Source organism: Gluconobacter japonicus, assembly GCF_015244665.1.
GTDB lineage: Bacteria > Pseudomonadota > Alphaproteobacteria > Acetobacterales > Acetobacteraceae > Gluconobacter > Gluconobacter japonicus.
The window spans coordinates 514,884-630,226 of sequence record NZ_JABCQN010000002.1 but is presented as its reverse complement, the minus strand read 5'-3'; the positions used below and the strand labels follow the sequence as shown (position 1 = coordinate 630,226).

Sequence of the window (115,343 nt, the reverse complement as noted above, 5' to 3'; positions counted from 1 at the left end):
AGCTGCGCTAACGCTTGTTGGAGAGCTTCTTCTGCCTTCGAGACTTTCTGTCCTTTGAACAGGACCCAACGCCCTGCTTCCAGCTCATCCAAGTCTTCGCGTGCACGTTGTACAGCCTCATGGGTCTTCTTCAGGCGCGCTCGTCCTTGCTTGATCAGATCCATGATCCGCTGGGATTGAATATCGAGCGGTATTTCCGGCCCATATTTTTTCTCAAGAGGATGCTTCGCGTTCAAAACGGCACGAGCTGCTCGCATTTCCGTCTTCCAGTCCCTGAAATAGATCTGCAATGCGGGGCTCAGACGCTCAGAGTTATTGAATGGCACAATGCGGGGCAGACGCTCTTGAATCCGAAGCCGTTCTGCCTTCGTCTCGTCTGTATGTTCTCGCGGGCTCAGTGAAACGCATCTGGCCTCTCGTGCTTCACTCTTTTGACGGATAGGACGCAGGTCCAAAAGCGGCTTCTTGGAGGCTTCGTCTTCAAGAAGCTCTCGGAAGTCTTTCATTCTGACTTTGGTCAGTCGCGTGAACGACCCAATTAACACGCCGTCAGATGTCTCAATGATGTGGGCCTCACGCCTGCGGTCAGTTCGATCTCCAGCCCGCATGTGCCAGTTCTTGCCCGACAGAAAATGCCTAAATTTCCGCAAATCATTCCCGGAGTTATCCCAGAACGTCATGATCTCCCGTCGTGCAGTGGGAAGATCAAAGTCCTGGCGTTCCGCCATCCGTCTTGCTTGTGACGTATAGGCGGCGACAGGAGGCGATGTTTTTTCAGCAGGAATCAGAGCTTCAACTTTTCTGGCAGCGTCATGCTCCCCGGACTCTCTGAGAGCTTTGACGATAGCTTTGTCATGCCGTCCTGGAACCAAAGCATGCCCCAGCCTCATCTCTGTCAGACGGGCCAGTTTTTCCAACCTGACCCATGAAAACTTGCTACTCAGCACATGGTCTTCTTGCCATTCCGGCAACAGGAGATGCCCATGGGTTTTCCCGTCTTTCTGATGAATCACAAAGGTCATTCGTTCGGGATCAGCCCCAAGTTCTCGGCAGATTTCTTCCGCAAAGTCAGACAGTTGCTGGTCCGTCATCGCTTCAGACGGATTAAAGGCTATGTGACGTAAGCCATACCGAATGCCTTCACGTCTCGCTTCTTTCATCCAATCCTTTAACAGGTAGTCACTGCCCAAAATAAGCCGGATAGTTTCGTTCTTCGGGCCAGAGAGTACATGGCGGGCAACTGCCTGGTGCCCGCTGCTGCTCTTAATTCTGGTTTCCTGCACAATCATTGTATCGCACCTTGCGAAGACCGATGCGTGTTCAGTGCACCAAGTGCACGGGAACAGAATGTGATGAAATCTTAACCCGCCGGAGACGCACAGGACGCAGAGTTTTCAGTAAAGTGTCCGTCCGGTCTTTGAGACGCTCGATGTGCTCCAGCGTGTCGGCACAGGCAACGGCATCGCCCAGATGAGCCATATGAGCGAGTTGGTTCAGGTTGTTGCCAATACGCGATAGCTCGCCCCGGAGGCTGCGGATCTCAGATCCGACATCTCTGCCTGAATGATGAGAAAATTCTGCATCGTGCATCAGGCTCCGAACCCATGCGGCCGTTGTGGCATGGCCAAGCGCATGAGCGGCATTGTTCCAGCGTTCTATTTCGCCAGGCGAAGCCCGAACGGACAGACGGGAAGAGCGGATACGGGATGGAGATGGAGCAATAGGCATAACGGGGCATCCTGTTTCTGTGGGGGTCAACGGGGGAGGTACTCCCCCTTGCCAGCTGTTGAATGGGTAGCCATTCGACACTGCTGGCTCAGGACAGAAGAGCCTCAGAAAACAGGATAGCAATTCAGAAACTGAATTTCAGAAAACGACAGAAGAAAAATGAAAATACTTCGACTTTGATTATTCTCTCCCATCGTTTGACTGAAAATAATTTCTACACAGGCTCAGCATTTTCTGGTGGATGACGCAGGTCATTCAATGAAATCGTTTGTCCAAACACACCCCAATTTTCGGGAGGAACATCACGCAGAACAATATAGACAGGCACCAAATCATCAGCGGCCAAACCAGCCGCTTCGCGGACAGCCTCTGTAAACCCAGCAAACAGTTTTTGCTTGGCGGCGGTGTCAAAGCCGCCTTCGAAGGCATTGACCTCAATGCCAATCACATTGCGACCGTCTGTTTTACCACCGTGATAAACCATACCCTCGGCGTATTCCCGAAAATAAATCCAGGTCGTACTGCGAACAAAAGGCGTGTCGGGCAGTTGTTCCGCATCGAGGGCGATAGTGGTCAGCGTCTCTGCCAAACCGTCCCGTTTCTCTTTGCTGAAGGTTCCAACCGGATAATTGATATAAATGAGGGGCATCGTTTGTCCTGACATCAACACAACGCAGAAAGGCGCTGGGACTTCGGACCGAACGTTAAGCTGCGAGACGTTACCCTCACAGCTTTGCTGCCATCACATGCCGGTGAAGCTCATTGGCGTCTCTCAACGCTCCTGGTCTTGAGGACGTTCGAAACGAAAATCGGCGGGCAACTTCCGGCCAATCGTCTTCAGAGACTGCAAAGCCTCTTCCTGGCTTTTGCAAGAAGGCTCCCGAACGTCCTTATCGTAATCTTCCTGCATCTCCGCCCCCTTCCCTCTTCTGAGCTTTCAGTCGCACAAGCACATGCGACCATATCGCTTCGATGGCGTCTTGACGTTACCAGAATGTCTGCCAGAATCCCGATGAGTATATGGCAACGGAAAGACTGGCGTCGGCGTTTTCGACGTATTTTCAAGGGTTTGTGTGCGGGACGCGTCCCGCAACACTAGGTTCGAGTCCCGCAGCAGAGCCCCTACTCTTTCTACAAAGGGCTTCTACGAAACGAGCCCTGCTGTGCTGATTCGTCTGCAAGCCGGTTTCCATTTCAGACGCGGGATTCCCGTTCGTTTTCGGCCTGCTCTGGGGAAACGGGAAATCTGGCACTCGCTGGAAACCCTCGACAGAAATCTTGCCAGAACCCGTGCCTGTGCCATGTATGGACTGACCTCTCAGCTTTTCGAGTGCATCAGTCTGGCCATGTCTTCATCGGAAGAAACATCCTCGCTCAATAAGGCGGTTGAGACCTTTCAGGAGGCTCTGGCCACCTCGGACCTGCATCCTGTCCATTGTCCAGACTTACGACAGTGAAATTCAGGCTCTAAAGGCACGCTATAAAACAATGAATCCAGCATTTTGTAGCTTCAAAGAAGCGGCAAACCTAAATTCTCACGCAATGTACGACCAGCATATTCCCGACGCAGAAGTCCACGTTTTTGCAGTTCGGGAACAACCAATGTCACAAAATCCTGAATACCATCCGGAGCAGACGTGAACATGATATTGAAGCCATCCGCAGCTCCCGTCCGGTACCAGCCTTCCATATCATCCACAATGGACTGAGGCGTCCCCACAAGAATACGATGGCCACCTTTGGTAAAAGTTTTGAGGACATCCTTTGTCGTAGGAGCTTCACGCCTGATCCAGTCCACAATAAGAGATTGTCGGCTCTTGTGGCTATTGGTCTCCTCCACGGCTTTTAGTCGGATAGGTTGTCCGTCTGGCCACTGAGACAGATCAATCCCCAAGCTGGCATAAGCGGAAAAACTGCGCAGAACCTCCCCTTTGTTCAGATAGCTCAGATAGGTTTCAAATTTCCCACGCGCTTCATCTTCCGTGCGCCCCACAAAAGGCGCCAACCCCGGAAGGATCCGCAAATGTGCGTCCGTTCGGCCGTAGCGCCGTGCCCGATCCAGAACGTCTGCCCTATAATCCCGCCCCGCGGCAGGATCATATTCTGCCGTGTAAATGACTTCACCAATGCGCGCCGCCAGTTCCTTCCCTGCCCCGGACGCACCTGCCTGTGCCAGAACAGGACGGCTCTGGACCGGAAGCGGTGAATTCAGCGGGCCCGCGACACTGTAAAAGCGCCCTTTATGATTAAGAGGGTGAACCTTGGCTGGATCGAGCCACTGACCATTCTCTTTGTCGCGCAGAAAAGCATCCGGTTGCACGCTCTTCCAAAGCCCTGTCACGACATCAACGAATTCATGCGCACGCTCATAACGCTCCTGATGATCGACATGTCGTGGCAGATTGAAGTTTTCGCCTCCCCCCGTCGCAGTCACGACATTCCAGCCAGCGCGTCCATTACTCAACCGATCCAGCGAGGCGACACGCCGGGCCACATTATACGGCTCATTGAATGTTGTGCTGGCCGTGCCGATCAGGCCGATATGCCGCGATGTGACAGCCAGCGCAGACAGAAGCGTAAAAGTGTCCCATCGAGCCAGCGCAGGCGTGTCAGCAATCGCCGAAGGGTCAGGGATTGGCAGCACGTTGTCGTACAGAAAGATGCTGTCAAAGCGGCCCTGCTCCAGAAGATCCACATAGGAGCGATACCGTTCAAAACTGATATCCGCGTCCACATCTTCACCCGGTGCCCGCCAGGCATCCCCATTCGTTGCGGAACCGGTCAAATATGCTCCAAGTGCGAAGCTGCGCCCTGGTGAATAAGACATCTACAACCCTTTTGTCAGAACGTGAAACTGCCATCCATGACGGCCTGTGCATTCAGTTTTCCAGAGATCATTCCCGTTTCAGTCATAAAGTCAGAAACTTGCTGTTGCTTGACAACGATGTCTGGCGTCAGGGGAATAATCGTCCCTCGCATCGTGCGTACGACATCCTTCGCTACAGGAAGGGATAGGCCGACTTCTTCTGCCCACACCTTGGCATAATCGTCTGTATGGGTTTGCATCCACTGATGCCCGGCCTTGAGTTGCTGCACATAATTCACTAGGCCGGCCCGGTTCTTTTCCAGCGCTTCACGAGTAGCAACGACGTAGCTCAGACCGCTCATCAGCTGACCGCCATTCACAATTTCCCGCGCTCCATTGGAGACTTTGGCGTCCGAAATATAAGGTCCCCAAGTTGCCCAGGCATCTACGGCACCCGTTTGTAAGGCCAGTTTTGCTGCTACAGGCGGGATAAAAACAAACCGAACATCCTTCGCGTGCAGCCCTGCCGCTTTTAGTGCGGCCAGAACGAGATAATGTCCGGTCTGCCCTTTCAAGGTCGCAATACGCTTCCCTTTCAGATCCGCAACAGAGCGGATGGCACTGTCTGGCGGCACGACGACAGCCGTTGTCGTCCCATCCGTTTGCACACCGGCGATCGCTGTTATTTCGTCAGACCCACTCTGGGCAAAGACCAGCGGCGCATCCCCGATCACCCCGGCATCAATAGCTTTCGCCGTCAACGCCTGTATCAACATCGGAGCCCCGGCAAACAGGCTCCACTGAAGGGGTGACGAAGCGTTATCTCCTATTCCTGCTGCTTTCAGAAGAGAGCGTGCCCCGCCCTTCTGATCTCCGATCCGCAGAGGTTCTGCGGCGTAAGCCCCCGAAATGCCATACCGGTTGACTGCAGCAAGGGAAAGGCCTGTCAGCCCGAGCATAAGGCTGCGTCGACGTGTCAGGATCATGAATTCACCAGCTCCAGGCAACTTTGCCATAGTAATATCCTCCCTCCGCCCCGTAGATGGCGGCGGAACTGTAGTTCGGGTTCACCTGAAGAAGAGACGCAGCACTCTGGGCTGTTGCACTCAGGGTCTGCGGGCGATGATTGAAAACGTTATTGCCGCCAACAGACACTTTGATGCGGTTCGGGAAGCGATAGGTCAGATCGAAATCCACCAGCCATGCCGGAGCAACGGTTTCATCATAAGCCGCCCCTCGATCACTCAGCAGCTTGGTTGCAGAGTACCGCGAAAGCCGAAGCGTGGTGGACCAGCGCTGAATATTCCATGTCGCATTCAGGCGAATGGTATTGCGCGGATAAAGCGTCGTGATGTTTCCGATCTGACTGCGGAACAGGGCCGTAATACCAGACCCTAAATTGACGTTGAGTGGATTGACCCGAATGATCTGATGCTGCTGCTGGTTCATCATCAGGCTCCATGTTACAGAGCCCGCACGGCCGAAGCGCGTCAGATAATGAGCTTGGAGATCGAGACCTGTCGCTCGCGTATGCGCGGCGTTTCGTTCGTAAGTATAGCCGTAGTAACGACCATCATTCGGCACAACACCAGCCTCATGCAGGATCTCAAGCACTCTGGCGCCCGCAACACCGGATCCCGCCACGGAAATCGGGACAATCTGATTAAAAATATCGATACGGTAAGCGTCCAGAGAGATATCCAAATTTTTAAGAGGGGTCAGAACAAAACCCACATTGAAGTTATGAGATGTTTCAGGCTTCAGGGCTGTCGCCCCGAGAGCACGCGCACCCGGATTATCCACGGACGCATAGGTCGTATAGGACTGCACAAGCTGGTTGGTGCTCGGATGGACGGAATAATAAAGCGCCGTGCTCTGGAAATACTGCTGCTGAAGTGTCGGAGCATGAAATCCATTACTGGCAGACCCTCTTAAAGCCAGCCATGGCGTAACCTGATACCGCAAGGAGACTTTGCCACTCAGCGTATTACCAAAATCGCTGTACTGTTCATCACGGCCAGAAAGATTGACCGTTAGATCCTTGGTCAATTTCTGGGTCAGATCCAGATAAAATGCCCCGTTCATACGGGAGTGCGTTCCTGCCTGTGATGGCGACGTAAAACCCAGACCAGACGCGCCCGGCAAGGCAGGGCTAGCATTTGGAAAGACGTAGCTTGCCGGAAAAACGTAACCGCCATCGGCATATGACGCTGTTTCTCCTGCCGAAACACCATATTCATTGTAACGATATTCAACGCCACCAGCGACCTGCAGTGGACTGGAAAACAGACCCGTTCGAAAACTGCGCTTGATATCGAAATCCGCGGTTAATTCCGAATTATCCAGCGATTGAAGGTGGAATTTATGCTGGCTGTCTGGACCCAGAGAGTTATTCAGCGTGTTCTGAATGCCAATGCTGCTGAGATTGCGTCCATAATTGACGCTCGCATCCCACTGCCACCCAAAGAAATCACGACCACGAACACCATTTGTGATCTGAAAATCATGATCTTCGGTCGTATCAGTCGGCAGGTATCCTTCAGGATAAACGCTCATGATATTCTGCTGGGAGTTGGATGGCCGATACCAGGCGGATGCAAAAACCGTACGATGACTATATGTCCCATAAGAATAAAATGTCGCAGCATCCGAAAGAGGCACCTCCATATTATAGGCGATGCTCTGCCGTTGAGACTCAGGCTGCCCCGAAATCTGACGATACCGATTTCCGTTCTCCCGCGGATCCTGCTGCCCATTCGCCAGAAGCGGATAGAGAAGAACGGCCTTTCCACCCTGCGTTCTGGGAACATACCCAGCGGTATTGGTCGCCTGGTTCCCAACGAATTCTGCCGTGATGTTCAGAAACCCGCTACGTCCGATTTTAAAGCCCTGATTGTAATTCAGGTTACCCCCACGCCCGTAGTCTCCCAAAGGGCCTATGGTCCAACCATACTGATTGTACCCTAACTCAGCACTTCCTCCATGATTGGCAGATTTGAGGATAATGTTGATCACTCCCGCGATAGCATCTGATCCATATTGAGCAGCAGCACCGTCCTTGAGGATTTCGACGTGATCCACTGAGGAAAAGGGAATCAGATCCAGATCGACAGGTGACTGTCCTTGCATCGCGCCTCCATAAAACACGGAAGACATCGTATGCCGACGCTTGCCATTCACAAGGACCAGCGTTTCATTAGCTGGGAGGCCGCGCAAAGACATGGTTTTCGTCGTAAAACCGAGCTGACCAGGATAGCCAGGTGTATTATTGATGGAAGGATCGAGCGCCGTCAGGGCATTCCGCAGACTGGTCTGACCGGTTTTCCTCAGATCATTTGCCGTGAAAATGGCAATAGGGGCCATGCTTCGAGAAGCTTTAACTGCCGTACGAGTTCCCGTTACGATGACATTCTCAGCCGATACCGTGCTGTCGTGATCTGTATCACCCCCTTCCCGCGCATCAGCAGGAGGCGATATCAAGGACGTGCAGCAGGCCCCCAGCATCGTGCCATATAAAAACCGCCGACGATAAGAAGCCGTCCTGAACATGAAAGATTTCTTTCCTGCACTCTGATTGAGTTACAGGAGGTAAAAAATTGTTTTCGCGAATAAAAACGAAATATCATTATCTCACGTATGACCAAAAATAATATAGAACTTCTCTGTATCGGATTGGTGCAGGAACCGGTTAGAAAACGTGGGCGTTATCGAAAGATTTGTGACAACAAAACTGAGAAAATCCCGCCTAATAGCACGAATTTCCCGCAGACCGGTTATCTAAAACTCGTAAAATCGTTGCTTGAACACTCCATTTCCAATCAGCCCGCGAGTAGGATTCAGCGCTTGATATCATCTCGATAAAACAACAGAATTATTATCACGAGACATCCATACAAAAACACACCTGTTATTTTCCTGCACGTCCTTCTTTAGGGCAGGGATTTGCAATTCATAGTTTCGATGTCAAAAATCCGAAGAAATTGTACCAGTCATTGAAAATCTGGGAAGAACATAAAAGGACGCACCGTTGCTTCCGGCAAGAGTGCTACCGTTGAGCAACGTGACGTTGCGATAGTTATTGGTAATCCCGGTTGTCCCGACGCGAATGATTGACCCTGTTAGATTTGAAAAATTCAGGCGGAATGTCGGTGTTTTAAGAAAATAAAGTGGTTTGAAATGATATCCAAGCGCAAGCGTATTCGTGACGAACCCAGGCATCCTCTGGTCATTTACAAGCGTTACAGATTGAGGACCTGTGTAGTGAAGGCTGAAGTTCCCAAAAAACCCGGCATTGCTATAGGTCAGACCAAAATTCGCTAGCAGCCGAGGCGTCAAAATAGATTGCTTCCCTTTTGTCGGAAGATAGGTGTCTCCATAAGGAATATTAGAATCAAACGTACCGTGCAGATACTCGACAGACGCGTAAGGACTGAAATGATGAACCTCGCGCCCTGCAACCATGGCATCAAAGCCACGAATGGTCTGATTCCCTGCATTTGAAACAGCATACGCCGTATTGGGAAGATAGGTTGTCAACAGTCGATTGGTGATATTCGAATTGAACGCTGCGATATCAACAGTCAGGTAACGGTTATTGTAGCGGTACCCAATCTGCTCGGTAATCGAATACTGATTTTTTGGCAAAGACGTGGAGGCGGAAAGCTGGGATGGAGAGGGTTGCCGGAAATCTCCCTCCGCATTCAGGTAAATCTGGCTATGCGTATCAAATTTGTACGAAACCGACAGATGCGGCAATGGTGCTGTCGAATTTGCACCAATAGTGAACTTGCTTAAGCCTGACGCCCTGTCCCAGTAATTAGACATGACATATTTAAAGCCAGCATTCACAAGCAAACGGTCGTTAAAGTATTTTGCAGTATCTTCAACAAAGAACGAGTTCAATTCATAACCGGCATCATACCTGTAAATGGCTTCCTGCCCGTTTTCCGTATAAAGCTTATAGGCCGCATCATTGGTTTGTGCATTGCGACCACTTTCCTGCGTCGCCATGGTCGGGAAGAAATAATCAACGGCATTGTTTTCATACCAATAGCCAAAAGACAGATGATTATGGCGGTCAAGGTCATATCCCAGCTTCGCCACAAGCCCGACCTGAGGCGACCAATGCTGCGCCCAGTAGGTGCTTAAGGGAGCCGAAGCATCCACTTTCTGTCCGTTTCCGTAATAATACGTTGACCCTGTGGACGATGGCGTCCCTGCAGAAGAACCGTCCCATCCAAAGCCAGTGGCAAAATAAGGAGAGAGATCAAAGCTCAGACGTTTATTGAGAATAATATGGGCTTGCGTGGTGACGAAAAACTGGTTCCAGGAGTCAATATTTCCCTGCCAGTAATTCCCGGCGGACGCGGAATTTCGGTCCCAGATATCTGTGCGATTATATCCGTTGCCAGTATGCTTGTAATTGTAAAACGTCTTGGCATCGGGATAGGCATCAATCGTAAACATTGAATTATTCCACGACCCAAAAAATTTTACGGTCGATCCATTCGTAAATTCCTTAAATAATCCAACATCAACATGCGTTCTCCGGTTTATCCCCGCACCCATCCATTGGCGCGAATGTGTGTTTGAAACCGAGATGTAAGACCTGATCCCAGAGTTTCCGATTTCTCCAGATTCCAACCGCACGAACTCACGCGACATATTGTTGGTACCATAGGAAAAATCCATACTTCCACCGGCCTTCTTGCTCGGTGTCCGTGTTCGTTCATCAAGTGTGCCGGCTGTAGCGTTGGAGGCCGGAGCATCAATGGGAGAACTCCCAGGTGTCATGGTCACGGTCTCGATATTTTCTGCATCCACATTCTGCTGAAGATACGCCGCCAAAGACGCAGGAGCACCATCCAGCAGTAAAGCGGTATCAGCATCAGTGAAGCCTCTCATATACAAGGCACCACCTTTTATTCCCGATGTATCAGGCATAGCGATACTGACACTCGGTAGATTTTGAACGACGTCCAGCCCCGTGGAAGTGGGGCTTCTCATCTCGATATACTGCCTCCCGACAGACTGCACCGCATACGAAGCCGTTTCGGCGCGCATCATACCGCCGCCGGAATCGTGTGCACGCCTTGACCCCCTAACTCCAACATTTTCTTCATCAACTGACATCAGGGATGTTCGACGAGGACGAAACTTTGAAGACGAAGGCGTGACAGGCTGCCTGAGCAGCGTATGCCGAGCGTGTGAGAACTTAGCAGCCTTGGCGTTTTGGGAGGCTCCCACAAACGTCATCGAACCCAGGACCGTACCAAGCAGCAAACGAGAAACCAGTGTTTTCACTTTTTCTTCTCCGACACCCGGATAGCGAGAGCAACACCGCCCATATATGTTACGATATAATAATGAAATAATTTGTATTTTTGGGTCAATGAAAATCTGAAAAAAATATTGAAGGCGCTTATGGAATAAATAGAAAACAGGTTTAGCCGAGTGACGGAAGCATCACTCGGCTCTCAATCATTATTTTTAAAAATCTGACTTTTAAATCAAATATATTAGAAATCTTCTTCGCATTTCAGAAGAACCTTTCTTACCTTTTGAATCATCTCTTTGATCTGCTCTGGAGTTGAAATAAATGGCGGTCCAAAGGAAATTATATCTCCCGTCACTCTGAGCAACACCCCCTTCTGCAAACCATATTCAAAGAGCTGAACACTTCGGAGAGCAGATTTTTCAGGCGCAGGAACAAGTTCGATAGCCGCAGTAAGGCCGATATTTCTCAAGTCCTTGACTGACTTTAAATCCCGAAGCGCATGCACTTCTTCTTCCAAAACTGGCTCAAGGGCCTTTACCCGCCCATTTATTCCTTCCTCTTCCATAATATCGAGGACGGTATGAGCAACAGCGGCAGCCAGAGGGTGTCCAGAATAGGTGTAGCCATGTGCGAACTCTATCGCACTTTCGGGCCCGTTCATGAATGTCTTGTAGATTTCAGACGTGACGATAACACCACCCATCGGAACAATTCCGTTGGTCACGGCCTTTGCAAACGTAATCATGTCAGGCGTGACACCGAATCTCTGGGATGCGAAATTCTCTCCCATTCGGCCAAATCCGGTAATTACTTCGTCAAAAATAAGAAGAATACCGTGCTTTGTGCAGATTTCCCTGAGCTTTTGGAGATACCCGACAGGAGGCACCAACACACCTGTGGACCCCTGCACAGGTTCGACGATTACAGCCGCAATAGTGGAAGCATCATGAAGCGCCACCAGCCTTTCAAGATCATCCGCCAAACAGGCACCCCACTCCGGCTGCCCTTTTGAAAAGGCAACGTGGGCATGGTCATAAGGATGGCGAAGGTGATCGACCCCCGGCATCATGACTGTCGCGAACATCTTCCGGTTGGAGACAATGCCACCAACGGACATCCCGCCAAACCCGACGCCGTGATACCCACGTTCCCGTCCGATTAAACGGAAACGACCGCCGTCTCCCCGCAATTTGTGGAAACCGATGGCAATTTTCAAAGCCGTATCAACGGCTTCCGATCCTGAATTTGCAAAGAAAACATGCTCCAGTCCTTCTGGAGCCATCTTGGCAATACGCGCCGCCAGCGTCACCGCCGGAGCATGTGTCATTTGGAACCCGGGTGCAAAATCGAGCGTTTCAGCTTGCTGACGCAGAGCTTCGACAATGCGTGGATGCCCATGTCCGAGCGGCGTACACCACAGCCCGGACAGAGTATCAAAAACGGTGCGTCCGTCGGCCATCGTATAATAAGGGCCCTTGGCCGACGCCACGACACGATGATCGCCCCGACCGTTCACAAACCTGTTGGCACTGAAGGGCAACCAGTTACGCCCTTCGCTCATCGCCAGAGCACACAGGCTTTCATTTTTCAACTCGTTCATCACGCTGTCTCCGTGCCATTCGAGGCTCTCGTACCGCCGATTCTGAAAGGTTTTCGCTCCACATACCGGCCTTGCCCGCGCTCGGCTCTCAACGTCCCATCGTCCCAGACTACACGCCCCTGACTGATGGTTTTTTTCGCCACTCCCGTCACCGTGATGCCTTCATAGATATTGTAATCAACATTCTGGTGGTGTGTGGCCGACGAAATGGTTCGGGTCGCCAGCGGGTCCCACAGAACGATATCTGCATCCGCACCCGCAGCAATCAGCCCCTTCCGCGTATGCAGGTTGAAAATACGCGCTGTATTGGCGGACGTTACTGCAACGAACTGTTCTGGGGTCAGCTTTCCGCTTGTAACCCCATGATGCCACAGGATGCTCATTCGGTCTTCAATACCAGGCACACCATTGGGAATACGCGTGAAATTCGTCAGCCCCATTTCTTTCTGGGAACGGCAGAAACAGCAGTGATCCGTTGCCGTAGTCTGTAACTGCCCTGAAGAGAGCCCTCCCCATAGCGCCTGCTGGTGGGATTTTTCTCGAAATGGCGGGCTCATGACGTACCGGGACGCCTGCAACCAGTCTGAAGACTGATAAACGCTTTCATCAAAAACCAGATGCTGAGGGAGAACTTCTCCGTAAACTTCCAACCCGCGCAGACGGGCCGCAGCTATGGCCTCCGTCGCTTCCCGTGTAGAAACATGCACAATGTAAAGTGGTGTGTTGCTAACAGAAGCCAGCGTAATAGCCCGTTGAGCTGCCTCTCCTTCAACACTGGCTGGACGGGACAATGGATGAGCGTCTGGGCCGGTTTTCCCCGCTTTCAGTAACGTTTCCTGAAGGAAAGAAACAGCGTCCCCATTTTCAGCGTGTACGGTACATAAAGCACCCAGTTCTCCCGCACGACGCATGGAATTGAGAAACGTCTCATCATCCACCATCAAGGCATTTTTATAGGCCATGAAGTGCTTGAAGGAATTGACGCCACACTCCCGCACAAGCGTGCCCATGTCTTTATGAACCTGGTCATCCCAATGCGTTACCGCGACATGAAAGCCATAGTCGGCAGCCGCTTTCTCAGCCTTGTCCCGCCATGCTTTCCAGGCATCATGGAGGGACTGCCTGTGATCAGGAATGACGAAGTCGATAATGCTGGTATTACCACCCGCCAACCCGGCGGCTGTGCCGGTGTAAAAATCATCACTGGCCGTCGTGCCCATGAAAGGCATTTCCATATGGGTATGAGGGTCTATACCGCCCGGCATGACAAGCAGTCCGTCCGCTTCAACGATCGTACTCCCAATCGGGACGTCCATATCCGGCTGAACATCTGCAATTCGCCCGTCGTCATCACACAGAACGTCTGCGCGAAACTGCCTTTCCGACGTAACAACTGTTCCACCCTTGATCAGGAGCATGGCATCCCTTCCATTCAGGAAAAGCGATTGGCACAATGTCGTTGTCTTACCGAAACTGTATGGTTAATCTGACCATTCGGTCAACATCACGATTGCACTGCCGGATTTTTTTCAAGAACAGGGATCATCAGCATGACACAACTACCGGACGTGCACCCTTCAGGTCGTTTGACCAATGCTGATCTGGCACCCGTCCAACAAAGAACCTGGGCCTGGAAAGACTTCCTCTTTTTATGGATGTCTGACGTTCACAGTGTTGCCGGGTACATGACGGTTGGCACGTTCTTCGCCATGGGACTCCCAGTGGGGAGCGTGCTGTTCGGACTCCTGATCGCAATCCTTGCCGTACAGATTCTCTGCAACCTGATTGCAGTCCCCAGCCTGCGTTCCGGTGCTCCTTTTCCCGTGATCATCCGGAGTGTTTTTGGAGTTTATGGCGCTGTTATCCCGGCTCTTGTCCGTGGAATTATTGCAATCGGCTGGTACGGAATTCAGACGTGGCTGGCATCCAATGCCGTTGTGTTGTTCCTGCTGCGCGTTATACCCTCTCTCACGACATACAGCGATGCGCATCATTATGGCTTTCTGGGCCTCTCTTTATTGGGCTGGATGGCGTTTCTCCTCATCTGGTCCCTACAACTTGCCGTCTTCTGGCGCGGCATGGAGTCCATCCGTCACTTCATCGACTGGGCCGGCCCGGCGATTTACATCATGATGATTCTTCTGGACGGCGTTCTGCTCTGGAAAACCCACGGACAAATCAGCTTTTCTGTTCTCCCGCGTTCAGATCTTACAATAGGTCAACACCTGACCGGCCTTCTGAACGTCATTTCCCTGACGATTGCTTTCTTCTCTCCCATCGTTCTGAACTTTGGTGATTTTTCTCGATATGGCGTCAGTATCGACGCTGTGAAGCGCGGAAATTTCTGGGGGCTCCCCATCAACTTCATGGCGTTCTCCGCCCTTGCCCTGACGACCGTGACCCTGACCCAGCCTGTCTTTGGAAAAATCCTGATTGATCCGGTTGAAACTGTCACCAGACTCGACAGTCAGACCATTATGGTGGTGGGCATCCTGACCTTTGTGGTCGCGACAATTGGCATCAATATTTCTGCCAATTTCGTCTCTGCCGCTTTCGACTTCTCTAATATCGCGCCTGCTAAAATTTCATGGCGAAGCGGCGGAATCATTGCGTCCATAGGGGCGATTATTCTTACGCCTTGGAACCTTTATGCCCGGCCGGACCTGATCCATTTCACTCTTGATGTTCTTGGGCTGTTTATTGCACCGGTCACAGGGATTTTGCTCGCAGATTATTACCTTGTTCAACGCCAGACGCTAGACATCGGCGCCCTCTACAGCACCGATCCTGCAGCCCGATACTGGTATAAAGGAGGTCTCAATCCCGTGGCAGTCTGGGCACTGATTCTGGCTGTTCTTGTGGGATTAGCCAATGTCTTTATCCCTGCGTTGGCAGCATTCCAGAACTTTGCCTGGTTTACGGGATTTTTCTCTGGACTGGCTTTCCATCTTCTTCTGACACGCCTGACGTTAGTGGGCGGAAAAGCGAGCCAACAAGCGTCATGATCGTCGCCACACCCGTATCGTAATCGGCGTCCGTCAGAGGAGCACGGTCCAGAATGGCTTCATACTGGACCTGCATATCCGCATAGGATTGTGTGCCTGACCAGAGCAGCAACAGAAAATGCGTGGGGTCGATCGGCGCCATGATACCCCGTGCCTGCCAATCAAGGAAAATTGCCACATGCCGGGCCACATGCGCTCGTAGTTCTCCTCTCAGGAAATCCTGAACCATCAGCCCTCCCGACAGGAGTTCCTGAGCAAACAATCTAGATCCCTCCGGTCGCGTGCGTGAGAAAGCTATTTTGGCTTCAACATACCCCTTCAAGCCTTCAATCGGATCCCTGTCCGGAGAAAGCCAGGTATCCGCATCCGTCAGCCAAACATCCAGAAGCCGGGCCAGCGTGGCGTTATAGAGATCTTCCTTAGAGCCAAAATAATAGAGAATATTCGCTTTGGGGATGTCACAGACCTTGGCGATATCTTCCAACCGCGTCCCCTTAAGACCACGCGTTCCAAACGTCCATTCCGCAGCATTAAGGATCTGCGGAACAGTGGCACGTCGCGGGACGCCAGCTCTCACTCTTTTTCTGGGGCTCGGAGCGGCTCCCAGATCGTCATTTGGCACGTCTTGCTCCCGGCCTGATATGCGGGAGCAGATTTTTGGCAGCTCTCAGGGCGAGCGACAAGCCCCCTGCTTTTGGAGCAAGTCTAAAGAACGCTATCGGCGCGCAGAACGGCTCCAAGAAGAACATTGGCGCCCGCTTCCGCTTCGCTTTCCGTAATACTCTCTTCCTCGTTGTGGCTCAGACCATCCCGGCACGGAACAAAAATCATGGCTGTTGGCGCAACTCTGGCCATATAGGCGGCATCATGACCCGGTCCTGAGACAATCGGGAGAGGATCATATCCCATCTGCCGTGCGGACTCCGTAACCATGTCAACGCAACGCGTATCAAAATGGACTGCCGGAGCATCCCAGATAGACACAATCTCCAACGTTACGCCCTCTGTCTCCGCAATCTGCTTAAACCGGGCAATGAAGTCTTTTTCCATGGCCGCAACCACCGCGTCCTCGGGATGACGAAGATCTACGGTAAAGAATGTTTCACCCGGCACGACGTTATTACTGTTGGGCCTGTTCTCAATCAAACCAACCGTTCCAACGGCAGCAGGGGCATTCGCCTGGGCCACTTCCGAAAGAGCAACGACCATTTTCGAGGCTGCCAGCAAAGCATCATGACGCATCGGCATTGGGGTCGATCCCGCATGCGCGTCCTTGCCTTTGACCGTCACTTCATACCAGCGCATGCCCTGAACACCCGAAACAGCGCCAATAACCCGGTTCTCCACTTCGAGAATGGGGCCCTGCTCAATATGGAGTTCAAAATAAGCCGCTATTGGATGCTCCCCGCACGGCTCTTCTCCCCGATAGCCAATCGCCACCAGTTCGTCTCCAAACCGGGCGCCAGAACGATCCCGCTTATCCAGCACCTCCTGCTCGGTAAAAACACCCGCAAAAACGCCAGAACACATCATGGGCGGGGTGAAACGGGAGCCTTCTTCATTCGTCCAGTTAATCAGCTCGATTGGATGCCGCGTCCCATGTCCTGCTTCATGCAGCGCTCGCAACACTGCAAGACCACCGAGAACACCCAGAATACCGTCAAACTTTCCACCCGTCGGCTGGGTATCCAGATGGCTTCCCATAGTGATGGGCGGGAGGTTGGCATCCTGTCCCGGACGTCGCGCAAACATATTGCCCATGGTATCGACGGTGATAACGCAGCCCAGCTTTTCACAAGTCGCGGCAAACCATTCCCGAACCTGTCTGTCTTCCGGCGTCAATGTCAGACGACGAATGCCACCTTTAGGCGTTCCACCAAAACGGGCAGTCTCCATCAGATCTGCCCAAAGAGCCTCTCCATCAACACGGATATTGCTGTGAATCATGCTGGTCATCCTCTCTCAGTCTTTGGCAACAGACCCATTCTGGCGGGGCTTTACTTTTCAGGCTGTAATCCGGTGCGGGTTTGAGGGATGCTCAGGCCATGTCAGTTCCCCATCAAAAGGCTGCGGAACCATTGTGATGCAGTCATCCACCGGACAGACATGAGCGCAGAGATTGCACCCGACGCACTCCTCCTCAATCACTTCATAATGGCGACGATCCGGCCCATTGCGTTTTGAAATGGCCTGATGGGACGTATCTTCACAGGCGATGTGACAGAGCCCACACCCGACACAGGCCTCCTGATCAATATCGGCGATGGTCCGGAATTTCATATTGAGCTGGTTCCAGGGGACAAACTGCGAAACCGCCCGCCCTGTCACATCCTCCAGCCGCTCATAACCCTTCCCGTCCATCCAGTTGGACAGACCGTCAATCATGTCTTCAACGATGCGGAAGCCATAATGCATGGCAGCCGTACAGACCTGAAGAGACCCCGCACCCATAGCCAGAAATTCCGCCGAATCCCGCCAGTTGCTGATACCGCCAATCCCAGAAATCGGAATACCGGCCAGTGTCGGGTCCCGAGCGATCTCTCCAATCATGCGCAAAGCAATCGGCTTGACGGCAGGACCACAATACCCCCCATGCGTCCCTTTGCCGCCCACCACAGGCATCGGCGCCATGGCGTCCAAATCGACACCGATAACAGACTGGATCGTGTTAATCAGCGACACGGCATCCGCGCCCCCGGCGCGTGCAGCCCTTGCCGGCATCAGAATATTGGTCACGTTCGGTGTCAGCTTAACAATCACCGGCATACGGGTGTTCTGCTTGCACCACCGCGTCACCATTTCCACGTATTCCGGAACCTGCCCGACTGCCGCGCCCATATTGCGCTCGGACATGCCATGCGGGCACCCGAAATTCAGTTCGATCCCATCAGCACCCGTTTCCTCCACGATGGGAAGAATGGCTTTCCACTTATCTTCCTCGCAAGGAACCATAAGGCTCACAATCACGGCGCGGTCTGGAAACTCCCGTTTCACGCGCTTGATTTCCGCAATATTGGTCGCAAGAGGACGATCCGAAATCAGCTCGATATTGTTGAGACCGATCAGCCTGCGCCCTTCAAATCCCAAGGCCCCATAGCGGGAACTCAGATTGACGACTGGCGGATCTTCACCAAGCGTTTTCCAGACAACACCGCCCCAGCCTGCCTGAAAAGCACGGCGAACGTTATATTCCTTATCCGTCGGAGGGGCAGAAGCCAGCCAGAACGGATTGGGAGATTTGATACCGGCAAAAACAGTGCGTAAATCAGCCATTAACCGCGTCCTTTTCAGCACTGGAGACCATGAGTTCAGCATGAATGGCTTCGGCAGCGTCCCGGCCATCCCGCACAGCCGCTACCGTCAGATCTTCACCAGCCGTACAATCGCCGCCGGCATAGACCCCTGGCATTGATGTCCGCCCATTCACGTCCACAACAATGCGACCATTTTCCACCAAGATCTGATCATTCTGGATCGGATCAGACACGAAAACCTGCCCAATCGCTTTCAGCACCATGTCAGCTTCAAGCGTAAAACTGTCCTGAGGGTCGTAACCTTTTCCAGAAGCTCCACGCGCGAAACAAATACCCTGCACAACTCCCTGATCCGTCAGAAGGTGGTGGGGAGAAGCCCAGAAGCGGAGCGTAACGCCATTGGTCTGCGCCCATTCCCGCTCAACAGGCGTGGCGGACATGTGTTCTGCACCCCGACGATAAACCAGCGTGACCTCTTCAGCTCCCAGACGCTTGGCCTGCACGGCCGCATCAACAGCCGTATTTCCGCCTCCGATCACAACGACACGTCGGCCAACAGGAACATCCGACAGGGTGCTGGATCTGAGCGTTTCGATAAATGCTACCGCATCCAGAACCCCTTCAACGCCCTCATTTTCAAACCCTAACGCCCGTACACCTGACAGACCGATCCCAAGAAAAACTGCATGATAGCTCTCGCGCAAACCAGCCAGCGTCAGGGTTTGACCCAGCACAGCGCTTCCCTGAAAGCGGATTCCCCCGATCGACATGAGGAAATCAATTTCTCTCTGAGCAAAATTATCAGCCAGTTTGTAGGCCGCCACGCCATATTGGTTGAGACCGCCCGGAGCCTCATGCCGATCGAAAATCGTCACATCATGGCCCCGCATAGCCAACCGATGCGCACATGCCAAACCTGCCGGCCCAGCGCCCACGACGGCCACACGACGTCCCGTACTCTCCCCGCGTTGAAACGGATGCGCACTCTGGCTCATCTGCCAGTCTGTCGCAAACCGCTGCAAAGCACCGATCCGAACAGCGTGATTGGCTTCAATCGCAGCGTGGACACATTTCTGCTCACACAGGATTTCCGTCGGACAAACCCGTGCGCACGACCCGCCAAGAATGTTCGACTGAAGAATGGTCCGCGAGGCACCTGCCAGATTGTCTGACGCAATTGCTTTGATAAAACGCGGAATATCAATTCCCGTCGGGCAGGCTTCAACGCAGGGCGCATCATAACAATAGAAGCAACGATCTGCTTCCAGCGCAGCCTGCTCATGGCTTAGGCCCGGATGAGCATCGGCAAAATTGAGATCCAGAACGGTCTCTGGCAACCGTCCGCAGGCAATATCGAATCGCGTACCCATCTCATGCCCCCGATTGGTTCGTAATCAGAACGGTATGATTTCAGAACTGTTGATTGCAAGAATTTTCTGACCAAACGTTCAATTTATACGCTTTTGCGACATTCCCTTTTCTCAAAGGGCCAGTCCGAAAAAAAATCCACGCCTGAAAACCGGCGACAGACACCGTTGTGCAGTTCTAGGATTTCAGAATGCTCTTCGATCTTCCAGACCCTGAAACCCTTTATGCAGCACTCTTGTCCCGTAACGAGACGTTCGATGGACAAGCCTTTGTATGCGTCTCTTCAACAGGCATCTTCTGCCGCCTGACCTATCCGGCACGAAAGCCCAAACGAGAACACTGCACATTTTTCCAGACTATCGGGGAATGTCTCAATGCAGGTTTCCGGCCCTGCAAACGCTGCCACCCCCTACAGGCCTCAGCACTTGCCGACCCCTCAATTTCTGCGCTCCTACACAGTCTTGAAGCGCAACCGGATAGACGCTGGTCAGAGGGACACATTGTCAAAATGGGCTACGATCCTTCGACAATACGACGCAGCTTTAAACGACAGTTTGGAATGACCTTTCTGGAAATGGCCCGGCAACGACGTATTCGCGAAGGATTTGAGACCCTGGCAGGCGGAGGCAAGGTCATTACAGCGCAACATGAGGCCAGCTTCGACTCTGCAAGTGCGTTTCGTACCGCTTTCGCCAGACTGCTCGGCTGCCTGCCTTCCGAACTACGTCCTAACAAGCTTCTTCAGGCAACCTGGATACCAACGCCTCTGGGTGGCATGATTGCCGTAAGCAGCCGGAGTCACCTGCATCTTCTGGAGTTTCTGGATCGGAAAGCTCTTCCAGCTGAGCTCAAGCGACTTCATACAACGTCAAACGGAGAAATAGGAATCGGGCGCCTCCCTCCCTCGGAGCAGGCAAAAAGTGAGCTGGAAGCATATTTTTCAGCCCGTTCCGACAGCTTCCAGACTCCTCTTGCTTTGAACGCCACTCCTTTTACGCGCTTGGTCTGGAATGCCCTCCAGACTATCCCTGCAGGAGAAACACGCAGTTATTCAGATATTGCACGGCAAATCGGCCATCCTTCCGCCGTAAGGGCGGTTGCACGCGCTAATGGCGCCAATCAGATTGCACTGATGATTCCCTGCCATCGCGTCATCGGCGCGAATGGTTCCCTAACGGGATATGGGGGAGGTCTCTGGCGAAAACAGCGGCTCATCGAAATCGAAAGACAACTCAAAATACCGAAGATCAATCAGAATACGTGACGCTGATCTATGCTCATGACGACCCACTAAACCATGCTTCGGGTACAAGTAGACAATAAACGTCCATCTTATTTCATCAAATGAGCGATATGCCACCTTCTCTCAACGAAGGCAGGACCGAGCCATAGCATCTATGGCGACACTGGCTTTGGCTAAAGTGTTTATTTTCTTAAGAAAAAGGAGACCTGGTGGAGAGAGTTGGATTCGAACCAACGTAGGCGTACGCCAGCGGATTTACAGTCCGCCCCCTTTAGCCACTCGGGCACCTCTCCGGGTCGGCGGTTGGAATATGGCGGATAGACGGCTATGTCAATCGCCTATCGTCGATTATATGATTTTTTCATGTCCAGACGACCCTCCCCCCGCTCCGCCGCCCCGTCCCGCCATGCGGACAAAGGCCCACAGCGTTCCGGTAATGCCGAACGTGCCTCACGCTCAGGAAAGCCTGCTTCAGGCTACTGGATTTACGGCCACCATGCCGTCGAAGCCGCTTTAAACAATCCGGACCGCGTTATTCTTGAGTTTCTTGCCACACGCGAAGCCGCCGCTGCATTCAGCCAGTCTTCCCGCGCACAACCACAGACCGTGGAACGTGAACGACTGGATCGGCTCTGCGAACGGGATGCCGTTCATCAGGGCGTCTGCCTGCGCGTGGAGCCCCTCGATCCCCCAACCATCCATGATGCCCTTGAGCGACCAGGTCCGATCCTTGTTCTGGATCAGGTTACAGATCCCCGCAATATTGGTGCGATCCTGCGCTCCGCTGCTGCATTCGGTGCCTGCGCCCTTCTGGTTCAGGACCGCAACACGCCGCAGGAGAGTGGCGCTATGGCGAAAGCCGCGTCAGGCGCACTGGATCTCGTTCCGATCATTCGCGAAGTCAATCTGTCACGCGCATTGGCCACACTTCAGTCTCAGGACGTGTGGGTCGTTGGCCTTGATGCCGGCGGTACACGCCTCGATGGTGCAAGTTTCGGAAAACGTCGCGTGGCCTTGGTACTCGGCGCTGAAGGAGCAGGACTGCGTAGGCTGACACGAGAAACATGCGATGAGATTTCGAGTGTTTACATGCCGGGAAACATGGAAAGCCTCAATGTCTCCAACGCAGCAGCTGTTGCCCTATACGAACTGGCACGCCCTACAGCATAAGACGTGATTTCAGCTTTACTGGCACAGTCTGATCGCCTTCCAGACGCCGTCACTAGCGAGCCAGATAGCAAGCAGTCCTTTACCCTTCGTACAAAACGAACAGTTTTACGGCATCATCCCTCTGGATGATGCCGCACACTGAAGCCGCGTTGCGGCAAACCCCATATCGTTACGCACCACCACACGCATTGGTCTGAACCGCCTCCAATGAGCGGTATCATACCTTTTTGCACAAGCACGCCCTGACGTTCATTCAAATGAAACAGCGCAAATAAATTGAAGTAAATCCAAGATATTTCAATAATATTAAATCTCTCACTTTCCAAAAAATTAACGAATAATTCCCTCACATAACACAATCGTGATAAATCATAAAAGATTACAGAAATCTTTTGACATTAAAATATGCATATTTTTCAAAATCTTAATATAAGAAGATCGTTAATTCTTGATTAATATCATTGTTAATTTTTTCCTTGCACACGAATCGTGACAGCACATAGGGTGAAAAACATCTTAACGGTAAAAAACGTTATAAGAATCATTTTTATCGTTAATTAAAATATACGGAGAACCAAGATGGCAGCTTCATTGGTTAGTGTGAATGCAGGGGTCGCTACGGTCTACAGTTCGGGTGACCTCTCTGCTTTAGCTGGCGTTTCTGCACTCAGCTCTATTGTTGTCACAAAGAACAGCAATACTCCGGCGGGAGACAATGTTGTCGTAGACCTGACAAGTGGGCTGGCTGGCGTAAGCGCCCTTTCATCCGTCACTGTCCAGAATGGAGCAACCGCCAAGGTGGGTGGTGGTCTGCTCGATGCTGGTGTCGGGACATCCGTAACCGTTAACGGCGGCATTCTTGACCTTCAGGGCAGCGTGATTGGGGTCAAGGCTTTGAACGGTGTTACCGTAGGGCCCGCAGGAGGGGAGATTAAAATTGAACCGACCGGCCTTAGCGTAGGCGTTCTTAATCTTCCCGTCACATTCGTTGATGCAAACGGCAATACTACCACAACCATCCCAAAGAATTTTGTGATGGATTTTCCAAGTTCTTCGTCAATACCAGCCACCTATAATTCTCTGACAAACACAACAACAATTGGCGATGGAATTAGTTTACTAGGTATTGTGGGGGCTGGCCGTACTATAACCCTTTCAGGGGACCCATTTGATCTAAAGGCAACAGGAAGCCATTTTCCTTTCACAACATATTATAGCAAATCTTTCACCCAGTCAGACGGCAGCGGCGGTGTCATTACCTGCTATCTCGCAGGCAGCATGATCCAGACCCCCGATGGCGAAAAAGCCGTTGAAACCCTTCAGTCGGGTGACCTTGTCACAACATACCGGGATGGCCAGGAAACTGTGGCTCCCCTCGTATGGACGGGCAAAGCCCGCGTTACAGTCGATGCAAACCTGCCTGATGATACCGCAGGCTACCCAGTCCGGATCATCAAAGACGCACTTGCAGATGGCGTTCCTTCACGTGACCTGCTCGTGACCGCCGAGCATTGCCTTTTCCTGAATGGCGCCTTCACACCCGTGCGGATGCTGGTCAATGGAAAGTCTATTTTTTACGATCGCAGCATCACCAGCTACGATTATTTCCACATCGAGACCGAAGCACACGCCATTATCAAGGCAAACGGCATGTTAACGGAGACGTATCTCGATACAGGAAATCGATACAGCTTCCGTCAAGGCGGAACAGTGATCCATCTTGGCAGCAAGCCTCTGAGCTGGGACACAGATGCAGCAGCGCCGCTTTCCGTCTCACAAGACAGCGTGCAGCCTCTTTTCCGTCAAATCTCCGATCGCCTGCCGCTTCTTGGTGTTTCCAAGAGTGCACACCAACAGAACCTCGTTCAGGATCCTGACTTCCATCTCGTGACCAATACGGGCGTGGTCATACATAAGACACGTGAAGTTGGCGGCCGAGTCATGTTCATGATCCCAGCCTCGGTCAAATCTGTTCATCTGGTTTCCAGAGCAAGTTCACCACATGAGACGATCGGTCCCTTCATGGACGACCGTCGCAAACTCGGCATCTGCGTCGGAGACATCACGTTCTACGACTCCGGGCGTTCGGTCTGCTTGACAGCCCTGAACGATGAGCATGCACAGAATGGCTGGTACGGACGTGAAGCAGGTGGTCGCCGGTGGACGAACGGAAACGCTCTGCTCGTTCTCAATAATAGACAGCCGAACAGCTTGGGTATGCTGGCCATTGAGGTGGTCGCTGGAGGCCCGTATCTGGCAGACAGCAAACAGGAAGCTGACCTGGTAACTCTATCAGCCTGATCGCTAACCCCAGACGATAATGCCGGGGGCCTCTTTCCCCGGCATTTTTTAATCAATCCGCAGAGGGATAATCGGTATAACCATGCTCTCCACGGCTGTACCAGGTTGCCATATCATCCGGCTGCAAGGGTAATCCTTTGGCGAAACGGATCGGAAGATCAGGATTCGAAATAAACTTGCGACCGAAGGCGATTGCATCAGCACGGCCCTGCTGAACGTCCTCTTGTGCGGCTTCGAAAGTATAATCCTGATTCAAAACCAGCGGTCGGCGAAACACCTTCCGGATTTCCGGGGACAATTTCGGCTGGTCCGTACTTCCAAACGTCCCTTCCGGTCCGACTTCGCGAAGCTCAAGCCACGCCACCCCCAAACGCTCAAGCTCTGCAGCAGCCGGGACGAAAACAGTTTCAGGCGCTGAGTCCAGACATCCCTGTGTATCTCCATTGGGAGAAAGGCGAACACCGGTTTTTTCCGCACCAATCGTCGCGACAATACGACTCACAACCTGCGACAAAAAACGAATACGGTTTTCAGGCGAGCCGCCATACTCGTCAGTGCGATGGTTCGTCCCATCCCTCAGAAATTCATCAATCAAATAGCCATTGGCCGCATGAAGCTGAATACCGTCAAAGCCCGCCCTGATTGCATTCCGCGCTGCCGTTTCATAATCCGACACTATCCGCGAAATGTCCTCCAGTTGCAGAGCTCTGGCTGTCTCGTATGGCATCTTTCCATCATATGTATGGGCATAGCGTGGGGCCGTCGTGGCAGAAGGTGCAACCGGCTGTAACCCCGTCACTGACGAATGGACCATCCGGCCCATATGCCAAAGCTGACAGACAATACGGCCGCCCTTGTCATGAACAGCTTTTGTAATCGGCTTCCAGGCCTCAACCTGTTCATCAGACCAGATTCCCGGTGCATAGGGCCACCCCAGTCCTTCCCGGGAAATGCCAGTTGCTTCGGAAATGATGAGACCTGCGCCTGCCCGCTGCTCGTAATACTTTGCCATGATCGGCGTTGGCACAGCATCACGCCCCGCACGAGCACGCGTGAGGGGAGACATGAAAATGCGATTTTTGGCTGAAAAGTCACCAAGTTCAATGGGATCAAAAAGATCGGGCATGAAAGGGTACTCCTTGATCGAAACTTCTATAGTTCGATAACGATCGAACTATAGAAGTGTTGCGTCAATTCTACAAGGAAGGGATAAGACGCCGTATGCCCTGCCATGACTCGCCTGATCTGGAAAAACTTGACCTGATAACGGTCCTGCGCGCCCTGGCAGATCCTGTGCGCCTGGACATTGTCCAACGACTGTACGTGCTGGGCGAAGCGAATTGCGCTGCCCTGATCGGATCACGCCCTAAATCCAGCATGTCCCATCATTTTCAGGTCCTAAGGGAGAGCGGTATTCTGCACACCCGGATCGAAGGTGTGCAGCACCATAATTCCCTGCGCCTTCAGGAACTGGAGATCCGCTTCCCGGGCCTCATGGATTCCATTCTGAAGAACACCGAAGCAGCTCAGTTTCGGCGCCAGACTTCTTCCTGAACAAAGACGGCAAATGTCAGCCAGACAAAGAATGGGATCTGAAGCTTTGCAGCACAACGATCCACCTTTTTGGCAGTGCAGATTGACGCTCCAGACGTCACAACCAAACCAATACAGATCGCAAGACCTGCATCAAGCCGACGTTTACGGAAAACGGCAAACGGAAACCCTGCCACACCCGCAACACAGATCGCCCAGAGACATAGAGCCAGCGTCCGCTTGCAAGACGTTTCCGCTCTGAGCAAGCGATACCCCGACCACCCCAGAAGACCGTCAAGCAATGTCCAGACGACAGCGTAAACAGGAGCTGGCGGCGAAAACGCTGGCTTGTTCAGATGATGATACCAGCGTCGTGTTGAGCCGTCTTCGACAGGGCTGATTTCCCGTCCGAAATACTGCGCGCCGAAAACAGTTGCCGTTGCCAAAGCGGCGTCAAGGATGCGTCCCATAATCTCTATCCCGATATAATCTCGAACATGGGAAACGCATCAGCGCCTGGAATGTTCAGGGAACTCCTGCCACAGCCTCGAAATCAAGCTCCGCCGCCACATTCCCGGCTTCCGGATTCCACAGCAGAACGCGCTCAGCTCCAGGCCTGCCAAGGGTCACAGCCATCATGCCATCCCCGCGCGCCGTCACGCTGAGAATATGCTCCCCCTCCCCCAGCGGCAGAGACAAACGAGACAGCCCCTTTGTGGCCTGCGTTTCAAGAGCCGGGCCATGGTGCGGATGCATGGCACGGTAGCCAATCACGCCAATCATGACGGCAACCCCCACGACAATCATGACACCCATAATGATGACGGCCGCAAACAACGCTTTTGAAGCCCCTGACTCGCTGCCCGTCCGATCCTCGGCTAAACCCTGATTCATGTCAGATCCTGAAACCCCGTTCCGCCTTGTTGTTGATGCCAGTCTGGCCGGTCAGCGCGTTGACCGTGCCCTTGCTGACGCCATCGGCACGATTTCCCGCTCCCGGGTCAAGACCCTTATCGAAGAGGGGCATCTGACCCGCAACGGACAGATCGTTCGCGAACCTTCCGATACGCTGCGTGAAGGAATGGACCTGATCCTGTCCTTCCCCACCCCGCTCCCCGCCCGCCCGATGGCCGAGGATCTGCCCCTCACGATTCTTTATGAAGACCGGGATCTGATCGTTCTGGACAAACAGGCCGGCCTCGTCACGCATCCGGCTCCGGGCAATGAAACCGGCACTCTGGTCAATGCCCTTCTGGGCCATTGCGGCGAAGGGTTCGAAGGCATTGGGGGCGAAAAACGGCCGGGAATCGTACATCGTCTGGATAAAGATACGTCCGGACTGATGGTCGTCGCAAAGAACGCCATGGCGCATAATGCTTTGTCTGAAGCCTTCGCAGCGAGAGATATAGACCGCGCCTATATGGCTCTGGCCTGGGGCCTCCTGCCCGCGTCCGGCGAGTTCGACGGCGCCATCGGACGGGACAAAAAAGACCGCAAGCGCATGGCGGTCGTACAGTCCGGCGGAAAACCTGCACTGACCCGCTTCAAACTTCTGGAACCCATTCATGCGAGCGTTTCCCTGATTGAATGCAAACTGGCTACAGGCCGCACACACCAGATTCGTGTTCATCTGTCTCAGGCCGGACACCCGCTTCTGGGAGATCCGGTTTATCTGCGCCGTATCCCCGCCGCGGCCCGTGGGTTGCCACAAGACGCAAAGGATGCTGCTCTGGATTTTCCAAGGCAGGCCCTCCACGCAGCTCGACTCGGCTTTATCCATCCCCGGACGAAACAGCCTCTTTCTTTCGAAACTGCGCCTCCTCAGGATTTTCAGGACTTGAAAAATCGCCTGACAGGCTCAACCTTTAAAAATTCTTGACCTTTTCGGCTATACCTGTCATAAGATGACTTATCCGACGAGCTGACGCGCCGCCGGAACGGATCGTACCACCGTATGTCGCCCAATTCGGGGGCAAGCGGCTGGGGACGTGATAGTCCTTCCCAATGCGTCACCTGGGTGTGAGGAACCTTCCTGTAGCCAGTTCGTATGAGTCATCACCTCATCGAGCCAGGCACACCCCGGGCGAAAGGAGTCGAAGACCATGGCATCTCCAGCTGTCATTTCTGTAGGTCCTGAAAACAACCTAACCCGGTATCTTCAGGAGATTCGCAAATTCCCCCTTCTGACCCCACAGGAAGAGCTTGATCTCTCCCGTGCCTGGCGGAAGAACGAGGACACCAACGCCGCACATCGACTGGTCACATCTCACCTGCGCCTCGTCGCCAAGATCGCCATGGGCTATCGCGGCTACGGATTACCGGTGAATGAACTGATCAGCGAAGGCAATATCGGCATGATGCAGGCCGTCCGTCGCTTCGATCCAGAGCGCGGCTTCCGCCTCGCAACTTACGCGATGTGGTGGATCCGTGCCGCTATGCAGGAATACATCCTGCATAGCTGGTCACTGGTAAAAATGGGTACGACCGCCTCGCAGAAGAAGCTGTTCTTCAATCTGCGTCGCCTGAAGGGGCAGATGCAGGCCATTGATGACGGCGATCTCAAGCCTGAGCAGGTCAATTCCATCGCAACAACGCTCGGCGTGCCTGAGCAGGATGTTGTGTCCATGAACCAGCGCCTGTCCGCACCGGACCATAGCCTGAACGCTCCTTTGCGCATTGACGGCGAAGGAGAATGGCAGGACTGGCTGGTAGACGACACGGAAAACCAGGAACAGACTTACGCGGCTTCTGAGGAGTTCAGTGGACGGAAAGCTCTGTTGGATCAGGCGATGATGACCCTGAACGAGCGTGAACGTCACATTCTGGCAGAACGTCGTTTGAAGGAAGAGCCATCAACGCTCGAAGACCTGTCTCACCATTACAATGTTTCCCGTGAGCGGATCCGGCAGATCGAGGCCCGTGCGATGGAGAAACTCCAGAAAGCCATGGCTTCCGAAGTGGAACATCGCCGTCGCGAAAACGGCCTTCAGAACTAACTGACCATTTCTTTTTCTCAGTAAAAAAGGCTGCCAGCATTACGCATGGCAGCCTTTTTTATAAGCTGTTTGTGCTCTGATGCAAAAAATCCAGAAGTGCGCTCGTAAAGTCATTTTATAAAATTATTTTATTGAATTATTTATTACATCCAAGAAACGCATTTTCCATATGGTTACAAACAAATATATAAGGAAATAATATCGCTGATAAAATTGTATGCAGACATCATATTGGCCATTTTGATTTATGTTTGAACGCCACAAGACACTTATACTGAATTTTATTTTGGTCGGGTTTATTTTCGTCAGCAGGCTTCAGACATTCGGCAATCCCCTCCTCCATGTTGATGAAGAATTTTATCTTTTTGGCGGTGGACGCCTCTTACACGGAGATCTGCCCTATCTTCAGGTCTGGGACAGAAAGCCGTTCGGGATCTTCCTGCTTTATGCCGTCTTCCACCTTTTCGGATCTTACAGGGTTCTCGCTTATCAAGCAGGCGCTATGGCAGCGGTATGGGGAACCGCATGGCTTCTGTTCCGTATGGGGAAAACTATCGCTCCTGCGACAGGAGCATTCGTTTCAGCACTTCTGTATGTCGCGCTCCTCAATCTTTCACAGGGCGAAGGCGGTCAGACGCCCGTTTTTTATAACCTTCTTGTAACCGCAGCAGTCGCGCTCGTTCTGCGTGGTATTACACAGCCAGATAGAAAAAACCCGGACAGACACCCCCTTCTCGGAATGCTTCTGTTCGGCCTCGCCATGCAATTGAAATATACTGTGGTCTTTGAAGGTATTTTCGTTGGGATCTATAGCGTTGTCTGGAGTTGGCTAAAACGCCGATCCTTGTCGAAAACGCTTCAAAAATCCGTATTATTTGCAGCTGCAGGTCTTCTGCCAACATTTGCTGTCTTTTGTTTCTACGCGGCTATCGGGCATAGTTCCGAATGGGTTTTTGCCAATCTGGAATCCATCTTCCTACGTGGCCACGGACCCAGTGAAGAAACTTACCGTCTGCAGTTACGCATGCTGAGAGCCATTTTGCCTCTCATGATCGGACTCATCGCAACAGGCTTCCTTGCATATAAAAAAGCTTCCGAGCCTCAATATCTTTACCTCACGCTCTGGGCCTGGGTTGCATGCTTGGGAGTCCTGGTTTTCGGGGGTTGGTACCCTCATTACGCCCTTCCCCTCTACGCTCCTCTGGCATTGGCCTCCGCTCCTTTATGGCGATGGAAAGAGGGACGAGCATGGGTGATTGCCCTCCTCTGCGTTGTTTCACTAACAGGGCAGTACAGCCTTCGAAAACATCGCCTTGAGAATGGAAATCGACAGACGTTTCAGGCGATGTTAGGTGTCATGAACCAAAAGCCCGGCTGTGTCTTTGTCTATCAGGGACCACCAGCACTCTACGACACTCCTTACTGGTGCCCACTGACAAACCACCCTTTCCCGGGACATTTCCACGAAAAAATCGAGGCCCATGCAACAGGCGTAGATGTCCTGCAGGAAACCCACAGAGTTCTTGCAGAAAGACCAGAATATATTGTTACGGAAGATCCATCACCCCTTCTGGAAAATCCCCTCGTTCGAAAGGAAATTTTCCTGGAAATCACTGTAAGCTACAAATTAGTTTACAGATTCCAAGGGCTAAACCATTCGATTTACATTTACCGTCACACCTGACGGCAGCCGATCTTACTGCGAAAGCGGAACGGCCAGCGCCAGTCCTCCGGCGACTGTGCCTGCGCCTTTTCGATGTTGGTCTGCATGATTTTCTGCTGCCGCGTCGTCAACTCGACCGACCTTATCCGAAAAGAAATCAGGTTTGAGATACGCGTCCGACTGGACCGCATCCCGAGGACCTTCAATATTTTCGTCCGGCAACGGGGCTGCGCCAAAACTTGAAGACATCTGCTCCGCCACCATACTGGCCCGATGCTTCTCCAGACCTCGCATAAGCGCAGCACCTTGTCTGGGGTCAGCGGAAACCGTCTGAGACAACGAGGCGTCAAAAGGGTGCGCAAAAGCTGAAAGCGGCTGTTTCGGCGATACCCCCGATGGCACAGAATCTGCTGCCAGCGCGTTACACGTTCCCGTTGCCATGATCAGCACGGGGAAAGACCTCATCAGGACAGGGAGAAGGCGCATCAAGCGGATTCCAGCAAAGCGAAAGGCTGGACATCAGTGTGCGGAGTCAGACACCAAAATTACAATTGAAAAAGTTAGAAAGTTTCATGACGTCACGAAACGTGATCGATGCACATGGCAAGTTTGGATCCTTTATGTAAAGCTTGCTTGACATTTTAATTTAAAAAGTAAAGCATACTTTACATAAAGGGGGATAAAAAATGCTGTACGGTCGACGATATCTTATTGAACTTGGCAGTGCTGTGACCCTGTATGTGGTGTTGCTGTTTGGAGCCAATTACCTGGAACGCGCACTCCATCCTGCGTTCCCCGCAAGAATGGTTCTGGCGCTCACACCCATGCTGGGAGCTCTAGCCGCGGCATGGGCCATCATGCGTGCAATCTGGCGAATGGATGAACTGCAACGGCGCATTCAGCTGGATGCGATCACAATGTCTTTTCTGGGAACTGCCCTGCTGACTTTTGCTTGGGGCTTCGCTGAAAGTGCTGGCCTGCCTCATCTCAGAGCTTTTGCGGTCTGGCCGATTATGGGCGCGCTCTGGGGGATCAGTGGCATTATTGCTCAAAGGCGCTATCGGTGAACAATTGCCTCAAAGAACTTCGGGCGGAACGCAGCTGGAGTCAGGCAGATCTGGCCGCAGCACTGGATGTTTCAAGGCAAACGGTCAATGCTATCGAAAAAGGGCGCTATGATCCGAGCCTCCCTTTAGCTTTTACGATCTCGCAGCTTTTCGAGCGCAGAATTGAGGAAATTTTCTTTCCGTAAGGCCAAGGCAAAAAAAGCGGGGAGGTTGCCCTCCCCGCCTTCTGATAATCAGTCCAGACCGAGTTGCTGGCCTGTCGTGCGGAGCACCTCGATGCCTGGAAGGATCTTGCCTTCAAGCCATTCAAGGAATGCACCGCCAGCCGTCGAGACATAGCTCATCTGGCCAGCCACACCGGCATGACGCAGAGCAGAGACCGTGTCACCACCACCGGCGACAGTCCGCAGCTTGCCGTCCTGCGTCAGGCGAGCGGCTTCCTGGGCGACTTCAACCGTTGCACGATCAAAGGGCTCAATCTCGAAAGCACCAAGCGGGCCATTCCAGACCAGTGTCTTCAGGGTTGCCAGACGCTCGTTGATCAGTTCCACCGTACGCGGACCAGCATCGAGGATCATGGCATCGGCCGGAACTTCACCAATCAGGCACACTTCGCTCTCGGCACCAGCCTTGAACTCACGCGCTACAACGGCATCAACCGGAAGAATGATCTCACAGCCCTTTTCCTGCGCGAGATGCGCGATCCTACGGGCTGTTTCGTGCATGTCTGCTTCCTGCAGGGACTTGCCCACAGCAATGCCTTCCGCCGCCAGGAACGTGTTGGCCATCGCACCGGTGATGAACAGCGTGTCCACCTTCTGGATGACGTTGCCAATCAGATCCAGCTTCGTGGAAATCTTGGAGCCACCGATGATGGCACCAACCGGACGTTCCGGGTTTTCCAGCGCTGCGGACAGAGCAGACAGTTCAGCCTGCATCAGACGCCCGGCGAAGGACGGCAGATCATGCGCCACCCCCTCCGTGGAGGCGTGGGCGCGATGAGCCGCCGAGAACGCATCATTGACGAAAATATCGCCATTTTCTGCAAGCGCCTTGGCGAAAGCCGGATCATTGGCTTCCTCACCCGCATGAAAGCGCGTGTTTTCCAGAACCAGCACGTCGCCATCCTTGAGGGTAGCAACAGCCACCTCAACGGTTGGGCCAACACATTCCGGAATGAAAGCCACCGGCTTGCCCAGCACTTCGCCGAGCTTCTCGGCGATGGGGTGCAGAGACATGCTCGGAACGACCTTGCCCTTCGGGCGATCGAAATGGCTCAGGACCACAACGCGCGCGCCCTTGTCGGCGAGTTCGCTGATGGTCGGGGCAACGCGCTCGATGCGCGTGGCGTCAGTGATGACGCCGTCATGCATCGGCACGTTCAGATCAGCCCGGACGAGCACGCGTTTGCCGCGTGCCTCCAGGTTATCGAGCGTGCGGAACACCATGGCTCAGAGGCTCCCGAAAGCGGCGGCCGTATCCGCCATACGGTTGGAGAAACCCCACTCGTTGTCATACCAGGCGCAGATGCGAACAAGCTGGCCGCCATCGACCAGAGCCGTCTGCGTGGCATCGAACGTGGAGGATGCCGGGGAATGGTTGAAGTCCGTGCTCACCAGCGGGTCCGTGTTGTACTCAAGGATCCCCTTGAGCTTGCCTTCGGACGCAACGCGAATGGCTTCATTCACGGCCTCAGCGGAAGCCGGAACGGTCTTCGGTACGAAGTCGAGGGAGACGAGAGAGACGTTCGGCGTTGGAACACGAATGGCTGTACCGTCCAGCTTACCCTTCAGGTGCGGCAGAACCAGACCAACAGCCTTGGCAGCGCCCGTTGACGTCGGGATCATGTTCAGAGCCGCTGCGCGGGCACGACGCGGATCCTTGTGGAGCGTATCCACCGTACGCTGATCACCCGTGTAGGAGTGAATCGTGACCATGTAGCCACGCTCAATGCCGAATGCTTCGTCCAGAACGGACGCAACAGGTGCAAGGCAGTTCGTGGTGCAGGAGGCGTTGGAAATCACCTTCATGTCCGGCGTCAGAACGTCGTCGTTCACACCGAAGACGATGGTCGCGTCCACATCCGTTGCCGGAGCGGAGACGATCACACGCTTTGCTCCAGCTTCGAGCAGAGCAGCAGCCTTTTCACGCGTCGTGAACAGGCCCGTGCATTCCATGGCAACATCAATGCCTTCGAACGGTACCTTGGAGGGGTCGCGCTCGGCAGACACCGTGATCGGACCATAAGTGCGACCATTCGCTTCGATGATGAGCGTATTGCCTTCCGCGCGGACCTTACCCGGCAGGCGACCATGAACGCTGTCATGACCCAGCAGGTGAGCGTTTGCTTCTACCGAACCCAGATCGTTGATGGCTACGACTTCAACGTCCGTACGGCCGCTCTCGATGATGCCGCGCAGAACGAGACGTCCGATACGTCCGAAACCGTTGATTGCGATTTTTACCGCCATGCCTGCCTACTCCGCTATTCTGACGAAAGGGCATCATCCATAGCATCGCTACAAAGAAGCAACAGGGGGTTGGCACAGTTTTTCATGAACTTGATGCGCTTAATCTTGCCCAAACCCTCCGTTCCTGCGACGGTCCCGCACAATATGGCTGCAATTCTCCGCAATTTTCGTTCCTTTCGAGGCATCATGGCTCCACGTGCCCTTCTTCTGGCGGGAAGCATCCTGCTGGTGACTCCCCTGCTGGCTGGCTGCAAGCTGATCGATCAGCGTACGTTCAACCCGCAAGCCAGCAGACCACCCAAGCCGTATGTTCCACCAGCGCCCCCTGCACCGAAGCCCAAACCTCCCTTCCTGCAGATCGAGGGCGGGACACCGGAAGCCGAATATGGGCCTACCGTGGACAAGGCCGTGAAGGCGGCACTCGCCCGCAAGGAGAATGTTCTGTTCATTGTGCAGCTTCTGGTTCCGCTACAGAGCGATCCGGCAGCGCAGGCCAGGGCCATGACAGAAGCGACTCAGGCAGATCTGGAACCCGTCGCCCATCGGATCAACAGGGCAGGGGCCCAACCAATCCAGATCGAAATGCACGCTGTGGCAGACGGCTCAGTCACGCATCCTGTGGTGCGCGTCGACGTTCGCTAACACGCCAGTGCAAGAGTTTTCCGGCCCGATACTCCACACAGCCTGATACACCTGCCTCGGCCTTTCGAGGCAGGCGTTATCCAAAGACAGATGGGGCTTTCCAGAAATCAGAAAAACCTTGGGAGCAGCCATCCCAGTAGCAACCCTAATCCCAGCAAGATCAGAGCATTTCTGAGCCTTGTTCCCAGAGCCGGACCAGGGGGCGTCACCGCCATGGATGCAGCGCTTTCCCGCAGGGCGACAATTTCTTCCTGCTGAGCGCGCGCTTCCTCCTGCTGTTGCCAGAGACGACCGCTCATCCTGCGAATATAATGCCCTGCATCAGCCGGCGTTGTGGCAGCATGGTCGACGAGACGCTCAGCCAACGTCCGGTTGGCGGTGTGTCCCACACCCAGAACCCGGTGCGCCTGGCAGGTGGCCAGTGCTTCCAGAACGAGTGGATGCTCAAACACCGCAAATTCTGACATATCTCCGCCACCACGGATCAGAACAATAATGTCTTCCCGACACGTCCCAATGGCGTCAGCAATCCGATGCGGGTCCGTCATGGCTACTGGTAAGGACCGAATACGTTCTGATCGCCAGCCACCTCCGAGACCCTGAAGAAAGTCTTCCGCCACAAGAGCATTGGAGGACGCAGAGTGAATCAGCAGAAGTCTTGCCTCCCGCCGCTCAGGATACGGATGGAACTCCCAGCTCAATCCCCGAAGAACATCCAGAAGCGACTTTTCAGCGCGATCAACCTTCTGTCGTCCGGGATCGTAAGGGTCGACCGCCAGCGCTTCAAACCGAAGAGCCACCTGCCCCCTGAGATGTCGCGCCCTCAAAAAGCCCGTCACCCTTACATAGTCACCCGCACGAACATCTGCCACAGCCAGAATGGATTTGGTCGCCTCAAGCGCAATAGAGGTTCCAAGTTGCGGGTCGATTAAGGGAAGCTGATAGTATTTCCGGTAAGCATTCGGCGCCACATCACCCAGTTGCCCGGCAACAACAAGCGGAAAGCCCCACTCTTCAAACTGGCCACAAATCTCGTCCAGACGGGCTGTGAACAGATCCTGAACCTGAAGAGGGGACAGGACCGGCAGGCTGGCCATATCGCCAGATGCAGAATCAGTTCGGGTGCGTCTCGGAAAAGCGTCCATCCGGCACCATATGGAGTAAGAACAGATGTTCTCACAGAGGGTGAAAGCGCCCTCACAACATTTTTTTTGCGTATTTTCAGAAGGTTGATCCGTCTTGAGCGTTTCTTCTCCCGAAGAGCTTCTCCTGAGACTTCAGAAATCCCGGTTCCGTGCCCGGTTCCACCTCGATGAACGGGCGCAGCAATATCTGGAAAGCCGTGGGCTTGATGCCGTCATGGAGCATGGCGCGACATTCATCCGGGATCGACTTGCTCCGGCTTTCCCTGTGCAGGACGGAAAACAAACGCCCATGCGCGGCCACCCCATTTTCATTGCCCAGCACGCTACGGGGTCGTGCTGTCGTGGCTGCCTTTCAAAATGGCACGGCATCCGCTCCGGCAAGCCTCTGACCGAAGACGAGCAGCAGGCTATTCTGGCCGTTCTTCGCGCCTGGATTTTGAAGGATACAGGCGCGGACGTTCCATTGTCGCCAGCTCAGGGGGCGTTGTTCTGAAGGCTTTTAGCCCGGGGCAGAAAGCGCTCTGCCAGCAGGATTACTATAATCGCAAAGGCACCCATCTCGATCTGTGAACGCGTCTCGGGCTGGATCATCATGGCAATAATCGCCATGGCAATCAGGGCCAAGGCAACATAGGCGCCAGCAGGTTTCCGGGGCATGATCTTCAGGCGCCCCAACACAAGAAGCGCGTTATTGAACAGCATGAAACCGCCCGTCAGGCTGACAAGAACAGCAAAGATCAGACCCGGCGACAGAACAGCCGTTGCTGCAACAAAAATGGATGACCCTACACTCGCCAGAAGGGCACGACGGGGAAGCTGCGTTTTAGGTTCGACGACCAGAAAAGTGGATGGTGCATCGCCTGTCTCTGCAAGCTCATACAGAATACGGGACGTCACATAGATCCCGGAGTTCAGGCTGGACAGCGCAGCAACAAGAATGACGACCCCCATAGCTAGACCGGCAAAGGGAACATGAAACCGGTTCAGCACCAGCAGAAACGGGGACTGTCCCGGCACAATATCGGTCCATGGAACAAGGCACAGAATCAATGAAATGGTAACGAGATAAAAAACACCGATCCGCAACGGAATGGTGCGGGTCGCGCGCGCGATATTCCGCTCCGTATTGTCGGATTCAACCGCAGCCACCGTCGCGATTTCGCTTCCGCCCATGGAGAACAATACGGTTGGAATAACCGCCAGAAGAGCAAGAAGGCCGTGCGGCAGAACACCGCCATGACTGAACAGGTTCTCCTTCACGGGGATGGAATGAACCCCAAGCGCCCAGAAACCAATCCCGCTGAATACGATGATGGCCAGAACCTTGATGGCTGAAAACCAGTACTCGAATTCGCCATAACCTTTGACAGACAGCAGATTGACAGCCGTCATGGCACCGAGAACCAGAAGTTCCAGAACAGCATAGGGAACGGGAATATAGGGTGTAAGCATGGACGTGACAGCAATCGCTTCTACACCAATGACCGTCACCCACGTCAGCCAGTATGTCCAACCCGCCACGAAGCCAAAACGATCTCCAAGAGCGTGACGGATCTGCCCAAGAAAAGACGCACGCCCGGGCGTGACAGATGCCAGATCCCGCATCATGCTGTTGACCAGCCAGACCAGAAGTCCCGCCAGAACATATGACACAATGACCGCCGGACCACCCATTGAGAGAGCGGCTGATGAGCCGATGAAGAAACCCGCACCGATCACACCACCCAGAGCAATCATGACAATATGCCGTGTTCTCAGGCTTTGGGCGAGCTGGTCCGGTTCAGTCATGAAAGATCCCTGTCAGTAATGTATCAGACCGGAAGATCCCTGTTATCCGCCAGGGTTTCCATGGTCATGTATGAGGTAATGGCATCCAGCTCGACCTTGCTGATGATCTGCTGATAGACACGATCAAAATCGTTCATGTCACAGGCCACAACCTTGAGAAGGTAATCATACTCACCGGCAATCCGGTAAAAATCAACGATGTTTGGGATCGAAACGACCACTTTGCGGAACGTTTCGAACCATTCGCGTGAATGGTGGCGCGTTCGCATCAGAACAAAGACCGTCAATGTCAGCCCCAGCGCCTGCGCATTGAGGCGCACGGTGTCGTGGCTGATAATTCCGCTCTCCCGCAGGGCGTTCAGGCGACGCCAGCAGGCATTCTGGGACAGGCCGACCTGTTCAGCCAGTTCACGCTGGGAGGGCGTTCCCTGCTTCTGGAGGATACGGAGGATGGCACGGTCCGTTTGATCGATGATTCTGCTCATATCGATGTAAATGACAACAAAAAACCCATTCGCGTCTACAATAAAGGTGCGGTTTTCCCCATTCCGGTGAGGTATTTTTCTTTTATCGGCTCAGGGAAGGATCAAGGACCATGGAAACGATCGGCAGTCTTGAAAACAGCGCAACAGCATTGGCGCAGTTCGAGCAAACCCTACGCGCAACAGGACGAGATGCCCTGCGCAAGGGCGTGCTTGGAGATGGCACGAAGTTCATGAGCCCCTTTGGCGTGCAGTCCATGCTGTATGCAGACTATGTGGCATCGGGCCGCGCACTGGTTCAGGTCGAAACCTTCGTGATGAACGAAGTCCTCCCTTACTACGCCAACAGCCACACTGAAGCTTCACTATGTGGCGCATACATGACCCGGATGCGCAATTCAGCCCGCGCCATGATCGCCCGTCTATGCCATGCGCCGGAAGATCGGTTCACGACCATCTTTATGGGGAACGGCGCCACCGCCGGTCTGAACCGTCTTGTGCATCTTCTGGAAATTCCCGCCCGCTGTGCGGCTGGCAATCGCCCGGTCATTTTCATCGGCCCCTACGAGCACCATTCCAATATTCTGCCCTGGCGGGAAAGCGGTGCCGAAATCATCGAGATCCCGGAAGCCGCAGAAGGTGGCCCGGATCTGGCCATTCTTGAAAAAGCCCTGACCTCCTGCGGCGAAGGGCGTCTAAAAGTCGGTTCGTTCTCGGCTGCATCCAACGTCACCGGCATCATGACGGACGTGGACGCTGTCACGGCCCTCCTGAAGACACATGGTGCGCTTTCGATCTGGGATTATGCCGGTGCCGCCCCCTATCTGCCCATCGACATGAAACCCGGAACAGCCGTGGAGAAGGATGCCGTTGTTGTCTCCTGCCACAAATTCATTGGTGGACCTGCAGCCTCTGGTATTCTGATCGTTCGCAATGATGCCGTTACGCGATGTGGTCCTGTCCTCCCGGGTGGTGGGACAGTCAAATTCGTTTCTCCATGGAACCATGATTACTCAAACAGTCTGGCCACTCTTGAAGAAAGCGGAACACCCGACGTCATTGGCGATATCCGCGCAGCGCTGGCATTCATCGTCAAGGATGTGATTGGCCAGAGCTTCATGGATGAACGCAATGCCGAACTGCGGGCACGGGCTATCGCGCGCTGGGGTAAAAATCCAAATATCAGGATTCTCGGTCACGCTACGGCAAAAGCCTTGCCGATTTTCTCATTCCAGATCCGCGATACCGTAACCGGCGGCCTCATCCACCAGCAGCTTTTCACGCGTATGCTGTCCGACCGTTATGGCATTCAGGTCCGCGGCGGCTGCGCCTGTGCTGGTCCCTACGCCCATCGTTTGCTGGATATTGACGAAGCTGCATCAGATGCAATCCGTCAGGCCATTCTCTCCGGGCAGGAAATCGAAAAACCGGGCTGGACGCGCCTGAACTTCAGCGTGCTGATGGATGACGCAAAGGTCGAGCGTATCCTGGATGCAGTAGATGAACTTGCGCTTGATCCCCATTCCGTTGCCGCAGCCTATGAATGCGATGTCTCGACAGCTCGCTTCCGGCCCAAAATCGCCGCCTGATCCAAACCGACTTCCCCACCCTCTTCATTTTTAACTCTGAACAGGGCACCTTCAAGCGAGAACAGGAAGGTGCCCCGTGCAGACTTTGACCGCCGCTGAAACACGCAAGCTACTTCCATTTTCTGATCTCGTGGAAATGCTTCGCAAAGCAGTCGTAGATTATCATAACGATCAGATATCCTGCCCTGAACGTATGGTTGTCCCAACGCTTGATCGCACCGGCGCTGTCATGTCCATGGTTGCCTGCGCACCAGACATTATCGCGACGAAATTGCTGACGCTCTATAAGGACAATGCAGCGAGGAACCTTCCGACCATTCAGGGTCAGGTCACGTGCATGGATGCCATTAACGGGCGTTTTCTTTTCTCACTGGATGGCGTTACCACAACAGAACGTCGCACCGCTGCAATGTCTATGCTTGCGCTGGAGTGCTTCCGTCCCCTGGTGCTTGAAACAGTTCTTCTCATTGGCACCGGCGTACAGGCCAAAGCCCATCTTGAAGCTCTGAATACGCTTTATCCGGGTCTCATCGTTTATATTCAGGGCAGATCCCCTGAGCGCGTCAGCACCCTCACAAAAAGCAACGCCTATCCAGCGCTACAACTCCGCATTGCCCCTCTGGAGCACTTTGAACCGGATGTCGTGATAACCGTCACCAGCAGTCAGAGCGTTCTCTATGATGAGCCTCCGGTTTCTACCCGACTGGTGATTGGCGTTGGTGCTTATCGGCCTGAGATGATTGAAATTGGTCCGACCATCGTCAACGGAAGCACCTGTATTGTGGATGACCCTATCGGAGCCCCCTCTGAAGCTGGTGATATCCTTCAGGCGGCCAAAGACTGGAGACAGGTCAAGCCCCTGGCGGCTTATCTAACAGGCGAGAAGAAACCGGAAGAACCAGTATTTTTCAAAAGTGTCGGCTGTGCCGCATGGGATCTGGCCGCTTGCCGCCTGGCCCGGAAAACATTCGGAATGTAGAAAGCTTCAAATTGGAACCGAATCCTATAGAGAACTTAACGTAACCATCAATCTGCAAAGATGCTCATTTGTCCAAGCCGCAAAAGCTTCCAAAGGAAACTCGCAAACGCCGAGAGAGGTATTAATTTTTTGAGTATAATTATTTAACTCATTACCATGACATGTAAATATCTTTTCTTCTACTATGTTTAATTTTTCCCAATTTTTAGCCCATTTGGCCGTCGATATACCGCCATTCGGATGAAAGCTACGTAAAGACGTATTGTCTGCTGAAAGTAATATTATTGAATTCCGCCCTAGCCGTACGGCAACGCAAATATCTTTAGATGGTTTTTCATGAATTACAAAACCGTTTTTATCAAGGGTATTATGCAAAAACCCTCTCTGCCCTTTTACTGCCAGAAGGTCGATCCCTTCAGGATATATTCTTTGAATAGAATTAATAATTGAAAGTATACCAATAGAGCTCTTATCTCCATTAGCATGAATTACTGAAGGCCAGCTTCCGGTTTGGCTATTACGTACTGAACCACCAGAATAATGATAAAAATTCAGCGACCCTCCGAGCGTACCAAATATCTTACACTCCACATCGACAGAAATCTTCAAATTATGACGTTCAGCAGCATTAATCATAAATCGGCATGCAAGGCGCTGGTCATCATGATCCCCGTCTTCCTGGGACCAAGCCAAACATTCAGACAGCATTTTTTTGATTGCGCCAGCATAGCCAATATAGCAGCCACTATTTAGATAACGGCATAACTTATCACTATAATTATCAAAATATGCTTGCAGTGGATCATCGGGCGAAGTAGCAGGTGGCCAGAAGGTAGTCTCACCATTAAAAATAATATCGTCTCCGCTTGTTAGAAAAGCACGACCGATCTCATTCGCTCCACCAATTACCAACGTATCGTAAGCATCTGTGAACAGTATGATATCATGTGACCGAATAGATGGCTCATTCAAAATTTGAGCAAACGTGACGTATTTATCAATAAAAATAATACGCTCCCGCTCACCAGCAGGGCGAAGCGCACGAAAACGCAATCCTGCACGCTCTGCACTCTCTTGAAGATCAAGCATGGCACGCGTGCGCGGATGACCAACAGTGACATGAAGCATATTTAATCAATCCAATTCTTATCAAAAGAATGATTGGCAAAAATACAAGAGAAACTCAACCCAATATCTATTCGATTTTCTCTATCCCTTACCGACAATCCGTATAACACAGCTATACATTGTAAGACGTTTGATCCTGCATGCCCAATAATCAGCAACCAAAGAAAAATATTTTTATAGAGTAAAAATTCTCACTCGATGCGCAAAAATCCGCTACTCAATGAGGATTGATCTCACCAGAGATAAACAAGCTTCATGTAATAAGCATTCGTCTCAGGCACATTTCGACCGTCAACGGAGTGTGAATATCGCCCGGTCAGGGAGACGCGCTTGGAAATGTTGACCATAGCACCCACGCCAAGCGCCACTTCACGACCACTGGATTCACTTACCCAGCTATTTGCCGTATTATCACGCATTCCGGCAGTATTCTGCCAGTCAAACGCGAAGAATGGTTCAACAATCTTGCTCGCTTTCCAGCTAAAGCGCAGGTTGGAATGGAAAACCGTCCCCGGCGAGAAGCTGTGTTCGCCCGTCTTATGCTTGGTAGAAGCTACGATTGCACCTAGATCGCCATCAAAGCTGAAATGCTTCCATTCATAATCGAACATAAAGCTGGACAGATTTGACCAGTAGTTCGGGGATAGCGCATCTCGGGTGCCGACCGGCGTTTGCATGAAAGTCTGGATACCAAAGGTGCTGTGCGCGTTCGGCTTGAACCAGACCGCAGGCCCTACGATGGTTGGACCCAGACCTCCATAATTTGTGCCCTGCGCCAGCACAAAACTTTCCGACTGAATGACTTCAAACGCAAATCCGACATGCGGAATCGCATCAAAGCTACGGAAATGTACATATTTGGTCATGCCTGCCCAAGTATGACTTCCACCAGTTGGCTGGCGGCGACCGCCGCTGTCATAGGTATTACCCGCAGCATTCCCGTCACCATACTGCACCAGGACGTTGAACGGCTTGAAATCGACTGGCAGATCGTATTCGTGAGGCCCAATGATGGCCAACGGAATATCGGCTGCATGGGCCGCAACGGCTGGCAGAAGGGATGACGCGGGCAATAGGATACTCAGGGCCCGGAGACACCCTCCGGACCAGATCGTGCGAACCATGACATTTATTTCCGCTGGAGAAGTATTGAGTGTGGAGCGCCTCTCTTAAGAGACACGCTCCACGGTAACGTTGGTCAGATCAGTTCGCGGATGCGCCCTGCTGTCCGTCAATCGTGTAGGCGATGATATAGTCACCGCTGCGGGTGCCAAGACCCCCATGACCACCAGCGGCGATCACAACATATTGCTTCCCGCCCATTTGATAGGACATCGGGGTTGCCTGTCCACCAGCCGGCAGACGGTCACGCCAGATCACCTTGCCGGTCGAGACATCAAAGGCACGCAGATAATCATCAGCCGTCGCACCCATGAAGGATACGCCACCCTTTGTGATCACACTGCCACCGATGTTGTACATACCGGTCGGGAGCGGAAGGTTGTTATGCGTCCGGAAAGGACCCGTGTCGCGCGTCGTGCCGACAGGATGCTGCCAGACGATCTTCTTCGTCACCAGATCAATTGCCGTCACCGTACCCCAGACCGGGCCCTTGCAGGGGATCTGAAGCGGGTTCAGCCATGGGCTGGTGTAAGCAATGTACGGCGTACCGTAGTCAGGAGAGACACTGAGAGCATCGCCCTTGGCTTCCGGCTTGTCACCCTTGCCGTCCCACTTCGGCAGAATGCCGGAAGCTTCAGCATGGTTACGCTTTTCCAGACGGATCCGGAACGGCAGGTAGCTGGCATTGGCGATCAGCAGCTTGCGCTGCGGGTCGATGGATGCACCCTGCCAGTCAACCACACCATAGAATGCCGGATAGACGATCGTCGTCTTGCCAACATGCGGCGGCGTGAACTGACCTTCATAAGCGGACTGACGGAACTGGATGCGGCAGATCATCTGATCCAGCAGCGTCGCGCCCCACATGTCGCTTTCCTTCAGGTCAGGCGGCGTCAGGGACGGCAGACCGACAGCGAAAGGCTGCGTCGGCGTCACATGATCGTCCGGTGCAACACCAGCGGTCGGAACAGGACGTTCCTCAACCGGGTAACCCGGAACCGGCTTACCGGTACGACGGTCCAGAACAAAGAACTCACCACGCTTCGTGCTCTGGACAAGAGCCGGAATGGACTCACCGTTCTGGCCAGGCAGGTCAACCATGGACGGACCGATCGGAAGATCCATGTCCCACAGGTCATGATGAACGGTCTGGAAGGTCCAGCGACGCTCACCCGTCTCAATGTCGAGAGCAATGGTTGCGCTGGAGGTTGCATCGTCGAACGGACGACGTGTGCCACCCCAGTTATCCGGCGGAGAGTTACCCGTCGGGATATACAGCAGGCCGAGGTCCGGATCTGCCGTGTAAACGCCCCAGGCATTCGGGGTGTCACGCGTCAGCTCGTCGTTCGGGCCGGGCTTCCAGTTTTCCGGGTTGTGACCAGCATCCCAGGCCCACTCGATTTCACCGGAAATCGGGTTGAACGCACGGATTGCACCAGACGGCTCGAAGTTCGCCTGGTTATCGAAGATCCAGCCACCGAGAACCACACGATCCTTCACCACCAGCGGCGGAGACGTCACGAAGTGGAAGCCATGCGGCACATGACCAAGATACTGGCGCAGGGAGATGAAACCATGCTCGCCGAAGTCTTCACAGGGCTTGCCTGTTTCCGCATCGACAGCAAGGAGACGAACGTCACCAACCGGGGAGAAAATACGCTTCTGGCAGGCTTTGGAGCCATCAGGAGCCGTATAGTCGTCCGGAGCCTTGTAGTAGGAAACACCACGGCAGGCGAGATAGACGTTGGCCGCCAGATCTTCAGCCGCAGGCTTCGGATCGAACTTCCACTTCACCTTGCCGGTTGCAGCATCAAGGGCCATGACCCAGTTATGTGGCGTGCAGAGATACAGGGTGTCATCCACCTTGATCGGCGTGACTTCGAGGTTGAACTCATGTCCCTGATCCGGGCCAGCAACAGTGCCTTCGTCAGCCTTCTGAACGTCCCCCGTGCGGGTGACCCAGGCGCGCTTCAGATTGCTGATATTGGCCGGTGTGATCTGGCCCAGCGGGCTATAGCGATCACCGCCAACCGTACGACCATAGGCCGGCCAGTCGGACGCAGGCGTTCCCTTGCTCGTCTCATCGACCTGATTGGAAGCCGCCATACGGTCAGCCGGAAGCGTGCCGTCGATGGAATAGGACGTGAAGCAGCTTGCAACCAGAGCCACAACGGCAATAGCAGCAGAACCAACGAGTTCACGCTTGTCAGACATCCAGGATGCGCCCGAACGCCAGACCCACGGCAGCATCATCCAGCAGGCAATGCCGATCAGCGTGAACAGACGGACTTCAAGGCCCCAGATGTTGAAACCAACTTCAATGACGGACCAGATCGTCGCAACCAGCAGCAGGCCTGCGAAAATGCGTCCTGCCTGAGCCGGGTTCTTCAGGCCAACGACCGCTGCCACAAGCATGACAACGCCCATCAGCGCGTAGAACCAGGACCCACCAAGTACGAGCAGGTAACCGCCCCCACCCAGCAGGAAAAGCCCGACAAGTGCGAGCAGGATAGAGGTTACTGGCGAGAGCACCCTCTGGAGAGAAGAAGACATGACACCTCTGTTCTTCTGAAAATGGAAAACCACTTCTTCTGAAATAGTTTGTCTCTCTTAATTGTTCTGGGGGCAGGATATGGTCCGTGCCCCAAATAGCTTTGCGAGCGAGGAGAACTGGCTCGCAGGCTTGAGCCTGCTGACCGGATGATTGCCGTGAAAAGCTTTTTTCTCATCCATGAACCTATCCCCCTGCTCAAAGCGTTTCGTCAGAAAAGTGAGAGCCTTCACAGATTTGGAACCTCCTGGGGAAGCAACAGCATCTGGTCCGGCTTACGCTCTCGTTGCCTTGTTCCCGCTGGGACAGTCCGGGGGCTATCCTCAATCACGCAACTTTCACCCGAATGTGACTGCATCCCTCGCACCTGTCGCAATTTTGGGACAGTTGGGCACGTTGGAGGCCCATCATGAACAGAATGACTCCACAGCCCGGCCTTTCCGACTCATGGGATCGTTGCTCGACCAATTATAATCTGGACCCTGCAGAACGTTGGGAAACACGCCTTCTCAGCGCGCCTGAACTCCGCTTCATCAGCAATCGAACCCGCCTGCTGATCCAGCATGCCCTGCCGGAAATGGAGCGCCTGCATTCGCTGGTCATGGCGCTCGGTTTCACCGTCATGCTGGCGGATGCAAATGGTGTCGTGTTGTCCCGGCAGACAAGTCGGGATGATCTGACGGGCTGCCGTCGCTGGGGCTTTCAGGCCGGAGCTCTGTGGGACGAGGAAAATGCCGGGACAAACAGCATCGGCACCTGTCTGCAGGAGAAAAGGCCGGTCATGGTGTTACAAAGCCAGCACTGGCGTCTGTGCTTCCGCAATCTGACTGGAATTGCCTCTCCGCTCTACAATGCCAATGGCAAGCTGGCTGGTGTCCTGAATATCTGCTCGTTTGCAGGTAATGACATCATGCCATTCTCAGGCCTTTTGATGGAAACCATGATCACCACGGCCCGTCAGATCGAAGAGAAACTCTTCCGGGAGTTTTTCCCGAACGACACCATCATTACGCTCGGCCTTGCCACGGAAAGCTCCACGCCCCTTGTGGCCCTGGACCGGGACGGACATGTTCGGGGGGCCACACATTCCAGTCGTGTGCGAATGCATTGGCCAGAAGGGGAACTGGAACATTTGCCCGCCCTGATGAACTTTCTGGACTCAGAAGATGAACTCAGCTTCCGCAAAGCAGAGGTTCACGTCATCCGTTCCGCGTTAGCAACCACACAAGGCAATATCAGTGCTGCCGCACGCACACTGGGGATCAGCCGCTCAACCCTTCACCGCAAGATCAAAGCTCTCAACCTGATGCTCTGATCTTTCCGGCTTCAGGCCGCAAACGTCTCTTCATAATCTGCGGGGCGGAACCCGATACGCAGAACCGTTTCGTCGCGTGTCAGAACTGGACGCTTGATCATGGAAGGTTGTGCCAGCATCAGGGCAACAGCGCGGTCTTCCGTCAGATCGTCCTTTTGTTCAGGAGGCAGTTTGCGGAACGTCGTGCCAGCCTTGTTGAGCAGACTGGCCCAGCCAACCTGAGAGATCCAGGCGTTCAGGGTGTCTTCCGAAATCCCATCCTTTTTATAGTCATGGAAAGTGTACGGAATAGCCCGCTCTTCCAACCATGCGCGCGCCTTCTTCATGGTATCGCAGGCCTTGATGCCATATAGCACGACGGATGAGGTCATTCCGGATCTTTCCCTAAGACTATTCAACTCACATTCTAGTGGCTCCGACTGACCCTGACCAGAACGGGCGTTCAGGGGAACCATGACTTCTCTTTCCGGCACGTCTTTTTACCAAGGTTTTCCGTCATGAAGCGCCGAAATGTCATCTTCAACGGAGTTGTGGCGATAACAGCCCTGTCAGTCGTACCCACTGCCATGGCTCAATCCTTGCAAGCTGTTCTGACAACGCCGCCTCCCCTGATCTGTGCCCATCGAGGCTGGACTGATCCATCGGAAACCGAAAATAGCCTTAGCCAGATGCGCCGCACACATCAGGTCGGTCCGTTCATGATGGAAATTGATCTGGCGACGGATGCCAGTGGCCGAATTGTCCTGCTGCACGACCAGAACGTGGATCGGACCACAACGGGACATGGTCCTCTTGCGGCACTTAACCCGACAGATGTTCACAAACTGCTCCTGAAAAACGCATCTGGTCCAACACAGGAGCACATTCCAACCTATGACGCTGTACTTGACTGGGCCGCCAGAACGCCAGACGTCCTTCTGATGTTGGATATCAAAGATGTTCCTCCTGTCGACGCTCTGAAACCTGTCCGGCGCCAGCACCTTTCAGACCGGGTGGTCGTTCTCACATTTCAGGAGAAGCAGGCCCGCGAGGCCTTCAAAGCTGATCCGGATGCCTTGATCTCCGTGCTGGTCACAACACCAGATGACCTCGCAACTTACCGCCAAATCGCAGGACACCGCCGGTTCGCAGCTTACATTCCAAAGACCTCAAAACCGTCTTTATTCAGAACAGCGCATCAGGCCGGAGCCATCGTCATAACGGATCTTCTGGGACCAACTGCCGTAACAGATATCATGTCACCAGAAGAGGGCGCACATCATGCACGGTCCCTGCCCATTGATATTCTGGTAACCAATACTCCGCTCCAGCTTCAGGCAGCCCTTAGAAAACATCCCTGAGCGCGTCATGCCACAGGAAGCTCTGCATCCTCCGCCAGAATAGCCAGCATTTGGTCAATGATCTTACCGCTGGTTCTTGACGCAAGACGCCCGAACCCCAGTTCCCAGACGCGGCAGGCCTGACCCACCGATGGCCCCCGGCACGATGCATGGATGGCCGTGACGCCCGTTTCCTGAACCAGCTCCCGGACATTCCCGACACGCACACCGCTGCCCGCCATAATCTCAATACGGCCAGCCGAATGATTCACAATGTTCTTCAGAACAGACTGCCCCTTGGGCGCAATCACCGCCTGACCAGACGTCAGAATACGCTCGAAGCCCAGATCGACAGCCTGATCAACTGCCGTCAGTGGATTAGGTGTAAGATCGAAAACGCGATGAAGTGTTCGTCCCATGCCGCCACATGCATCAGACAGCAGCTTCAACGTCTGCACATCAAGGGTACGATCACTCGTACATGCGCCGAGAACGACCCCCGCCAGACCCGCAGTGCGAGCCGCATCAATATCCGCCAGCATCTGATCGATTTCTTCAGCGGTAAACACGAAGCCGCCCTCTCTCGGACGGATCATGGCATAGACCGGCACTGTGGACTGGCCTGCCAGACGCATCAGTCCCGCAGAAGGGGTCAGGCCACCAAGTGCCAGAGCAGAACAAAGTTCAATGCGCGTCACTCCGGGACGCTGTGCCGTCCGCAGGCCGACGGCATCTTCAACACAGATTTCAAGCGTCGGCATACCCGTCTCCCTCCTCTGCGGCGAAAACGTTTATGCCGACAGAGTTCTCAGTTGTTCCAGCGAATTCCCGGCAGCGCCTTCTCCACTGTGGAAACGGGTTTGATCGTCCCGCAGTTTCCTTTCGGATGATGTCCTTTCAGAAGCGCCAATGCAAACGGAACGGAATCTTCAGCGGAACCGTTGACGGCACCGTTATGGGTTAACCCCGAATAGGTCTTCCACGTCACGTTTGTCCCGGCATCACACATGGCAGCAACGGCATTATACTGCTGGGCCACACCGGCTTCATTGTCCGCAAGTCCCGTGCCAACAAACACCGGCATGGTCATGTGAGCATCAGGAATGGTGAAGGCTTCCTGGAAATCTGCCTCAAGCCGGGATGTATCCCCCGCATAGGCATTATCTTCCGTAATGTCGTGCGCTTCCGTGTAGCGAAACAGATCGCCCAGACAGGACTGACGGGCCTGATGGGACAGATCCTTGCCCTTCTCCGTCATGTTCGCACGAACATCGACGTCCGGATGCAGGCTCTTGCGAGACCCTTCGATCGTCAGAATTCCGAACGCCGCAGCCATGTGAGGCGGCTCCACATTCAGCCGCGGCAAAGGCGTGTGCTTCGGATGCGCAGGCAGCTTGAACTGCGTCACAACGCCGGTCGCAACCGTTCCAAGCATATGCAGATCCGGCGCATATTGCGGAGCCAGCCACGCCGTTCCAAGTGCTGCACCGCCACCCTGTGACTGCCCCACCAGAATGATGCGGTTCTGAAGCGTCCCCTTGTACTGCGCCAGCGCAGCCCGCAGACCATTCAGAACACTGTAGCCTTCCGGACGATACATCAGATACGGATGCGGGCCCGGCGTTCCCAAACCCTGATAATCACTAGCGACGACCGCGAAACCAGCCTTCAGCCAGTGATCCAGATAGGCGCGGTCACGCGACAGATAGCCTCTCCAGGAGGGCGCGCAGATATCCGCAATACCAGTTGTGCCGTGTTCCCATGCCACAACCGGCCATCCACCCTTCGGCGGTGTTCCTTTTGGGAAAATGATCTGCCCGGAGACCGTCACCGGATCGGGCGCATTCACACCACTGATGGACGTATAGAGCGTCCGCACAGCCTTGGCCGCGTTTTCCGGCAGCGGACGGTCTGTGATGTCCTGCGTGCGGATCATCTGACCAACCGTTGAAGGCACCTGCGTGGGAGGTGTGTAAAAATCACTGACCCCGCCATCCCCAAGATTTCGATCAACCTCGGCAGTCACCTGCGGCTTTTCCGGCTGGGACGGTGTCGCACAGGCCGAGAGGGACAGAAGGGTTGCAGCGCAAAGCGCCGAACGGAATGAAAGCTTCATGAGTGTCTCCAGCAGATCGAGGCAGATATTACTGACCGACGGCAACGCCGTCACGGTGCGGGTCGCCCCAGCCCTTGAGGCCCTCGGGGCTGATGGTAATGCCCTGAACGGCTGCGTTCATGACGTCGATTTTGGGGTGATGTCCCATGGCACTCAGCGCCGAGGCCAGCCCGGCAGCAGACGTCCCCTGTTCCAGTTCCTCGGCATGGTTCTGGGCACCGATACGGGGCTGCTCGATCGCGGTACGGATATTCTGACCCCAGGCGAGATACCCCACCAGCGTCTGCACAACGGAATCAATGATCCGCGCACCGCCCCCTGCCCCGACAATCACTTCAGGCTGACCGTTTTGTCCGAAGACGATCGTCGGCGACATCGTGGTGATGGGGCGCTTTCCCGGTGCTGCAATATTCGCGGCAGGATAGCCGTTCACAAAAGGATGGCTGGCAAAATTCGTAATGGCATTGTTCAGCACCACGCCATCCACAACAATATCCGAACCGAAATTGAGGTTGATCGTCGTCGTGAAAGAGAGCGCATTGCCAGACGCATCACGGATGGAAAGATGCGTCGTGGCTGGCACAGTCATCGGGTCGGAGGATGGCAGAAGCGCCAGCGTTTCCTTGAGCGTCCCTGCCGTCACACGATCCGCGGCCTGTCCCTTCGCGACCAGCGCTGCGCGGCCATCCAGATAAGACGGATCAAGAAGCGCAGCCGTATCGACACGAGTATAGTCCGGATCAGCGGCATATTTGCGCCGGTCAGCTTCAGCCAGACGGGAGGCTTCCAGAAGCAGATGCGCAGCTTCAACGCTGCCCGGCGCATACTGGCCAATCTTCAACCGATCCAGAATGGCCAGTTGCTGCAATACGGACAGTCCACCAGCAACAGGCGGAGCGGAAGAACAGATCCGACGATTGAACGCCGTCACGCACAACGGCGTACGTTCATGAACCTTGTAAGCCTTCAGATCGGCCGAGGTCAGTGTGCCGGGGTATGGGCCACTGGCCACGGCTGCTGACAGCTTTTTCGCAAAATCCCCCGTGTAGAAATACTCGGCTCCCTGCCTGGACACCTGCTCCAATGTTCCTGCCAGAGCAGCATTATGCAAAAGTGTTCCTTTGGGGAGAGGCTGCCCCTCTGCATCGAAATAGGCCGCAAACTGCGGTTCATGGGCCAGTTCAGGGCGCTCGGTCAGAACGAGATGGAGATAGCCTGCCAGCGGAAAACCATCACGAGCCGCAGCAATCGCAGGCTGGAACAGATCCGCCCATGGAAGCTTGCCGTAACGGTCATGCAGCAGGGCTAATGTCCGCAGTGTGCCAGGAACGCCAACGACACGCCCGCTCCGCTGAAGCTTGGCTTCCGGAATACGAACGCCATTCTGATCATGCATGAAATCGCGCGGCATCCGCATCGGTGCGCTGGCCAGGCCATCAAAAAAACTCAGGTGATCTGCACCCCGGTCCCAGTACAGGATGGTCGATCCTCCACCAAGGCCAGATGCCTGCGGTTCCACCACAGCCAAAACCATCTGTGCCGCAATGGCGGCATCCACAGCACTTCCCCCTTTCGCCAATACATCCGAAGCCGCTCTGGACGCCATGGGATTGGCTGTCGCAGCCATGAATGTGCTGGCGACGGATGGCTGCGCGACAGAAGGCACAGGCGGCAGATGATGCACACATGCACTCAGGCCCAGCGCGGTTGCTCCCAGCAGACCCACGAGACCAGAGGTCCGGGCATAAACCTTTCTTTGGGAGAGAGCCGCACTTCTGATACGCATGGACACTATCAACCTTCAGTTTCTGGGAGGGGGAGTCTCTATCAAACCGTTACGGCCTTAGATCTTCCCGATAAATGCTGTTATAGTGCGATAATTATCAACCTTCGGTTTGCAATGAACGTTTTCCAGGCCATGACGACCTTTATTGCCGTCGTCGAAACAGGAAGCATGACCGCCGCCGCAGAACGTTGCGGCATCTCGCCTACAATGGTGGGAAACTATGTGCGCCTTCTTGAAGAGCGGCTTGGCACCAGCCTGTTGCGCCGCACAACCAGACGTCAGAGCCTGACGGCCTTTGGGTCAGTCTATTTCGCCAAATGCCAGAAAATTCTCAGCATGCTCGACGAAACCGAGCGTATGGCCGAAGCTGCCCAGAGCCTTCCCGCAGGGACGCTCCGCATCACCGCACCCGTCACTTACGGCACGCAAAGCATTACGCCCTGCATTGCAGCCTATTTGAACGAACATCCCGCGGTTGACGTGGACCTTGTCCTCACAGAGCGCAGCGTCGATCTGACACATGAAAAATTTGATATCGCTATCCGCCTGGGAGTGCCGGAACCGTCTTCCCTGATCTGTCGTCGGCTGTCTGACTACACCATGACGCTCTGCGCTTCTCCGGCTTATCTCGCCAGACGGGAAGAACTTCTGTCTCCCCATCAACTCGCAGCACACGATGCTCTCGCTTTTTCCTACACACCCGCCTCCCCCTGGCACTGGGCACGACGCGAGTGGCATTTTGAAGGTCCGCAGGGGCATGTCGCCGTCGAGATGCAGCGCAAAGGGCTGTTCAACAACACACAAGCCATGCGACGGGCAGCCCTGTCAGGCATGGGCATTGCCATGTTACCGTCCGATCTGGTCCGGGAAGACATCCGGGAGGGCAAGCTCACGGCTCTGCTCCCAGAGTATACACTCCCTTCCCGCCCGATTTATCTGCTGTATCACAAGGAACGCTACAGTGCCCCGACGCTGCGGTCGTTCATCCAGTTCCTGATCCAGTCTCTCAATAGTTCGCACGCCGGATGACGGGCGCATGGCCATCACGCAAACCCAATCAGGCGGTGATTGCCTCCATTATCGGCAATATCATCGAGTATTATGACTTCGTCATTTATGCGTACTTTTCAGCGTCGATAGGCCGTACATTTTTCCCAGACAACTGGCCGCTATCCCAGATTGGGCTGTCCCTCGCTACGTTTGGCCTGACTCTTCTGGCGAGGCCGCTCGGCGCCATTATTCTTGGAAATTACGCAGACAGACGCGGCCGCGTCTCCACAATGATGGTCTGCATCCTCCTGATGGCCATAGGCAGTCTGCTCATCACCCTTACGCCATCCTATCAAGACATCGGTATCGCCGCTCCCGCCCTGATCATCCTGGCCAGACTGCTTCATGGCTTTTCGCTGGGCGGCGAATTCGGAAGCGCTACATCCTATCTGATCGAACACGCGCCCAGACATGAAGCCCGGGCCGCAAGCTGGCAGGCTATAGGGCAGATCACGGCTTCACTCTGCGCCGCAATCGTCGTTTTAGCCCTCCAACTGACGCTCTCCCCTGCGATATTCGATATGTTTGGCTTCAGGATCGCAACGGGTCTGGGTGCTATGGCAGGAATAAGCGGCCTGATCCTGCGCATGATGCTGAAGCCGGAAAACTCCGAAATACCAGCACGCCCCTACTCTGCACCGACACCATTCCTGCAACCCGATACACTTCTCCGGACAGCCCTCATCATGGGCTCTGTCGCGCTTGGTAGCGGCATTACGTATCTGGGGCTTTACATGCCTCACTATGCCCGCAGTCAGTACAGCCTATCCGGTCTCAGCACATCGTTGGCCCCTTTACTCACATATGGTGGTCAACTTCTCTTCACCCCGCTGAGATGGAAGCTGGCAGACCGCTTTGACAGAACACACAGTGTCAGACCAATGCTCTGGTCCTGCGCCTTCCTGACACTTCTGCCGATTCCTGCCTTCCAGTTAATCAAAACCGTTCCTGCAACAGTTCTGCTCATGCCCCTTCTGTTCAATCTGAGCGGCCTGTTTTATTTCGCTGCTCTAGACGGCTTCATCGGCCAGATCTTCCCAAGGGAACGCAGAGGGCGCGGCCTGACGATGGGATATTCTTTCGGCGTTGTGCTGTTCGGCGGTCTAGCCCCCCTCACAAACGCGGCGCTTCTGTCTTGGACCGGACTCTCTCATGTCCCGGCTCTCTATATGATCCTGACAGCGATCATCTCGTTTATCAGCGTCCTCTCGGCACGGTCGTTGCTGGACCGCCGCACGCCCTGAACATCAGAATTTCCCTGACAAAGATTGAAACTATCAATTTTTTCTTTGGAATGTTCTTATAATTGTCTCCTTTATCTTAGTTTACCCAATTCATAACGCTATCGAAGCGTTGTTATCCTGCAAAACGAGTCCTCACCATGCCTTCCTGTGCTTCCTTTTCCCTGCGTTCTCGTCGTTCCGGGACATCTGTTCCGCTTAACGCTCTTTTCGGGCAGGGAAAGAAAGCTCTGGCAGCCGCAACATTCCTGAGTGGCCTGTCTGTCCTGATACCAGCAGCTCATGCGGCCACCGCTCCCACGACAGAACCCACCAGACACAAACCTCACAACACACGGGCTGTTGAGGCCGGAAAGGAATCCATCAGCGTCACAGGCACGCGCCACCAGCCTGGCGGGGGCATGATGCGCGCTGAAACAGCCGCGCGTTCCATACAGACCGTGACGCAGAATTACATCGAGATGCAGAGTCCGACGAGCAGCCCACTGGATCTGATCTCCAACCTGCCAAGCGTCAACATTACCACCCCTGATCCCAGCGGAAACGAGGGTGGGTCGATGCAGAGCCGTGGCCTCTATGACAACGATATTGGCATCCTGCTGAATGGCATGCCTATCGCCAATGGTGGCACATCCTCCGCGTCGAACTTCATCCAGAATTACATCGACAGCAACAACATCTCTTCGGAAAGCATGAGTCCGGGCTCCATCTCTGTAGAAGACCCTCTCACCTCTGCTGGTGCCGGTGCCTTGAGCATTACGACGCGCGCTCCTTCCAAAAAATTTGGTGGTCTGATCTCCGGCAGCTACGGCTCCTTTAACCGGACGCGCGGCTTTCTCCGCATCGATAGCGGCGAGATCGGCCACACAGGTATCACCAGTTACGCTTCCTTCTCCAATACACATTCTGACGCATGGCGTGGTTCGGGCGACAGTGACCGCAAGCACATGGATTTCCGTGCCCAGAAGCTGATCGGCAACCGCAGTTCCATTGACCTTTTTGCAGGCTACAATCACTCTGAATACTATCTGAACCGCTACCCCACGCTGGCCAACTTCCAGAATGACAAGCATGGTCGGCCGGTCTCGACCCCACTGAACTATACCGCTGAGTTCAACGCGGTTTCTCCGGGAAATTATTATGGCGTCCGCGGGACCGACAAAGACCAGTTCTATATCTCCGCCCCCATGAAATTCGCGTTGAACAACACCTTCACGCTGAATATCTCGCCTTACTACGAGCGCTCGGACATCACGCTGAACAGTGCATCCCGCATGCAGGAAGGGCGCACTTACGCAGGAACGGCCCTTCAGCGGGTTGACCTGAACGGCGATGGCAGGATCAGCACATCAACGCGTGCAGCGGTATCCACAAACTCCATGTCCGTCACCCAACAAGGCGGCATCGTGGCCGCACTGGGCTGGCATTCCGAAAACAACGATGGACAGATCGGCTACTGGCATGAGGAATATCGCTACTCCCTGCGGACCCCCCTCTCCAAGATGAACCAGACAACCGGCGCGCAGCCATCCGATACAGACAAGTCCGCCTATTACCGCACGACCAGTGGGAGCATCTACTACTCCGTGGATTATCTTGGCTCCTACAGCCTGAACTCCGGCTTCCTGGAAGACACGGTCCATCTGCTGAACCACAAGATGTCGGTCACAGGCGGCATCAAGGTTACGTCCATGACGCTGGAATCGCAGGATTATCTGCCAAGCACAGCAAGCCACAGCAACCACACTTATGTCTCTCCAACACCGCGCTTTTCATGGTCGTACAACTTTGCGCCCCACCATCAGTTTTACATCAATGCTGAAGGGGACTTCCGCGCTCCGTCCCCCATCAACCTAATCTCGCGCTACAGCACGAGCAGCGGTGTAATGACGACGTCGGGTGCAAACGTGAAGCCACAGTATTCCATCAAGGAAGAACTGGGCTACCGCTACAACGACGATCTCTTCCTGGCGGATATCAGTTTCTTCAACATGAACGTCTCCAACCGTCTGCTTTCCACGACCGTCTTCAGCAATGACGTGCAGGTCAGCCAGACAATGAATGCCGGCGGAGAGACCATTCGCGGTGTAGACGTCATGCTGTCCACCCGTCCGCTATTCCATCGTTTCCGCCCGTACTTCGCATTCGAGTATCTGCACACGACGATGGACAACAACCTTCAGACAACGGCTGATGACGGATCTGTTGATTATCTGCGCACCAAAGGCAAGACAGCCGTCATGTCGCCGAAGTTCTCAGGTAGCGTGGGCCTGACCTACAACGAAGGCCCGTTCTTCCTGAATGCGAGCGTGCACTATACGTCCAAGCAGGCCTCGTCCTTCATGAACGATCAGTATATGCCATCCTACTTCTCGGACTCTCTGACGCTGGGCTACCATCTGCCGAAGTTCTTCATCGCCCAGTCCCCGACATTCAAGCTGAACTTTACGAACCTGACGGGCCAGTACAAGCTGGGCGGCGTCTATTATTTCGCAAACAATGCCCGCGCCACCACTGGCGTTTACGGCCACAAGATCAGCGCAGACGCGAACCCAACGTATTACATCATGCCGCCCTTCGCTATGATCGGCACATTGTCTACGGCATTCTGATATTGGAGGAACCAGTCTTCTCAGACTGGACCATCTAAGAAATGGGGGCTGGACCACATGTTCAGCCCCCATTTCTGTTTCAGGATGATGCCTCGTCTTCGTGCGGATGCAGAATGCGGGGAAAAGCATCTGGGCTGAACACAGCCAGCAGGATTGCCGCCAACGCCACGCCTACGGCGAGAGGCGTCAGGATATTAAAGCCACTCCATGTCAGGATCTGTCCTCCAAGGGCAGATCCCAGAAGAATACCAAGATTACTGGCTCCATTGATGGCGGCACCAGCAACATCGGGGCGCGTCGCCCGGGCGCGGATCGCTCCGGACATAACGAAAGGAATGATGGCCGAATATCCCGTACACCACAGGCCAACGGAAGCAACAGCCACCCACCCAGTCACAATATGCCCGGACATCAGCCCCATGCCCACCAGCATGGCAAGGCCACCCCCGAGAAGCCCGGCTGCTGGCCAACGATCCACGACCTGTCCAGCTGCCCACAATCCGGAAATACTCACAACTCCTGTCAGAAGAAGCGCCAAACTGAGCACCGCTTTCGGTAAACCATGCAGAAGAAGAAGGGGGGTGACGTAAGTATAGAGAAGGTTGTGAGCCACAAAGAACAACGCATCAATTGCGACGACGACCAGAAAGACCCGCATTGCCTTGCGAGACCCAATGGACGGAAGTTGCGCGCTGCCTGTTCCTGTAGGCGCGACAGGGGGAAGAAAAAACGCGATACAAATCGCCAGCAGTACGGCAAGCCCCGTCATGACGAACATCGCAATTCGCCAGCTAGCAAAATGCCCGATGGCCGCAGCCCCCGGCACACCAAGAATAGCTCCAAGGGACGTTCCGCCATACACGAAAGAAATCGCCCGACCGGTCATATTCGCAGGCACAAGCCGCGCAGCGTAAGCTGAAACGATCGACATCAACAGGGCGTGGGCAACGCCCCCAACCGCTCTTCCAGCACACAAAATCAGAAATGTTGGTGCCAGAGCGACAATCAGATTGGATAGAATATACCCACCCAATGACAGAAGCATCAGCTTCTTGCGATCCACCGCAACCGTCAAAATGGTCAGAGGCACAGCCCCGAGTGCCACCATCAGGGCAAAGGCACTGACAGCAAGCCCTGCCTGACCTTCAGCGATATGAAAAGCCTGCGCCATGTCAATCAGCAGGCCCACAGGCGCAACTTCACTGGTCAGGGCTGTAAACGTGCAAGCAAAGAGTGCGCACAAACCAATAATGGTCTGCGTGGGAAGGGTTTTGAAAAGCATAATTTCCCTGACCATTGTGATAACGCGATCACGTAGGATGAAATCGCCTTCTGCCATGCTTCCGACAGGAAGAAAACGAAAGAAACAGGCCCGTAACCCGTTTTCGTTTTGTCATATTTGTATCTTTAAAAGCCTGCCCTCTCACCGGGCAATCCGCGCTTGAAAAGCTATGCGCCACACCTCGATAAAAAGAACCAAGCTCGTCTCTTGGAACGCTCGCGAAGAAGAGAGGACTGTCCATGCAAAGGTTGTTGATATTCATTCTGGTTTGCGACACCTTCAAGGGTAAGACAGAAACCCCTTTTGCCTGTCATCAGGAAAGAATTTTTCAATGATCACACTGAAATCAACACTCCTGGCAGCCAGCCTGATCGCAGCCCCGTCCATGGCATTCGCTGCCGAAACAGCATCCGCAAACCTCATTGATACCAGCGGCAAGCCAGCAGGCACGGTTCAGGTCACCGAAGCGCCCAAAGGGGTTCTGCTTCACATCGAGGCCAAAGGCCTCACTCCCGGCTGGCACGGTATTCACTTCCACGAAAAGGGCGATTGCGGCATTCCCAAGTTCACCAGCGCAGGCGCCCATGTTCATACGGAAAAATCCGTCGTTCACGGTATTCTCAATGCCGATGCCAACGATTCTGGTGATCTGACAAACATCCACGCAGCAGCAGACGGCACTGCTTCAGCAGAGATCTATTCGACTTTTGTGTCTCTCAAAGGCGCTTCTGGTCGTCCAACCCTTCTGGATGCTGACGGAAGCTCCGTTGTTATTCACGCACAAGCCGATGATTATAAAAGCCAGCCGATCGGGGGTTCTGGTGCGCGCGCGCTCTGCGGCGTCCTGAAACAGGACTGATTCCTCAAAGGAATGTTCCTACAAACTTCTGCACCATAAGCTCTGGCCCCGCTGAACGGCGGGGCCACCTAAATAGATCGCTTCCCAATCCAGTTTTTTGACGATGTGCCTTAAACCCCGGTCACATATCCGACATTCCGCAGCATTGTACCTTGCATAAGCCGCCAAAATTCCGATGACAGTCTTTTTGCTTTTCGGAAGCCTGAAGTTTGTCATTTTTTCCTAGATTTTCATCCCTCCTCCTTGCCTCGGTCCTTGGGGTCTCTGCTCAGGCCGCCTCCGCGACACCTCTTCCACCGCCAAAGGACCAACCTTCCCCGGACAGCCTGGCCTACATCGCAGAAGATCCTCACCTCTCATCCTTGATCGGCAAACCTGCTCCTGCACTTCTTCTTAAAACCCTTGATGGACAAGACATCGACCTCTCCCGCTTTTACGGACGTCAGCCTGTTTATCTGAAACTCTGGGCCACCTACTGCATTCCCTGCCGCGCTCAGATGCCGGGATTTGAAAAACTCTACGGCACTTACAAAGATCGCATCCGCATTATCGCCGTGAATGTCGGGTTCGGAGAAAACCGCAACAAAGTCGCGACTTTTGCCGAACATGCCGGCCTGACAATGCCTGTAGTCATGGATGATGGAAGCCTCAGCAACTGGCTGCACATCAAAGCAACCCCTTTGCATGTGCTGATTGATCGCAACGGCCATATTGCCTATGTCGGCCATCAGGATGGCGCTGCCCTTGAGACCGCTCTGGAAAAGGTTGTGAACACTCCACGCAGCACGGATAAAATCCAGCTTTCCACGACGCAACACCGCACGTCTTTACAGGTTGGCCAGAAAGTACCTCACATCGACCTGCCAGATGCTACAGGTCACGCTACAAGCCTTGTATCCAGCAACTCGCGTGTTCCACAGGCGATATTCTTTGGTGCAACATGGTGTGAAAGCTATCTGGACACTGTCGAACCCGAAACTGCCCAAGCCTGCAAACGCGCCCGCACCACCCTTCAAACACTGGCGCAGGATAATCACTTGAAATGGACTGCAGTTGCTGCCCATCTCTGGACGGAACTCCCAGATTTACCCGCTTATCAGACCCTCCTGGGCCCGGAACTCCCAGTAGTTCTGGACACAGATGGACTGGCGTTTGACACATTTGGAGTCACTCAGATCCCCGCGGTTGCCCTTATAGACAGTACAGGCCATCTGAAGCGCCTTCTTGATGCCAGACAAAGAGATATTGCGTCCCAAATTCAGTCCTTCATTCGCTCCTCTGCCAAACATTAAAAACAGGCTGTTCTGCTGGGCAGTATAATTCGGGACGTGGTCACCATGAGAGTGCACGACCACGTTCCGGGAACTTGAAGAATGTTTTTTGATAGATCTTGCTTTTGCCCTGCATCGCCCTTCTACTATGTTACAGACAATGACAATGGGTAGCAGTAAACGATGAAAAAAGGCGTAATCCTCACGGTGTTGAGTACAGTCTTTTTACTTTCCTTTGCTCTACTCAATGCCATCATGTCACCGCACCATAGAGCGATGCCCGCTTCGGCCGCCCGACCTGATCCCTGCCAGTCCCCCGATCCAGAAAAACGCCCGGATGATTGTCGTAACCATGGGAGTTCTAGCGGCCACGGTTTTTACTACCGTCGCTCCACAGATGATAGGAATGGCCCTTCTGCGGGTCATGAAGAAGCTGAAGCAGAGTCTGCCGGCCATGCAGGTTTTGGGGAAAGCGCCGGAGGCCACTCGGGCGGCGGTGGCGAGTAGTCTTCTCTGATGCCTCGCATCCACCGTCGCTTTTCTGAAGCCCGCCCAGACTGGATGTCACAGGCGGATCGTCTCGGATATCACTACTATAAAAATGCCGATGGCAGCTTCGCCTGGCGGGAAGACGTTCGGTACGAGTTTGATCGGTCGTCTCTGACACTTATAAGATCCGTTACCGAAACGCTTCATCGGTTGTGCCTTGATATCGTGGCAGAAGCCATCCATCGCCCCGAAGGACTGAACGAATTTCATATTCCAGCCCACGTGCAGGATGTGATCAGAGCCTCCTGGAGGCGCCAGGATCCATTTCTGATCGGACGATTTGACCTGGCCTGGTGCAAAGGTCAGCTTAAACTCATCGAATACAATGCTGATACGCCTGCCACCCTGCCCGAAAGCACACGGATGCAAAACATGTGGCATCAGCAGAAAGGGCACCCCCATGACCATGCCCCGCTGGAGGCCCACACACTCATCCAGCATTTGCGGGAATTACGCCGAACAGGACGTATCGACCCGATCGTTCATATCGTCCCGTATCCTGACAATATCGAGGATACAACACACGCCGTCTATTATGGACAATGGGTTCAGCAGGCGGGCATGAAAGCCGTTCATTGCGAGTTGAAAGATCTGGACATCACCCATCAGGGGCAGCTTTTGCATCAGGGTCGGATCGTCCGAAGCATGATCCGCATGTATCCTTGGGAGCTGATGTTTCGCGATCCCGGAGCACGGCACCTTCAGAACTGTGGCTGCACGTTTCTCAATCCGCCATGGACGGCCCTGCTATCCAACAAGGCACTCCTTCCCGCACTCTGGAAACGCTTTCCGGGACACCCAAACCTGCTGGCTGCCGGATATTCTCCGCAGGATGTCACCGCTCTGCGTCCCGGACCTTATGTTGAAAAGCCCCTACACGCCCGAGGCGGCGAAAATGTTCGTGTCCTGATTGGAGAAAAAGTTATTTGCGCACAGGACGGTACTTATGGTGCCTATCCTCGCATTTATCAGGAATTCGCAGACCACCGTATTGACGGGGTGACGGCGTCTATCGGGGCATGGACTATCGGGGATCGGTTTGCAGGCCTGACCATGCGGGAAAGCCCTGATCCAATCGTTCGACATACGTCACCGATCGTTCCGCATATTGTTCGGAAAGACAGTTTTCTTTCCCGCACCCTGAAGTGGCGCTGACAGATTTCAATCTTCTACCCCTGCTCTGACGCCATCATTGCTCCACATAACATTCAGGAACATGGAGTTTTTCAATCGGAGGCCAATAGGCAGCGGCAGCTTCATTCTGCATGGCTTCGATCTGCCCCTGAATCCAGTGCATGTATTCATGCAAACCGCGAATGATGATGTCTTCCGCTGTTTGATCTTCCAGCGTAGCGCGGAGTTCGGACAGTCGCTCCTGAATGGCATAATTCTGCCGTCGCAGATTATAATGTGCGGACAGAGCGGCCAGAACCGCATCCGTCTGCCGCAGATTCAGGGCCAGAGATCTGGGGAAACCTTCATTCTTCAATAGAAAGCCGACAACATTCGCCGGCGTTGTCGTTACCGGCTGCAAGCGACGAAACGCATGGTAAGCTGCCGCAGAGCGCAGAACAGAGGCCCACTGCGTCGTATCAATTTCCGACCCGACTTCTTCTTCACACGGAAGAAGCGTGTGATACCGCGTATCAATCAGGCGGGTAATCTGATCGCTGCGCTCCAGATGGCGGCCGAGAAGATAAAAGAGCCACGCCTGATCGCGGTACAACGTCCCTTCCGTCACGCCCGTATGAGTCTGACAATCCTGCTTGATCCTGTTGCACAGCGCAGAAAGACCGGTTCGACGAATGTCTGACGGATCAAGATCCAGAACCCATCGTGTGAAGACGTTCAGATGCATCCACATTTCCGTGGAAATCAGCGGTCGCGCAGAGCGGGCATTCTCACGCACGGCATTCGCCATCCCTTTGATGGAGCTGGGATTGGCCAGATCGGTGATATAGAACTGGATATAATCCTGCTCCGTTGCCGCAGGATGCAGTGCCTGAAAACGCCCCTCATCAGAGTTGATCTGAACGATCGTCTCCCAAACGGTCCGGCCATCCGGTCCTCGGACGAACGCTTCCGTAACTTCAATTAGACGGGCCAGATTCTCGATACGCTCCATGTAACGCGCCAGCCACATCATGCTCTCGGCATAACGGGACAACAGCGTGTTGAGGTTGGAAAGCATCCCGGTCGAAGTTGGAGAAAGCTGTGTCATACGGACATCACCCATGTATCCTTGGACCCACCGCCCTGAGAAGAATTCACGACCAGAGACCCCTTGCGGAGAGCCACACGGGACAAGCCGCCCGGAAGAACCCAGGTCGATTTTCCAGTCAATGCAAAGGGACGCAGATCAACATGCCGCGCCTCCACGCCCGCATCACACAAAGTAGGGGCTACAGACAGGTCAATGACAGGCTGGCTGATGTAATTTGACGGGTTATCAAGCAGACGCTGCCGGAAATCCTCCAGTTCGCTTTCGGTGGCGTGCGGCCCGATCAACAGACCATATCCCCCGGATTCTCCAACAGGCTTCACGACCAGTTTTTCAAGATTGGCCAGTGTAAAAGCCAACCCTTCCGGTTCGGCGCAGATATGCGTCTCTACACTTCCCAGAAGGGGCTCTTCATCAAGGTAATATCGGATAATCCGGGGCATATACGCATAGACTGCCTTGTCGTCCGCAACACCTGTCCCCAACGCATTGGCAATCGTTACGTTACCGCGTCGATATGCTTCAACCAGACCTGGCACGCCGAGAAGACTTTCCGGATTAAACGCCAACGGGTCCAGAAAAGCGTCGTCGATGCGACGATAGATGGAGTGGACCGGCCTCAGGCCTGCGACGGTCCGCATATAAACATGGTGGTTTTCGACCAGAAGATCGCGCCCCTCCACGAGAGGAACACCCATTTCCCGCGCCAGAAACACATGCTCAAAATAAGCAGAGTTATAGATCCCCGGAGACAGCAGAACGACCTGTGGGTTTTCGACTCCTTTGGGTGCCACATCACACAAAGCCCGGTGCAAGCGGAGACCATAATCTTCAACGGAGCGCAGCGGCATACCGGATGCCAGATCCGGCATCAGCCGCAGCATCATATGACGGTTCTCGATCACATATGACACACCCGACGGGGTTCTCGCATTGTCCTCCAGAACCAGAAAACGCCCGCTCCGATCCCGGATCAGATCCGTCCCGTTGATATGGACATAAACACCCCCCGGAACATCGACGCCCACCATGGCCTGACAATAATTGGCGTTTTTCAGCACCAGATCAGCGGGAATCAGGCCATCCTGAAGGATCTTCCGGTCATGGTAGATGTCCCACAGAAACATGTTGATCGCTTTGACGCGCTGTTGCACGCCACGCTCGATGAAGGCCCATTCCTCGGCTGTCAGGACACGGGGAATGACATCGAAAGGCAAAACGCGGTCAATGGCTTCCCGGTCCGAATAGACGGTGAACGTAATACCCAGACGATAGAGCTGGGTTTCAGCATTCGCGGTCCGATGCCGCAATTCCTTGATGTCAAAATGGGCCAGACGTTCCTGAACCTGCCGGAGCGCTTCTGGAAGGTCTTCTCCACGGTTCATCAGTTCGCAAAAGAATTCAGGCCTGTGATAGGCAGAAAAAATACCGGCTTCCTGGGCCTGGGAGTGCAAGACGTTGGACTTCATCTGTATGCCCCGCTTCCTTACCCGACGATTGTATGACGCATACCCGGCCGGATCATTACGATTATTTATTAACCTATCAATTCCGCCCTGTTTGCCAAGCAGGAAAACACGAAGCAGTTCCGTTTTTTCCAGATCATATCAGGAGAGTTGCCGTTCCTGTTCTTCCTGTTACGATAGGAGAAGGATCAGGAACCACGCCCGCATCTTTCCAAGGTGAGAAACAGACAGTCATGCGGGACTTTCAGGAAACATGAGAGAATGAACACGCCCGTGATGATCCGTCATCACACTTCTTACCGCTATGATCGTCCTGTGTTTCTGGGTCCTCAGACGATCCGCCTGCGCCCCCCGGCCAGAGCGTCCAATACGGTTCTGGCTTACGCCCTAAGCGTCGGCCCTGGCGAGAATCATCTTGTCTGGCAGCAGGATCAACACGCCAACACCGTTGCCGAAGCCGTTTTCCGGGACCGGATGTCGCATTTCGATATTGAAGTCCGCATGACGGTGGACCTGACTCCTTATGATCCTCTTGTCGCCCTTTCTTCCCCTTTCGAAGAAGCGCTGCCGCCCTACAGACAACCTATCGCTGACACGTCCGTTCTCGAAGCCTTTCTGGCTGGAGCGTTTTCCACATCAGGAGACACGGATCTCGATCGGCTGATCTGGCTTAATCGCCGGATTGCCGCGGCTCTTCGTTATCAACCCCGCATGGAGCCGGGGATCTGGGCACCCGTAGAAACCCTTTCCCGCCAAACAGGCTCCTGCCGGGACAGCACCTGGCTTCTCGTCGCCCTTGCACGTCATCTTGGTTTCGCAGCGCGCTTCGTCTCCGGCTATCTCATCCAGCCTTCCGCGCAGGCTAACAACCAGAACGCCCTGACCTGTGACCTGCACGCCTGGGCAGAAATCCTGCTCCCCCAGAACGGCTGGCTTGGCTTCGATACGACGTCCGGCCTGATTACGGCACAGAACCATATTCCCCTTGCTGTTTCCGCCACTCCAGAGGATGCAGCACCAGTTTCAGGGTTACTGGACCACTGTCAGGCACGTTTTGACGTTCTGATGGAAGCCGAGCATTTGCATGAAGTGGCAAAGACCTGACATCATGCTTCGGCAAGAGCCGCAAAGGTGCCGAAGCTGTGAAACTTTTCTCGTGTCAGTGCTGCCAGCAGGCTCTGTATTTTGAAAATACGACCTGTGAGTCCTGCCATCATCCGGTAGGCTACCTTCCAGGCCTTTCCGTTCTGACAGCACTTGAACCTGCGGGGCACGGGCGGTGGCACCCGATGGAACCACAGGTGCGGAACGCAGAACTCGTTTACTGCTCCAACCATGAGCATGACGCCTGCAACTGGCTCACGACCCCAAGCCAGACAGGCCAGCCGCCCATCTGTTTTGCCTGCCGGTTCAATCGGACCATTCCCAATCTGAAAGATCCGAAAAACCTTGAGCGGTGGCGGAAAATCGAAGTCGCCAAGCACCGCCTGTTTTACACGTTGATCCGCCTGAAACTTCCGATCCGGAGTTGGCGGGAAGATCCGGATAACGGGCTTGCCTTCGATTTTCTTGATGATGCCCCGGACGGTTCAGCCCCGGTTATGACAGGTCATAACAATGGCCTCATCACGCTCGCCATTCGGGAAGCGGATGATGCAGAACGTGAGCGCATGCGTGTTGAGATGGGGGAATATTACCGCACCCTTCTCGGGCATTTCCGCCACGAGATCGGCCATTATTACTGGAACGTTCTGGTGCGTGATGCCGGACGCCTGGAAAGCTGCCGCGCCATCTTCGGAGATGACAGTCAGGACTATCAGGAAGCCCTGCAACGCCATTATAACAATCCTCCTCCGGAAGACTGGCGCGAACGCCACGTCAGCAGCTATGCGACATCTCACCCATGGGAAGACTTTGCCGAAACATGGGCCCACTACCTGCACATCGTCTCCACACTGGAAACGGCCTGGGCTTACGGCGTCACGATCCATCCGGGCATCCCAGACCCATCCACCCTGTCGACGGATGGCCCGATGAATGACCCTTATCTGACCGCCACTTTTGACGAGATCATGGATGCGTGGGTTCCGCTGACCTCTGCCGTCAACAGCCTCAACCGATCCATGGGGCTGGCTGATTTTTACCCCTTTGTCCTGACGGTCGGCGTGCGCGAGAAGCTGGCATTCATCCACGCCCTGATCCGGGAAACACAGGCCCTTCGTTAGGACGGAATTTTAGGTGTCCCGAACTGGCGCGTCCGCATCTGGCGCGCCTGATGAATGAAGTACAGCTTGGCACCCGTCATCCTCACGGACCGATAGACAAGATAGACGGGTGCCGTCAGAGCCGTCCGGGATGAAAGGGGAATATAAGCAATCTGCCCCGCGTGATGCTGTTGCATTGAATGGGGCACGACAGAAATACCCAGTCCTCCGGCTACAAGACTGAGCGCCGCCATAAGCTGAGGTCCTTTCTGTCGGATGTTGGGCATGAAACCAGCACCCAGACAGGCATCCACAATCGTCTTGTAGAGGCCGTTGTTATACTGGCTCTGATAGAGGATGAAGTCTTCGTTTTCGAGATCCGCCAGCCTAAGGCCTTCTGCTGGTGGGTTGAGAGCCAGTGGATGCGCCCTGGGAACCGCTACCACCATCGGCTCTTCCAGAATCAGTTCCACCATCACATCCGATACATCCGGGATGGAAGCACGCACAAAGGCCACATCCACAAGATCATCCCTTAACGCGCCGAGAAGCTGGCTGGAATTGCCCTCCGTCAGGGTCAGTGTCACATCCGGCCAACTCTCCCTGAAGTGCCCCAATACGGCCGGCAAGCTGGGATGACACATGGCCGAATTGGTAAAACCCACAGACAGTTCGCCACTTTCGCCACGCACGACCCGACGAACATCTTCAACTGTCTCGTCCACCCGGTCGAGAATGTCATATGCTCCCTTGAGCATACTCCGCCCGGCAGCCGTCAGACGCATGCCTTTGGCATGACGCTCAAAAAGTTGAACACCCATCGCTTCTTCACAGGACCGTAACATCCGTGTCAGGGGAGGCTGCTGAATCCCGAGCCGTTCTGCCGCCCGTGTGAGATTCCCTTCCTCGGCGATGGCCACGACGGCGCGGAAATGACGTAACTCAACCATGCAATACCTTTAAGGTATGATGAAACCTGCAACGAAATATTGGACCTAGCAGTTTTCGCCTCTAAAGTCCGCACGCCTTCTAAGCATGGACAGACAGGATACGCCATGACCAACAAGATTCCCGCCACGCTCATCGCCGGTGACGGTATCGGACCGGAGATCATGGCCTCCGTCACGACTGTTCTGGATGCACTCGGCGCTCCCTTCGTCTGGGATCATCAGAATGCGGGAATGGGCGCTTTGGAAAATCAGGGCAGCGCTCTTCCGGATGCGACGCTCGACAGTATTGCCCGCACGGGACTGGTCCTGAAAGGCCCGCTGACAACGCCGGTCGGCAAGGGCTTCCGGTCCATCAATGTGACGCTGCGCCAGCAGTTCGATCTGTACGCCAATGTCCGCCCAACACAGACGATCGTTCCAGGTGGCCGTTACAGCAATGTCGATCTGGTCGTGATCCGCGAAAACGTCGAGGGTCTCTATGCCGCCATGGAACACTACATGCGTGTTGGCGACGATCCGGAAGCCGTGGCCTATGGCGCAGGCTTCAACACACGGGCGGAATGTAATCGTATCGTCAGATTCGCGTTCGAATACGCTGTGAAGAACGGTCGCAAGAAGGTCACGCTGGTTCACAAGGCCAATATTCTCAAGATCCTCAGCGGTATCTTCCTGCATGAAGGCCGCCGCGTAGCTGCCGAATATGAAGGCCGCATCGAACTTGAAGAACGCATTGTCGATGCCTGCGCGATGGAACTCGTCATCAAGCCGGAAAACTACGATGTTATCGTCACGACCAACCTCTTTGGTGATATCCTCTCCGATCTGACAGCCGGCCTCGTGGGCGGTCTGGGCATGGCTCCGGGAGCCAATATCGGAGAGAAGATGGCCGTGTTCGAAGCCGTCCACGGATCGGCCCCGGATATTGCTGGCAAGGGCGTTGCCAACCCACTGGCCCTCATGATGGCCGCCAGCATGATGCTGGCCCATGTGGGCCGTCAGGATCTTTCCGTCCGTCTTGATGGCGGCATGAAGCAGATCCTGACGACAGATGGTATCCGCACCCGCGATCTGGGCGGTACTGCCACGACCGAAGACGTTACGCAGGCTCTCCTGCGCGCCATTCACTGAACAGACGACACGACCAGCAGGGAACACAGACATCATGAAACAGGTTGGACGCGATCTTCTGGGCAGCCAGCGCAACCTGTCCGTTGACGGACAGACCTATCGCTATTTCTCCCTTCCCGTGGCAGCGGAGAAGATTGGGGATATTTCCCGCCTTCCCGTCAGCCTCAAGGTTCTGCTTGAAAACGTTCTGCGCTTTACGGACGGTACAAGCTACAAGGTGGAAGATGCACAGGCCATCGCAGACTGGCTGCGTTATGCCGGCTCGACACAGGAAGTGCCGTTCAAGCCGTCCCGCATCCTGATGCAGGATTTCACGGGTGTTCCGGCTGTTGTCGATCTGGCCGCCATGCGCGACGGTATCCTGTCGCTCAACGGCGATCCGCGAAAGGTCAATCCGCTCGTCCCCGTGGATCTCGTGATCGACCATTCCGTCATGGTCGATGTCGCAGGCCGGGCAGATGCACTTCAGCAGAACGTCTCTCTGGAATTCGAGCGAAATGGCGAGCGCTATGCGTTCCTGCGCTGGGGGCAGCAGGCGTTCGACCAGTTCCGCGTCGTGCCGCCGGGTGCAGGCATCTGCCATCAGGTCAATCTGGAATACCTGTCCCAGGTTGTCTGGACCAGCACAATCGACGGCGTCACCTACGCCTATCCGGACACGCTATATGGCACGGATTCCCACACAACCATGGTCAATGGACTGGGCGTTCTGGGCTGGGGCGTCGGCGGTATTGAAGCCGAGGCCGCAATGCTCGGCCAGCCGATTTCCATGCTCATTCCGGATGTCGTCGGATTTCGTCTGGATGGCAAACTTCCAGAAGGCACAACGGCCACAGACCTTGTCCTGACCATCACGCAAATGCTCCGCGCCAAGGGCGTTGTCGGGAAATTTGTCGAGTTCTATGGTCCTGCGCTGGACCATCTGCCCGTTGCAGACCGCGCAACCATCGCCAACATGGCCCCGGAATATGGCGCAACCTGTGGCTTCTTCCCTGTCGATGCGCTGGCACTGGATTACCTGCGTCAGACTGGCCGTGACGAACACCGCATTGCCCTTGTCGAAGCCTATCTGCGGGCTCAGGGCATGTTCCGCGACATATCCACGCCAGAACCGGTCTTCTCTTCCACGCTGTCGCTGGATCTCAGTACTGTCACGCCATCTCTTGCTGGCCCGAAACGCCCGCAGGATCGTGTTGAACTCCGCTCGGCCTCCGAAGCTTTCGAGAAGGCCCTGACAGAGACGCTCGGCGTCAAACCGGAAAACACCATCGTCACCGCTCCGGTCGCCGGAACGGATTACGCGCTGGAACATGGTTCGGTCGTCATTGCAGCCATCACGTCCTGCACCAACACGTCCAATCCCGCTGTTCTCGTGGCCGCTGGTCTGGTCGCCCGGAAAGCGCGCGCACTTGGTCTCAAGCCCAAACCCTGGGTCAAGACATCCCTCGCCCCTGGCTCTCAGGTCGTGACGGATTATCTGGATCGCGCAGGCCTGTCCGCTGACCTTGATGCACTCGGCTTCGAGACCGTAGGCTATGGCTGCACGACCTGCATCGGCAATTCCGGACCGCTGGACCAGCCGCTGGTGGATGCAATTGAAGGCCACAATCTGGTTGCAACGTCCGTTCTCTCGGGCAATCGCAACTTCGAAGGCCGCATTTCACCGAACGTCCGCGCAAATTACCTCGCCAGCCCTCCGCTTGTGGTGGCCTATGCTCTGCTTGGCACCATGCGTCAGGACATTACGACTGCCGTTCTGGGACATGCACCGGACGGAACACCCGTACATCTGAAGGACATCTGGCCGTCCAATCATGAAGTCGCGGAACTGGTCGGAACGGCCGTCACGCGCGAAGCCTTCGTCGATCGCTACAGCCGCATCACCGAAGGCACGCCGGAATGGCAGGCGCTCGGATCAGCCAGCGAATCCGCCACCTTCAAGTGGCAGCCCGGTTCGACCTATGTGCAGGACCCGCCCTACTTCACGGACCTGAAGGCCGATCCCCAGAACCCGACGGATATTTCCGGCGCCCGCGTTCTGGCTCTGCTGGGTGACAACATCACCACGGACCATATCTCCCCGGCTGGCTCCATCGCTGCGTCTTCCCCGGCTGGTGAATACCTTCAGGAGCATCAGGTTTCGGTCAGGGATTTCAACTCCTATGGCTCCCGCCGAGGCAATGATCGCGTGATGGTGCGAGGCACATTCGCCAACATCCGTATCCGCAACGAGATGGCCCCCGGAACCGAGGGCGGCATGACACGCCATCAGCCCGATGGCACCCTGATGTCCATCTACGATGCCGCGACCCGTTATGCTGAAGAAGGCACACCACTCGTCGTCTTTGGTGGCAAAGAATACGGCATGGGCTCTTCCCGTGACTGGGCCGCCAAGGGCACACGCCTGCTCGGCGTTAAAGCCGTGATTGCAGAAAGTTTTGAGCGTATCCACCGCTCAAACCTCGTCGGCATGGGCGTTCTACCACTGACGTTCGAAGACGGCACAACCCGCAAAACCCTCGGGCTGGATGGTACAGAAACAATCAGCATTGCCGGCATCAATGACCTGACGCCCCATAAGACGCTGACCATGACCATTACCCGTCAGGATGGCAGCCAGCAGCAGGTTCCCCTGCTCTGCCGTGTCGATACCGTGGACGAGGCGGATTACTACCGCCACGGTGGTATCCTGCCGTATGTTCTGCGCGGCATGGCAGCAGCCTGAGCTTCACCCCTGACGATCTGCTTCGTCCAGATCGTCAGGGGTCTCTCTCGACCAGCAAGATCTTCTCCCATGACCATTCTTTATAATCGAGCCATACCATCTGCCGAAGAATTCGCTCATCTATTGCGAAGGTCAGGTCTAGGGGTGCGTCGACCCGTCGATGACCTCGCGCGCCTGCAGCGTATGCTTGATGGTGCAAACCTGACGATTACTGCACGGGATAGTCAGAGCAAAGAACTCGTTGGAATAGCACGTTCCATTACGGACGGCGCCTATGCCTGCTATCTGTCAGATCTTGCTGTGCATGAAGATTACAAAGGTCATGGCATTGGCAAGAAACTGATCGCGACAACACAGCATCATGCAGGCCCGGAATGTGCCTGCATCCTGATTGCAGCCCCGGACGCTGTGTCCTTTTATCAGCATATCGGGATGCCTCAGACAGATCGGGCTTTTGTTCTTCCCAGAACAGCCTGACAACTCAGACCCGGCGTGCCAAAGCGAGTTTCAGGCTGAACAACAGGAAAACACCTCCCGTCAGGCGATCCATGCGACGCACTACAACGGGGCTGGATAAAAACCGCCCCAACGGGATGGTCAGCGCGACCAGCAGCCCAAGCCATGCGAAGGAAAGCACCGCCTGAATGGCCGTGAGGAGCAAAGAAAACTCCTGAACATTGACATGTGGCGGAATGAACTGCGGCATGAACGTCATGTAAAACACGCCAACCTTCGGGTTGAGCAAATTGCTCAGAAGCCCCCGACGGAACGCAACCCCGGCTTCAGGGCGGTTTGTGGGCTGTTCGGCCGCCGCTTCTTCCTGTTCATGGGCAAGGGAAGAACGAGGATGGAGCAACAGCTTGACGCCCATCCATCCCAGATACAGCGCACCCGCCCATTTGACCGCCGTGAACGCTGTTTCGGAGGCTGCGAGTAATGCAGTCAACCCAAACGCCGCGCCCAAACCCCAGACGGCAAGCCCAAGACAGATTCCCAGAACGGCCGCCAACCCGGCTTTCCAGCCTGATGTGGTCGCGGTTCGCAGCGTCATGGCCGTATCAAGACCGGGGGTAATTGTGAAGATTGCTGCGGTGGCAGCGAACGCAAGAAGGGGAAGCAGATAGGGATGCATGGCCAGACCATACACCGGCTTCTTCCGCCCCCCAATCCCCGATCAGGCCAGTTCAACTTCCTTTTCAACAGCCGGCATGCGGATCAGGTAATCAAAGGCCGAAAGAGATGCCTTTGCCCCCTCACCCATCGCAATCACGATCTGCTTGTAAGGCACCGTCGTTGCATCACCCGCCGCAAAGATCCCAGGCACGGACGTCGCACAATGATCGTTGATGACGATTTCGCCATAAGGGCTGAGGTCCAGAGAACCTTTCAGCCAATCTGTGTTGGGTAGCAGTCCGATCTGTACGAACACACCATCCGTCTTGATATGATGCAGCCCACCATCCGCATCGCTGTAAGTCAGACCAGTGACTTCCTTGCCATTGCCTTCGATCTTCGTGGTGAGCGCACTCATCAGAACGGTGACGTTCGGCAGGCTCAGCAGCTTATCCTGCAAAACCTTGTCTGCCTTCAGATGCGCCCCACGCTGGAGAAGCGTAACGTGAGACACGATGTTGGCCAGATCAATCGCAGCTTCCACGCCGCTATTACCACCGCCAGTCACGACAACCGGACGCCCCTTGTAGAACGGACCATCGCAATGCGGGCAATAGGCCACGCCCTTCGTGCGATATTCTTCCTCCCCAGGGACGCCAAGCTGACGCCAGCGCGCGCCTGTAGCCAGAATAATCGTCTTGGACCGCAGGGTCGCTCCGCTTTCCAGAACAATCTCGTGCAAGCCGCCCGGCTGCGTTGTCGGAACCAGCTTGGCTGCCTTCTGAGACGCAATGATCTGCACATCATACTGCCGCACATGGGCTTCCAGCGCTCCGGCCAACTGCGGACCCTCCGTTTCCTTCACGGAAATGAAGTTCTCGATGCCCGCCGTATCCATGACCTGGCCACCAAAACGATCAGCCACCAACCCGGTCCGCAGGCCTTTACGCGCGGCATAGATGGCAGCCGATGCACCAGCAGGGCCAGCACCCAGGACAAGTACATCAAATGGTGCCACATCCTTCAGCCTTACAGCCGCGCGCTCAACGGAAGAGGCATCCAGTTTGGCGAGAATATCCGCGACCTCCATACGGCCAGACGCAAACGGCTCCCCATTCAGATAAACCTGCGGCACGGAACGAATACCGAGACGCTCCACTTCTTCCGGAAAGTCTGCGCCATCAATCGCCGTATGATGGATCTTCGGGTTCAGAACGCTCATGGCGTTCAGAGCCTGCACAACATCCGGGCAGTTCTGACAGGACTGGGAGAAATATGTCTCGAAATGGAAGTCCCCATCCAGCGCCTTGATCTGTTCAACAAGATCGGCCTCGATCTTGGGCGGATGGCCGCTGACCTGAAGCAGGCCCAGAACCAGAGATGTAAACTCATGCCCCATGGGCAGGCCGGCAAACGTCACCTCCTCCACGGAACCGGCACGACGGATCACAAAGGAGGGGCGGCGCGATGCCGTTCCCGCATCGGAAAACGTCACCTTGTCTGACAAGCTGGCAATATCTTCCAGCAATCCGCGCACTTCAGCAGAGCGGTCGTCAGAGCCAAGCGTGGCTTCGAGCACGACGTCGCTCCGCAGGTACTCCATATAGGCGCGCATCTGGGTTTTCAGGTCGTCCTGAAGCATCGTTTTCTCCAGCGGTTTTGTAAGAAAAAATTCTTGTTAAATCCTGCCTCCCAAAGAGAGGCAGGAGGATGGTGAGGCTGTCATGCCTCACCGGGCAGGATCAGATCTTGCCGACGAGGTCGAGGGACGGCTTCAGCGTTGCGCTGCCTTCCTTCCACTTGGCCGGGCAAACTTCACCCGGGTGGCTTGCGACGTACTGCGCAGCCTCGATCTTGGCGAGCAGTTCTGTCGCGGAGCGGCCAACGCCACCAGCCGTGATCTCGATGTACTGAACCTTGCCTTCCGGATCGAGGAGGAACGTACCGCGGTCAGCCAGACCAGCTTCTTCGATCAGAACACCGAAGCTGCGGGAGATCGTGCCTGTCGGGTCGCCGAGCATCGTGTACTTGATCTTGCCGATTGCCGGGGACGTATCGTGCCAGGCCTTGTGCGTGAAGTGCTTGTCCGTGGAGACAGCGTAGAGTTCAACGCCCAGCTTGTCGAAAGCAGCCTGGTTGTCAGCGAGGTCTTCCAGCTCGGTCGGGCAGACAAACGTGAAGTCAGCCGGGTAGAAGAAGAAAACGGACCACTTGCCGCGGACGTCTGCGTCCGTGACGGTCAGGAACTTGCCGTCGCGGAATGCGTCGGTCGAAAACGGTGCCAGCGGCGAATTGATGCGAACCATCAGAAGGTCTCCTGCTTTGTCGCTCGTGTTGTGTTGCGGAACCTATGTCCCACAGAATGAGAGGGACAGGAAACAGTTCCTGTCAATATGATTGATCGGTCAGACCGAATACAGATCAAACCCTCATCACAATTACCTATCTCATATCAGAGCCGCTGACCAGACCTTCAAGCCCACTGCCGCTGGAAAGCCTCAAGCTTTGCAAGGTAGGTTTTCCGTTGAGCTGAACTGATCCAGGACGCTTCAAAACTGTTGCGCGCCAACGTCAACAGATCCTGCTTGCTAAGGTTTGCATCCCCCTGCGCCACCACAAGGCTTTCTGCGACGTAGTTACCCTTCATGTAAGCCGGATCATCGGACGCTACCGTTACCTTCAGACCCCGATCCAGCATCCCGCGGATGATATTGATATTCTCGCCATTTTCCCGCAGCCACCCACAGGCAACAGGGCAGACCGTGAAAGCCGTTCCCCGGCGTTTGGCAATGGCAACGAGATCGGGACGTTCCAGAATATTGCCGCCGTGATCGATCCGGTCTGCCTGAATGTCTTCCAGAACCTGACGGATGTGCTCATGCGTATCGAGCTGATTCAAATCGCAGTGCATCGTCAGGTGGAAGCCTTCCTTCCTCGCCCGGGCAAAGACCTCCCGGAACTTGTCAGGCGGATTGTTCTTCTCATCTGAATCCAACCCAATCCCCACAATATGCTGGCGGTACGGAAGCACAGTTTCCAGCGTCTTCATGGCGGATTCAGCACTCAGTTCCCGCTCGAAACAGAGCACAAGCTGAGAGTCGATTTTCAGGTTCTTTCGAGCGTCTGCCTGCGCGCGGGTCAGGCCAGTCATGACCGTCGAAAAAGCAATGCCACGATCAGTATGCATCTGCGGGTCAAAGAACATCTCAGTGTACAGAACGTTCTGGGATGCGGCTTTCGTCAGATAGGCATAGGTCAGTTCATAGAAATCCTGCTCCTTGAGCAGAACACTTTTGCCTTCATAGAAAATTTTCAGAAAGCTCTGAAGATCGTGGAAGTTGTAGCTGTCCCGCATGTCTTCCACGGTCTTGTAAGGGAGCGTCACCCCGTTCCGGCGGGCGAACCGGAATTTCATTTCCGGTTCCAGCGTCCCTTCAAGATGCACATGCATTTCGGCTTTCGGCATGGCGTAAATGAACGCCGTCAGATCGTCAGTGCCGGAAGACGGCACTCCCGCTGCTCGGGCGCCAAGTGCGAAAGTCCCCGCAAAAAGCGTTGTATTTGCCAGAAAGGCCCTGCGCCCGAACGTCATCCTGTTTTCCTTCTCATCCTGCCAGCACACTCAGCCTGACTACCTGACAGGATGTTGCGAAGGCGATCTGATAACAAGCCGAGAAAACAGGATGACCCGAATGGATTTTGCGATCAGGCGGTCAGGCCACCATCAACCGGCAGAGAAGCACCAGTGATGTAGGACGCAGCCGGGCTGGCGAGAAACCCAACAAAACCAGCAATGTCAGCCACCTTCCCGTAAGAGTTCGTGGCTGTAAAGCTCTGGATTAGTGCGGCACCTTCGCCATCGGCCGGATTAAGATCCGTATCGATCGGGCCGGGTTCTACGACATTGCAAGTGATACCCTTTGGTCCCACATCACGAGCAACGCCCTTTGCAAAACCTTCCAGAGCAGCCTTCGTTGCTGCGTACAGGGAAATTCCCGTGAAAGGCGCACGAGCACCGAACGCAGAGCCAATATAAATCAGGCGACCACCCTGCCCCATATGCTTCACGGCTTCCATGGTCTCAACCATGACCGCACGCACATTGAGATTCAGAACCTTGTCGATCTGCTCAACGCTCATCTGGTCAATCGGGCCATACGGATAAATACCGGCGTTACAAACCAGAGCATCCAGACGACCAAACGTCTCAACAGCCTTGGCGACAACAGCAATATTCCCTTCAGCCGTTCCGCCATGAGCCTTGATGGCCACGGCCTTACGGCCCTTGGCCTCGATCTGGCTGACAACGGCAGCGGCAGCCGCCTCGTTGCTGGCATAGGAAATGGCAACATCATAGCCGTCTGCGGCAAGACGAAGTGCGATTGCGGCACCGATACCGCGGGAACCACCGGTCACAAGAGCAGCGCGCTGGGACATGGTTCTTGATCCTTCCTCTGGAAAATGTGTCGAACCTTATACGCCTCGTACTTCGGTGTGTCTTCCACGCACAGATGAACCTTTGAAATTTTTAACAGGTAAAACCGCACTTCCATATTTTTAAGTTCGATCCTATCTATCATTCCATGAGTTATGTTCCCCTTTCCGGCCTGTCCCTGCGCGACATCGAATATGTCGTGGCGGTGGACGATCTTCGCAATTTTTCCCGCGCTGCCGAGCGCTGCGGCGTGAGTCAGGCGGGGCTGTCCGAACAGGTCCGGAAGCTGGAACAGCTTCTTGACGTCACATTGTTCGAGCGGTCGCGCCGTCACGTCGCGCCAACCCCCGACGGGGAACGACTCATTGCACTCGGCCGCGACGTTCTGGCAGCCGCACGCAATCTGCTGGAAGCTGCAAGAGCACATACCAGCCCGCTGGATGGTATTTTGCGTCTCGGTGTTATCCCAACGCTCGGACCGTATTACATTCCGGGCATCCTCCCGCATTTACGGAACGACTATCCCAACCTGCATCTTCGCCTCACGGAAGGCATGACTGACACGCTTGTTCATGCTCTGCGAAATAACGAACTGGATCTGGCCCTGATGGCGCTCCCTGCCCCTTCGGAAGCGCTGGAAACCATTCCACTCTTCGAAGAGGCATTTCTGGGTGTCTTCCCTGCGACGCATGAACTTGCTGGCAAAAACAAAATCTCTCTGAAACAGCTTGGTCGCCCTGACCTTCTGCTCTTGGAGGACGGACACTGCCTGCGCGATCAGGCGCTCTCCATCTGCCCGACCGTTCCCCGTCAACGTGAGCCTCGACTGGCCACCAGCCTCGAAATGCTCTGGCACATGATCGGCGCGGGTGAAGGCTTCTCTCTGATCCCCAGACTGGCGCTCCGAAACAGAATGGATTTCGAGAGCCTCATCACCGTCCGCCCCCTCTCCGAACCCGAGGCCTGCCGGACGATCGGTCTTGTCTGGCGTGCCTCAGACCCACGCGCCTCGACATTCAGGGAACTTGGTAAATTTCTGCGTCAAAATGCGCCGGAAGGGTGCAAAATGTATCCAACTTGAACCACCAGCCCTCCATGACGTTCACACTCCGCACAACAGAACACACTCAGGCCCTTAACTACGATCTCAGGAGACAGGCCGGAGACTCTGTGTCTCATCCCGGGTCGAGTGCAAAGGAAAGAGTCTACCTGTGAAGAATGTGCTTATCGGTACATTCCTACGCCGCGCTGGAGCACCCAGAATTCTGGGCATCATGCCCGGTCTGAGGATCAATGATCCCCTTCTGGCCGCCGTACTGGACTTCGATACGCCGCTTCTTCTGTTGCATGAAGGAACGACGCATGGTGAAGGCCCTGTCTGGGATGCCGAAGGAAACCGGTTGATCTGGTCAGATGTCATTTCCCGTCGATTGATGGCATGGCATCCGGACGGACATGTCCACACAGTTCTTGACCCAACCTGGTTCATCAACGGCAATGCCCTGCTCTCTGATGGGACAATGGCTCATTGTGAGCATGGCCGCCGGTGCATCAGTATTTCCCACCCCGGAAAAGAGGCCCTGCCTCTCATCACGCATTATCAGGGCGGAAGGCTGAATTCGCCCAATGACATCGTTGCAGGACCGCACGATACACTCTGGTTTACAGACCCCGTTTTCGGCATCACGTCCCCCCGCGAAGGGTACATCGCAGACCCCGAACTGCCTCATCGGAGCGTGTACCGATATCATCGACCAAGTGCCACGCTGACCCGCATGGCGGATCTGGATCAGCCAAATGGTCTGGCTTTTTCACCCAGCGGCCAGACGCTGTATGTTTCGGATACGTCGCGGGCGATTGGCGGAGCCACTCACGCCATTCAGGCTTTTACCGTTGCGGAAAACGGTACTCTTTCCGAAGAGCACCCTTTTTACAGCGTTGAACACGGTATTCCCGATGGATTGGCCGTGGATCAACGTGGCTGGATCTGGACGACGTCAGAGACCGGAATTCACATCCTGGACAGTTCAGGATGCCCTCTCGGCTTCATCCGACTCCCCTATACCCCGACCAACTGCACATTCGGCGGCTCTGACAACCGCCGCCTGTTCATCACCTGCAACCAGCACCTTCTGGCGCTGGATCTCAGGGATTAAGCCAGAAGATTACTGGGACGTATCACAGGCCTTTTTTGACCCCGGAAAATCTGAACACCCAGCTTTTCCAACGCCCCACTGATAGTCCTTTTCGTCGCTCGCCATTCCGTTGGGCGTCACCTGCGTCATGACGGCGGACAGATCGGAGACACGCCCCGCCGTATATTTCAGTTCGATATATCCGTTGTAGGCACCCGGGTTCTTGTTAGCGCTTTGGAAGTAGCTGGCCTTATGGTCCTTTCCGGGCACACCAAGGATCTGCGTCACCTGCGCGGGGGTTGCGTTCTGAAGGCTCCGAAGCAGGTCTTCCGTAAAGCTGCGACACGTCACATCCGGGCGCTCGTCCTCACCGGGAAGCGCTGTCCAGCATCCTTTCTGACCGGGGAAACCAGATGCGGCGGAAGCGCTTTCCGCTGCGCAAAACAGGCTTCCTGCCACCAGCATGAATCCCATTGCATGTTTTACTGTCATCATTCTGTCCTGCTCCCGCCAGTCCATTCATCCTCTGCCAGATCGGACCGGCAGGCCATTATCAACTGGTACTCTTCGGATAAAGCCGATTGACCACCTTCTCCATCGTCAGCCCCTGCACAATGATTGTAAAGACCACCACGCCATAACACACCGGCAGGAGTGTTTCACGAAGGCCCCCGGGAGGCAGACCCAGAGCCAATGCCACGGAAATTCCCCCTCTCAGTCCGCCCCAGGTCAAAACACCGAGAGCTTTCCCACGCTCCCCCTTCCGCAAATGGACAGGCATGGTGGACAGAAAAACGCTCAGCCCCCTCACCACGACCGAAAGAGGAATGATGAGAAGGGTGGCCACCAGCGTCGGAAGATGCGGTGTGATTTCAAGAAGTTCGAACCCGATCAACAGAAACAGAAGCGCGTTCAGAATTTCATCAATCAGTCCCCAGAACGTCACCAGTTCCTGACGGGAATGTTCAGGGATGGCCCGCTTTCCGGCATCCGTCGCCAGCCACATCCCTGCCACCACGACGGCAATCGGCCCTGACATGTGCAAGGCACTGGCGAGGCTGTATGTCCCCGTCGCAAGCGCAAGCGAGGCCAGAAGGTCAATCTGCATATCCTTGACGCCACGGATGATCTTCAGCGCAACCCAGCCAGACACACCACCCAGCAGCCCACCTCCAACGGCCTCGATCAGAAACCGCACAACGAAATCGGTCATGGCGACACTCTGGGCCTCTCCCGTCGCGACACCGATCACCGTACCAAAAATCACAACCCCCACACCGTCATTGAACAGGCTCTCACCCGCGAAAACGGCCTGTAATGAGTCCGGCAAACCCAGCCGACGCAACATCCCAACAACGGAAACCGGGTCCGTGGGAGCGAGAATTGCCCCCAGCACAACACACCAACTGAATGGCACCTGCATACCCAGAAGCGGAAAAACAAACCACGCGGCCCCGGCAAGAAGAGCAACAGCCAGAACCGTCCCAAAAATCGCAAGCGCTGCCACGGCTTTTCCGCGGGCGAGCAGAAGTCCCAGATTAACCTGCATGGCACCTGCAAACAGCAGGAAGGACAGTGCCCCTTCAAGAAAAGTCTCGGGCAGATTGACCTGCCCGAGCAGCGAACGGGGAATATGCTGAAGGTCATAGCCGGGAATCAGCGGGTTGATCAGCATGACCATCATCGAGATGACCATGGAAATCAGCAGGATACCGATTGTCATAGGCAGTTTGAGCAGGCGCTCGTTCAGCACACCGAAACACGTCGCGCCCACCATCAGTAATGCAAAAAGCCCGAGTGAATTCATATGCCCTGCTCCATCCTACCCTGACTTTCCGCCGTCTGCCTGACCATCCATCCCGGTCCGCATTTACCACTCACTGTCAGACACAGAAGCTTCTGTAACAAGCAGAGTTTCAATCGACAGATTTCAACATATCGCTGTTCAGGGTTTTACAGCGCCATTATTGTGAAGATACGGTAGTCGGTTCGCCAGAAAGCCGGTCACCGCCGCTTCCTCGGCAGACAACCCATGCTCCGGCGTTTCCAGAACATCCTGCGCCCGCTTCTGGAACGCCGCCCGAAGAGTTCCGTCCAGATGGCCATCCACCACACAGGGGTTGATATAGCTTTTCCGGCAGACCGCAGGCGTATTTCCTAGTCGGGCAGCTACGGATTTCACAGCCTCGACAACCTGCTTCTTGGCTTTTGCCTTCGTATCGTAATCACTGAACGCACAGAGTGTAACGGCCGCAAGCTGCGTGGCAGCCCAGGTCCGAAAATCCTTGGCCGTAATGTCTTCGCCTGTAATCGTCTGAAGGTAACCATTCACGTCCTGCGAATGCACTTCATGGCGCGTGCCATCTTCGTCCAGATACTGAAACAGACGTTGCCCCGGCAGATCTTCCAGTCGGGAAACAAGTCGCGCCAGACGCGTATCAGACAGATCCAGATGCTGCTCGATGCCGTGCTTGGCGCGGAAGTCAAACGTGACGTGCTTTCCACTGACATCCACATGCCGATGACGAAGCGTCGTCAGGCCATAGCTCTTGTTCTCACGCGCATAGCGGTCATTGCCAATCCGCGCCATCGTCCGTTCCATGATGAAAACAATTGCAGCCAGAACGCGGTCCCGATCCAGCGTCTTTCGCGCCAGATCCTTGGCAACCTGCGCCCGTACCGCAGGAAGCTTCTCGCTGAACACGAGCATCCGATCAAACTTCGCGAGATCCCGCGTTTCGCGCCATTTGGGATGATAGCGATACTGCAACCGTCCGCGCGCATCCGTGCCCACGGCCTGCAGATGCCCCTCAGGGTCCGTACAGATCCACACATCCCGATAGGCCGGTGGAATACCAAGGCGTTTCAAACGGTTAATGACGTCCTGATCGGCAATACGCGCCCCAGCAGGATCATAATAAGCAAATCCTTTGCCCGCACGTTTGCGCGTAATCCCCGGCTCCGTCCGGTCAACATAGTGAAGCCCTGCGCGTCTGGCCTGTTTCTGCTCTGGTGAAAGTCGTGCCGTCACAAATCTGCGCCCCTGTCCGTCCGCCTGTAACAGCGTGCTTCAGCAACGGGAGTTTCGTCAGATCCGCTTACGGTTCCTTATACTTCCTGACATGACACTCGCCATTTCAAGGGCGACGTAGAAAGGAACGATTTTCAGAGCAGGGAAGCATTGTCATGAAGCGACTATTGTGGGGATGCAGCATACTCCTGCTCGCAGGCTGCGCCTCTCATCCACCGTCCGACATGTCAGAGACTGCCGATGACGGGGATGGTGCATCTTATACCCAAACTGCTGGCGGCCCAGGGGGAGGACATGGTGGCGGCAATAACATCTGGTCAGACGTCTTCCGCACCGCGCTGCAAACCGGAATGGGCTTCGTCCATCACTGAACGAAGCGAGAAGCCTTACTTGTCCTCGTAAGACAGTCGCCAATCGGCAGGCTCAGCCTCTGCAAGCGCAGACCATTCCTGCATCAACGGGTGTGCCAACAGCGCCTGCACCCATGTCTTTACGACCGGATCGACATCCAGCTGATAGGTGTGAATGCGGATCGCAACAGGCGCATACATGCAGTCCGCAACCGTCAGGCTATCACCGAACAGGTAAGACGTGGCCGTACCAGACCGCAGAAGCGCCCCCTTCAGCGTGTCACTCAACAGAGCAACATCCTTGGCAAGATCTTCGCTGATCTCTGCAAGAGGTGCAGGAACGCGCTCCACATCCATCGGGCAGTTCTGCCGGATCGGACGGAAACCGGCATGCATCTGTGCGCTGATGCTTCGGGCATGGGCACGCACCACACGGTCCTGTGGCCAGAGCGACGGCTCATACTCGGCACAGTATTCGCAGATAGCCAGACTTTCCCAGACATGTGCACCATCATGCTGCAAATACGGCACCAGTTTGTTGGGAGACAGCGCGTGGATTTCCGTGGTCTTGCCACCGCCCTTGAGAGCAATGACCTTTTCATCCACGTCCAGCTTCGCCAGTTTAACAGCCAGCCAGCCTCGCAGGGACCAGGACGAATACCGCCGCGATCCGATCAGAAGTGTCCCCGCCATATTTACGCTCCCGCCAGAATAAACCCGCCGCCCAGAACGCGGCTTCCATCATACAGAACGCACGCCTGACCGGGCGCTGGCATGGCGGGTTCCGTCAATTCAACAAGTGCCTCACCATTCGCCAATGGCTTCACAACCGCATCCCGGAGCTTCTCACGGGCGCGGATCTGTACGCCGCAGGAAACACCTTCAGGCGGCGCATCCATCAGCCAGTTCATATCCCGCAGACGGATTGTCTTGCGCGTCTCGACTTCGGTCGCCTGAACGCGCGGTCCAACGACAATCCGGCGCTTGGGCACATCAATCCGCGTTACCATCTGGCGCTCGCCAACGGCCGTATGGATGTCTCCCAGCCGCTTGCTCTGGCCGACCGTATAGCGCGCAACACCCTCATGATGCCCAAGGACATTGCCCTGTTCATCCACGATTTCGCCCTCGCCCCGAATTTCGGGACGAAGCTTCTCTACGATATCGACGTAAGATCCGCTTGGGACGAAACAGATGTCCTGGCTGTCCGGCTTGGCCGCGATTTCCAGTCCAAGCTCCTGCGCCAGTTCACGCACGTGCGCCTTGTCCGGCATCTCGCCCAGCGGGAACCGCAGGTAATCGAGCTGATCTTTTGTCGTCGCGAACAGGAACCAGGTCTGATCCCGTTCCGCATCAACCGGCCGGTGCATTTCTGCGCCATCCGGGCCTTCCACGCGCCGGACATAATGCCCGGTCGCCATGGCTTCACACCCCAGATCGCGGGCCATGCCCAGAAGATCCGTGAACTTCACGCCCTGATTGCAGGCCACGCACGGCACAGGCGTTTCCCCGCGCGCATAGGCGTCCGCGAAGTTCTCGATCACACTGTCCCGGAAGCGGCTTTCCGCATCAATGACGTAATGCGGAAAATCCAGCTTATCCGCCACGGCGCGGGCATCCATGATGTCGCGCCCGGCACAGCACGCGCCCGGCTTCGACGCCTGACCGTGATCGTAAAGCTGGAGTGTCGCGCCAATCACCTCGTGGCCCTGCCGTTTCAAAAGCGCGGCCACTACGGAGCTGTCCACGCCTCCCGACATGGCAACGAGGATACGCATGGTCTTCAGCCCGCCTTAGGAAGCTGAACGGTTAGGCCATTCAGGTCTTCGGTCATGACAATCTGGCAGCCCAGACGCGACGTCTGCTCCAGGCCGAACGCCAGATCGAGCATGTCTTCTTCATCGTCGGTCGGCTCGGACAGCTTGCCAGCCCATTCCGGGTCCACGATCACATGACAGGTGGCGCAGGCCAGCGAACCCTCACAGGCACCTTCAAGGTCAATGTCGTGCTTGTGGGCGATTTCCAGCACCGACAGGCCGACAGGGGCGTCAACTTCACGGCGGGAACCGTCACGTTCGATAAAGGTCATCTTGGGCATGGGCTGTCCGTCTTTTTCAGTCTCTTGAAGGTTGGCAGGTACGGACAGCTTCGATCAAAAGAGCCGCCGCACGGTCAATACCGGGCTTGGAGGTAGAGCGTCCGACCGACAGGCGCAAGCACCGCGATGCTTTCTCTGCAGAAAGTCCCATCGCCGTCAGCACATAGGACGGTGTAATTTCCGCGGCCGAACACGCCGATCCCGTAGACATGGCGACGTCCGGAACGCGTTCAAGGATGTCTGTTGCCCGAACGCCATCCGGCAGACAGATATTCAGAGCACCCGGTAATCGCTTAACCTCGCCACCATTCAGTTCGCAGTCCGGGAGCGCCGTTTTAATCTGGCCCCAGAGATCATCGCGGAGGGCAGAAATCTGCTGAATATCAGCCTCCAGTCTCTGTGCAGCCAGCTCCGCTGCTTTCCCAAAACCGACAACCAAAGGCGTGGGCAGCGTCCCCGAACGAAACGCGCGTTCCTGACCGCCCCCCGAGAAAAGTGGCTGCAATCGCACGCGAGGCCGACGCCGCACATACAATGCGCCAATCCCTTTCGGACCATACATTTTGTGAGCAGAAAAAGACGCCAGATCAACGTCCGCCAGCGAGACGGGGAGCTTCCCGGTCATCTGCGCCATATCGGTGTGAAACAGGACACCTGCCCCCCGCACGATTCGTGACAGATCCGGAATATCCTGCAATACGCCTGTCTCGTTATTGGCGGCCATGATGCTCACAAGCAGGGTTGGCACCGCCAGAGCATCCTGAAGCTCAGCAGGATCAACGCACCCTTGAGAATCCACGCTCAGAACAACAGGCTCGAACCCTTCCGCTTCCAGATCCCGAACGGATTCCAGAACGCATTTATGCTCTGTGGCGACCGTAATAACCCGGCGGCGCTCATCACCCATCCGCCTGAAATGCCGAACCGCGCCTTTGATGGCGAGGTTGTTCGCTTCCGTCGCACCAGACGTGAACACCAGTTCGCGCGCTTCCACACCCAACAGGTCAGCCACACTCTGCCGGGCCTGCTCCACAGCTTTTGCCGCCTTTTGTCCCGGACCATGCACACTGTGCGGATTACCATAATCCTCGGCAAACCACGGCAACATCGCGTCAACGACAGCCGGATCACAAGGCGTGGTCGAAAAGTAATCCAGATAGATCATGACACAGCCTTCCGCAGACGCGCCGCCATGCGCCCGTAGGCAACACAGAACGCTTCAACCTGCTCTTCCCGAACATTCCAGGGCAACGACACGCGGATGGCCTGACTGGCGCCCGTCGTTTCTCCCATGGCGGTCAGAACATGCGATGCCGAGACTTTTCCGGAGGAACAGGCCGACCCGGCAGAGACGCAGAATCCATCCAGATCCAGCGTCATAAGCTGCACCTGAGCCGCGACACCATCCAGAATGAGGCAGCTCGTATTCGGCAACCGCGGAGCCCCACGACCGGCAACACGCGCCCCAGCCTCCATAGCCGTCTGCTCGACACGTTCCCGCAGACGATCAACAGCGCTCCAATCCTGCTTCTGCGCCTCTTCGAATGCTGTCGCCATCCCAAGAATTGCGGGGATCGCCTGCGTCCCGCCACGGCGCCCACGTTCCTGACCTCCACCAATCATCAGCGCATCAATCGGCTCATCCTGCGGCAGAAGCAGTGCACCCGCTCCCTTCGGGCCACCCATCTTGTGACCGGACAGGGCGACACTGCACTCCGTCAAGTCAAACGGAACACGCCCGGCGCTCTGAACAGCATCCACGTGCAGATGCGCACCCGATTCGCGGCAGAGTGTTGCCACATCGCGCAACGGTGAAAGGACACCGGTTTCGTTGTTGGCAGACATGACGCACACCAATGTCGGCACACCATCGGACAGTTTTTTCCGCAGATATTCGAGGTCCAGAACACCCTGCCCGTCCACAGGAATAATGTCCGCTTCAGGAGCAGCCTTACGCACCGCGTCATGCTCAGTTGCGCCGATCAGGATACGCCTGCCCCGACCGAACGCATGAATAGCCATCGCATCAGCTTCCGTGCCCCCGGACGTGAACACGCAAGTCCCGGAAATCCGCCCAAAACCGGCAGTGATCCGGCTCCGGGCATTTTCCAGAAACCGCCTGGCCTCACGCCCCTCCGCATGGACGGAAGACGGATTGCCAGACAGCATCAATCCTTCCAGCACAGCCTCCCTCGCCGCGGGGCGCAGAGGCTCGGTTGCATTGGCGTCAAGATAGGTCGGAGCGGATGCGTTCGTCATGTTCCCTAGATCGTGCAGAGTTGCAGGAATCGCAATCCCGAGTCGATTTTGGTGGAAATTCGGGCTTTCAACTCGATATACAGACGCCCACCGGAAGGCAGGGCCGTAATCCTGCCGGACATAGAGCGAGAGTATACATGCCTGAAGTGATGTTCGCCGGCCCAGATGGCCGGCTTGAGGGTCGTTACCACCACTCCAGCGAACCAAACGCTCCCCTCGCACTGGTGCTGCATCCCCATCCGCTCCACGGCGGCACCATGAACAACCGTATTACCTACACGATGTATCGCAGCTTCGAGAAGATGGGCTTCTCGGTCATGCGCTACAATTCGCGCGGCGTTGGCCGTTCGCAGGGCCGCTACGATGGTGGCATCGGCGAGATCTCCGATGCAGCCGCAGCCCTCGACTGGATGCAGATGGTCAACCCGAACTCCAGCGAACTGTGGATCGCCGGCTATTCGTTCGGTGCGTTCGTCGGCATGCAGCTTCTGATGCGTCGTCCGGAAATCAGCGGCTGGATCAGCGTTGCTCCTCCTGCCAATGACTATGACTTCGGCTTCCTCGCGCCCTGCCCTTGCGGCGGCCTAATGATTGCCGGCGGCAAAGACGAAATGGCGCCAGAGCCGGGTATCCGTAAGCTGGTGGACAAGCTGAACACGCAGAAGAACGTGACGGTCGATTATCGTATCTTCGACGATGCCGACCATATCTTCGCCAAACAGGCTGACCGCGTTGGTGAAGCACTGGAAGATCATGTCATGACCATGCGCGGCCGCAAGGCTCTCGCACTGGCTGCTGACTGAACAAATCTGACAGTCTTATGAAGAAAAAGGCCTGCGCCCTCCGGGACGCGGGCCTTTTCTTTTGGGGCTCTTGCTGGATCATATACACTATGTAACGATCGTTACATGAACATCCGGCAAGACGTCCTCCCCGTCCGCGTGACGGACCTCACCAAGCGCTTTGGCAGCTTTACAGCTCTTGATGGCGTGTCGTTCACTGTGGAACCCGGCGAGACCGTTGCGCTGCTTGGAAGAAACGGTGCGGGAAAGTCCACCCTTATCGGATGCCTGATGGGGTTCCTTGTACCGGACAAGGGTTCGGTGGACCTGTTCGGTCAGAATGTTCTGAACCTTCCAAGGGAATTGCGCGCCAGAACCGGCTTTGTTCCGCAGACCATGACGGGGTTCGGGGCATTCACGGTTGGCAAGCTGATTGATTATATCGGCGCCTTTTATGGGTCACTTCCACCGGTCGATTCCACCCTTCTCCGCTGGGCCGATCTGGACCCTAAAAAGTTAGTCAAAAGTCTCTCGGGCGGTCAGCGCCAGCGCCTCGCAATCCTGCTGGCCATGCGTCATGCGCCGGACTTTCTGGTGCTGGATGAACCTGTTGCCAGTCTCGACCCTCACGCCCGACGGGATTTCATGAATCTGCTCGGAGACTATGCACGCCGCACCGGTGCCAGCGTTCTGATTTCCTCGCACATTCTTTCCGATCTGGAGCGCCTCTGCTCCCGCCTGCTGTTCCTCCGGCAAGGTCAGGTTGTGCTGGATGTTCCAACCACGGTGTTCCGCGCCACAACGCGCTGGCTGGATCACGCAACACCACATATCCTCAATAATCTTCCCCTCCAGATCATCGGGCAGCGCGAGACGAGGCTTCTCGTACATGGATGGTCGGAAGACGTCATGCTGCCTGAAGGCACAACGGTTTCCGTGCCCGATTTTGAGGATGCTTTCCTGGAAATCACAGCGACACAGGCTTCCTGAGCCCATGGGAGGATTTCGTCTTTCCCCGCTGGAATGGTCCGACCTGCGCAGGGCGCTTGGCCTTTACTTCTCAGCAACATTCCTGCGCAGCAACTACATGGCGCTAATGCTCGTGGGCTGGCTGATTGCCGCTCTTTGCGCGCTCTGGAACTTGCATGGTCTGCTCAAACACGAAACACTGGCACAGGCTCTTTCGCATACCAGCATCTTTTACGTCATTCTTATCGTCATATTTGTTCAGAGCGTACTCCAGCTTCATACGAACAATCAGATCGGCGGCTCACAAGCGCCTTCCATTCCCGGACTGGCCCTTGCCGAAGCCCGTGCGGCCAGTATCGTTGCGAGCGTAATTATTCTGGGCTTTGCCGGTCTGATGAGACTGCTGCCCATCCCTTTCCATGACGCCCTGTTTTTTATCCTGTTCAACGCCATTCCCTCGGCCGTGCAGTGGTATGCCCCACCACATGGGCAATCCGGGAAAAGGCGGCTTGCCATTGTTCTGTTCGGCGTTGCGCTCATGTCCGCCCAGTTTGCACTGGTGCTCGTTTCGGACGCCACCTTCTGGATGCTGACGCGCCCTGCGGCTCTTACCGTTCCCGCGAGCATCGTTTTATTCATCGGACTGATCGGCAGTATCCTGTCTCTGCCGAACCGGCTTCATGGCAGCACGCCTCTTACACCAGCCGCACATGAGCATCCCCTCCCGTCAGCAAGTACAGGTTCGAGCGTCGCGCGTTCCGCAAACAAAGCGCTGACACCCTATCAACTCCGTCAGATGCTCCTTGCTCCCATAACCCCCGTTACGCTCAGAACCGACATTCTGATCAGCCTGTTCGTCATTCCCGTGACGCTCTCCGTCTTTGCAACGATAGACATGTTTCTCAGCCACCGCAGTTTCAGCGCGGCATGGGTCAAATCCGTTGGCACCGGGTGCATCATGCTGGTGATTGGAGACAAATGGCTCCTGGACCGACAGCACTGGCCGCTCCTGCTGGTCACCGGGCGGTTTGGAAGTCGGCTGAAGTTCGTGCAGGCTGTTTTCAAAGCCAAACTGTCCCGAATGCTGATCGTCACACCGATCCGTGTCCTCAGCCTTATTGTGCCTTATGCTGCCCTGAAACCCCTGTTTCCTGCAGACGCTTTTTATGACGCTCTGGACCTGACCGTTCTGGCCATTGGCATGACGCTATGCTCTGCTTTGCCCTTCCTGTTTTTACGCTCACCGGCAAAGTCGATCGTTTTCGTCTTCAATCTTGCTCCAGTTGTGCTGATCCAGCTTTGCGCGCCCTTCCTGCTAGGCCTTAGATATGCTGGATACCTGGCCCTGACCGCTCTTACCTTAGGCGCCTTCAGCTATCTCGTTGCGCCATATCGGATCAGCCGTTCAGACTGGCCTTACGAAAACGAATGATGGATCGCTTAACTGGATACACAGAAACAAAATCATCCGTGGTGACCAGCAATTGGGATACCACACAGAACCGTGATAAATATTGATACTGATTATTTTCAAAAATATCTCTCCGCGCAGAACCGCGAAAAAATAACAACGGATTTATTTCTTAATATTTCCAAATCTCGTTATCTGGATGCCTGTCAAAAACCTCTCAATTTTGTCATTCAACAGTCATTTTTTATCATGAAATATGTCCCTCCTGGGAAGTGGACTTGACCATTTACCCAAACAGACAATGGGGCACGGTTCACAACCGTTAAAACTATGCAGGCGTTTGCGAGACAATGGGTGACGTCTCTGGGGCTGGTTTGTGCCATGACCTCTGGGAGCACACTGATATCCGGTGAGGCACATGCCCAGTCCTCATCAACCGGTGCAATCGAAGGCCAGACAGACTCGTCGGGGCAAAAGCCGTTTCAGTCGAAAAGCAATGCCAAAAGCCGCGTCCGAACCATTCGGCCCGGACCTAAACCTGTAACCCCCACACCTGCGGGACCAGGAACAAATGACCTGTCACAGTCTTCGACGACCGACGAAGGCTTTCTGCCAGCCAGTCTGCATGACTGGATGAAACAGAGCACCATGACGGGCAACTGGGGAGGCTGGCGGCCATGGCTGACGGACAAAGGCGTCAACATCACAGGCCATTACTTTCAGGATTCAGCCGGCAACCCGATGGGCGGCAAATCCCAGAACGTGAGGTACGCGCACGAAATCGGCCTGAATTTTGATTTCGACCTCAAGAAACTAACTGGTTACAGCATTGGTCTTTTCCACTTCATCGTGACCTCTCGTGCTGGACAGGGACTTGGTGCCAAACTCCCCGCCCTGAACAGCCCGCAGGAAATATACGGCTCGCCAACGGTGCGCCTGTCCCTGCTGTCATGGGAAATGCACTGGAACCGCTACGTCGCGACAACAGTGGGTGAAATCAACTCCGAAACCGATTTCGAAACCTGGTCCATGTACTGGGGCATGAACAACTACTGCCAGTTCCAGACCAACGCGATCTGCGGCATGCCGCAATCCATCGCCTACAACTCTGGCTACGGCTACTATCCGACCGCCCACCCCGGCGCGTGGGTGAAATTCTACCCGGCGGGGAACGATCATTATTCCATCCAGTTCGGCGTCTATTCTGCCGACCCGACGATCGGCAACACGCATAATGGCTGGAAACTGAACCTGCATGGAGCGACCGGAACATTCCTGCCGTTCCAGCTCGTCTGGCATCAAGGCGGCAAGGACGACTACAGCGGGCCTCTCCAGACCAACATCAAGGTCGGCGGCTACTGGGATACGTCGCAGGTCAACGATGTGTATTCTCAAGGTGGAATGTTTGAAATTCCAGGTAACTATCTAGTTAGTGCACCGACAGCGAAAGTACGTGGTCGCTTCGGTGGCTGGTTCCAGTTTGACCGGATGATCCAGCGAGACGCGGCAGACTCTCACCGCGGCACATCGTTCTTTGCCTCTTTCACATGGGGTGACCCGAGAACAGCCATTGCTCCCTATTTCGTGGACTGGGGCCTCACCCGCAAAGGCACATTCAAGAACCGCCCCGACGATACGGTCAGCCTTGGCATGAAGTTCCTCTGGGTCAACGCCAAAATCAGCAACTGGGTCGCGCAACTTCAGAAAGATGGTGCCACAGGACTTTACCGCCCAAGTGGGGAACATGCCATCGAACTGAACTACGGCTGGCGCCCAACCCCCTGGCTGCTCATCCGTCCTGGAGCGCAGTACATCTGGAGCACAGGCGGAACAAATCGGTATAAAAATCCATTGATACTGGATTTTGAGACCGGAATTACTTTCTGAAAATCTCAATCAGGACAAGTTACTATGAAATATATCCAAAATTCATTTCAGATCGACAGAACTTCACCTTCTACAGGAGACACTTCCCATGCCTGTCACTAACGGCAATAGGACTCTGACGGAGTGGCTGACGCTGCTTCTGGGGGTCGTCATTCTTCTCGTGGGTCTGTTCTTCCTCATTGCGGGCGCTGACCTCGCAATGCTGGGCGGCTCAACCTACTACGCCCTCTGTGGCATCATTCTGATTGCCAGCGGCGTCTTCATGCTCATGGGCCGCACGCTTGGCGCTTTCCTGTATCTGGGAGCCCTGGCTTACACATGGGTCTGGTCCCTGTGGGAAGTCGGTTTCAGCCCCGTTGACCTTCTGCCCCGCGCTTTCGGCCCGACCATCCTCGGTATTCTCGTCGCGCTGACCATTCCGGTCCTGCGTCGCATGGAAAGCCGTCGTACCCTCAGAGGAGCCGTCTGATGCGCCGGTCTCACCTTCTCGCAACAGCCGCTGGCCTCGCTCTCGCCTGTGCGCCACTCGCTGCTCACGCTCAGTTCGCTCCCGCAGGGTCTGGCGGTCCGCCGTCCGCGACTATTCCTGGCCCCGGAAACGCAGATGAGCCAAAGGAAAACACGCCACCAAACTCAAGCTACTTTGCAGGACCGTCGCCTTATGCCCCTCAGGCTCCGGGCGTGAATGCAGCCAATCTGCCGGATATTGAGTCAATCGATGCCTCGCAGGTCCCGGCCATGGCTCCGCAGCAGAGCGCAAACCCGTCCCGTGAGGACTGGCCTGCTTATGGACGGGACGACAAGGCCACGCGTTATTCTCCACTGACGGAACTGAACCCGGAAACAGTAAAACGCCTTGAACCAGCATTCGTCTATCATACCGGCAGCTATCCTCGCCCCGGTCAGACCAATAAATGGGCCGCTGAGACCACACCGATCAAGGTGGGGGACGGCCTTTACATGTGCTCGGCCCAGAACGACATCATGAAACTCGATCCTGTAACGGGTAAGGAGATCTGGCGTCGCAATCTCGGCGTCAAATATGAAGCCATTCCGTACACCGCAGCCTGCAAAGGCGTGACGTACTTCACGTCTTCCGTCGTGCCGGAGGGCGAGCCCTGCCATAACCGTATCCTTGAAGGCACGCTGGATATGCGCCTTGTCGCCGTCGATGCGGCAACGGGCGCGTTCTGCCCGGCTTTCGGGCATAACGGTCAGGTCAATCTGATGCAGGGCCTTGGTGAATCCGTTCCGGGCTTTGTCGCCATGACGGCACCTCCACCCGTTGTGAACGGTGTTGTGGTCGTCAACCACGAAGTGCTGGATGGTCAGCGTCGCTGGGCGCCGTCTGGTGTGGTTCGTGGCTATGATGCAGAAAGCGGAAAATTCGTCTGGGCCTGGGATGTCGGCAATCCGGACGATCACGGCCAGCCGACCGGAAATCGCCATTACAGCCGTGGAACGCCCAACTCCTGGGCCACCATGACAGGCGATAACGAACAGGGGCTGGTGTACGTCCCGACAGGCAATTCTGCCGGCGATTATTTCAGCGGTCTCCGCAGCCCGGCAGAAAATGCAGTTTCAACATCCGTCGTAGCACTGGACGTCAAGACCGGCTCCCCACGCTGGGTCTATCAGACGACCCGCAAGGACGTCTGGGACTATGACATGGGCTCTCAGGTCACGATGATGGATATGCCCGGTTCGGACGGCACACCCACACCCGCCCTGATTGTGCCGACCAAACGTGGCCAGACCTTCGTTCTGGACCGCCGGACCGGCAAGCCGATCCTTCCTGTTGAAGAACGCCCGGCTCCCGCAGGAAATGTGCCAGGCGACAGCCGTGCGCCCACCCAGCCATGGTCCGTCGGAATGCCTGCTCTCCGGATGCCGGAGCTGAAGGAAAAGGACATGTGGGGTATGTCCCCCATTGATCAGCTTTACTGCCGCATCAAGTTCCGCAGCGCGCATTATGATGGTGAGTTCACAGCGCCCAGCCTCGACAAGCCATGGATCATGTATCCCGGCAATAATGGCGGCAGCGACTGGGGGTCCATGTCCTATGATCCCAACACCGGCATTCTGGTGGCCAACTGGAACGCCTCGCCCATGTACGCGCAGCTCATTACCCGCAAGAAGGCAGACTCCCTTGGCCTGATGCCAATCGACGATCCGAACTACAAGCCCGGCGCAGGGGCGGCAGAAGGGAACGGCCCGATGGAAGGCACACCCTATGCGATCGCCATTGCCCCCTTCTGGGATCCTGTCACCAAAATGCTGTGCCATCGCCCGCCCTACGGCATGATTACAGCGATCGACATGAAGCATGGCCAGAAGGTGCTGTGGCAGCATCCGCTCGGTACGGCGCGTGCCAATGGTCCGTGGGGCCTGCCGACTGGCTTGTCATGGGAGATTGGCACGCCCAATAACGGTGGTTCCGTCGTGACGGCTGGTGGTCTGATCTTCATTGCCGCGGCAACGGACAACATGATCCGCGCCATTGATGAACACACTGGCAAGGTTGTGTGGAGTGCCGTCCTGCCAGGTGGTGGTCAGGCCAACCCGATGACCTATGAGGCCAACGGGCATCAGTACGTTGCCATCATGGCCGGCGGACATCATTTCATGATGACGCCGATCACGGACCAGCTTGTAGTTTACGCCCTACCAGATGCCATCAAGCATTGAAGATCCCTGCCCGCATTTCTTGATGCGGGCAGGTCAGTCCAGACTGAATACCCGGACTGAAACAGGAGAAGCATCCAACAGGATGCTTCTCCCTTCGTAGCTCTCAGAAATCTACTCCGACCTGAGCAAACACATAGCGGCCCGGGATAAACCCTGAATACTGCGCAACAGCCGTATTGGACGCACCATCCACAACAAAAGGCGGCTGACGGTTGAACAGATTGTTGACGCCCGTATTGACCGTCCATCGGCCCGCCCGATAGCCCAGCGTCACATCCTGAAGAAAAACGCCGGGAGACCGCGTACGCCCGGCTGTCTGCGGCGCCAGGTCATTCGTGCCATCATTCCAGTGCATGCCACCAATATATTGCACCATGTAGGTCAGGCTGAACGCACCATGCTGCCAACTGACCGTGGTGTAACTCCGCTCACGCGGCATCCCGCTGCCTGACAGATACAGCAGCCGCCCCGTGTAATTCCGCCATGCTCCACCCGGCGTGTACTGCTGGAAATACCCGATCAGCTGCTGGTAGTTTTCGGATAGGGACAGGCTGTCCTGCCGCCCCAGACGCATCCGGTAAGTCAGGTCGATATCCAGACCGTTCGTGCGCAGACCACCGAGGTTCTGCTGAACAGCGGAAATGGCCGTAAGCTGACCGCTTGTGGACCGTGGGGACACAAGAGAGCAAAGCTGCGGTTCTGTCCCCGTATAGCATCCGTCCAGAATATACTGCGTTCCCGGTGCAGAAATCATGTTCTGCAACGTGTAGTGCCAGTATTCGACGGACAGCGAGAGATGCGGCACCCAGTGAGGGGTGACAACTGTTCCGATTGTATAGGTACGACCTGTCTCCGGCTTCAGAGCAGTGTTCCCGCCCGAAAGCGTGGGCAACTGTCCCACGAACGCTGAACTGAACGTCTCGGGATTGATCCCTTCCGAAAGGCACCTTGCCCGAACCGTTCCGGCCCGCGCTCCATAGGCCCCGGCCTGACTGCATGGGTCGGACGCAGACGGATAGCTCAGCGTGCGGCCGCCATAGAGACTGTAAATACTTGGCTGCCGATAGGATGTCCCCAGTGTGGCGCGGAATGCAATGTCCTGAACAGGTGTCCAGTGCAGCCCAACCTTCCAGTTCTTCGTCGTCCCGAAGGTATTATAGGCCGAGACACGACCCTGAAGATCCACAGTCAGATCCCGCGCCAGAAAAGCATGTTCGAGAAGTGGAATTTTCCCTTCGACATACCCTTCCATCACATGAAAGCCGCCACCCGTGTAAGCCGTTGTTGCGCCCGTGGAATCCCCGCGCTCCACAACGGGATCAGGCTTGTAGCTCAGTTGCTCGCTTCGGTGCTCCATCCCTAACGCCAGGCCGATCTGGCCGCCATGCCGGTATGGCAAGCTCAGAACATGGTTGTTATGGAAACGCAGATTGACGTCCCGCATCTGGTAATCTGCGTGATCATGCTGCGTGAACCGGACATAATTCGCGGCCTGTTCCGAATAAGGCGCGAACGGATTTTGCAGAACGCATCCTGACGCTGCCACGCAGATATCCGGATTATATCGCACCGCACTCGACGAGCTGGACGGATCAAGCTGTTCCGTACCGGTCGTTTCCAGCAGGTGGCGATAATTCACCATGTTCTGCGTCTGTGCCGTTAATTGACTGACGCCGTAAGTCATGGATGTATCGTACTGCCAGTCCCCGACAATGCGTCCCTTTGCCCCTCCCATGACGGTCCAGGTATCAACCGCGAAATCATTCTGCCGGTATCCGATATCCTCCATCCTCTTCGTCACGGCATAGTCCTTGCCCCACGGATTATCAGGGCTCCCAGCCGGAATGATCCACGAGGATGGAAGGCTGGACGGTGGAATACTGCCCTGAACCGGGGCTGGAGAAAGCTGACGGGACGCCGTGGTGTGGCTATACCGAACGTTGGAATACAGTGTGATATGTGCGTTCAGATCGTAATGAGCATCTCCGGACAGCGCCGCGTTCTGATGATAGTTCTGAAGCATTGACCCTTCGGCGAAGTTGTACAGATCCGAAGACTGAAACGAGCGAAAACCACCATTTCCGTCAGAGACCATTTTCTTTCCCGTTACGGGATTAAACGCCACGCCACCGGGAATGATGGAAGAGCCAAAACTCGCTGCGCCCGATGCAGGATTATCGTTCTGTGGAAGGGCAGCCCACCGGCGATCCCGCGAGGAAATCGGCCCGGTCGTATCGTACTGACCAAACAGCGTGACGTTGCCGCGCCCATGATCGAAATTGAAGCCCTTGTAGCCGGAAATCAGCCCAGACCGGCTATCCCCATATTGTGTGATACCACCCTTGATGGTCAGGTTGCCGCCCGTCAGATCGTGTTTCAGGCGGATATTGATGACGCCCGAAACGGCATCCGCTCCGTAAAGCTCGGAGCCACCGTCTTTCAGGATCTCAATCCTGTCAATCTGCTGCACAGGAATAGCATTGAGATCCACACATTCCGAACCTGCATTCATGGCCGTGCGTTTGCCATCAATCAGGATAAGGACACGCCCCTGCCCCAGATTTCGCAAGTCCGTGCAGGAGACACCTCCGCCACCATTCGTGCGCGTATTCGGCGTTCCCGATGATCCTACGGAGGGCAGTCGTGTCAGATAATCCCCAAGGGAAATAGCGGATGTTTTCTGAATATCCTTGGATGAAATGATCTGAACCGGATTGGCTGTCCTGTTGCCCGCACCTGCCAGATACGATCCCGTGACAACGATATCTTCCGACTTCGAGGATTTTACGCTCTCTGTCCGATCATCGGCAAAAAGAGCTGGGCTCCACATCATGCCGCCAACCAGAGCCGGACAGAATGGGAGAGCGGCTTTGGAGAAGAAACGGAGACGCATGGTCGGAAACACACTCAGATATTATGTTACGATATAACATATCTCTAGTAGTCTGATACCTGTTCCCTCAAGCGACAAACAATGACTGGCTCTCCTCGCCTGCGCGCAGTCGTGCTTTTGCAGATGTTATGATAGACAATCCGTCCCTTCTCTTCAGACAGTGCAGCAACAAGACCGATCCATGCCAAAGAGTCCGTTCCTTCTCGAAGCCCAGGCACGCGGCCTGATCTTCCAGTGCACCGACCTCGATGCCCTCGATGCCGCCATGCAGGCTGGACCGATCACCGCTTATGTGGGCTTCGATCCAACGGCTGACTCCCTGCATGTCGGGAATGCCATGTCCATCATGGCGCTGCGCCTCCTCCAGAAGCATGGTCATCGCCCGATCGCGCTCATGGGTGGCGGTACGGCCAAGATCGGCGATCCGTCCTTCCGTGACGAGGCCCGTTCGCTCATGACGAACGAGACCATCGCGCACAACATCGCCGGGATCGAACAGTCCCTGCGCCAGTTCATCACCTTCAACGATGAAGACCCATCCAGCGGTGCAATCCTCGCGAACAATGCGGAATGGCTGGACAAGCTCTCCTACATCAACCTGCTGCAGGATGTTGGGGTTCATTTCTCCATCAGCCGCATGTTGTCTTTCGAGAGCGTGAAGCAGCGCCTGGACCGTGAGCAGGGCCTGACATTCCTGGAGTTCAACTACTCCATCCTGCAATCCTACGATTTCCGTGAACTGAACCGCCGCCATGGTGCCGTGCTTCAGATGGGCGGATCGGACCAGTGGGGCAACATTGTCGCCGGTATCGACCTGACACGCCGCACAGATGGCAAGCAGGTTTTTGGTCTCACAACACCTCTCGTCACCACGTCGTCCGGCGTGAAGATGGGCAAATCCGCGCAGGGCGCCACATGGGTTCGCGCCGAAAAGCGCTCCGTCTTCGAATACTGGCAGTTCTGGCGCAACACGGAAGACGCCGATGTCGGCCGTTTCCTCAAGCTCTTCACGGATCTGCCGGTTGAAGAATGTGAGCGTCTGGGTGCGCTTGAAGGCGCAGACATCAACGAAGCCAAGAAAATCCTCGCTACGGAAGCGACCGCCATCTGCCATGGTCGCATCGCCGCGGAAGAGGCTGCCGAGACGGCACGCAAGGTCTTCGAACAGGGCTCCGCAACGGCCGCCCTGCCGGAAGTCGATCTTCCCGCCAACATGCTGGCAGAAGGCCTTCCAGCCTTCCGCGTATTTCAGGAAGCCGGTCTGGCTGCCAGCGGTGGCGAGGCCCGTCGTCTGATCCGTGGCGGTGGCGGACGTGTGAATGACGCTGTCATTTCAGACGAAAATCAGGTCTTCACGCTCGATGACCTGCGTGAAGGCACGCTGAAAGTGTCTTCCGGCAAAAAGAAGCATATTCTTATCCGGCCTGTCTGAATCTGACAGATGTCATGACGTCTTCATGACCACCTTCACTGTTCCGGATCATGGCGCATGTCATACTCTTTCCGGAACAATGGAGTCCCTGGTCATGACACGTCAGAAGAACTGGAAAGCCCTTTTCACAGACGCCGCGGGTCTGGCCTTCGCAGCGATCTGGGCCACGCGCGGCGCCACAGCCGCCCATCTTCCAAAACCCATCATGGTAGCGTCGCTTGCCGTTATCAGCCTGATGCTTCTGGCGGGATTTGCCTATCGTGACCTGATCCAGTGCAGACCGGAAGGTGTGAAGGATGCCGCCCTTCTGAGGCGGGTCAAGATCATGCGTATCGTCGCGATTACGGTTATGATTACGGCTGTCCGCTCTGCCCATCACGCCGAACTGCTCTACCCGCTCCTCGGCTGCATTATCGGCCTGTCCTACATCCCGATGGGCCGGGCCATGCAGGAGCCGGTCCATATCATTGTAGGCGGTGTGATCGTCGGCATCTCCGCTCTTTCTTTCCTACTGCCAGAACCGCTACATCTTGAAGTCGCAGGGTTCGGAACCGCGCTGGCAATCTGGGTCGGGTCTGTCCTGCGTCTGCGCAATTCCGGGACCTTTTCCGTCCCGTCAAGGAACGCTCTGCCCTCATGATGGCACCAGAGACCTTCATTCCTCTTCCCGGCAACAAGGAAGACAACTGGCCGAGCTTCAACCGGTATCGGGTCTCTTATCTCGTCTATCTGCTGATTTATCCCATTCCCTGGCTGATCCACGGATCAGCCACCATTCCGGCCGTCCTGTTCTCTATCGGCGCCCTCGCCGTCTTTTTGCTGCTCTACTTCGCCCCCTACAGGGACGACCGCTACTACGGTCTCCCCGAAATTGTTCTGACGGCATTACTGGGCTTTGCCACGTCCTGGACAGAGGCGGACTGGCTGGTCTTCAACATCTATGCCACGGCCATGTGCGCCTGCTTCCAGCGCCCCCGACAGGCTATTCTGACGATCCTTGGCCTTCAGGCCGCACTTTTCGGGTTTGTCTGGTTGCAAAACAAATCCATGCTCCATGCAGCCTTCGGCGCATTTTTCAGCATCATCACCTATATCGGCACATGGATGCAGTGGAAGCTTGGCATGCAGAACCTTCAGCTCCGCAAGGCCCAGCACGAAATCCGCACACTGGCCGCTACAGCCGAGCGCGAACGCATTGCGCGAGATATGCACGACCTTCTGGGACATTCCCTGACTGTCATTTCCGTCAAGGCCGAGTTGGCCAACCGTCTGTTTGAAACACAACCCGACCGTGCCAGACGGGAACTTCGGGATATTACGCAGATTGCCCGAACATCTCTCAAGGATGTTCGGGATGCCGTCACCGGAATGAATGGCGCCTCCCTCCAACATGAACTCGAGCATGCCCGCAAAGCCCTCGAAGCTGCGTCCATCACCCTGACCGTCCATCATGACAACCATCTGGCAGACCACCCGCAAAGCAGCGTTCTCGCCATGGCACTGCGTGAAGCCGTGACGAATGTGATCCGCCATTCGGGCGCCCGACACTGCATCATCAGTTTTGATTGCGATGCCGCTGGCCAGCCCTGTGCCATCCGAATTGAAGATGATGGTGCGCAGCAGTCTGGCAGAGCCCCATTTCCTCCGCAGGAAGGCAACGGCCTTCGCGGCATGAGAACGCGCCTTGCCGCTGCGGGCGGCTCCCTCATGCTCAACCACACCTCCCGTGGCCTTCGACTGACAGCGAGTATCACCCCATGATCCGTCTTATTCTGGCTGAAGATCAGGCTATGCTTCTGGATGCGTTCGAAGCTCTTCTTGGCCTAGAAGAAGACATGCAGATCGTCGGACGGGCGGCAGACGGCCAACAGGCCCTGCAACTGGCCCAGACCCTGCGTCCGGACGTCATCATCACAGATATCGAAATGCCGCACATGACCGGCATTGAACTGGCCGAGCAGATCCGTGAACAGGGGCTTCCCAGCCGCGTCATGATCGTGACGACCTTTGGTCGGGCGGGTTATCTGCGCCGCGCCCTTCAAGCAGGTGTACGCGGCTACATGTTGAAAGACGCTCCAATCACACAACTGGCGGACGCTATCCGCAAAGTTGCCGCAGGAGGGCGGGCCATCGCGTCCGATCTGGCAGAAGCCGTCTGGGATGCGCTGCCCGATCCACTTTCAGATCGGGAACGGTCTATGTTGCGTCTGGCTGAAGCAGGACGGACCAACAAGGACATTGCCGAAGAACTGTCCCTCTCAGCTGGAACCGTCCGCAATTACTTCTCGGAAATCGTGCAAAAGCTGGATGCCCGGAACAGGATCGAAGCCGGACGCATCGCAAGGCAGAACGGCTGGCTCTGACGCCAGCCGCCTCTCTTTTCAGGACGGCGCAAACCCCTGTACGCCAACCTGAAGCACAAATAATGATCCCGCCGCACACATGAAGAGATGATCGCGCTTTGGGCCTCCAAAGGTCAGGTTCGAACAGCCCTGCGGCAGCCGGATACGCCCAATCAGCTTACCAGCCGGATTGAAAACAAACACCCCGCACAGGCCAAGCGGACCGGACGCGCCGCACCACAGATTCCCGAACACATCCACACGGATACCATCCGGGTTCAACTGTGCGCCATTGAGCTTCATATCCGCAAAAATACGTCCGTTGGACAGGCCGTCACCCTTCACGTCATAGACGTGGATCGCCTGATCGCCGCCGACCTTCTGCCCTGGCCCTTTGGGCGTCGAGACAATGTAGAGCTTTTTGTAATCCGGGGAAAAACACAGACCATTCGGGTCCAGCAGGTCTTTTTCCTGCAAGACCGCCTGAAGCGTTCCATCGGGCGCAATGCGAAAGACATGGTCACTCTGGCGTTTCGTTCCGCCAATTTCGCCTGTCAGTTCACGGCCAATGTTCCAGCGGATTTTACCGTCCGGATTGGTCGGTCCACCGGGTTCATCCGCATGTCCCTCTGTGATGTTCGTTCCGTATCCGGGATCGGTAAACCACAGACTTCCATCAGGATGTGGCACAATATCATTGGGGGAGTTCAGCCCCTTCCCCTCGAACTTGTCCGCAAGAACCTTGACGCTCCCGTCATGTTCCCACCGCACCACGCGCCGGAAAAAGTCTTCGCAGACAACAAGCCGACCGTCGAAATCAAAGCAGTTGCCATTGGCCGCATAGCCATCAGGACGAAAATCCGTGATCTCTCCCGTTTCCCAGATATAGCGCAGCGCACGGGAGCGAATAACGTCGCTCAGAACCAGAAAGCGCCCTTCGCTGCTCCATGCGGGGCCTTCCAGCCAACCGCCCTGATCCCACACGCGGCGGATTGGCGCAGCAAAATACGTCAGACCACGGAAAGACGGATCAATCGCAATAACGTCCGGGTCCGGCAGGTAACCTGGCCCCGCTTTTGGGCCCCAGGCGCGTGGGGGCTGACTGACAACACTCGGTGGCTCGACCGTCCCCGGTATGGTGGCTGCCCTGGCTTTGATCGCCCCCAGACAGGCTAATCCGGCAGCACCAGACAGGACCTGCCGACGTGCCAGGGAAAGACCAGACCGGCTTTTATCTTCAGTCTGAACCTTCGTTCCTTCAGACATTGTTCCTAACTCCAGAGAGAACGCCTCTATTCTGATGCTTTTTCTGAAGAGCGGAAATCAATATTTCGAAAGAACCGAGAAATACCAAAGACTTTTACAAAACGGTGGATGTCGTTTCCTACTGCCCTTCGATTTCGATCAACCGCACGACCCGTTCCATAATCCGCTTTTCACTATAGGACGCGACGGCACGCTGGCGCCCGCGTTCCCCCATCAGGCGAGCCATTGGCAGATCCTGGGTCAGAGACCTCAGAGCCCGAGCGAGTGGCGCAGACAGGCCCGGCGGCACCAGATACCCGGTTTGCCCGTCCACGACCTGCTCCCGCGGGCCACGTACATCCGTCGCAACAACTGGGAGTTCCGTCAGCATCGCTTCGATGACGGACATGGGCAGACCTTCGAAATGGCTTGGCAATGCGAACACATCCGCCGCAGCCAGCAGGTCCGGAACGTCTTCCCGATACCCCAGCATCCGCAAACGGTGTCCCAGATGCTCTCGGGCTCTTTCAAAAGCCGGGCCTAAATCGTCCCCATGATCGGACGGCAGGCGCTCACCCACGACCCACAACTCGGCTCCCGGCACATCTTCCATGGCCCGCAGAAGCTCCGGGTGGCCTTTATGACGTACCAGACGGGATACCACGATCACGACAGGCCGATCTTCCGGAACACCCAGTTCCTTGCGGATGCGCGCGCGAACCAACGGATCAGCGCGATAACGCTGCGGGTCGCGCCCGTTCCCGATTGCAAGAGGGTGGCTGTTCAAATGCAGCCGTCGCGCATCCCGCGCCTCTTCTACAGAGACGGTCATGTAAAGCGTGGTAATGCGCCCCGCCGCCCATTCCAGAACAATAGACAGCAAACGCCGTGACAATGACCCGGGCTGATTGAACAGAAAGCCATGGCAGGTATAGGCAATGATCGGAACGCCACAGATCCGTGCGGCAAACCGGGCCAAAATCCCGCTGATTGGCATATGTCCATGCACGACATCGGGCTTTTCCCGCCGGATCAGCCGGACAAGCGCCACAAACGCCCGAAACTGCGCCACTGGGGACAGGGACCGCGCCATCGGAACCGCGTGAACAACGAACCCATCAGCGCGCACAGGAGCCAGATGAGGCCCCTCTGCACACGCCCCCTGAACGTCATGTCCGGCGTCGCGCAGGGCTTTCATCAACGGAAACAGGAACTGCCTCAGGGAGAAATCAACATTCGTGATTTCGAGGATTTTCACAAAGCGACCTTTATTCCGGGATGCGTTCCAGCAACCATGTCACTGTCTGCGAGACGGTCTGTAGCGGTTTGGTGGGCGGGGTTTCAGGTTTGAGCGCATCTGACTTCACGTCTTCCTGCTTCTCTGACCCGTGCGTCTCGGATTTTTCTACAACCGGAACCACCTTCCGAAGCGAGGCAATCACAATCTGCTTCGTCGCTTCCCGTCGGCCACGCGCCAAATAGACGTCATCTTCCAGCAGCAGCATCCCGCCCTTCTGGCGGAACCGCCAGATCATGCCCCCGACCTGAAGAATAATGTCCTCATCATCTCGCGTGACACGCACATCCGGATGAATGTGAAACCGCATGGCAAAAGGTGTTTCACGCTCACCTTCGAGCACCTCCTGTCCGCGCAGGTCCTCGCCATCTGCTCCCAGATATAGACGCCGCGTCCATTTCACACCTAATGGTGGATGATATCCATCATGGGACAGATCCAGCCAGTGCGCCTCGCCGCTGGTCTGATGTTCGCAGGTAACGTGCGCCGGGCGACGGGTTACATGCCCGTTCGGACCGAAATCTGAAGAGGACAGACCATCCGCGACCAGTACCGTATGAGAGGCACTGGCCCTCAAAGCCTGCTCCCATGCACCTGTCTGCGCGCTGCCACAGTTGACGAACAGACGATGTCGCTGGTTCGAGAACTCGAAAGATAATGTCCCTGCATGCGCTGTGCGGTCATATCCGGCAGGAGCAGGTACACCGTTATCAACAATCAGAAGGGATTTCCCCAATGCCAGCCGGGTGAATTTTCCCTGCGGCATAGCGGGAGCAATCAGCTTCTGCCGCGATCCCTGAGCCAGAACATCTTCCACCGCCGCGCTGTAGCGCTCGCCAGAACCATTAAAAACAGCCAGACCACCATCCCCATGACGCATGGCCCGCAAAACCGGACAGACCCGATCCAACGCCATATCGAGAACCGGAGGCACACTGGAATGGGCCGTACGGAACATGACGGACATTTCCGCCAGTTCGCGGGCTGTCTGGTACTGCGCTTCCGGTGAACGCTCGATCACCGCACCATCCGGCAGGATCAGACGCTCGATTTCGGAGGGCAGATACCGCAGAAACCGCGTCATGAAGCCGGAATGATCCGGCATGGCCAGTGCTGCCGCCAAAAGGCCACGCAGAGCCGTCAGAGCCCGCCAGCCCTGAGGTTCCAGCGGCAGAAGGGCTGCGATGGTCCGCCCTTCCACCAGCATTCGTTCCATCAGCTTCTGCTGAAGTTTCCGGTCCGCAGAAGCAAGACAGAACTCATGATTGGCAAGCCAGGACGACAGACGTGCCCCGGTCACACACGCGTCTTTTACCAGTGGATCGGTCGGCGCATGAGACAGCCAGTCGGCAACCAGCGCACGCGCCGTCAAACGGGCATCGTCACTGCCAAGGGCACGAAGATCACGCAGCCACGAAAAACTATGCAGCCACTGTTTTGCAGGTTCCGGCCAAGGACCGCGTTCCCACTTGCCACGGGGCAGATCGTAGTCCTGACGATCAAACCGGAAACGACCCGCGACAAGGCGGGCGCCCTGCTCGGCATCCCCTTTCCACGGGTCACGATAAACATATACCGGCCCCTCAAGAGCGGCCCCACCAACAGGCAAACGTGCGAATGAAAGCTTTGCGTCCTTGATCCAGCGACTAATGGGCATCAGGCGCTGTCTTCCTTGAATGGACCTTCAAGGGCGTGAATGGCGGCATCGCGATCCGCTTTTCCGAAGATCGCAGACCCTGCGACCAGCATCGTCGCTCCGGCTTCCACCACCCGCGGCGCGGTCGTCGGGTCAATTCCGCCATCAACAGCCAGAACGATATCCCGCCCACTGTCTTCAATCATGCGGGACAGTGTGCGGATTTTTGGAAGCTGGCTTTCGAGGAAGCTCTGACCGCCAAACCCCGGGTTCACGGTCATGACCAGAATGATGTCCACCAGATCAAGAACCTGAGACAGTGCTTCCGGCGGCGTTGCCGGGCAGATCGCGATTCCCGGGCGGCACCCCAGAGCCCGAATGGTCTGGAGCGTCCGATGCACATGGGGGGCATTTTCCACATGCACCGTGATGTGATCCGCACCGGCCTTTGCCGTGGCTTCCAGATACGGGTCCACCGGATCAATCATCAAATGCACATCGAACTTCGCGTCCGTGTGCTTTCGCAACGCAGCGATAACCGGCGGGCCGAAGGAGATGTTCGGCACGAAATGACCGTCCATCACATCCAGATGCAACCAGGGCGCACGGGAGATGGATGCAATCTCATCTCCAAGACGGGCGAAGTCGGCAGCCAGCAGGCTGGGGGCGACAATGATCGGGGATCGTTCTGTCATGATCTATGTATCGGCAAAGCAAACTCCAGACGCAAGACAGTTCCGTACGTGCCCGCGTGTTCGTGAGCGACAGTCGCTCCGGAACCCGGCGGCGGCTGATGCGTCCTCACTGACACTGTCTGATGATTACAAGCGCAGTGTGGAGTTTTTATGTCCGACCGCCTTTCTCCGATCCTTTTAAGCCGGGACGCCTGGATCCGCCGTCCGTCCCACCGGGCGTGGCTGGAAATGCAGGGGCGCAGACTGCTCGATTTCAGCAAAGAAGGCTGCATCGACGGCGGCTTTGCCGGACTGGATCTGGAAGGGCATCTACCAGAAGGCGCCAAACCGGAAGCTACCCTTACAGCCCGCTGTGTCCATGCCTATTCCACCGCAGAACTTCAGGGCATTCCGGGAAGTGCGCCTCTGGTTGCTCATGGTGTGAACGCGCTCATGACCTCCTTCCGGGATCAGGAACACGGCGGCTGGAACCATTTTGCGGACCGCCCCCATGACCGCAAGCAGGCTTATCTCCATGCTTTCGTTGCGCTGGCCGCCTCGTCTGCCGTTCTGATTGGTGTGGAAGACGCAAACACGCTCCTCAAGGATGCCATTCATCAGATCGAAACACATTTCTGGTCCGAAGACGAAGGCGTCATGCGCGAGAGTTTCGCAGACGACTGGTCAGACGAAGAGAACTACCGCGGCGCCAACAGCAACATGCATTCCACCGAAGCCTTCATGGCGCTGGCGGATGTCACGGGAGACGTGAAGTGGCTGCACCGTGCGCTCCGGATCGTCACGCGCTTCGTTCATGAACTGGCATCCCAGCAGGGCTTTGCCATGCCCGAGCATTTCAACCGGAACTGGGATCTTCTGCGTAATTATCATGAGGACAAGCCAACAGACGATCTGCGCCCCTATGGCATGACGCCGGGACATTTCGTCGAATGGTCTCATCTGACCGTAAAACTGGAAGCTGCTCTTTTGCGTCGGGGCGAAAAAGCCCCCGGCTGGATGCTCCATGATGCGCAGGCCCTGTTCGAAACCGGCATGAAAACCGGCTGGAACGTCGATGGCCTGCCCGGCATGGTCTATACGATCGACTGGGAACACAAACCTCACGTCCGATCCCGCGTTCACTGGGCACATGCCGAAGCTCTGACGGCCGCGATCAACCTGTACAAGCGCACCGGCAATCCGCATTACGAGCACTGGTACAGAACGATCTGGGATTACATTGATACGACCCTGATCGACCGCGATTTCGGAAGCTGGTTCAACGAAGTCAGCCCTGAAGGCGAACCCACCGAGCATATCTACAAGGGCAAAGGCGATCTGTATCACGCCTATCAGTCAACACTGGCCCCCATGATGCCTCTGTCACCGTCTCTCGCCACAGCCATCGAGCAGATCGGCGTTCCTTACTGAGGCGTATCTCTGGAAGGTGGCGTTTTTGTGAGGGCATACACTGGCAGCGCTACAGCCTCCCGAAACAGATACCAGAGTTCCGGGAGGCGAAACTTCGCAGGATACGCGCCGGAAACACCTGTCACGCCAGCATGGCGCAACGCCCATTCAGCCCGCATGATATGAAACCATTGCGAGACAACGATTGCACCATTGGGAGCCTCCTCAGCCACATGCAACGCTGTCAGCCAGGTATTATTGCCCCGGGAATCAACAATAATGTCTGACGCGGGCACGCCATGCGCTTCCAGCCAATGCGCCATGATTTCAGCTTCATCCTGATGGTTTTCAGTCTCGACCGCTCCGCTGACCATCAGTGTCTGCACATGACGGGATTTCCACAGCTCCAACCCAGTCTCAAGCCGATCCCTCAGGGCTGGTTTTGGCACTCCCTGATCGGTCACAGCCGTTCCGAAAATGATAGCCATTTCGGCGGGTTGCACAGAAGCCCGGACGCCGACCCATGCCACGACGGAACACCACCCGACCAGCACAAGACATATCCCGCACAAAACGGCCAGCGCGAGTTTCCCTGACAAGCGCCTCACGACTGCGTCTCACCCTGCTGCCGACGCACATGCATGATATAGAGCAGCGCAACAGCGGCAGCCATAAACCCGGACAGCGCTCCTACGCCCAGAGACCATCTCGGCCCGAAATGGTTCGCCACCCACCCAACAACAGGCGCGCCGAATGGCGATGCCCCGGCAAAGATGGCAAACCGGATCGCCAGCACACGACCGCGCATTGCAGGCTCACTGGAGAGCTGCATGAAGCTGTTGCTGGTCGCTGTAAACGTCAGAGACGACATTCCGGTAACAATAAGCGCCAGCGCAAAGATCCAGTAAGTCGGCGCCAGAGCAGCAAACAGACAGCCCACACCGAAAATCACAGAACCCTTCAGCAAGACATCAAAATCCGCATTCATCCGCCGTGCTGCCAGAAAACCGCCGAGGATTGTCCCGATCGCCATTGCGGAATTCAGAACACCATAACCATGTGCTCCAACGTGAAAAACACTGACAGCCATTGTTGCAATGAAAATCGGGAAATTCAGCCCGAATGCCCCGATGATGAACAGCATCACCAGAATGGTGCGAAGATCTTCCCGCGCCCAGACATAACGTAAACCGCTTGTCAGGGCATTCCGCTCATTCTTCTTTGCGCGTTCAAAACGGAACAGCTTGTCCCTGCGAATAAACAGGAGCGAAACCATTACGCCGAAAAATGACAGGCCATTGACCATGAACGACCAGCCGGACCCCACTTCCGCAATACAGAACCCTGCAACAGCCGGCCCTACCATTCGCCCTGCATTGTAGGACATGGAATTGATGCCAACCGCGTTATGGAGGTCTTCTTCGCCGACAAGCTCTCCAACAAATGTCTGCCGGATCGGACTATCAAACGCCGCAACGCACCCGCTGAGAAATGCGAACAAGTCCACCTGCCAGAGTCGGACCGCTCCCGTTACAACCAGAAGCCCTAACCCGACGGCGAGCGTTCCCAAGGCCGCTTGCGTGAACAAAAGGAATTTATGCTTTTCCACCCGGTCCGCGACGAGACCCGTCCACAGGATCAGTAACAGTGGCGGAGCAAGCTGAAGGGCCATGACAATACCGATGGCCATGGCATCATGGTTTGTGAGTTCGGTCAGAACCAGCCAGTCCTGGGTCGTGAGTTGCATCCACGTCCCAATGTTGGAGAACACAGCTCCACAGGCCCAGATACGATAGTTGGGGCGTCCCAGAGACCGGAAAGCGCCACCGGTCACAGGCGACACTCCAGACTGAAAAAGAGGCAGAGAGACGGACAGACTGGCATTCACCCACTGTCAGGAATCTTCTGTTGGATGTCGAGGGTTATTCCAGCGAATAACGTCTCCAACACGGTTGTAACTCAACAATGATGCGAATTATCCCGATCCTGGAACAAACGTCTGTTTTCTGACAGGCAAAACAATCAACCTTCGAATACTCACAATGACGGACAGCCTCGCTATCCACAGTTTTTTGATATGAGGTTTTTTTGTTTTTCTCTAAAACCTGATGCGCGCATTCCGCCAAAAACCCCTCTTCACGCTTTTTCCCGAAGCTTTGATACCCTCTCCAGTACGGAAAATATTGACATTGCCCCGCCTCCCATGAATGGAGTGCTGCATCACCTTGGGGTGCCCTGCCATAAGGGCTGAGAGACTGCTGAGGGTGTGTTCCGTTTCGGGGCAGACCGGCGCAGTGACCCATCGAACCTGATCCAGTTCATGCTGGCGGAGGGATGGTGGCTCCTGACAGATCCATAAGCTGGATTTTCGGTGTCTCTCGTCGCCCCCACCCTGCACGATGGGATCGCCAGTTTTGCAGGCGGGACACGACATTCATGAGCAACCGATCTTCATACAGGCCGCATCCCGTCCCTGTCGTTCTGCTCGGCCTGACCGTCTGTGCCGGTACGGTGCGCGCGGCTGACACCACAGCCCTCACCCCACCTGCCTCCAGTGCTCCGAAAACCGAGCACATTACCGTTCACCGCATCTCTGACAGCGCGCCCGGACATCAGCCCGGCGGAGGCCTGATCCGGCCGGAAAACAGCGTGCGCTCCATCAGCACCGTCAGCCGCGATTACATGGACAAGCAGCCCCCGATGGCGACGGCCTATCAGCTCGCTTCCATGCTGCCCGGAGCCAATGTCGCCACCTCCGATCCGTTCGGCTTTTCGCCCAGCACCAACCTGACCGTGCGCGGCCTGAACAATGACGCCATCGGCTATGTGCTTGAAGGCACGCCGCTGAACGATGTCGCCTACTATTCCGGTTATCCGAGCCAGTTCGCTGACAGCGAGAATTACAGTCAGGTCGCGCTCGCCCAAGGTTCGGCCGATCTGGATAGCCCGGTTTTGAACGCTGCCGGTGGGCTGATGAGCCTGTCCTTTCTCGATCCGTCACAGAAAGCCGGGGGGTTCGCCAGCGTCTCCTATGGCTCCTTCGACACCAACCGCGAATTCATCCGCCTTGAAACGGGCAATATCGGAAATTCCGGCATTCGTGGCTTTGTGTCCTATTCCCACAGCGCCAGCGATAACTGGCGCGGACCGGGACGGGACAAACGCCAGCATGTCGATTTCAAATTCCTGAAGGACTGGGGGCAAGGCAATCGTGCCAGTCTCATTGGCTCCTTCAATACAACCATCACCAGCTATTATCCGCAGGTAACGATGGAAAGCTGGAAAGCCGATGGTATCCATGGCGCAAACAATCTCGCTGGCCATTATGACGCGTCCAACGCAGACAATGCCGTCAATTACTGGCGTCTGTGGCGCGCCCCGGAACGCACTTTTTATGCAGGCGCACCCGTCCATCTGCACCTGACGCACAAACTGTCGCTGGACGTCACACCCTACGCACAGTTCGCTTATGGCAATGTCCCCGCCGGCTCCACTTTAACGGAAACCGGTCTCTATAACGGCACGCAGCCCCTGAGTGACACGCTCACGCTCCCCAATGCACAGGATGGAACCGCTGTCGTTCGCGCCAATTACACCCAACGCAGTTATCGCTCCGGCTTCAATTCCACCCTGCATTACAAAACAGGCTGGAACGATTTCGTCCTCGGTTACTGGTACGATTACGGAGACGACAACGAGCAGCAGCCCTTCACAACTGTTTCCGCTACTGGTGCGTCAGGCGATATCTGGGCGGAAAACAGCAGTAGCCTGATCCATCTTGCGAACGGGCAGAAACTGCTGGGCGGCAGTTTCCACACCATTTCCCAGACCAATGCTCTGTATGTGGGCGATCACATCTCGCTCCTGCATGATCGCCTGACCATCGAAGCCGGTTTCAAGGCCGTCATGATGAGCCGGTACGGCACGAACAATGTCCCCGGCCCCCAGTATCATGTGGCGTCAAACAGCATGGAGCCTCTGCCGCGTCTTGGCGTCCGCTGGCGCATTGATGAGCAGAACCAGATCTTCTTCAACGCCACGACTAATTTCCGCGCGCCAGACCAGACGGCGCTTTACAACACCTACGACCCGACTTCTGGCGCACTCGCGACGACAGGCAGCGCAGACGTCCGCAACGAATATTCCATTTCAGAAGAACTGGGATATCGCCGCACAGGACAATGGATCATCGGCAGCCTGACGCTGTTCAACTATAACTTCACCAACCGCCAGATCTCAACACTGGCCTCCCAGAACGGCTCCATCATCCAGACGACCATGAACGCCGGAGGCCAGACGTCCCGTGGTGTGGATGTGGAAATCGGTCTCCGTCCCTGGCACCATTTCAGCCCCTATGTTTCTGGCGAGTACCTGCACGCCACCATTGATAACAACATTGCCTCAGGTGGTGACCTTCTGACGACCAAAGGCAAAATTGCCGTTCGAAGCCCGACCCTTCAGGCCGCGGCTGGTATCAGCTACGATGACGGGCATATCTTCGGCGTGGCCACCCTGCATTACACCGGCCACCAGTATGCAACATTCATGAATGATGAGCGGATGTCAGACCGCACGACGGGCGATATTTCCGTCGGCTATCGCTTCGGCGATGTGTCCCGTCTGCACAAACCAACCCTGCGCCTGAACTTCATCAACATCACGAATGAGCGCTCCCTGTCCGGCGTTGCCAGCCCAACCCTGAATGCAAAGGACACGACCGGTATTTACGGCAGCACGATCAGTGGGAGCGCCCCGAGTTATTATATCGGCGGCGGTTTTGCAGCGCTGTTCACAGCGTCCACAGGCTTCTGAACTCGTGACCGCTCCCGGACAGTTCGGCGTCAAGGGTGTGCAGGCTGAACGGCACTGGCCCCCTCTAACGCTGGAGGAAGCTGGCCGTGTTCTAGGGCGGTTTGCTCTGGCTTCCGCTCCGGATACTCTTTTATGGCACGGCCAGCGCCCCTTCTCCGCAACTGCGCTCGTGAAGCTGGCGGACGGAACCGTGCTGTTCCTCAAGCGGCATGATCCCCGCTTGCGCGATTACGCCGCCCTCATGGAAGAACACGCGTTCATGGCGCATCTCACTGCGCAGGGTCTGCCGGTACAGGTGCCGGTGAAAGATCGCGCAGGGCGTTCCGTAACGGAAGAAAATAGGTGGATTTACGAAGTCTTTCGCCCGCTTCCTGGCTTGGACCTGTATCGGGACGTTCAGTCTTGGGAGCCGTTTTTCTGCGCTGAACAGGCACACACTGCTGGACGAGCACTCGGCCGTCTTCATCTCGCTTCAAAAGAATATGCAGCGCCTGCACGCCCGAATGACCGCCTGCTGCTTTCCAGTTTTCAGGCCATTACCCAGCCAGACCTTGAGACAGGTCTTACACAATGGGGCAAATCCCAACCCGGACTGAACGCACTCTTTCAATCACCGTCATGGGAACCAGATCTCAAAGTCCTACTCCCATTCCATGACCGTCTCAAACCCCTTCTGTCCCATATAGAACCACTCTGGGGACACGGAGACTGGCACCCCTCGAATCAGTTCTGGACGTCCAGCGATCCCACAGCGGAGATCTGCGGAATTTTTGATTTCGGTATGTCAGACCGAACCTGCGCGGCCTATGACCTCACCGTTGCCATTGAGCGCACGGCCATCACATGGCTTGCTTCAGATTACACAGTGACGTGGGATCAACTGGCAGCCCTACTCGCCGGGTATCAGTCCATCCGTCCGCTCTCACCAACCGAGCGCAGACTAGTCGTAGCGTTTCTGCCCTTGGTGCATGTCGAATTCGCACTCTCGGAAGTCTCGTATTACCGCACCCTCGTACACGACGCAGCCTCCGCCACAGTGGCCTATTCGGACTATCTGATCGGTCATGCTCACTGGTTCGCAAGGCCAGAAGGTCAGGCACTTCTGCACTGGCTTGAAGACACTCTAGAACAGACCGCTTCATGTCCCTAACCGAGCTTCTCGCCGCTCTTCTCAGCGCCGCAGGTGTCTGGCTGACAGCAAAGCGCCAGATGGCCTGCTGGCCAGTCTCACTGATCGCTGCCCTGCTTTATGGTTGGGTTTTCTTCGCAGCACGACTTTACGCGGATGCCGCCCTGCAAGCCGTATTCTGCGGCTGCCTGTTTTACGGCTGGTGGCAGTGGAAAACAGATAGCTCGCAAGAAAACGCAACCCTCCATATCCGGCCTCTCTCAGCCTACACGGCTTGTGCAGGTTTGTTGACGGGTCTTGTCGGCGGCGGCCTCTGGGCGTTCTGCCTCGCCCGATTTACGGACGATCCCACGCCTCTGGCTGATGCCATGCTGAGCAGTTACAGCATCGTCGCACAGATCTGGGCTGCCCGACGCCACACCGCAAGCTGGCTGATGTGGATCGTAATCGACACAGCCTATGTGCTACTCTTCCTCACGCGCGGCCTGTATCCAACGGCCGTGCTGTATGCGGTTTTCATCGGGCTCGCTCTACAGGGCTTCCTGCGCTGGCGAGCCGCTGAACAGACGGATCAACGTCTGGGCTGAGTTGCAAACCAAAGCACCATACGGCGCACAGCCTCTTCAATCCGATCAGTGGAGACCGCAAAACTGAAACGCATAAAACGGTTCCCATTCACCGGGTCAAAATCCACGCCCGGCGCAGTCGCAACGCCTGTTTCCAGCAACAGCCGACGACAAAAAGCAAGACTGTCATCCGTGAGATGGCTGATATCCGCGTAGATATAAAACGCCCCATCAGGCGGCGCGATATGCGTTAGCCCCATCTCTGGCATGGCCTCGAGCAACAGATCACGGTTACGACGATAGGTGTCGAGATGCCCTTCCAGTTCGTCCACACAGTCAAATGCCACAAGTCCGGCATGTTGGCTCAGGGCAGACGGGGTCAGGAACAGATTGCCCATCCGCGCGCGGGCTGCATCAATCCGATCCGTAGGAACCACCAGCCACCCGAGACGCCACGGCGCCATACTGAAGTATTTGGAGAAGCTGTTCACCACCATGGCAGACGGCTCATATTCCAGAACCGAATGAGCCGGATCGCCATAGCTCAGACCATGATAGATCTCATCTGACACCACGCGGATACCACGATCGCGGCAGACCTTTAGAATAGCCTTGAGTTCTTCATCCCCAAGAATGGTGCCGGTCGGATTGGCGGGACTGGCAATAATGAGACCGTCTGGCACAGGTTCAATCGCAGCGACTGCATCTGCCGTAAGCTGGAAACGCTCAGCCTCTCCGCACTCGATC

The 115,343-nt window shown here is 55.5% G+C and carries 100 protein-coding genes, 1 tRNA gene and 1 riboswitch (2 of these 102 cut by a window edge); of the genes, 46 read left to right on the top strand and 55 right to left on the bottom strand.

Going from position 1 to position 115,343, the window contains the following annotated elements; genetic code table 11:
* The 3 genes from HKD32_RS15175 to HKD32_RS06260 form a co-directional block, all read right to left on the bottom strand.
* Positions 1 to 1,160, bottom strand: partial view of a relaxase/mobilization nuclease domain-containing protein gene (locus HKD32_RS15175; protein WP_228118797.1) — the 5' portion only. Its footprint begins 511 nt before the window's first position; 1,160 of the gene's 1,671 nt are visible here — the first part of the coding sequence; the start codon lies at positions 1,158 to 1,160; its stop codon lies off the left edge, out of view.
* 160 nt (positions 1,161 to 1,320) lie between these two features.
* Positions 1,321 to 1,728, bottom strand: coding sequence for a MobC family plasmid mobilization relaxosome protein (locus HKD32_RS06265; RefSeq protein ID WP_194257716.1), 408 nt, complete (start codon positions 1,726 to 1,728; stop codon positions 1,321 to 1,323).
* A gap of 214 nt (positions 1,729 to 1,942) precedes the next feature.
* Positions 1,943 to 2,377, bottom strand: a complete 435-nt coding sequence (locus HKD32_RS06260; RefSeq protein ID WP_194257715.1) for a tautomerase family protein — start codon at positions 2,375 to 2,377, stop codon at positions 1,943 to 1,945.
* Between the two features lie 514 nt (positions 2,378 to 2,891).
* On the opposite strand from HKD32_RS06260, the gene HKD32_RS06255 reads away from it, so the two are divergent.
* Positions 2,892 to 3,185 (top strand): DUF6538 domain-containing protein, encoded by a 294-nt coding sequence (locus tag HKD32_RS06255; protein WP_228118796.1) that lies wholly within the window; start codon positions 2,892 to 2,894, stop codon positions 3,183 to 3,185.
* Between the two features lie 53 nt (positions 3,186 to 3,238).
* Here the strand turns inward: HKD32_RS06255 and HKD32_RS06250 are convergent, their stop codons facing one another.
* From HKD32_RS06250 to hydA, 6 genes are all read right to left on the bottom strand, one after another.
* Positions 3,239 to 4,513 carry an LLM class flavin-dependent oxidoreductase gene (locus HKD32_RS06250; RefSeq protein WP_234781785.1) on the bottom strand — a complete coding sequence of 425 codons (1,275 nt, stop codon included), beginning with the start codon at positions 4,511 to 4,513 and terminating at the stop codon, positions 3,239 to 3,241.
* A 56-nt stretch (positions 4,514 to 4,569) separates the two neighbouring features.
* Positions 4,570 to 5,550, bottom strand: coding sequence for an ABC transporter substrate-binding protein (locus HKD32_RS06245; protein WP_228118795.1), 981 nt, complete (start codon positions 5,548 to 5,550; stop codon positions 4,570 to 4,572).
* The gene (locus HKD32_RS06240) at positions 5,525 to 8,083 is read right to left on the bottom strand and encodes a TonB-dependent receptor plug domain-containing protein (RefSeq protein ID WP_194257714.1); all 2,559 of its coding nucleotides are present in this window, start codon (positions 8,081 to 8,083) and stop codon (positions 5,525 to 5,527) included. Before HKD32_RS06240 ends, HKD32_RS06245 begins: the two co-directional genes overlap by 26 nt.
* A 414-nt stretch (positions 8,084 to 8,497) precedes the next feature.
* The gene (locus HKD32_RS06235; RefSeq protein WP_061932118.1) at positions 8,498 to 10,837 is read right to left on the bottom strand and encodes a TonB-dependent receptor; all 2,340 of its coding nucleotides are present in this window, start codon (positions 10,835 to 10,837) and stop codon (positions 8,498 to 8,500) included.
* A 215-nt stretch (positions 10,838 to 11,052) separates the two neighbouring features.
* The gene (locus tag HKD32_RS06230; RefSeq protein WP_061932116.1) at positions 11,053 to 12,411 is read right to left on the bottom strand and encodes an aspartate aminotransferase family protein; all 1,359 of its coding nucleotides are present in this window, start codon (positions 12,409 to 12,411) and stop codon (positions 11,053 to 11,055) included.
* Positions 12,411 to 13,829: a dihydropyrimidinase gene (gene hydA / locus HKD32_RS06225; protein ID WP_061932114.1), complete on the bottom strand. Its 1,419-nt coding sequence runs from the start codon at positions 13,827 to 13,829 to the stop codon at positions 12,411 to 12,413. The genes HKD32_RS06230 and hydA overlap by 1 nt, the downstream gene beginning before the upstream one ends.
* Positions 13,830 to 13,961: 132 nt before the next feature.
* Between hydA and HKD32_RS06220 the strand changes: the two genes are divergently transcribed.
* Positions 13,962 to 15,416, top strand: a complete 1,455-nt coding sequence (locus tag HKD32_RS06220; protein ID WP_194257713.1) for an NCS1 family nucleobase:cation symporter-1 — start codon at positions 13,962 to 13,964, stop codon at positions 15,414 to 15,416.
* On the opposite strand, the gene HKD32_RS06215 is transcribed toward HKD32_RS06220, so the two are convergent.
* The 4 genes from HKD32_RS06215 to HKD32_RS06200 form a co-directional block, all read right to left on the bottom strand.
* Entirely contained in the window at positions 15,328 to 16,038 is a 711-nt protein-coding gene (locus HKD32_RS06215) for a TetR family transcriptional regulator C-terminal domain-containing protein (protein ID WP_337905503.1), read from the bottom strand. The genes HKD32_RS06220 and HKD32_RS06215 overlap by 89 nt on opposite strands.
* Positions 16,039 to 16,121: 83 nt before the next feature.
* The gene (locus tag HKD32_RS06210) at positions 16,122 to 17,363 is read right to left on the bottom strand and encodes a M20 family metallo-hydrolase (RefSeq protein ID WP_194257712.1); all 1,242 of its coding nucleotides are present in this window, start codon (positions 17,361 to 17,363) and stop codon (positions 16,122 to 16,124) included.
* 57 nt (positions 17,364 to 17,420) lie between these two features.
* A complete protein-coding gene (preA, locus tag HKD32_RS06205; protein ID WP_061932105.1) occupies positions 17,421 to 18,689 on the bottom strand; it encodes an NAD-dependent dihydropyrimidine dehydrogenase subunit PreA in 1,269 nt (422 codons plus the stop codon).
* Positions 18,682 to 20,040, bottom strand: a complete 1,359-nt coding sequence (locus HKD32_RS06200) for an NAD(P)-dependent oxidoreductase (RefSeq protein WP_061932103.1) — start codon at positions 20,038 to 20,040, stop codon at positions 18,682 to 18,684. Before HKD32_RS06200 ends, preA begins: the two co-directional genes overlap by 8 nt.
* 188 nt (positions 20,041 to 20,228) lie before the next feature.
* On the opposite strand from HKD32_RS06200, the gene HKD32_RS06195 reads away from it, so the two are divergent.
* On the top strand, positions 20,229 to 21,302 hold the full coding sequence (locus tag HKD32_RS06195) for a bifunctional transcriptional activator/DNA repair enzyme AdaA (protein WP_061932101.1): 1,074 nt from the start codon (positions 20,229 to 20,231) through the stop codon (positions 21,300 to 21,302).
* A gap of 186 nt (positions 21,303 to 21,488) precedes the next feature.
* Here the strand turns inward: HKD32_RS06195 and HKD32_RS06190 are convergent.
* A tRNA-Tyr gene (locus tag HKD32_RS06190) sits at positions 21,489 to 21,574 on the bottom strand.
* Positions 21,575 to 21,644: 70 nt separating this feature from the next.
* On the opposite strand from HKD32_RS06190, the gene rlmB reads away from it, so the two are divergent.
* Together rlmB and HKD32_RS06180 are read left to right on the top strand one after the other, a co-directional pair.
* Positions 21,645 to 22,451, top strand: coding sequence for a 23S rRNA (guanosine(2251)-2'-O)-methyltransferase RlmB (gene rlmB / locus HKD32_RS06185; protein WP_026017651.1), 807 nt, complete (start codon positions 21,645 to 21,647; stop codon positions 22,449 to 22,451).
* Between the two features lie 579 nt (positions 22,452 to 23,030).
* Positions 23,031 to 24,752, top strand: a complete 1,722-nt coding sequence (locus tag HKD32_RS06180; protein WP_228118794.1) for a Hint domain-containing protein — start codon at positions 23,031 to 23,033, stop codon at positions 24,750 to 24,752.
* Between the two features lie 52 nt (positions 24,753 to 24,804).
* Here the strand turns inward: HKD32_RS06180 and HKD32_RS06175 are convergent, their stop codons facing one another.
* Positions 24,805 to 25,878 (bottom strand): alkene reductase, encoded by a 1,074-nt coding sequence (locus HKD32_RS06175; RefSeq protein ID WP_194257711.1) that lies wholly within the window; start codon positions 25,876 to 25,878, stop codon positions 24,805 to 24,807.
* Positions 25,879 to 25,973: 95 nt separating this feature from the next.
* Between HKD32_RS06175 and HKD32_RS06170 the strand changes: the two genes are divergently transcribed.
* Positions 25,974 to 26,306 carry an ArsR/SmtB family transcription factor gene (locus HKD32_RS06170; protein WP_010504316.1) on the top strand — a complete coding sequence of 111 codons (333 nt, stop codon included), beginning with the start codon at positions 25,974 to 25,976 and terminating at the stop codon, positions 26,304 to 26,306.
* Here the strand turns inward: HKD32_RS06170 and HKD32_RS06165 are convergent.
* A complete protein-coding gene (locus tag HKD32_RS06165) occupies positions 26,279 to 26,755 on the bottom strand; it encodes a TspO/MBR family protein (RefSeq protein WP_194257710.1) in 477 nt (158 codons plus the stop codon). The two genes, HKD32_RS06170 and HKD32_RS06165, sit on opposite strands and share 28 nt — an antisense overlap.
* Before the next feature lie 55 nt (positions 26,756 to 26,810).
* Positions 26,811 to 27,179, bottom strand: a complete 369-nt coding sequence (locus HKD32_RS06160) for a hypothetical protein (protein ID WP_194257709.1) — start codon at positions 27,177 to 27,179, stop codon at positions 26,811 to 26,813.
* Between HKD32_RS06160 and HKD32_RS06155 the strand changes: the two genes are divergently transcribed.
* From HKD32_RS06155 to HKD32_RS06145, 3 genes are all read left to right on the top strand, one after another.
* Positions 27,178 to 28,164: an RluA family pseudouridine synthase gene (locus HKD32_RS06155; protein ID WP_061932093.1), complete on the top strand. Its 987-nt coding sequence runs from the start codon at positions 27,178 to 27,180 to the stop codon at positions 28,162 to 28,164. The two genes, HKD32_RS06160 and HKD32_RS06155, sit on opposite strands and share 2 nt — an antisense overlap.
* A gap of 223 nt (positions 28,165 to 28,387) precedes the next feature.
* Positions 28,388 to 29,281 (top strand): RNA polymerase sigma factor RpoH, encoded by an 894-nt coding sequence (rpoH, locus tag HKD32_RS06150; protein ID WP_010504308.1) that lies wholly within the window; start codon positions 28,388 to 28,390, stop codon positions 29,279 to 29,281.
* Positions 29,282 to 29,567: 286 nt separating this feature from the next.
* Complete coding sequence (locus tag HKD32_RS06145; RefSeq protein WP_228118793.1) at positions 29,568 to 30,965, top strand: ArnT family glycosyltransferase; 1,398 nt, start codon at positions 29,568 to 29,570, stop codon at positions 30,963 to 30,965.
* 12 nt (positions 30,966 to 30,977) lie between these two features.
* On the opposite strand, the gene HKD32_RS06140 is transcribed toward HKD32_RS06145, so the two are convergent.
* Positions 30,978 to 31,430, bottom strand: a complete 453-nt coding sequence (locus tag HKD32_RS06140; protein WP_061932089.1) for a hypothetical protein — start codon at positions 31,428 to 31,430, stop codon at positions 30,978 to 30,980.
* Between the two features lie 200 nt (positions 31,431 to 31,630).
* Here HKD32_RS06140 and HKD32_RS06135 point away from each other — a divergent pair, with 200 nt between their 5' ends.
* Positions 31,631 to 32,011 carry a hypothetical protein gene (locus tag HKD32_RS06135; RefSeq protein WP_194257708.1) on the top strand — a complete coding sequence of 127 codons (381 nt, stop codon included), beginning with the start codon at positions 31,631 to 31,633 and terminating at the stop codon, positions 32,009 to 32,011.
* Complete coding sequence (locus HKD32_RS15425) at positions 32,008 to 32,196, top strand: helix-turn-helix transcriptional regulator (RefSeq protein ID WP_010504299.1); 189 nt, start codon at positions 32,008 to 32,010, stop codon at positions 32,194 to 32,196. The genes HKD32_RS06135 and HKD32_RS15425 overlap by 4 nt, the downstream gene beginning before the upstream one ends.
* A 48-nt stretch (positions 32,197 to 32,244) precedes the next feature.
* Here the strand turns inward: HKD32_RS15425 and HKD32_RS06125 are convergent, their stop codons facing one another.
* Positions 32,245 to 33,459 carry a phosphoglycerate kinase gene (locus tag HKD32_RS06125; protein ID WP_061932085.1) on the bottom strand — a complete coding sequence of 405 codons (1,215 nt, stop codon included), beginning with the start codon at positions 33,457 to 33,459 and terminating at the stop codon, positions 32,245 to 32,247.
* Positions 33,460 to 33,462: 3 nt separating this feature from the next.
* Entirely contained in the window at positions 33,463 to 34,482 is a 1,020-nt protein-coding gene (gene gap / locus HKD32_RS06120) for a type I glyceraldehyde-3-phosphate dehydrogenase (RefSeq protein ID WP_061932083.1), read from the bottom strand.
* 105 nt (positions 34,483 to 34,587) lie between these two features.
* On the opposite strand from gap, the gene HKD32_RS06115 reads away from it, so the two are divergent.
* Positions 34,588 to 35,124, top strand: a complete 537-nt coding sequence (locus HKD32_RS06115; protein WP_228118792.1) for a hypothetical protein — start codon at positions 34,588 to 34,590, stop codon at positions 35,122 to 35,124.
* 107 nt (positions 35,125 to 35,231) lie between these two features.
* On the opposite strand, the gene HKD32_RS06110 is transcribed toward HKD32_RS06115, so the two are convergent.
* Positions 35,232 to 36,221: an exodeoxyribonuclease VII large subunit gene (locus HKD32_RS06110; RefSeq protein ID WP_228118791.1), complete on the bottom strand. Its 990-nt coding sequence runs from the start codon at positions 36,219 to 36,221 to the stop codon at positions 35,232 to 35,234.
* 142 nt (positions 36,222 to 36,363) lie between these two features.
* Between HKD32_RS06110 and HKD32_RS06105 the strand changes: the two genes are divergently transcribed.
* The gene (locus HKD32_RS06105; protein ID WP_194257707.1) at positions 36,364 to 36,762 is read left to right on the top strand and encodes a DUF4186 domain-containing protein; all 399 of its coding nucleotides are present in this window, start codon (positions 36,364 to 36,366) and stop codon (positions 36,760 to 36,762) included.
* On the opposite strand, the gene HKD32_RS06100 is transcribed toward HKD32_RS06105, so the two are convergent.
* Together HKD32_RS06100 and HKD32_RS06095 are read right to left on the bottom strand one after the other, a co-directional pair.
* Positions 36,744 to 38,057, bottom strand: coding sequence for an amino acid permease (locus HKD32_RS06100; protein ID WP_010504287.1), 1,314 nt, complete (start codon positions 38,055 to 38,057; stop codon positions 36,744 to 36,746). The genes HKD32_RS06105 and HKD32_RS06100 overlap by 19 nt on opposite strands.
* A gap of 23 nt (positions 38,058 to 38,080) precedes the next feature.
* Positions 38,081 to 38,542: an Lrp/AsnC family transcriptional regulator gene (locus HKD32_RS06095; protein WP_010504285.1), complete on the bottom strand. Its 462-nt coding sequence runs from the start codon at positions 38,540 to 38,542 to the stop codon at positions 38,081 to 38,083.
* Positions 38,543 to 38,652: 110 nt separating this feature from the next.
* Here HKD32_RS06095 and HKD32_RS06090 point away from each other — a divergent pair, with 110 nt between their 5' ends.
* Positions 38,653 to 40,128 (top strand): aminotransferase class V-fold PLP-dependent enzyme, encoded by a 1,476-nt coding sequence (locus HKD32_RS06090; RefSeq protein ID WP_194257706.1) that lies wholly within the window; start codon positions 38,653 to 38,655, stop codon positions 40,126 to 40,128.
* Positions 40,129 to 40,204: 76 nt separating this feature from the next.
* The gene (locus tag HKD32_RS06085; protein ID WP_194257705.1) at positions 40,205 to 41,107 is read left to right on the top strand and encodes a delta(1)-pyrroline-2-carboxylate reductase family protein; all 903 of its coding nucleotides are present in this window, start codon (positions 40,205 to 40,207) and stop codon (positions 41,105 to 41,107) included.
* A 24-nt stretch (positions 41,108 to 41,131) separates the two neighbouring features.
* Here HKD32_RS06085 and HKD32_RS06080 read toward each other — a convergent pair whose 3' ends face one another.
* The 3 genes from HKD32_RS06080 to HKD32_RS06070 all read right to left on the bottom strand — a co-directional run bounded on the left by HKD32_RS06080 (position 41,132) and on the right by HKD32_RS06070 (position 45,910).
* Positions 41,132 to 42,235 carry a glycosyltransferase domain-containing protein gene (locus tag HKD32_RS06080; protein ID WP_145993781.1) on the bottom strand — a complete coding sequence of 368 codons (1,104 nt, stop codon included), beginning with the start codon at positions 42,233 to 42,235 and terminating at the stop codon, positions 41,132 to 41,134.
* Positions 42,236 to 42,468: 233 nt separating this feature from the next.
* A complete protein-coding gene (locus HKD32_RS06075) occupies positions 42,469 to 43,359 on the bottom strand; it encodes a transporter (RefSeq protein WP_023943672.1) in 891 nt (296 codons plus the stop codon).
* 79 nt (positions 43,360 to 43,438) lie between these two features.
* Positions 43,439 to 45,910: a membrane-bound PQQ-dependent dehydrogenase, glucose/quinate/shikimate family gene (locus tag HKD32_RS06070; RefSeq protein ID WP_061932159.1), complete on the bottom strand. Its 2,472-nt coding sequence runs from the start codon at positions 45,908 to 45,910 to the stop codon at positions 43,439 to 43,441.
* A 407-nt stretch (positions 45,911 to 46,317) separates the two neighbouring features.
* Between HKD32_RS06070 and HKD32_RS06065 the strand changes: the two genes are divergently transcribed.
* A complete protein-coding gene (locus HKD32_RS06065) occupies positions 46,318 to 47,223 on the top strand; it encodes a helix-turn-helix domain-containing protein (protein WP_061932071.1) in 906 nt (301 codons plus the stop codon).
* Between the two features lie 11 nt (positions 47,224 to 47,234).
* Here the strand turns inward: HKD32_RS06065 and HKD32_RS06060 are convergent, their stop codons facing one another.
* Positions 47,235 to 47,594: an ArsC family reductase gene (locus HKD32_RS06060; protein WP_194257704.1), complete on the bottom strand. Its 360-nt coding sequence runs from the start codon at positions 47,592 to 47,594 to the stop codon at positions 47,235 to 47,237.
* Positions 47,595 to 47,720: 126 nt separating this feature from the next.
* Between HKD32_RS06060 and HKD32_RS06055 the strand changes: the two genes are divergently transcribed.
* Positions 47,721 to 48,563: a glycerophosphodiester phosphodiesterase family protein gene (locus HKD32_RS06055; protein WP_194257703.1), complete on the top strand. Its 843-nt coding sequence runs from the start codon at positions 47,721 to 47,723 to the stop codon at positions 48,561 to 48,563.
* Between the two features lie 5 nt (positions 48,564 to 48,568).
* Here the strand turns inward: HKD32_RS06055 and HKD32_RS06050 are convergent, their stop codons facing one another.
* The 3 genes from HKD32_RS06050 to ggt are packed head-to-tail and all read right to left on the bottom strand — an operon-like array spanning position 48,569 to position 52,444.
* Positions 48,569 to 49,303, bottom strand: a complete 735-nt coding sequence (locus tag HKD32_RS06050) for a copper homeostasis protein CutC (protein WP_023943681.1) — start codon at positions 49,301 to 49,303, stop codon at positions 48,569 to 48,571.
* A gap of 47 nt (positions 49,304 to 49,350) precedes the next feature.
* Complete coding sequence (locus HKD32_RS06045) at positions 49,351 to 50,658, bottom strand: lipase family protein (protein WP_194257702.1); 1,308 nt, start codon at positions 50,656 to 50,658, stop codon at positions 49,351 to 49,353.
* Between the two features lie 28 nt (positions 50,659 to 50,686).
* Positions 50,687 to 52,444, bottom strand: a complete 1,758-nt coding sequence (ggt, locus tag HKD32_RS06040; RefSeq protein WP_194257701.1) for a gamma-glutamyltransferase — start codon at positions 52,442 to 52,444, stop codon at positions 50,687 to 50,689.
* A 132-nt stretch (positions 52,445 to 52,576) separates the two neighbouring features.
* Between ggt and HKD32_RS06035 the strand changes: the two genes are divergently transcribed.
* The 3 genes from HKD32_RS06035 (at position 52,577) to HKD32_RS06025 (ending at position 57,347) form a co-directional block, all read left to right on the top strand.
* Positions 52,577 to 53,473, top strand: coding sequence for a LysR family transcriptional regulator (locus HKD32_RS06035; RefSeq protein WP_234781781.1), 897 nt, complete (start codon positions 52,577 to 52,579; stop codon positions 53,471 to 53,473).
* The gene (locus HKD32_RS06030) at positions 53,470 to 54,738 is read left to right on the top strand and encodes an MFS transporter (protein WP_061932058.1); all 1,269 of its coding nucleotides are present in this window, start codon (positions 53,470 to 53,472) and stop codon (positions 54,736 to 54,738) included. The genes HKD32_RS06035 and HKD32_RS06030 overlap by 4 nt, the downstream gene beginning before the upstream one ends.
* A 137-nt stretch (positions 54,739 to 54,875) precedes the next feature.
* Positions 54,876 to 57,347, top strand: a complete 2,472-nt coding sequence (locus tag HKD32_RS06025; RefSeq protein WP_061932056.1) for a TonB-dependent receptor — start codon at positions 54,876 to 54,878, stop codon at positions 57,345 to 57,347.
* A gap of 79 nt (positions 57,348 to 57,426) precedes the next feature.
* Here the strand turns inward: HKD32_RS06025 and HKD32_RS06020 are convergent, their stop codons facing one another.
* The gene (locus tag HKD32_RS06020; protein ID WP_082905345.1) at positions 57,427 to 58,686 is read right to left on the bottom strand and encodes an MFS transporter; all 1,260 of its coding nucleotides are present in this window, start codon (positions 58,684 to 58,686) and stop codon (positions 57,427 to 57,429) included.
* Positions 58,687 to 58,960: 274 nt separating this feature from the next.
* Between HKD32_RS06020 and sodC the strand changes: the two genes are divergently transcribed.
* The 4 genes from sodC (at position 58,961) to HKD32_RS06000 (ending at position 62,463) form a co-directional block, all read left to right on the top strand.
* Positions 58,961 to 59,488 (top strand): superoxide dismutase[Cu-Zn], encoded by a 528-nt coding sequence (sodC, locus tag HKD32_RS06015; protein ID WP_194257700.1) that lies wholly within the window; start codon positions 58,961 to 58,963, stop codon positions 59,486 to 59,488.
* A 209-nt stretch (positions 59,489 to 59,697) separates the two neighbouring features.
* Positions 59,698 to 60,780 carry a TlpA family protein disulfide reductase gene (locus HKD32_RS06010; protein WP_061932052.1) on the top strand — a complete coding sequence of 361 codons (1,083 nt, stop codon included), beginning with the start codon at positions 59,698 to 59,700 and terminating at the stop codon, positions 60,778 to 60,780.
* A 316-nt stretch (positions 60,781 to 61,096) separates the two neighbouring features.
* The gene (locus HKD32_RS06005; protein WP_061932050.1) at positions 61,097 to 61,276 is read left to right on the top strand and encodes a hypothetical protein; all 180 of its coding nucleotides are present in this window, start codon (positions 61,097 to 61,099) and stop codon (positions 61,274 to 61,276) included.
* Positions 61,276 to 62,463, top strand: coding sequence for a glutathionylspermidine synthase family protein (locus HKD32_RS06000; RefSeq protein ID WP_061932048.1), 1,188 nt, complete (start codon positions 61,276 to 61,278; stop codon positions 62,461 to 62,463). Before HKD32_RS06005 ends, HKD32_RS06000 begins: the two co-directional genes overlap by 1 nt.
* Positions 62,464 to 62,497: 34 nt before the next feature.
* Here HKD32_RS06000 and HKD32_RS05995 read toward each other — a convergent pair whose 3' ends face one another.
* Both HKD32_RS05995 and HKD32_RS05990 read right to left on the bottom strand, forming a co-directional pair.
* On the bottom strand, positions 62,498 to 63,499 hold the full coding sequence (locus tag HKD32_RS05995; protein WP_061932156.1) for an alpha-E domain-containing protein: 1,002 nt from the start codon (positions 63,497 to 63,499) through the stop codon (positions 62,498 to 62,500).
* Positions 63,500 to 63,525: 26 nt separating this feature from the next.
* The gene (locus tag HKD32_RS05990; protein ID WP_194257699.1) at positions 63,526 to 64,998 is read right to left on the bottom strand and encodes a circularly permuted type 2 ATP-grasp protein; all 1,473 of its coding nucleotides are present in this window, start codon (positions 64,996 to 64,998) and stop codon (positions 63,526 to 63,528) included.
* Positions 64,999 to 65,256: 258 nt separating this feature from the next.
* Between HKD32_RS05990 and HKD32_RS05985 the strand changes: the two genes are divergently transcribed.
* Together HKD32_RS05985 and HKD32_RS05980 are read left to right on the top strand one after the other, a co-directional pair.
* On the top strand, positions 65,257 to 66,099 hold the full coding sequence (locus HKD32_RS05985; protein ID WP_194257698.1) for a transglutaminase family protein: 843 nt from the start codon (positions 65,257 to 65,259) through the stop codon (positions 66,097 to 66,099).
* A 38-nt stretch (positions 66,100 to 66,137) separates the two neighbouring features.
* Positions 66,138 to 67,220 carry a putative zinc-binding metallopeptidase gene (locus HKD32_RS05980; RefSeq protein ID WP_194257697.1) on the top strand — a complete coding sequence of 361 codons (1,083 nt, stop codon included), beginning with the start codon at positions 66,138 to 66,140 and terminating at the stop codon, positions 67,218 to 67,220.
* On the opposite strand, the gene HKD32_RS05975 is transcribed toward HKD32_RS05980, so the two are convergent.
* Entirely contained in the window at positions 67,217 to 68,149 is a 933-nt protein-coding gene (locus HKD32_RS05975) for a LysR family transcriptional regulator (protein WP_062504770.1), read from the bottom strand. The two genes, HKD32_RS05980 and HKD32_RS05975, sit on opposite strands and share 4 nt — an antisense overlap.
* A gap of 105 nt (positions 68,150 to 68,254) precedes the next feature.
* Here HKD32_RS05975 and HKD32_RS05970 point away from each other — a divergent pair, with 105 nt between their 5' ends.
* The 3 genes from HKD32_RS05970 (at position 68,255) to HKD32_RS05960 (ending at position 72,479) form a co-directional block, all read left to right on the top strand.
* Complete coding sequence (locus tag HKD32_RS05970) at positions 68,255 to 69,277, top strand: isocitrate/isopropylmalate dehydrogenase family protein (protein WP_061932038.1); 1,023 nt, start codon at positions 68,255 to 68,257, stop codon at positions 69,275 to 69,277.
* A gap of 34 nt (positions 69,278 to 69,311) precedes the next feature.
* Positions 69,312 to 72,002, top strand: coding sequence for an aconitate hydratase AcnA (gene acnA, locus HKD32_RS05965; RefSeq protein ID WP_061932036.1), 2,691 nt, complete (start codon positions 69,312 to 69,314; stop codon positions 72,000 to 72,002).
* 69 nt (positions 72,003 to 72,071) lie between these two features.
* Positions 72,072 to 72,479, top strand: coding sequence for a GNAT family N-acetyltransferase (locus tag HKD32_RS05960; RefSeq protein ID WP_194257696.1), 408 nt, complete (start codon positions 72,072 to 72,074; stop codon positions 72,477 to 72,479).
* Positions 72,480 to 72,483: 4 nt separating this feature from the next.
* Here the strand turns inward: HKD32_RS05960 and HKD32_RS05955 are convergent, their stop codons facing one another.
* From HKD32_RS05955 to HKD32_RS05935, 5 genes are all read right to left on the bottom strand, one after another.
* Complete coding sequence (locus tag HKD32_RS05955; protein WP_194257695.1) at positions 72,484 to 73,134, bottom strand: LysE family translocator; 651 nt, start codon at positions 73,132 to 73,134, stop codon at positions 72,484 to 72,486.
* Between the two features lie 42 nt (positions 73,135 to 73,176).
* A complete protein-coding gene (gene ahpF / locus HKD32_RS05950) occupies positions 73,177 to 74,757 on the bottom strand; it encodes an alkyl hydroperoxide reductase subunit F (RefSeq protein ID WP_061932030.1) in 1,581 nt (526 codons plus the stop codon).
* Between the two features lie 100 nt (positions 74,758 to 74,857).
* Positions 74,858 to 75,421 (bottom strand): alkyl hydroperoxide reductase subunit C, encoded by a 564-nt coding sequence (ahpC, locus tag HKD32_RS05945; RefSeq protein WP_007281520.1) that lies wholly within the window; start codon positions 75,419 to 75,421, stop codon positions 74,858 to 74,860.
* A 167-nt stretch (positions 75,422 to 75,588) separates the two neighbouring features.
* A complete protein-coding gene (gene add / locus HKD32_RS05940) occupies positions 75,589 to 76,707 on the bottom strand; it encodes an adenosine deaminase (RefSeq protein WP_194257694.1) in 1,119 nt (372 codons plus the stop codon).
* Between the two features lie 113 nt (positions 76,708 to 76,820).
* Entirely contained in the window at positions 76,821 to 77,552 is a 732-nt protein-coding gene (locus HKD32_RS05935) for an SDR family oxidoreductase (protein ID WP_194257693.1), read from the bottom strand.
* A 146-nt stretch (positions 77,553 to 77,698) separates the two neighbouring features.
* On the opposite strand from HKD32_RS05935, the gene HKD32_RS05930 reads away from it, so the two are divergent.
* Both HKD32_RS05930 and HKD32_RS05925 read left to right on the top strand, forming a co-directional pair.
* Positions 77,699 to 78,631: a hydrogen peroxide-inducible genes activator gene (locus HKD32_RS05930; protein WP_062022709.1), complete on the top strand. Its 933-nt coding sequence runs from the start codon at positions 77,699 to 77,701 to the stop codon at positions 78,629 to 78,631.
* A gap of 130 nt (positions 78,632 to 78,761) precedes the next feature.
* Entirely contained in the window at positions 78,762 to 79,706 is a 945-nt protein-coding gene (locus tag HKD32_RS05925; protein ID WP_194257692.1) for an SMP-30/gluconolactonase/LRE family protein, read from the top strand.
* 9 nt (positions 79,707 to 79,715) lie between these two features.
* Here the strand turns inward: HKD32_RS05925 and HKD32_RS05920 are convergent, their stop codons facing one another.
* From HKD32_RS05920 to HKD32_RS05910, 3 genes are all read right to left on the bottom strand, one after another.
* Complete coding sequence (locus tag HKD32_RS05920) at positions 79,716 to 80,180, bottom strand: hypothetical protein (protein ID WP_026017640.1); 465 nt, start codon at positions 80,178 to 80,180, stop codon at positions 79,716 to 79,718.
* 58 nt (positions 80,181 to 80,238) lie between these two features.
* On the bottom strand, positions 80,239 to 81,492 hold the full coding sequence (locus tag HKD32_RS05915; protein WP_194257691.1) for a cation:proton antiporter: 1,254 nt from the start codon (positions 81,490 to 81,492) through the stop codon (positions 80,239 to 80,241).
* A 138-nt stretch (positions 81,493 to 81,630) separates the two neighbouring features.
* The gene (locus HKD32_RS05910) at positions 81,631 to 82,716 is read right to left on the bottom strand and encodes a DNA topoisomerase IB (RefSeq protein ID WP_194257690.1); all 1,086 of its coding nucleotides are present in this window, start codon (positions 82,714 to 82,716) and stop codon (positions 81,631 to 81,633) included.
* Between the two features lie 155 nt (positions 82,717 to 82,871).
* Here HKD32_RS05910 and HKD32_RS05905 point away from each other — a divergent pair, with 155 nt between their 5' ends.
* Complete coding sequence (locus HKD32_RS05905) at positions 82,872 to 83,087, top strand: putative periplasmic lipoprotein (protein WP_194257751.1); 216 nt, start codon at positions 82,872 to 82,874, stop codon at positions 83,085 to 83,087.
* Between the two features lie 15 nt (positions 83,088 to 83,102).
* Here HKD32_RS05905 and HKD32_RS05900 read toward each other — a convergent pair whose 3' ends face one another.
* From HKD32_RS05900 to HKD32_RS05880, 5 genes are read right to left on the bottom strand one after another with little or no spacing between them, the layout of a single operon-like run.
* Positions 83,103 to 83,759 (bottom strand): glutathione S-transferase family protein, encoded by a 657-nt coding sequence (locus HKD32_RS05900; RefSeq protein ID WP_194257689.1) that lies wholly within the window; start codon positions 83,757 to 83,759, stop codon positions 83,103 to 83,105.
* Between the two features lie 2 nt (positions 83,760 to 83,761).
* A complete protein-coding gene (mnmA, locus tag HKD32_RS05895) occupies positions 83,762 to 84,844 on the bottom strand; it encodes a tRNA 2-thiouridine(34) synthase MnmA (protein ID WP_010504205.1) in 1,083 nt (360 codons plus the stop codon).
* 5 nt (positions 84,845 to 84,849) lie between these two features.
* Positions 84,850 to 85,164: a ferredoxin family 2Fe-2S iron-sulfur cluster binding protein gene (locus HKD32_RS05890; RefSeq protein WP_010504203.1), complete on the bottom strand. Its 315-nt coding sequence runs from the start codon at positions 85,162 to 85,164 to the stop codon at positions 84,850 to 84,852.
* 16 nt (positions 85,165 to 85,180) lie between these two features.
* Positions 85,181 to 86,329, bottom strand: coding sequence for a cysteine desulfurase family protein (locus HKD32_RS05885; protein ID WP_194257688.1), 1,149 nt, complete (start codon positions 86,327 to 86,329; stop codon positions 85,181 to 85,183).
* Positions 86,326 to 87,423, bottom strand: a complete 1,098-nt coding sequence (locus HKD32_RS05880; protein WP_194257687.1) for a cysteine desulfurase family protein — start codon at positions 87,421 to 87,423, stop codon at positions 86,326 to 86,328. The genes HKD32_RS05885 and HKD32_RS05880 overlap by 4 nt, the downstream gene beginning before the upstream one ends.
* A 137-nt stretch (positions 87,424 to 87,560) precedes the next feature.
* Between HKD32_RS05880 and HKD32_RS05875 the strand changes: the two genes are divergently transcribed.
* The 6 genes from HKD32_RS05875 to HKD32_RS05850 all read left to right on the top strand — a co-directional run bounded on the left by HKD32_RS05875 (position 87,561) and on the right by HKD32_RS05850 (position 95,160).
* Positions 87,561 to 88,226 carry an alpha/beta hydrolase gene (locus HKD32_RS05875; protein WP_007281538.1) on the top strand — a complete coding sequence of 222 codons (666 nt, stop codon included), beginning with the start codon at positions 87,561 to 87,563 and terminating at the stop codon, positions 88,224 to 88,226.
* A 105-nt stretch (positions 88,227 to 88,331) separates the two neighbouring features.
* A complete protein-coding gene (locus tag HKD32_RS05870) occupies positions 88,332 to 89,195 on the top strand; it encodes an ABC transporter ATP-binding protein (RefSeq protein WP_194257686.1) in 864 nt (287 codons plus the stop codon).
* 4 nt (positions 89,196 to 89,199) lie between these two features.
* Entirely contained in the window at positions 89,200 to 90,606 is a 1,407-nt protein-coding gene (locus tag HKD32_RS05865; protein ID WP_194257685.1) for an ABC transporter permease, read from the top strand.
* Positions 90,607 to 90,915: 309 nt separating this feature from the next.
* Positions 90,916 to 92,472 carry a carbohydrate porin gene (locus HKD32_RS05860; RefSeq protein WP_061932006.1) on the top strand — a complete coding sequence of 519 codons (1,557 nt, stop codon included), beginning with the start codon at positions 90,916 to 90,918 and terminating at the stop codon, positions 92,470 to 92,472.
* Positions 92,473 to 92,560: 88 nt separating this feature from the next.
* Positions 92,561 to 92,941 carry a hypothetical protein gene (locus HKD32_RS05855; RefSeq protein WP_059431518.1) on the top strand — a complete coding sequence of 127 codons (381 nt, stop codon included), beginning with the start codon at positions 92,561 to 92,563 and terminating at the stop codon, positions 92,939 to 92,941.
* Complete coding sequence (locus HKD32_RS05850; protein ID WP_194257684.1) at positions 92,941 to 95,160, top strand: pyrroloquinoline quinone-dependent dehydrogenase; 2,220 nt, start codon at positions 92,941 to 92,943, stop codon at positions 95,158 to 95,160. Before HKD32_RS05855 ends, HKD32_RS05850 begins: the two co-directional genes overlap by 1 nt.
* A gap of 103 nt (positions 95,161 to 95,263) precedes the next feature.
* On the opposite strand, the gene HKD32_RS05845 is transcribed toward HKD32_RS05850, so the two are convergent.
* Positions 95,264 to 98,053 carry a TonB-dependent receptor domain-containing protein gene (locus HKD32_RS05845; RefSeq protein WP_194257683.1) on the bottom strand — a complete coding sequence of 930 codons (2,790 nt, stop codon included), beginning with the start codon at positions 98,051 to 98,053 and terminating at the stop codon, positions 95,264 to 95,266.
* A 181-nt stretch (positions 98,054 to 98,234) separates the two neighbouring features.
* Between HKD32_RS05845 and tyrS the strand changes: the two genes are divergently transcribed.
* Genes tyrS through HKD32_RS05825 form a run of 4 tightly spaced genes read left to right on the top strand, consistent with a single transcriptional unit; the run spans position 98,235 to position 101,848 of the window.
* Positions 98,235 to 99,485 carry a tyrosine--tRNA ligase gene (gene tyrS / locus HKD32_RS05840; RefSeq protein WP_062017388.1) on the top strand — a complete coding sequence of 417 codons (1,251 nt, stop codon included), beginning with the start codon at positions 98,235 to 98,237 and terminating at the stop codon, positions 99,483 to 99,485.
* Positions 99,486 to 99,510: 25 nt separating this feature from the next.
* A complete protein-coding gene (locus HKD32_RS05835) occupies positions 99,511 to 100,125 on the top strand; it encodes a hypothetical protein (RefSeq protein ID WP_194257682.1) in 615 nt (204 codons plus the stop codon).
* Positions 100,122 to 101,246 (top strand): sensor histidine kinase, encoded by a 1,125-nt coding sequence (locus HKD32_RS05830; protein ID WP_194257681.1) that lies wholly within the window; start codon positions 100,122 to 100,124, stop codon positions 101,244 to 101,246. Before HKD32_RS05835 ends, HKD32_RS05830 begins: the two co-directional genes overlap by 4 nt.
* On the top strand, positions 101,243 to 101,848 hold the full coding sequence (locus tag HKD32_RS05825; protein ID WP_010504055.1) for a response regulator transcription factor: 606 nt from the start codon (positions 101,243 to 101,245) through the stop codon (positions 101,846 to 101,848). The genes HKD32_RS05830 and HKD32_RS05825 overlap by 4 nt, the downstream gene beginning before the upstream one ends.
* 18 nt (positions 101,849 to 101,866) lie before the next feature.
* Here HKD32_RS05825 and HKD32_RS05820 read toward each other — a convergent pair whose 3' ends face one another.
* From HKD32_RS05820 to rpe, 4 genes are all read right to left on the bottom strand, one after another.
* Positions 101,867 to 103,093, bottom strand: coding sequence for an SMP-30/gluconolactonase/LRE family protein (locus tag HKD32_RS05820; RefSeq protein WP_194257680.1), 1,227 nt, complete (start codon positions 103,091 to 103,093; stop codon positions 101,867 to 101,869).
* 118 nt (positions 103,094 to 103,211) lie between these two features.
* Positions 103,212 to 104,330: a glycosyltransferase family 4 protein gene (locus HKD32_RS05815; protein ID WP_061931991.1), complete on the bottom strand. Its 1,119-nt coding sequence runs from the start codon at positions 104,328 to 104,330 to the stop codon at positions 103,212 to 103,214.
* 10 nt (positions 104,331 to 104,340) lie between these two features.
* Entirely contained in the window at positions 104,341 to 106,026 is a 1,686-nt protein-coding gene (locus tag HKD32_RS05810; RefSeq protein WP_061931989.1) for a heparinase II/III family protein, read from the bottom strand.
* Complete coding sequence (gene rpe, locus HKD32_RS05805) at positions 106,026 to 106,700, bottom strand: ribulose-phosphate 3-epimerase (RefSeq protein WP_010504064.1); 675 nt, start codon at positions 106,698 to 106,700, stop codon at positions 106,026 to 106,028. Before rpe ends, HKD32_RS05810 begins: the two co-directional genes overlap by 1 nt.
* Positions 106,701 to 106,850: 150 nt before the next feature.
* On the opposite strand from rpe, the gene HKD32_RS05800 reads away from it, so the two are divergent.
* Complete coding sequence (locus HKD32_RS05800; RefSeq protein WP_061931987.1) at positions 106,851 to 108,110, top strand: AGE family epimerase/isomerase; 1,260 nt, start codon at positions 106,851 to 106,853, stop codon at positions 108,108 to 108,110.
* Here HKD32_RS05800 and HKD32_RS05795 read toward each other — a convergent pair.
* Positions 108,104 to 108,697, bottom strand: coding sequence for a YdcF family protein (locus tag HKD32_RS05795; protein WP_194257679.1), 594 nt, complete (start codon positions 108,695 to 108,697; stop codon positions 108,104 to 108,106). The two genes, HKD32_RS05800 and HKD32_RS05795, sit on opposite strands and share 7 nt — an antisense overlap.
* Complete coding sequence (locus tag HKD32_RS05790; RefSeq protein ID WP_209436212.1) at positions 108,694 to 109,923, bottom strand: MFS transporter; 1,230 nt, start codon at positions 109,921 to 109,923, stop codon at positions 108,694 to 108,696. Before HKD32_RS05790 ends, HKD32_RS05795 begins: the two co-directional genes overlap by 4 nt.
* Before the next feature lie 382 nt (positions 109,924 to 110,305).
* Positions 110,306 to 110,441, top strand: a riboswitch (TPP riboswitch).
* An 84-nt stretch (positions 110,442 to 110,525) separates the two neighbouring features.
* Between HKD32_RS05790 and HKD32_RS05785 the strand changes: the two genes are divergently transcribed.
* The 3 genes from HKD32_RS05785 to pnuC are packed head-to-tail and all read left to right on the top strand — an operon-like array spanning position 110,526 to position 114,617.
* A complete protein-coding gene (locus HKD32_RS05785; protein WP_061931985.1) occupies positions 110,526 to 112,901 on the top strand; it encodes a TonB-dependent receptor in 2,376 nt (791 codons plus the stop codon).
* Positions 112,902 to 112,905: 4 nt separating this feature from the next.
* Positions 112,906 to 114,051, top strand: coding sequence for a phosphotransferase enzyme family protein (locus HKD32_RS05780; protein ID WP_061931983.1), 1,146 nt, complete (start codon positions 112,906 to 112,908; stop codon positions 114,049 to 114,051).
* Positions 114,042 to 114,617, top strand: coding sequence for a nicotinamide riboside transporter PnuC (pnuC, locus tag HKD32_RS05775; protein ID WP_061931982.1), 576 nt, complete (start codon positions 114,042 to 114,044; stop codon positions 114,615 to 114,617). Before HKD32_RS05780 ends, pnuC begins: the two co-directional genes overlap by 10 nt.
* Here the strand turns inward: pnuC and HKD32_RS05770 are convergent.
* Positions 114,602 to 115,343, bottom strand: the 3' portion of a protein-coding gene (locus tag HKD32_RS05770; RefSeq protein WP_194257678.1) for a pyridoxal phosphate-dependent aminotransferase. The gene runs 398 nt beyond the window's last position; the window shows 742 of its 1,140 coding nt (coding positions 399–1,140); its start codon lies off the right edge, out of view — the gene reads right to left on this strand; its stop codon occupies positions 114,602 to 114,604. The two genes, pnuC and HKD32_RS05770, sit on opposite strands and share 16 nt — an antisense overlap.

Bases quoted from the DNA above. Each gene is read 5' to 3' on its own strand.
- HKD32_RS06265 (WP_194257716.1), bottom strand. From the start codon at position 1,728: ATGCCTATTGCTCCATCTCCATCCCGTATCCGCTCTTCCCGTCTGTCC.
- HKD32_RS06260 (WP_194257715.1), bottom strand. From the start codon at position 2,377: ATGCCCCTCATTTATATCAATTATCCGGTTGGAACCTTCAGCAAAGAG.
- HKD32_RS06245 (WP_228118795.1), bottom strand. From the start codon at position 5,550: ATGGCAAAGTTGCCTGGAGCTGGTGAATTCATGATCCTGACACGTCGA.
- HKD32_RS06240 (WP_194257714.1), bottom strand. From the start codon at position 8,083: ATGTTCAGGACGGCTTCTTATCGTCGGCGGTTTTTATATGGCACGATG.
- HKD32_RS06230 (WP_061932116.1), bottom strand. From the start codon at position 12,411: ATGAACGAGTTGAAAAATGAAAGCCTGTGTGCTCTGGCGATGAGCGAA.
- hydA (WP_061932114.1), bottom strand. From the start codon at position 13,829: ATGCTCCTGATCAAGGGTGGAACAGTTGTTACGTCGGAAAGGCAGTTT.
- HKD32_RS06220 (WP_194257713.1), top strand. From the start codon at position 13,962: ATGACACAACTACCGGACGTGCACCCTTCAGGTCGTTTGACCAATGCT.
- HKD32_RS06210 (WP_194257712.1), bottom strand. From the start codon at position 17,363: ATGATTCACAGCAATATCCGTGTTGATGGAGAGGCTCTTTGGGCAGAT.
- preA (WP_061932105.1), bottom strand. From the start codon at position 18,689: ATGGCTGATTTACGCACTGTTTTTGCCGGTATCAAATCTCCCAATCCG.
- HKD32_RS06200 (WP_061932103.1), bottom strand. From the start codon at position 20,040: ATGGGTACGCGATTCGATATTGCCTGCGGACGGTTGCCAGAGACCGTT.
- HKD32_RS06195 (WP_061932101.1), top strand. From the start codon at position 20,229: ATGCTCTTCGATCTTCCAGACCCTGAAACCCTTTATGCAGCACTCTTG.
- rlmB (WP_026017651.1), top strand. From the start codon at position 21,645: ATGTCCAGACGACCCTCCCCCCGCTCCGCCGCCCCGTCCCGCCATGCG.
- HKD32_RS06180 (WP_228118794.1), top strand. From the start codon at position 23,031: ATGGCAGCTTCATTGGTTAGTGTGAATGCAGGGGTCGCTACGGTCTAC.
- HKD32_RS06175 (WP_194257711.1), bottom strand. From the start codon at position 25,878: ATGCCCGATCTTTTTGATCCCATTGAACTTGGTGACTTTTCAGCCAAA.
- HKD32_RS06170 (WP_010504316.1), top strand. From the start codon at position 25,974: ATGCCCTGCCATGACTCGCCTGATCTGGAAAAACTTGACCTGATAACG.
- HKD32_RS06165 (WP_194257710.1), bottom strand. From the start codon at position 26,755: ATGGGACGCATCCTTGACGCCGCTTTGGCAACGGCAACTGTTTTCGGC.
- HKD32_RS06155 (WP_061932093.1), top strand. From the start codon at position 27,178: ATGTCAGATCCTGAAACCCCGTTCCGCCTTGTTGTTGATGCCAGTCTG.
- HKD32_RS06160 (WP_194257709.1), bottom strand. From the start codon at position 27,179: ATGAATCAGGGTTTAGCCGAGGATCGGACGGGCAGCGAGTCAGGGGCT.
- rpoH (WP_010504308.1), top strand. From the start codon at position 28,388: ATGGCATCTCCAGCTGTCATTTCTGTAGGTCCTGAAAACAACCTAACC.
- HKD32_RS06140 (WP_061932089.1), bottom strand. From the start codon at position 31,430: ATGCGCCTTCTCCCTGTCCTGATGAGGTCTTTCCCCGTGCTGATCATG.
- HKD32_RS06135 (WP_194257708.1), top strand. From the start codon at position 31,631: ATGCTGTACGGTCGACGATATCTTATTGAACTTGGCAGTGCTGTGACC.
- HKD32_RS06125 (WP_061932085.1), bottom strand. From the start codon at position 33,459: ATGGTGTTCCGCACGCTCGATAACCTGGAGGCACGCGGCAAACGCGTG.
- gap (WP_061932083.1), bottom strand. From the start codon at position 34,482: ATGGCGGTAAAAATCGCAATCAACGGTTTCGGACGTATCGGACGTCTC.
- HKD32_RS06110 (WP_228118791.1), bottom strand. From the start codon at position 36,221: ATGGCCAGCCTGCCGGTCCTGTCCCCTCTTCAGGTTCAGGATCTGTTC.
- HKD32_RS06100 (WP_010504287.1), bottom strand. From the start codon at position 38,057: ATGACTGAACCGGACCAGCTCGCCCAAAGCCTGAGAACACGGCATATT.
- HKD32_RS06095 (WP_010504285.1), bottom strand. From the start codon at position 38,542: ATGAGCAGAATCATCGATCAAACGGACCGTGCCATCCTCCGTATCCTC.
- HKD32_RS06090 (WP_194257706.1), top strand. From the start codon at position 38,653: ATGGAAACGATCGGCAGTCTTGAAAACAGCGCAACAGCATTGGCGCAG.
- HKD32_RS06080 (WP_145993781.1), bottom strand. From the start codon at position 42,235: ATGCTTCATGTCACTGTTGGTCATCCGCGCACGCGTGCCATGCTTGAT.
- HKD32_RS06075 (WP_023943672.1), bottom strand. From the start codon at position 43,359: ATGGTTCGCACGATCTGGTCCGGAGGGTGTCTCCGGGCCCTGAGTATC.
- HKD32_RS06070 (WP_061932159.1), bottom strand. From the start codon at position 45,910: ATGTCTTCTTCTCTCCAGAGGGTGCTCTCGCCAGTAACCTCTATCCTG.
- HKD32_RS06065 (WP_061932071.1), top strand. From the start codon at position 46,318: ATGAACAGAATGACTCCACAGCCCGGCCTTTCCGACTCATGGGATCGT.
- HKD32_RS06060 (WP_194257704.1), bottom strand. From the start codon at position 47,594: ATGACCTCATCCGTCGTGCTATATGGCATCAAGGCCTGCGATACCATG.
- HKD32_RS06055 (WP_194257703.1), top strand. From the start codon at position 47,721: ATGAAGCGCCGAAATGTCATCTTCAACGGAGTTGTGGCGATAACAGCC.
- HKD32_RS06050 (WP_023943681.1), bottom strand. From the start codon at position 49,303: ATGCCGACGCTTGAAATCTGTGTTGAAGATGCCGTCGGCCTGCGGACG.
- HKD32_RS06045 (WP_194257702.1), bottom strand. From the start codon at position 50,658: ATGAAGCTTTCATTCCGTTCGGCGCTTTGCGCTGCAACCCTTCTGTCC.
- ggt (WP_194257701.1), bottom strand. From the start codon at position 52,444: ATGCGTATCAGAAGTGCGGCTCTCTCCCAAAGAAAGGTTTATGCCCGG.
- HKD32_RS06035 (WP_234781781.1), top strand. From the start codon at position 52,577: ATGACGACCTTTATTGCCGTCGTCGAAACAGGAAGCATGACCGCCGCC.
- HKD32_RS06030 (WP_061932058.1), top strand. From the start codon at position 53,470: ATGACGGGCGCATGGCCATCACGCAAACCCAATCAGGCGGTGATTGCC.
- HKD32_RS06025 (WP_061932056.1), top strand. From the start codon at position 54,876: ATGCCTTCCTGTGCTTCCTTTTCCCTGCGTTCTCGTCGTTCCGGGACA.
- HKD32_RS06020 (WP_082905345.1), bottom strand. From the start codon at position 58,686: ATGGCAGAAGGCGATTTCATCCTACGTGATCGCGTTATCACAATGGTC.
- sodC (WP_194257700.1), top strand. From the start codon at position 58,961: ATGATCACACTGAAATCAACACTCCTGGCAGCCAGCCTGATCGCAGCC.
- HKD32_RS06005 (WP_061932050.1), top strand. From the start codon at position 61,097: ATGATTGTCGTAACCATGGGAGTTCTAGCGGCCACGGTTTTTACTACC.
- HKD32_RS06000 (WP_061932048.1), top strand. From the start codon at position 61,276: ATGCCTCGCATCCACCGTCGCTTTTCTGAAGCCCGCCCAGACTGGATG.
- HKD32_RS05995 (WP_061932156.1), bottom strand. From the start codon at position 63,499: ATGCTTTCCAACCTCAACACGCTGTTGTCCCGTTATGCCGAGAGCATG.
- HKD32_RS05990 (WP_194257699.1), bottom strand. From the start codon at position 64,998: ATGAAGTCCAACGTCTTGCACTCCCAGGCCCAGGAAGCCGGTATTTTT.
- HKD32_RS05985 (WP_194257698.1), top strand. From the start codon at position 65,257: ATGAACACGCCCGTGATGATCCGTCATCACACTTCTTACCGCTATGAT.
- HKD32_RS05975 (WP_062504770.1), bottom strand. From the start codon at position 68,149: ATGGTTGAGTTACGTCATTTCCGCGCCGTCGTGGCCATCGCCGAGGAA.
- HKD32_RS05970 (WP_061932038.1), top strand. From the start codon at position 68,255: ATGACCAACAAGATTCCCGCCACGCTCATCGCCGGTGACGGTATCGGA.
- acnA (WP_061932036.1), top strand. From the start codon at position 69,312: ATGAAACAGGTTGGACGCGATCTTCTGGGCAGCCAGCGCAACCTGTCC.
- HKD32_RS05960 (WP_194257696.1), top strand. From the start codon at position 72,072: ATGACCATTCTTTATAATCGAGCCATACCATCTGCCGAAGAATTCGCT.
- HKD32_RS05955 (WP_194257695.1), bottom strand. From the start codon at position 73,134: ATGCATCCCTATCTGCTTCCCCTTCTTGCGTTCGCTGCCACCGCAGCA.
- ahpF (WP_061932030.1), bottom strand. From the start codon at position 74,757: ATGCTTCAGGACGACCTGAAAACCCAGATGCGCGCCTATATGGAGTAC.
- ahpC (WP_007281520.1), bottom strand. From the start codon at position 75,421: ATGGTTCGCATCAATTCGCCGCTGGCACCGTTTTCGACCGACGCATTC.
- add (WP_194257694.1), bottom strand. From the start codon at position 76,707: ATGACGTTCGGGCGCAGGGCCTTTCTGGCAAATACAACGCTTTTTGCG.
- HKD32_RS05935 (WP_194257693.1), bottom strand. From the start codon at position 77,552: ATGTCCCAGCGCGCTGCTCTTGTGACCGGTGGTTCCCGCGGTATCGGT.
- HKD32_RS05930 (WP_062022709.1), top strand. From the start codon at position 77,699: ATGAGTTATGTTCCCCTTTCCGGCCTGTCCCTGCGCGACATCGAATAT.
- HKD32_RS05920 (WP_026017640.1), bottom strand. From the start codon at position 80,180: ATGATGACAGTAAAACATGCAATGGGATTCATGCTGGTGGCAGGAAGC.
- HKD32_RS05915 (WP_194257691.1), bottom strand. From the start codon at position 81,492: ATGAATTCACTCGGGCTTTTTGCATTACTGATGGTGGGCGCGACGTGT.
- HKD32_RS05905 (WP_194257751.1), top strand. From the start codon at position 82,872: ATGAAGCGACTATTGTGGGGATGCAGCATACTCCTGCTCGCAGGCTGC.
- HKD32_RS05900 (WP_194257689.1), bottom strand. From the start codon at position 83,759: ATGGCGGGGACACTTCTGATCGGATCGCGGCGGTATTCGTCCTGGTCC.
- mnmA (WP_010504205.1), bottom strand. From the start codon at position 84,844: ATGCGTATCCTCGTTGCCATGTCGGGAGGCGTGGACAGCTCCGTAGTG.
- HKD32_RS05890 (WP_010504203.1), bottom strand. From the start codon at position 85,164: ATGCCCAAGATGACCTTTATCGAACGTGACGGTTCCCGCCGTGAAGTT.
- HKD32_RS05885 (WP_194257688.1), bottom strand. From the start codon at position 86,329: ATGATCTATCTGGATTACTTTTCGACCACGCCTTGTGATCCGGCTGTC.
- HKD32_RS05880 (WP_194257687.1), bottom strand. From the start codon at position 87,423: ATGACGAACGCATCCGCTCCGACCTATCTTGACGCCAATGCAACCGAG.
- HKD32_RS05875 (WP_007281538.1), top strand. From the start codon at position 87,561: ATGCCTGAAGTGATGTTCGCCGGCCCAGATGGCCGGCTTGAGGGTCGT.
- HKD32_RS05870 (WP_194257686.1), top strand. From the start codon at position 88,332: ATGAACATCCGGCAAGACGTCCTCCCCGTCCGCGTGACGGACCTCACC.
- HKD32_RS05865 (WP_194257685.1), top strand. From the start codon at position 89,200: ATGGGAGGATTTCGTCTTTCCCCGCTGGAATGGTCCGACCTGCGCAGG.
- HKD32_RS05860 (WP_061932006.1), top strand. From the start codon at position 90,916: ATGCAGGCGTTTGCGAGACAATGGGTGACGTCTCTGGGGCTGGTTTGT.
- HKD32_RS05855 (WP_059431518.1), top strand. From the start codon at position 92,561: ATGCCTGTCACTAACGGCAATAGGACTCTGACGGAGTGGCTGACGCTG.
- HKD32_RS05850 (WP_194257684.1), top strand. From the start codon at position 92,941: ATGCGCCGGTCTCACCTTCTCGCAACAGCCGCTGGCCTCGCTCTCGCC.
- HKD32_RS05845 (WP_194257683.1), bottom strand. From the start codon at position 98,053: ATGCGTCTCCGTTTCTTCTCCAAAGCCGCTCTCCCATTCTGTCCGGCT.
- tyrS (WP_062017388.1), top strand. From the start codon at position 98,235: ATGCCAAAGAGTCCGTTCCTTCTCGAAGCCCAGGCACGCGGCCTGATC.
- HKD32_RS05835 (WP_194257682.1), top strand. From the start codon at position 99,511: ATGACCACCTTCACTGTTCCGGATCATGGCGCATGTCATACTCTTTCC.
- HKD32_RS05830 (WP_194257681.1), top strand. From the start codon at position 100,122: ATGATGGCACCAGAGACCTTCATTCCTCTTCCCGGCAACAAGGAAGAC.
- HKD32_RS05825 (WP_010504055.1), top strand. From the start codon at position 101,243: ATGATCCGTCTTATTCTGGCTGAAGATCAGGCTATGCTTCTGGATGCG.
- HKD32_RS05820 (WP_194257680.1), bottom strand. From the start codon at position 103,093: ATGTCTGAAGGAACGAAGGTTCAGACTGAAGATAAAAGCCGGTCTGGT.
- HKD32_RS05810 (WP_061931989.1), bottom strand. From the start codon at position 106,026: ATGCCCATTAGTCGCTGGATCAAGGACGCAAAGCTTTCATTCGCACGT.
- rpe (WP_010504064.1), bottom strand. From the start codon at position 106,700: ATGACAGAACGATCCCCGATCATTGTCGCCCCCAGCCTGCTGGCTGCC.
- HKD32_RS05800 (WP_061931987.1), top strand. From the start codon at position 106,851: ATGTCCGACCGCCTTTCTCCGATCCTTTTAAGCCGGGACGCCTGGATC.
- HKD32_RS05785 (WP_061931985.1), top strand. From the start codon at position 110,526: ATGAGCAACCGATCTTCATACAGGCCGCATCCCGTCCCTGTCGTTCTG.
- pnuC (WP_061931982.1), top strand. From the start codon at position 114,042: ATGTCCCTAACCGAGCTTCTCGCCGCTCTTCTCAGCGCCGCAGGTGTC.